At 71.8% G+C, this 111,821-nt stretch carries 110 protein-coding genes, 2 pseudogenes and 1 riboswitch (2 of these 113 only partly in view); of the genes and pseudogenes, 62 read left to right on the top strand and 50 right to left on the bottom strand.

Annotation, left to right across the window (positions count from 1 at the left end; translation table 11 throughout):
- Together OG514_RS11965 and OG514_RS11970 are read right to left on the bottom strand one after the other, a co-directional pair.
- On the bottom strand, positions 1-1,248 hold the 5' portion of the coding sequence (locus OG514_RS11965; RefSeq protein ID WP_266893716.1) for an MFS transporter. Its footprint begins 45 nt before the window's first position; the window shows 1,248 of its 1,293 coding nt (coding positions 1-1,248); it begins with the start codon at positions 1,246-1,248; its stop codon lies beyond the left edge, outside the window.
- Positions 1,249-1,256: 8 nt separating this feature from the next.
- Positions 1,257-2,510 (bottom strand): aminotransferase class V-fold PLP-dependent enzyme, encoded by a 1,254-nt coding sequence (locus OG514_RS11970; protein WP_266893718.1) that lies wholly within the window; start codon positions 2,508-2,510, stop codon positions 1,257-1,259.
- On the opposite strand from OG514_RS11970, the gene OG514_RS11975 reads away from it, so the two are divergent.
- On the top strand, positions 2,509-3,939 hold the full coding sequence (locus OG514_RS11975) for a PLP-dependent aminotransferase family protein (protein ID WP_266893720.1): 1,431 nt from the start codon (positions 2,509-2,511) through the stop codon (positions 3,937-3,939). The genes OG514_RS11970 and OG514_RS11975 overlap by 2 nt on opposite strands.
- 52 nt (positions 3,940-3,991) lie before the next feature.
- Here OG514_RS11975 and OG514_RS11980 read toward each other — a convergent pair whose 3' ends face one another.
- A complete protein-coding gene (locus OG514_RS11980) occupies positions 3,992-4,717 on the bottom strand; it encodes a GNAT family N-acetyltransferase (RefSeq protein WP_266893722.1) in 726 nt (241 codons plus the stop codon).
- Between the two features lie 303 nt (positions 4,718-5,020).
- Here OG514_RS11980 and OG514_RS11985 point away from each other — a divergent pair, with 303 nt between their 5' ends.
- From OG514_RS11985 to OG514_RS11995, 3 genes are read left to right on the top strand one after another with little or no spacing between them, the layout of a single operon-like run.
- Positions 5,021-5,806, top strand: a complete 786-nt coding sequence (locus OG514_RS11985) for a hypothetical protein (protein ID WP_266893724.1) — start codon at positions 5,021-5,023, stop codon at positions 5,804-5,806.
- Positions 5,807-5,823: 17 nt separating this feature from the next.
- Entirely contained in the window at positions 5,824-6,999 is a 1,176-nt protein-coding gene (locus tag OG514_RS11990; protein WP_266893726.1) for a sensor histidine kinase, read from the top strand.
- Positions 6,996-7,691: a response regulator transcription factor gene (locus tag OG514_RS11995; protein WP_266893728.1), complete on the top strand. Its 696-nt coding sequence runs from the start codon at positions 6,996-6,998 to the stop codon at positions 7,689-7,691. The genes OG514_RS11990 and OG514_RS11995 overlap by 4 nt, the downstream gene beginning before the upstream one ends.
- A 29-nt stretch (positions 7,692-7,720) precedes the next feature.
- Here the strand turns inward: OG514_RS11995 and OG514_RS12000 are convergent, their stop codons facing one another.
- The 6 genes from OG514_RS12000 to sigJ all read right to left on the bottom strand — a co-directional run bounded on the left by OG514_RS12000 (position 7,721) and on the right by sigJ (position 15,179).
- The gene (locus OG514_RS12000) at positions 7,721-7,948 is read right to left on the bottom strand and encodes a DUF6243 family protein (protein ID WP_266893730.1); all 228 of its coding nucleotides are present in this window, start codon (positions 7,946-7,948) and stop codon (positions 7,721-7,723) included.
- A gap of 184 nt (positions 7,949-8,132) precedes the next feature.
- Positions 8,133-9,503, bottom strand: coding sequence for an FAD-binding oxidoreductase (locus OG514_RS12005; protein ID WP_266893732.1), 1,371 nt, complete (start codon positions 9,501-9,503; stop codon positions 8,133-8,135).
- A 264-nt stretch (positions 9,504-9,767) separates the two neighbouring features.
- Complete coding sequence (locus tag OG514_RS12010) at positions 9,768-10,391, bottom strand: response regulator transcription factor (protein WP_266893734.1); 624 nt, start codon at positions 10,389-10,391, stop codon at positions 9,768-9,770.
- Between the two features lie 101 nt (positions 10,392-10,492).
- The gene (locus tag OG514_RS12015) at positions 10,493-11,674 is read right to left on the bottom strand and encodes a sensor histidine kinase (protein WP_266893736.1); all 1,182 of its coding nucleotides are present in this window, start codon (positions 11,672-11,674) and stop codon (positions 10,493-10,495) included.
- 10 nt (positions 11,675-11,684) lie between these two features.
- The gene (locus OG514_RS12020; RefSeq protein ID WP_266893738.1) at positions 11,685-13,970 is read right to left on the bottom strand and encodes an MMPL family transporter; all 2,286 of its coding nucleotides are present in this window, start codon (positions 13,968-13,970) and stop codon (positions 11,685-11,687) included.
- A 252-nt stretch (positions 13,971-14,222) separates the two neighbouring features.
- The gene (sigJ, locus tag OG514_RS12025) at positions 14,223-15,179 is read right to left on the bottom strand and encodes an RNA polymerase sigma factor SigJ (protein ID WP_266893740.1); all 957 of its coding nucleotides are present in this window, start codon (positions 15,177-15,179) and stop codon (positions 14,223-14,225) included.
- A 147-nt stretch (positions 15,180-15,326) separates the two neighbouring features.
- Between sigJ and OG514_RS12030 the strand changes: the two genes are divergently transcribed.
- The 7 genes from OG514_RS12030 (at position 15,327) to OG514_RS12060 (ending at position 19,240) form a co-directional block, all read left to right on the top strand.
- Positions 15,327-15,770, top strand: a complete 444-nt coding sequence (locus OG514_RS12030; RefSeq protein WP_266893742.1) for a hypothetical protein — start codon at positions 15,327-15,329, stop codon at positions 15,768-15,770.
- 122 nt (positions 15,771-15,892) lie between these two features.
- On the top strand, positions 15,893-16,303 hold the full coding sequence (locus tag OG514_RS12035) for a VOC family protein (RefSeq protein WP_266893744.1): 411 nt from the start codon (positions 15,893-15,895) through the stop codon (positions 16,301-16,303).
- Positions 16,304-16,334: 31 nt separating this feature from the next.
- Positions 16,335-16,781, top strand: coding sequence for a helix-turn-helix transcriptional regulator (locus tag OG514_RS12040; protein WP_266893746.1), 447 nt, complete (start codon positions 16,335-16,337; stop codon positions 16,779-16,781).
- A gap of 5 nt (positions 16,782-16,786) precedes the next feature.
- The gene (locus OG514_RS12045; RefSeq protein WP_266893748.1) at positions 16,787-17,434 is read left to right on the top strand and encodes a glyoxalase; all 648 of its coding nucleotides are present in this window, start codon (positions 16,787-16,789) and stop codon (positions 17,432-17,434) included.
- 114 nt (positions 17,435-17,548) lie between these two features.
- Complete coding sequence (locus tag OG514_RS12050) at positions 17,549-18,046, top strand: iron chaperone (protein WP_266893750.1); 498 nt, start codon at positions 17,549-17,551, stop codon at positions 18,044-18,046.
- 501 nt (positions 18,047-18,547) lie between these two features.
- A complete protein-coding gene (locus OG514_RS12055) occupies positions 18,548-18,751 on the top strand; it encodes a cold-shock protein (protein ID WP_055598357.1) in 204 nt (67 codons plus the stop codon).
- Positions 18,752-18,943: 192 nt separating this feature from the next.
- A complete protein-coding gene (locus OG514_RS12060) occupies positions 18,944-19,240 on the top strand; it encodes an SCO5918 family protein (RefSeq protein WP_266893755.1) in 297 nt (98 codons plus the stop codon).
- A gap of 169 nt (positions 19,241-19,409) precedes the next feature.
- Here the strand turns inward: OG514_RS12060 and OG514_RS12065 are convergent, their stop codons facing one another.
- Complete coding sequence (locus tag OG514_RS12065) at positions 19,410-19,769, bottom strand: hypothetical protein (RefSeq protein WP_266893756.1); 360 nt, start codon at positions 19,767-19,769, stop codon at positions 19,410-19,412.
- Between the two features lie 69 nt (positions 19,770-19,838).
- Positions 19,839-20,438 carry an MBL fold metallo-hydrolase gene (locus OG514_RS12070; protein WP_266893758.1) on the bottom strand — a complete coding sequence of 200 codons (600 nt, stop codon included), beginning with the start codon at positions 20,436-20,438 and terminating at the stop codon, positions 19,839-19,841.
- Positions 20,439-20,613: 175 nt separating this feature from the next.
- Here OG514_RS12070 and OG514_RS12075 point away from each other — a divergent pair, with 175 nt between their 5' ends.
- The 3 genes from OG514_RS12075 to OG514_RS12085 all read left to right on the top strand — a co-directional run bounded on the left by OG514_RS12075 (position 20,614) and on the right by OG514_RS12085 (position 23,623).
- Entirely contained in the window at positions 20,614-21,576 is a 963-nt protein-coding gene (locus OG514_RS12075) for a GlxA family transcriptional regulator (protein WP_266893760.1), read from the top strand.
- A 149-nt stretch (positions 21,577-21,725) separates the two neighbouring features.
- Positions 21,726-23,189 (top strand): APC family permease, encoded by a 1,464-nt coding sequence (locus tag OG514_RS12080; RefSeq protein WP_266893762.1) that lies wholly within the window; start codon positions 21,726-21,728, stop codon positions 23,187-23,189.
- Positions 23,186-23,623 carry a hypothetical protein gene (locus tag OG514_RS12085; RefSeq protein WP_266893764.1) on the top strand — a complete coding sequence of 146 codons (438 nt, stop codon included), beginning with the start codon at positions 23,186-23,188 and terminating at the stop codon, positions 23,621-23,623. Before OG514_RS12080 ends, OG514_RS12085 begins: the two co-directional genes overlap by 4 nt.
- Positions 23,624-23,711: 88 nt before the next feature.
- Here the strand turns inward: OG514_RS12085 and OG514_RS12090 are convergent, their stop codons facing one another.
- On the bottom strand, positions 23,712-24,677 hold the full coding sequence (locus OG514_RS12090) for a serine protease (protein WP_323181526.1): 966 nt from the start codon (positions 24,675-24,677) through the stop codon (positions 23,712-23,714).
- A 179-nt stretch (positions 24,678-24,856) separates the two neighbouring features.
- On the opposite strand from OG514_RS12090, the gene OG514_RS12095 reads away from it, so the two are divergent.
- Entirely contained in the window at positions 24,857-25,816 is a 960-nt protein-coding gene (locus tag OG514_RS12095; protein ID WP_266893766.1) for a D-2-hydroxyacid dehydrogenase family protein, read from the top strand.
- 108 nt (positions 25,817-25,924) lie between these two features.
- Here the strand turns inward: OG514_RS12095 and OG514_RS12100 are convergent, their stop codons facing one another.
- The 4 genes from OG514_RS12100 to OG514_RS12115 form a co-directional block, all read right to left on the bottom strand.
- Positions 25,925-26,281, bottom strand: a complete 357-nt coding sequence (locus OG514_RS12100; protein ID WP_266893768.1) for a GntR family transcriptional regulator — start codon at positions 26,279-26,281, stop codon at positions 25,925-25,927.
- 2 nt (positions 26,282-26,283) lie between these two features.
- Complete coding sequence (locus OG514_RS12105) at positions 26,284-27,240, bottom strand: DUF1648 domain-containing protein (RefSeq protein ID WP_266893770.1); 957 nt, start codon at positions 27,238-27,240, stop codon at positions 26,284-26,286.
- A gap of 318 nt (positions 27,241-27,558) precedes the next feature.
- Complete coding sequence (locus OG514_RS12110; RefSeq protein WP_266893772.1) at positions 27,559-28,434, bottom strand: alpha/beta fold hydrolase; 876 nt, start codon at positions 28,432-28,434, stop codon at positions 27,559-27,561.
- A gap of 156 nt (positions 28,435-28,590) precedes the next feature.
- Entirely contained in the window at positions 28,591-29,034 is a 444-nt protein-coding gene (locus tag OG514_RS12115; protein ID WP_266893774.1) for a MarR family winged helix-turn-helix transcriptional regulator, read from the bottom strand.
- Positions 29,035-29,126: 92 nt separating this feature from the next.
- On the opposite strand from OG514_RS12115, the gene OG514_RS12120 reads away from it, so the two are divergent.
- Positions 29,127-29,474 (top strand): DoxX family protein, encoded by a 348-nt coding sequence (locus tag OG514_RS12120; RefSeq protein ID WP_266893776.1) that lies wholly within the window; start codon positions 29,127-29,129, stop codon positions 29,472-29,474.
- A gap of 139 nt (positions 29,475-29,613) precedes the next feature.
- Positions 29,614-31,212 (top strand): ribosomal protection-like ABC-F family protein, encoded by a 1,599-nt coding sequence (gene abc-f, locus OG514_RS12125; protein ID WP_266893778.1) that lies wholly within the window; start codon positions 29,614-29,616, stop codon positions 31,210-31,212.
- Here the strand turns inward: abc-f and cobN are convergent.
- Positions 31,209-34,829, bottom strand: a complete 3,621-nt coding sequence (gene cobN, locus OG514_RS12130) for a cobaltochelatase subunit CobN (protein ID WP_266893780.1) — start codon at positions 34,827-34,829, stop codon at positions 31,209-31,211. The genes abc-f and cobN overlap by 4 nt on opposite strands.
- 35 nt (positions 34,830-34,864) lie before the next feature.
- Positions 34,865-35,023: riboswitch (cobalamin riboswitch) on the bottom strand.
- A gap of 287 nt (positions 35,024-35,310) precedes the next feature.
- On the opposite strand from cobN, the gene OG514_RS12135 reads away from it, so the two are divergent.
- The 3 genes from OG514_RS12135 to cobJ are packed head-to-tail and all read left to right on the top strand — an operon-like array spanning position 35,311 to position 38,704.
- Positions 35,311-36,549: a cobalamin biosynthesis protein CobG gene (locus OG514_RS12135; RefSeq protein ID WP_266900826.1), complete on the top strand. Its 1,239-nt coding sequence runs from the start codon at positions 35,311-35,313 to the stop codon at positions 36,547-36,549.
- A gap of 14 nt (positions 36,550-36,563) precedes the next feature.
- Complete coding sequence (locus OG514_RS12140; protein WP_266900827.1) at positions 36,564-37,199, top strand: precorrin-8X methylmutase; 636 nt, start codon at positions 36,564-36,566, stop codon at positions 37,197-37,199.
- A complete protein-coding gene (cobJ, locus tag OG514_RS12145) occupies positions 37,196-38,704 on the top strand; it encodes a precorrin-3B C(17)-methyltransferase (RefSeq protein ID WP_266893782.1) in 1,509 nt (502 codons plus the stop codon). Before OG514_RS12140 ends, cobJ begins: the two co-directional genes overlap by 4 nt.
- Before the next feature lie 65 nt (positions 38,705-38,769).
- On the opposite strand, the gene OG514_RS12150 is transcribed toward cobJ, so the two are convergent.
- The gene (locus tag OG514_RS12150; protein WP_266893784.1) at positions 38,770-39,567 is read right to left on the bottom strand and encodes a cobalt-precorrin-6A reductase; all 798 of its coding nucleotides are present in this window, start codon (positions 39,565-39,567) and stop codon (positions 38,770-38,772) included.
- A gap of 12 nt (positions 39,568-39,579) precedes the next feature.
- Here OG514_RS12150 and OG514_RS12155 point away from each other — a divergent pair, with 12 nt between their 5' ends.
- Positions 39,580-40,704 carry a cobalt-precorrin-5B (C(1))-methyltransferase gene (locus OG514_RS12155; RefSeq protein ID WP_266893786.1) on the top strand — a complete coding sequence of 375 codons (1,125 nt, stop codon included), beginning with the start codon at positions 39,580-39,582 and terminating at the stop codon, positions 40,702-40,704.
- Between the two features lie 31 nt (positions 40,705-40,735).
- Here the strand turns inward: OG514_RS12155 and OG514_RS12160 are convergent, their stop codons facing one another.
- From OG514_RS12160 to OG514_RS12175, 4 genes are all read right to left on the bottom strand, one after another.
- Positions 40,736-41,449: a hypothetical protein gene (locus OG514_RS12160; RefSeq protein ID WP_266893788.1), complete on the bottom strand. Its 714-nt coding sequence runs from the start codon at positions 41,447-41,449 to the stop codon at positions 40,736-40,738.
- A gap of 271 nt (positions 41,450-41,720) precedes the next feature.
- Complete coding sequence (gene cobM / locus OG514_RS12165; RefSeq protein WP_266893790.1) at positions 41,721-42,470, bottom strand: precorrin-4 C(11)-methyltransferase; 750 nt, start codon at positions 42,468-42,470, stop codon at positions 41,721-41,723.
- Entirely contained in the window at positions 42,467-43,690 is a 1,224-nt protein-coding gene (gene cbiE, locus OG514_RS12170) for a precorrin-6y C5,15-methyltransferase (decarboxylating) subunit CbiE (protein ID WP_266893792.1), read from the bottom strand. Before cbiE ends, cobM begins: the two co-directional genes overlap by 4 nt.
- An 83-nt stretch (positions 43,691-43,773) precedes the next feature.
- Positions 43,774-43,902 (bottom strand): DUF6126 family protein, encoded by a 129-nt coding sequence (locus OG514_RS12175; RefSeq protein WP_266893793.1) that lies wholly within the window; start codon positions 43,900-43,902, stop codon positions 43,774-43,776.
- Positions 43,903-44,078: 176 nt separating this feature from the next.
- On the opposite strand from OG514_RS12175, the gene OG514_RS12180 reads away from it, so the two are divergent.
- The 3 genes from OG514_RS12180 to OG514_RS12190 are packed head-to-tail and all read left to right on the top strand — an operon-like array spanning position 44,079 to position 46,272.
- Positions 44,079-45,164 carry an LLM class flavin-dependent oxidoreductase gene (locus OG514_RS12180; protein ID WP_266893795.1) on the top strand — a complete coding sequence of 362 codons (1,086 nt, stop codon included), beginning with the start codon at positions 44,079-44,081 and terminating at the stop codon, positions 45,162-45,164.
- Positions 45,165-45,167: 3 nt separating this feature from the next.
- Positions 45,168-45,791, top strand: coding sequence for an FMN reductase (locus tag OG514_RS12185; protein ID WP_266893797.1), 624 nt, complete (start codon positions 45,168-45,170; stop codon positions 45,789-45,791).
- Positions 45,792-45,843: 52 nt separating this feature from the next.
- Entirely contained in the window at positions 45,844-46,272 is a 429-nt protein-coding gene (locus OG514_RS12190) for a universal stress protein (protein ID WP_266893799.1), read from the top strand.
- Positions 46,273-46,282: 10 nt separating this feature from the next.
- Here the strand turns inward: OG514_RS12190 and OG514_RS12195 are convergent, their stop codons facing one another.
- Positions 46,283-47,413, bottom strand: coding sequence for a MerR family transcriptional regulator (locus OG514_RS12195; RefSeq protein WP_266900828.1), 1,131 nt, complete (start codon positions 47,411-47,413; stop codon positions 46,283-46,285).
- A 190-nt stretch (positions 47,414-47,603) separates the two neighbouring features.
- Between OG514_RS12195 and OG514_RS12200 the strand changes: the two genes are divergently transcribed.
- Positions 47,604-47,975, top strand: coding sequence for a VOC family protein (locus OG514_RS12200; RefSeq protein ID WP_266893801.1), 372 nt, complete (start codon positions 47,604-47,606; stop codon positions 47,973-47,975).
- Between the two features lie 9 nt (positions 47,976-47,984).
- Here the strand turns inward: OG514_RS12200 and OG514_RS12205 are convergent, their stop codons facing one another.
- Positions 47,985-48,851: an ABC transporter permease gene (locus OG514_RS12205; protein ID WP_266893803.1), complete on the bottom strand. Its 867-nt coding sequence runs from the start codon at positions 48,849-48,851 to the stop codon at positions 47,985-47,987.
- Positions 48,848-49,885 carry an ATP-binding cassette domain-containing protein gene (locus OG514_RS12210; protein ID WP_266893804.1) on the bottom strand — a complete coding sequence of 346 codons (1,038 nt, stop codon included), beginning with the start codon at positions 49,883-49,885 and terminating at the stop codon, positions 48,848-48,850. The genes OG514_RS12205 and OG514_RS12210 overlap by 4 nt, the downstream gene beginning before the upstream one ends.
- A gap of 177 nt (positions 49,886-50,062) precedes the next feature.
- On the opposite strand from OG514_RS12210, the gene OG514_RS12215 reads away from it, so the two are divergent.
- A complete protein-coding gene (locus OG514_RS12215; RefSeq protein WP_266893806.1) occupies positions 50,063-50,629 on the top strand; it encodes a hypothetical protein in 567 nt (188 codons plus the stop codon).
- Here OG514_RS12215 and OG514_RS12220 read toward each other — a convergent pair.
- From OG514_RS12220 to OG514_RS12240, 5 genes are all read right to left on the bottom strand, one after another.
- Positions 50,587-50,991 carry a hypothetical protein gene (locus OG514_RS12220; RefSeq protein WP_266893808.1) on the bottom strand — a complete coding sequence of 135 codons (405 nt, stop codon included), beginning with the start codon at positions 50,989-50,991 and terminating at the stop codon, positions 50,587-50,589. The genes OG514_RS12215 and OG514_RS12220 overlap by 43 nt on opposite strands.
- A gap of 157 nt (positions 50,992-51,148) precedes the next feature.
- Positions 51,149-51,589 (bottom strand): RidA family protein, encoded by a 441-nt coding sequence (locus tag OG514_RS12225; protein ID WP_266893810.1) that lies wholly within the window; start codon positions 51,587-51,589, stop codon positions 51,149-51,151.
- Positions 51,586-52,788 (bottom strand): MFS transporter, encoded by a 1,203-nt coding sequence (locus tag OG514_RS12230; RefSeq protein ID WP_266893812.1) that lies wholly within the window; start codon positions 52,786-52,788, stop codon positions 51,586-51,588. Before OG514_RS12230 ends, OG514_RS12225 begins: the two co-directional genes overlap by 4 nt.
- A 74-nt stretch (positions 52,789-52,862) precedes the next feature.
- Positions 52,863-53,336 carry an Rrf2 family transcriptional regulator gene (locus OG514_RS12235; protein ID WP_266900829.1) on the bottom strand — a complete coding sequence of 158 codons (474 nt, stop codon included), beginning with the start codon at positions 53,334-53,336 and terminating at the stop codon, positions 52,863-52,865.
- A gap of 122 nt (positions 53,337-53,458) precedes the next feature.
- Entirely contained in the window at positions 53,459-54,853 is a 1,395-nt protein-coding gene (locus OG514_RS12240; protein WP_266893814.1) for a PLP-dependent aminotransferase family protein, read from the bottom strand.
- A gap of 76 nt (positions 54,854-54,929) precedes the next feature.
- Between OG514_RS12240 and OG514_RS12245 the strand changes: the two genes are divergently transcribed.
- The 8 genes from OG514_RS12245 (at position 54,930) to OG514_RS12280 (ending at position 62,757) form a co-directional block, all read left to right on the top strand.
- Entirely contained in the window at positions 54,930-55,736 is an 807-nt protein-coding gene (locus OG514_RS12245; RefSeq protein ID WP_266893816.1) for an alpha/beta fold hydrolase, read from the top strand.
- 37 nt (positions 55,737-55,773) lie between these two features.
- Entirely contained in the window at positions 55,774-56,205 is a 432-nt protein-coding gene (locus OG514_RS12250) for a hypothetical protein (protein ID WP_266893818.1), read from the top strand.
- A 12-nt stretch (positions 56,206-56,217) separates the two neighbouring features.
- Entirely contained in the window at positions 56,218-56,658 is a 441-nt protein-coding gene (locus OG514_RS12255) for a hypothetical protein (protein WP_266893819.1), read from the top strand.
- A 103-nt stretch (positions 56,659-56,761) separates the two neighbouring features.
- Complete coding sequence (locus OG514_RS12260; protein WP_266893821.1) at positions 56,762-57,757, top strand: endonuclease/exonuclease/phosphatase family protein; 996 nt, start codon at positions 56,762-56,764, stop codon at positions 57,755-57,757.
- Between the two features lie 18 nt (positions 57,758-57,775).
- Positions 57,776-58,012, top strand: a complete 237-nt coding sequence (locus OG514_RS12265) for a DUF2630 family protein (protein WP_266893823.1) — start codon at positions 57,776-57,778, stop codon at positions 58,010-58,012.
- 52 nt (positions 58,013-58,064) lie between these two features.
- Entirely contained in the window at positions 58,065-60,017 is a 1,953-nt protein-coding gene (locus OG514_RS12270; protein WP_266893825.1) for an FUSC family protein, read from the top strand.
- Positions 60,018-60,214: 197 nt separating this feature from the next.
- Positions 60,215-61,690, top strand: coding sequence for an APC family permease (locus OG514_RS12275; protein WP_266893827.1), 1,476 nt, complete (start codon positions 60,215-60,217; stop codon positions 61,688-61,690).
- A gap of 77 nt (positions 61,691-61,767) precedes the next feature.
- The gene (locus OG514_RS12280) at positions 61,768-62,757 is read left to right on the top strand and encodes a hypothetical protein (protein ID WP_266893829.1); all 990 of its coding nucleotides are present in this window, start codon (positions 61,768-61,770) and stop codon (positions 62,755-62,757) included.
- 32 nt (positions 62,758-62,789) lie between these two features.
- On the opposite strand, the gene OG514_RS12285 is transcribed toward OG514_RS12280, so the two are convergent.
- The gene (locus OG514_RS12285) at positions 62,790-64,850 is read right to left on the bottom strand and encodes a PhoX family phosphatase (protein ID WP_266893831.1); all 2,061 of its coding nucleotides are present in this window, start codon (positions 64,848-64,850) and stop codon (positions 62,790-62,792) included.
- A 256-nt stretch (positions 64,851-65,106) separates the two neighbouring features.
- On the opposite strand from OG514_RS12285, the gene OG514_RS12290 reads away from it, so the two are divergent.
- On the top strand, positions 65,107-66,726 hold the full coding sequence (locus OG514_RS12290; protein ID WP_266893833.1) for a VWA domain-containing protein: 1,620 nt from the start codon (positions 65,107-65,109) through the stop codon (positions 66,724-66,726).
- Here OG514_RS12290 and OG514_RS12295 read toward each other — a convergent pair.
- Both OG514_RS12295 and OG514_RS12300 read right to left on the bottom strand, forming a co-directional pair.
- Positions 66,693-67,829 carry a HAMP domain-containing sensor histidine kinase gene (locus tag OG514_RS12295; protein ID WP_266893835.1) on the bottom strand — a complete coding sequence of 379 codons (1,137 nt, stop codon included), beginning with the start codon at positions 67,827-67,829 and terminating at the stop codon, positions 66,693-66,695. The genes OG514_RS12290 and OG514_RS12295 overlap by 34 nt on opposite strands.
- Entirely contained in the window at positions 67,826-68,482 is a 657-nt protein-coding gene (locus OG514_RS12300) for a response regulator transcription factor (protein ID WP_266893837.1), read from the bottom strand. The genes OG514_RS12295 and OG514_RS12300 overlap by 4 nt, the downstream gene beginning before the upstream one ends.
- An 89-nt stretch (positions 68,483-68,571) precedes the next feature.
- On the opposite strand from OG514_RS12300, the gene metG reads away from it, so the two are divergent.
- Positions 68,572-70,179 (top strand): methionine--tRNA ligase, encoded by a 1,608-nt coding sequence (gene metG, locus OG514_RS12305; RefSeq protein ID WP_266893838.1) that lies wholly within the window; start codon positions 68,572-68,574, stop codon positions 70,177-70,179.
- A gap of 75 nt (positions 70,180-70,254) precedes the next feature.
- Here the strand turns inward: metG and OG514_RS12310 are convergent, their stop codons facing one another.
- The 3 genes and pseudogenes from OG514_RS12310 to OG514_RS12320 form a co-directional block, all read right to left on the bottom strand.
- A complete protein-coding gene (locus tag OG514_RS12310; protein WP_266893840.1) occupies positions 70,255-70,608 on the bottom strand; it encodes a DoxX family protein in 354 nt (117 codons plus the stop codon).
- Between the two features lie 100 nt (positions 70,609-70,708).
- Positions 70,709-70,960, bottom strand: a pseudogene (locus OG514_RS12315) (Uma2 family endonuclease); the annotation flags it as partial.
- Between the two features lie 34 nt (positions 70,961-70,994).
- Positions 70,995-71,189 (bottom strand): hypothetical protein, encoded by a 195-nt coding sequence (locus tag OG514_RS12320; protein ID WP_266901033.1) that lies wholly within the window; start codon positions 71,187-71,189, stop codon positions 70,995-70,997.
- Between the two features lie 129 nt (positions 71,190-71,318).
- On the opposite strand from OG514_RS12320, the gene OG514_RS12325 reads away from it, so the two are divergent.
- Complete coding sequence (locus OG514_RS12325) at positions 71,319-72,095, top strand: triphosphoribosyl-dephospho-CoA synthase (protein ID WP_266893842.1); 777 nt, start codon at positions 71,319-71,321, stop codon at positions 72,093-72,095.
- On the opposite strand, the gene OG514_RS12330 is transcribed toward OG514_RS12325, so the two are convergent.
- The 3 genes from OG514_RS12330 to OG514_RS12340 all read right to left on the bottom strand — a co-directional run bounded on the left by OG514_RS12330 (position 72,092) and on the right by OG514_RS12340 (position 74,177).
- Positions 72,092-73,030: an intradiol ring-cleavage dioxygenase gene (locus tag OG514_RS12330; protein WP_266893844.1), complete on the bottom strand. Its 939-nt coding sequence runs from the start codon at positions 73,028-73,030 to the stop codon at positions 72,092-72,094. The two genes, OG514_RS12325 and OG514_RS12330, sit on opposite strands and share 4 nt — an antisense overlap.
- A 65-nt stretch (positions 73,031-73,095) precedes the next feature.
- The gene (locus tag OG514_RS12335) at positions 73,096-73,305 is read right to left on the bottom strand and encodes a DUF397 domain-containing protein (RefSeq protein ID WP_266893846.1); all 210 of its coding nucleotides are present in this window, start codon (positions 73,303-73,305) and stop codon (positions 73,096-73,098) included.
- The gene (locus OG514_RS12340) at positions 73,302-74,177 is read right to left on the bottom strand and encodes a helix-turn-helix transcriptional regulator (RefSeq protein WP_266893848.1); all 876 of its coding nucleotides are present in this window, start codon (positions 74,175-74,177) and stop codon (positions 73,302-73,304) included. Before OG514_RS12340 ends, OG514_RS12335 begins: the two co-directional genes overlap by 4 nt.
- A gap of 155 nt (positions 74,178-74,332) precedes the next feature.
- Between OG514_RS12340 and OG514_RS12345 the strand changes: the two genes are divergently transcribed.
- The 11 genes and pseudogenes from OG514_RS12345 to OG514_RS12395 all read left to right on the top strand — a co-directional run bounded on the left by OG514_RS12345 (position 74,333) and on the right by OG514_RS12395 (position 83,818).
- Positions 74,333-74,764: an ATP-binding protein gene (locus OG514_RS12345; RefSeq protein WP_266893849.1), complete on the top strand. Its 432-nt coding sequence runs from the start codon at positions 74,333-74,335 to the stop codon at positions 74,762-74,764.
- Positions 74,765-75,054: 290 nt separating this feature from the next.
- The gene (locus OG514_RS12350) at positions 75,055-75,969 is read left to right on the top strand and encodes a helix-turn-helix domain-containing protein (protein ID WP_266893851.1); all 915 of its coding nucleotides are present in this window, start codon (positions 75,055-75,057) and stop codon (positions 75,967-75,969) included.
- 24 nt (positions 75,970-75,993) lie between these two features.
- Positions 75,994-76,509 (top strand): SseB family protein, encoded by a 516-nt coding sequence (locus tag OG514_RS12355; RefSeq protein ID WP_266893853.1) that lies wholly within the window; start codon positions 75,994-75,996, stop codon positions 76,507-76,509.
- Positions 76,506-77,153, top strand: coding sequence for a hypothetical protein (locus OG514_RS12360; protein WP_266893855.1), 648 nt, complete (start codon positions 76,506-76,508; stop codon positions 77,151-77,153). Before OG514_RS12355 ends, OG514_RS12360 begins: the two co-directional genes overlap by 4 nt.
- Positions 77,153-81,176: pseudogene (locus tag OG514_RS12365) on the top strand (putative T7SS-secreted protein). The gene OG514_RS12360 and the pseudogene OG514_RS12365 overlap by 1 nt, the downstream one beginning before the upstream one ends.
- Positions 81,166-81,666 (top strand): Imm50 family immunity protein, encoded by a 501-nt coding sequence (locus OG514_RS12370; protein ID WP_266893857.1) that lies wholly within the window; start codon positions 81,166-81,168, stop codon positions 81,664-81,666. Before OG514_RS12365 ends, OG514_RS12370 begins: the two are co-directional and overlap by 11 nt.
- Positions 81,653-82,063: an Imm50 family immunity protein gene (locus OG514_RS12375; RefSeq protein ID WP_266893859.1), complete on the top strand. Its 411-nt coding sequence runs from the start codon at positions 81,653-81,655 to the stop codon at positions 82,061-82,063. The genes OG514_RS12370 and OG514_RS12375 overlap by 14 nt, the downstream gene beginning before the upstream one ends.
- Positions 82,064-82,194: 131 nt before the next feature.
- Positions 82,195-82,347, top strand: a complete 153-nt coding sequence (locus tag OG514_RS12380) for a hypothetical protein (protein WP_266893861.1) — start codon at positions 82,195-82,197, stop codon at positions 82,345-82,347.
- 108 nt (positions 82,348-82,455) lie between these two features.
- Positions 82,456-82,674: a hypothetical protein gene (locus OG514_RS12385; protein ID WP_266893863.1), complete on the top strand. Its 219-nt coding sequence runs from the start codon at positions 82,456-82,458 to the stop codon at positions 82,672-82,674.
- Positions 82,652-83,245: a hypothetical protein gene (locus OG514_RS12390; protein WP_266893865.1), complete on the top strand. Its 594-nt coding sequence runs from the start codon at positions 82,652-82,654 to the stop codon at positions 83,243-83,245. The genes OG514_RS12385 and OG514_RS12390 overlap by 23 nt, the downstream gene beginning before the upstream one ends.
- 174 nt (positions 83,246-83,419) lie before the next feature.
- Complete coding sequence (locus OG514_RS12395; protein ID WP_266893867.1) at positions 83,420-83,818, top strand: hypothetical protein; 399 nt, start codon at positions 83,420-83,422, stop codon at positions 83,816-83,818.
- A 126-nt stretch (positions 83,819-83,944) separates the two neighbouring features.
- Here OG514_RS12395 and aspS read toward each other — a convergent pair whose 3' ends face one another.
- Positions 83,945-85,753, bottom strand: coding sequence for an aspartate--tRNA ligase (aspS, locus tag OG514_RS12400; protein ID WP_266893869.1), 1,809 nt, complete (start codon positions 85,751-85,753; stop codon positions 83,945-83,947).
- Between the two features lie 171 nt (positions 85,754-85,924).
- On the opposite strand from aspS, the gene OG514_RS12405 reads away from it, so the two are divergent.
- Positions 85,925-88,039, top strand: a complete 2,115-nt coding sequence (locus tag OG514_RS12405; RefSeq protein WP_266893871.1) for a SpoIIE family protein phosphatase — start codon at positions 85,925-85,927, stop codon at positions 88,037-88,039.
- Positions 88,040-88,219: 180 nt separating this feature from the next.
- On the top strand, positions 88,220-89,035 hold the full coding sequence (locus tag OG514_RS12410; protein ID WP_266893872.1) for an MBL fold metallo-hydrolase: 816 nt from the start codon (positions 88,220-88,222) through the stop codon (positions 89,033-89,035).
- On the opposite strand, the gene OG514_RS12415 is transcribed toward OG514_RS12410, so the two are convergent.
- From OG514_RS12415 to OG514_RS12425, 3 genes are all read right to left on the bottom strand, one after another.
- Positions 89,032-90,120, bottom strand: a complete 1,089-nt coding sequence (locus OG514_RS12415; RefSeq protein WP_266893874.1) for an AI-2E family transporter — start codon at positions 90,118-90,120, stop codon at positions 89,032-89,034. The two genes, OG514_RS12410 and OG514_RS12415, sit on opposite strands and share 4 nt — an antisense overlap.
- Before the next feature lie 270 nt (positions 90,121-90,390).
- Positions 90,391-91,353 carry a pirin family protein gene (locus tag OG514_RS12420; protein WP_266893876.1) on the bottom strand — a complete coding sequence of 321 codons (963 nt, stop codon included), beginning with the start codon at positions 91,351-91,353 and terminating at the stop codon, positions 90,391-90,393.
- A gap of 119 nt (positions 91,354-91,472) precedes the next feature.
- Entirely contained in the window at positions 91,473-91,964 is a 492-nt protein-coding gene (locus tag OG514_RS12425; RefSeq protein WP_266893878.1) for an SseB family protein, read from the bottom strand.
- A gap of 258 nt (positions 91,965-92,222) precedes the next feature.
- Between OG514_RS12425 and OG514_RS12430 the strand changes: the two genes are divergently transcribed.
- Positions 92,223-94,061 carry an acyl-CoA dehydrogenase gene (locus OG514_RS12430; RefSeq protein WP_266893880.1) on the top strand — a complete coding sequence of 613 codons (1,839 nt, stop codon included), beginning with the start codon at positions 92,223-92,225 and terminating at the stop codon, positions 94,059-94,061.
- A 128-nt stretch (positions 94,062-94,189) separates the two neighbouring features.
- Here the strand turns inward: OG514_RS12430 and OG514_RS12435 are convergent, their stop codons facing one another.
- A complete protein-coding gene (locus tag OG514_RS12435) occupies positions 94,190-94,741 on the bottom strand; it encodes a YciI family protein (RefSeq protein ID WP_266893882.1) in 552 nt (183 codons plus the stop codon).
- An 86-nt stretch (positions 94,742-94,827) separates the two neighbouring features.
- Here OG514_RS12435 and OG514_RS12440 point away from each other — a divergent pair, with 86 nt between their 5' ends.
- On the top strand, positions 94,828-96,135 hold the full coding sequence (locus OG514_RS12440; protein WP_266893884.1) for a M18 family aminopeptidase: 1,308 nt from the start codon (positions 94,828-94,830) through the stop codon (positions 96,133-96,135).
- 64 nt (positions 96,136-96,199) lie between these two features.
- Complete coding sequence (locus OG514_RS12445) at positions 96,200-96,544, top strand: hypothetical protein (protein WP_266893886.1); 345 nt, start codon at positions 96,200-96,202, stop codon at positions 96,542-96,544.
- 78 nt (positions 96,545-96,622) lie between these two features.
- On the opposite strand, the gene OG514_RS12450 is transcribed toward OG514_RS12445, so the two are convergent.
- Positions 96,623-98,425, bottom strand: a complete 1,803-nt coding sequence (locus tag OG514_RS12450) for an NHL domain-containing thioredoxin family protein (protein ID WP_266893888.1) — start codon at positions 98,423-98,425, stop codon at positions 96,623-96,625.
- 144 nt (positions 98,426-98,569) lie between these two features.
- Here OG514_RS12450 and OG514_RS12455 point away from each other — a divergent pair, with 144 nt between their 5' ends.
- The 3 genes from OG514_RS12455 to OG514_RS12465 are packed head-to-tail and all read left to right on the top strand — an operon-like array spanning position 98,570 to position 101,246.
- Positions 98,570-99,970: a hypothetical protein gene (locus OG514_RS12455; RefSeq protein WP_266893890.1), complete on the top strand. Its 1,401-nt coding sequence runs from the start codon at positions 98,570-98,572 to the stop codon at positions 99,968-99,970.
- A gap of 2 nt (positions 99,971-99,972) precedes the next feature.
- Positions 99,973-100,722, top strand: a complete 750-nt coding sequence (locus tag OG514_RS12460; RefSeq protein WP_266893892.1) for a DUF4239 domain-containing protein — start codon at positions 99,973-99,975, stop codon at positions 100,720-100,722.
- A 32-nt stretch (positions 100,723-100,754) separates the two neighbouring features.
- Entirely contained in the window at positions 100,755-101,246 is a 492-nt protein-coding gene (locus OG514_RS12465; protein ID WP_266893894.1) for an LURP-one-related/scramblase family protein, read from the top strand.
- A gap of 12 nt (positions 101,247-101,258) precedes the next feature.
- Here OG514_RS12465 and OG514_RS12470 read toward each other — a convergent pair whose 3' ends face one another.
- Positions 101,259-102,461: a PLP-dependent aspartate aminotransferase family protein gene (locus OG514_RS12470; RefSeq protein WP_266893896.1), complete on the bottom strand. Its 1,203-nt coding sequence runs from the start codon at positions 102,459-102,461 to the stop codon at positions 101,259-101,261.
- A gap of 63 nt (positions 102,462-102,524) precedes the next feature.
- Between OG514_RS12470 and OG514_RS12475 the strand changes: the two genes are divergently transcribed.
- From OG514_RS12475 to OG514_RS12495, 5 genes are all read left to right on the top strand, one after another.
- Positions 102,525-104,030, top strand: coding sequence for a PLP-dependent aminotransferase family protein (locus OG514_RS12475; protein ID WP_266893898.1), 1,506 nt, complete (start codon positions 102,525-102,527; stop codon positions 104,028-104,030).
- 170 nt (positions 104,031-104,200) lie between these two features.
- Positions 104,201-104,572: a hypothetical protein gene (locus OG514_RS12480; RefSeq protein WP_266893900.1), complete on the top strand. Its 372-nt coding sequence runs from the start codon at positions 104,201-104,203 to the stop codon at positions 104,570-104,572.
- A 14-nt stretch (positions 104,573-104,586) separates the two neighbouring features.
- Positions 104,587-106,044 carry a hypothetical protein gene (locus tag OG514_RS12485; protein WP_266893902.1) on the top strand — a complete coding sequence of 486 codons (1,458 nt, stop codon included), beginning with the start codon at positions 104,587-104,589 and terminating at the stop codon, positions 106,042-106,044.
- Between the two features lie 92 nt (positions 106,045-106,136).
- A complete protein-coding gene (locus OG514_RS12490; protein WP_266893904.1) occupies positions 106,137-106,745 on the top strand; it encodes a hypothetical protein in 609 nt (202 codons plus the stop codon).
- An 81-nt stretch (positions 106,746-106,826) separates the two neighbouring features.
- Positions 106,827-107,672 (top strand): histidine kinase, encoded by an 846-nt coding sequence (locus tag OG514_RS12495; RefSeq protein WP_266893906.1) that lies wholly within the window; start codon positions 106,827-106,829, stop codon positions 107,670-107,672.
- Between the two features lie 77 nt (positions 107,673-107,749).
- Here the strand turns inward: OG514_RS12495 and OG514_RS12500 are convergent, their stop codons facing one another.
- Complete coding sequence (locus tag OG514_RS12500) at positions 107,750-108,547, bottom strand: carbon-nitrogen family hydrolase (RefSeq protein WP_266893908.1); 798 nt, start codon at positions 108,545-108,547, stop codon at positions 107,750-107,752.
- Positions 108,548-108,702: 155 nt separating this feature from the next.
- Here OG514_RS12500 and OG514_RS12505 point away from each other — a divergent pair, with 155 nt between their 5' ends.
- Entirely contained in the window at positions 108,703-109,530 is an 828-nt protein-coding gene (locus OG514_RS12505; RefSeq protein ID WP_266893910.1) for a maleylpyruvate isomerase family mycothiol-dependent enzyme, read from the top strand.
- A gap of 4 nt (positions 109,531-109,534) precedes the next feature.
- Here the strand turns inward: OG514_RS12505 and OG514_RS12510 are convergent, their stop codons facing one another.
- From OG514_RS12510 to OG514_RS12520, 3 genes are all read right to left on the bottom strand, one after another.
- A complete protein-coding gene (locus OG514_RS12510) occupies positions 109,535-110,851 on the bottom strand; it encodes a nitrate/nitrite transporter (protein WP_266893912.1) in 1,317 nt (438 codons plus the stop codon).
- Complete coding sequence (locus OG514_RS12515) at positions 110,848-111,489, bottom strand: GntR family transcriptional regulator (protein WP_266893914.1); 642 nt, start codon at positions 111,487-111,489, stop codon at positions 110,848-110,850. Before OG514_RS12515 ends, OG514_RS12510 begins: the two co-directional genes overlap by 4 nt.
- A 66-nt stretch (positions 111,490-111,555) precedes the next feature.
- Positions 111,556-111,821 carry the 3' portion of a hypothetical protein gene (locus OG514_RS12520; protein WP_266893916.1) on the bottom strand. It continues 202 nt past the right edge of the window, so only the last 266 of its 468 coding nucleotides appear in the window; the start codon falls outside the window, past its right edge — the gene reads right to left on this strand; its stop codon occupies positions 111,556-111,558.

Here is a 111,821-nt window from a genome sequence, read left to right on the forward strand (position 1 = left end):
TCGGCTCACGGGTGACAGGACGAGCGCGATCAGCACGGCGGCGGATCCGATCGCCGCGACGGTCAACGCGCCGTGGGCACCGAGCCGGCCCGACAGCAGGCCCGCGGACAGGCCGCCGAGGGCGCCGCCACCGAACAGCAGGGTGCGGAAGACCGCTGTCATCCGGCCCATCATCGACTGCGGGGTACTGGCCTGGCGCAGGCTGACGATGACGACGCCGGCGACACCGAGGCCGAGGTAGCTGGTGAAGAAGGAGAGGACGAACATCCCCACCATCACCGGCCGGGGGCCGGCGGCCAGGACGATCAGCAGGGGGCCGAGGAGAAGGGCCGACTGCGCGACGAGGTAGACCAGCCCGAGCCGGAAGCGTCGGATCACCTTGCGGGAGATCGCCGCGCCGATCAGACCGCCTACCGAGGCGGTCGCCAGGACACCGCCGAGGGCCGTCGATCCCAGGTGCACGTCTCGTGTCCCGTAGAGGAGGAACATGGTCCACACGGTGACCATCGAGAAGTTGCAGCAGAACCCGATGAGCGCGAGCGAGCGCAGGACCGGATTCCCCAGCACCCAGCGCAGACCGTCGCGGAGTTCGGTCGGCACGTGGCGTTTCACGGTCGCGGGCTCGGGCCGCGGCTCGGGGGTGCGGATGAGCAACAGCGAAACCACGGACGCCAGATAGGAGAACGCGTCCGCGATCAGCGCCACGGGCGCGGTCAGGGCGCCGACCAGGACACCGGCGAGCCCGGGTCCCGCCACCTCGGCCGCCGACGAGCTCATCCCCATCTTCGCGCCGGCCTCGACGTAGCGTTCGGGACCGCGCACCAGGGTCGGCACGTAGGACATCCAGCTCACGTCGAACAGCACCGAGGCGACGCCGACGGCACAGGCGATCAGCAGCAGCGAGACCATGCCGAGCGCGTCCGTCCAGTACAGGACGGGCACGAGGGCCAGCAGGACCATCCGGACGAGGTTGGCGCCGAGCATGATCCGCCGCCGCCGGGCCCGGTCCACCCACACACCGAAGATCAGGGCGAGCCCGAGGTACGGGACGAGCTGCAGGAACCGCAGGACACCGACCTGTTCGTCGCTGGCGTCGAAGGCGGTGATCGCGGTCAGCGGCAGGGCCAGGTTCGTGACCTGGGTGCCCAGCAGGGACAGCGTCTCGCCGAGCCAGAACCTGAGGAAGTCGCCGTTGCGCCAGAGGCTTTCCGGGGGCGGCTCCGCGGTGGGCGCCTGGAGGGCGGTCACCGGCGCCGTCACCGGCGCCGTCGGCGGTCGGGTGCCTGGCGGACGAGTTCGGCGACCGTGTCGGCGACGTGGTCCACCTCCTCCTCGGTGTTGTAGTAGTGCGGCGACAGGCGCAGGCACCATTCGATGCCCTTGTCCCCGAAGTCGAACTGCGCGAACTCGCGGAAGCTGAGCGCCGAGTTGATGCCGCGGGCGTCCATGGCCGCCTTGAACGGCTGGGGCTGCCAGCCCTCCACCGCGAAGGTGACGAGCGCGGCCAGTCGCGGACCGCGGTCGAGCACCCGCACCCCCGGGACGAGTTCGAGCCGGTCGCGCAGCCGGGCCGCGAGCGCGGGTGTGCGCTGCTCGATGGCCTCGATGCCGACCTCGCGGGCGTAGCGCGTCGCGGCGGCGCTGCCGAGCACGGTGGCGTAGGGGAACTCCCATTCCTCGAACCGGGCCGCCGTCGGGACGGGCTCGTATGCACCCGGCGCGGTCCAGCGGGCCCCGTGCATGTCGATGAACAGCGGTTCGTAGCCCGCCCGCAGGACGCGATCGGATACGTACAGGAATCCGGAGCCGCGCGGGCCGCGGAGGAATTTGCGGCAGGTGGCGGTGAGGAGGTCGCAGCCGATCTCCTCCACGTCGATGACGAACTGGCCCACCGATTGGCACGCGTCCACCAGGTAGAGCAGGTCCAGCTCCCGGCAGTGCCGGCCGATCTCGGCGATCGGCGAGACGAGTCCCGAGTTGGTGGGGACATGGGTGGCGGACACCAGGCGGGGCCGGTGGGTCCGCATCAGCGCGGCCATCGCCTCCACGTCGACGCCTCCGTCGGGGGTGTCGGGTGCGTGGACGATGCGTACGCCGAATCGCTTGCGCAGGGACAGGAAGGCGATCTGGTTGGAGACGAAGTCGTCACGGGTCGTGAGGATGACGTCGTCGGCCTCGAAGGGGATCGAGGACAGGGCGTTGGCGTAGGCGTGCGTGGCGCTGCCCGCGAAGGCGATGTTGTCGGGCGTGGTGTTGATGAGGGCGGCGATCTCCGCGTAGAACGCGCGCACTTCGGTGGCGCGGGCGGCCGACGCCTCGTAACCGCCCATCCGTGCTTCGAGGTTCAGATGGCCGACCATCACGTCGAGTACGGGGGTGGCCAGCAGGCCGCAGCCCGCGTTGTTGAAGTGGATGACCTTCCGGCACCCCGGGGTGTCGGCCCGCAGGGCGGCGACGTCCAGCTGAAGTGCTTCTGAACCAGGGCCAGTAGCGCTATTCTCGTCTCTCATGAATGACGGTAGCACTTCTGGCGAGTTGGCCGACAGCCTTCGGACACTGCTCTCCCGGCTCTCGCCCGGCGACCGACTGCCGAGCAGCCGCGAGCTGATCAAGGAGTACCGGGTCGGCCCCGCGACCGTGGCACGGGCCATCGCCGCACTGGCCGCGGAGGGGGCGGTGGTGACCCGCCCGGGCAGCGGGACGTACGTGGCGCAGCGCACCCGGCTCCACGACGAGGACTCCGACCCCGGCACCAGCACCGACTGGCAGACGGTCGCCCTCACGGACCGCGCCGTCGACACGCACCTGATCGCCGACCCGCTCGGACCTCCACCGGCCGGGACGATTTCCCTGGACGGCGGCTACGTGCACCGCTCGCTCCAGCCCACGCGGGCCCTGAGCGCGGCGCTGGCGCGGGCAGCGCGCCGTCCGGACGCCTGGGACCGCGCCCCGGCCGGCGGTCTGACGTCGCTGCGCACCGCGTTCGCCCGCATCGTCGGCGGCAGCGTGGCACCGCAGGACGTCCTGGTCACCGCCGGCGGACAGAGCGCCCTGTCGATCGCGTTCCGGGCCATCGCCGGACCCGGCAGCCCGGTCCTGGTGGAGTCGCCCACCTATCCGCGCGCCCTGACCGCCGCCCGCGCCGCGGGACTGCGGCCGGTGCCGGTCCCGCTCGACGCCGACGGGCTGCGGCCCGACCTGCTGGCCGACGCGTTCGCGATGACCGGCGCACGCCTGCTGTACTGCCAGCCGACCTTCCAGAACCCGACCGGCACCGTGCTTGCACCCGAGCGGCGTCGCCAGATCCTCGACGTGGCGCGCGCCTCGGGCGCGTTCGTGATCGAGGACGACTTCGCACGGCACCTGGGACACGGCGGCGCGGTGCCGCGGCCGCTGGTCGCCGACGACCGCGACGGCACGGTCGTCCACGTCACCTCACTCACCAAGCCCGCCGCACCCAGCCTGCGGATCGGGGCACTGGTGGCCCGCGGGCCGGTCATGGAGCGCATGCGGGCGGTGCGCCTGGTCGACGACTTCTTCGTCACGCGCCCGCTCCAGGAGGCCGCGCTGGAAGTGCTCAGCTCCCCGTCCTGGGACCGGCACGTCCGCTCTCTCGGTACGGCGCTGCGCGAGCGCTGCGCCGTACTGGCCGCCGCGGTCGCCCAGGAGATCCCGGGCGCGACCCTGTCCGGGCTGCCGACCGGAGGACTGCACCTGTGGGTCCGTCTGCCGCCCGGCGTGGACGACGCCGTACTCACGAACGCCGCCAGGCAGCGTGGCGTCGCCGTGAGCGCCGGCAGCCGCTACTTCGCCACCGAACCACCGGCCGCCCACCTGCGCATCGGGTTCGCCGCCGCGGCCGACCATGCGGAGCTGACGCAGGGGGTACGCCGACTGGGAGCCGCGCTCATGGATCTCGGCCCGAAGCGGGAAGGGTGAGGCGCGGGAGGACTGAGCCACCGGCGAGCCGACGGGCGCCACCGCGACGGTGTCACGAAGCAGAGGCCCACCAGGTCGAGGGCGCCGCGACGGTGTAGCCCAGGGACTCGTACAGCGGCCTGCCCAGCTTCGAAGCGGTGAGGGTGACCGGCAGGTCCGCCACGTGGGCGAGGGCGCCGAGCATGACGGCCCTCCCGACGCCACGCGACCGGAAGGCCGGCGACGTACCGACCCAGTAGTGGCTGCCGATGCCGTCGTCCACGACGCTGACGCAGGCCCCCGCGGCCACGCCGTCGTGCAAGGCGACGAACACGTCCACACCCGGCTGCCCGATCAGCGCCGTCGGGAACAGCTCCCCGGGGCGGTAGGGCTCGAACCCGGCCAGCTCGAAGCCCTCGATCACGATCCGCTCGGCCTCCTGGAGGTCCTCGGGCCGCTCGACCCGGATCACGCCCAGCGCCGGTTCGCCGACGGGCCCGGGCAGACGCAGCATGACCGGCATCTGCCAGCTGCGCATGCCCAGATGGTTCAGATCGGTCGAGCTGAACGGATCCTCGGCGTTCACCGGGCCCACGGCCCGGCGAACCAGCTCGCTCAACTCGGCCAGTTCGCCCGGATCGAGGTCGGACTCCTGGATCAGGACCCGCATGCCGGCCCGCTCGCCGCCATCGACCGCGACGAACCCACGGCGCCGGACGACCTCATGCCCCCGGGACCGGCCGGTCGCGATCCAAAGGGTGGCGGAGTTACGGGCCTGACGCTTCGGCGCATCGGCCAAGGCAACGGACGTGGACGTGGACGTGGTCGTGGTCGTGGACGTGGGCTGGTGGGCAGAAGTAGATCTTGTCGTCATTTCGCTTACGGTAGTGCGCAGTTGACCCCTCACACAGGCCAATTCCATGCGCCTCGACTGGGCCACCTTCGGCCCGCGCCACTGCCCGGGGAATCGCACCGAGACCTGATGTCGGACCGGAGTCCGATGCGGACCTGCGGGGAGCGATGGGGTCGGACCTGGGGCCGACCCGGGAAGCGGACCGTGCTCCGACGCGGAAGGGCCCGTCCGGGCGGAATCGTTCACGACATGACGACGACACGGAGTACCCCCCTCGAACACCGCACCGCCGCCCCGGCCAGGGCTCGACTGCTGCCTGTGGCGTGGGGCGGTGACACGCCCTTCCCCGGGCGGTGGGTGGGCGGGGTCTCGCTGGTGGCAGCACCCGTGCTGCTGGGGGCCGGAGTCCTGCTGCGGCTGCCCTTCCACTTCTTCTTCCCGGAGCAACTCGCCGCCCGTGCCGAGCACCCCCACCTGATCGCGGTCTCCTACGGCGCCTTCGCCGCGGGGACGGTACTGCTGTGGCCGGCCCTCGCCGTACTCGCGGCCCGGATCGGCCGCCACAGCCCCGGACTGGCCCTGTGGGGCGGTGTGCTCGCCGTCCTCGGGCTCTTCGCCCGGACGTTCCACGCGGGGGTGGACCACCTCGCCTTCCAACTCGCCGACCGGCAGGGCGTGGAGGCCGCCGCCCGGTTCGTCGGCGAGACGTACGGCGCCTTCCACGTCTTCAGCACCCTGAACCTCGCGATCATGGGCGGCTGGCTGCTCCTGGCCATCGGGGCCTGGCGGACGCGCGTGCTGGGCCCCGTCCGGGCAGTCGCCCTGGCGGTGACCTCCGCGCTGCCGCTCGGCGTGCTCAAGGGCACCACCCCGCTGTCGGTCGTGGCCGTCGCGGGCCTCTGCCTCGCCCTCGTCCCGCTGGGCAGCACCGTGCTGCGTGACGGCCCGACGCCCGGGCGCGCGGCAGCCCTGCGCTGGACCCTGACGATCATCGCCACGATCGCCCTCATGACCCTGATCGGGCAGGTGGGTTGACGTTGTACGGTCGGGCCATGCGTGTTCCCCGGCGGCGGCGCGACGGCCATCTGCTCGCGCTCGACCTGGCTGCCGCGCTGCTGATCGCCGCCACGTACGCCGGCTTCACCCGGATGTCGGGCGACGGGACCCAGCCCGCCTACACCGGACCGGTCTGGGCGGGTGTGCTCGTGGCCGCGGCGGTCGGCCTCCCGGTCGCGGTCCGCCGGCCGTGGCCCGTACCGGCCGCGGTGACGGCCCTCGCCGGAGCCGTCACCGCCACCCTCCTGGACATCACGCGTGAGCCGTGGACCGCGGTCGGTCTCGTCCTCTACGCGGTCGCCCTCACCAGGCCCCCGCGACGCTCGGTGCCGGTGCTCGCCGCCGCGCTCGCCGTCTCGGCGGCCGCGGTCCTCACCGGGGAGGCCGTGATCAGCCCGGCCGAAACCTGGAGCGGGGCCGCCGGCGTCGCCGCCATCGTCTGGCTGGTCCTCGGCGGCGGCTGGACCGCGGGCTTCGCGGTACGGGCCCACCGCGCCCGGCAAGCAGACCGCGTCGCCCGCCGCACCGAACACGCCATCGCCGAAGAACGGCTGCGCATCGCACGGGAACTGCACGACATCGTGTCGCACAGCCTCAGCCTGATCGCGGTGAAGGCGGGCGTCGCCGGGCACGTCGCCCAGCGCCGCCCCGAGGAGGCCGTGGACGCGCTGCGCGTCATCGAACAGACCAGTCGGGCCGCCATGACCGAGATGCGTCGCACCCTGGGCGTGCTGCGCACCGACACGGCCACCGCCCCGCTGAGCCCGGCGCCCGACCTCGACGCGCTCGACCGGCTGGCCGATCAGGCACGACAGGCGGGCGTGGACGTCGAGTTGGACGTCCGGGTCCCGGACTCCGGTCTGCCCGCCGGCATCGCCCTGGCCGTTCACCGGATCGTGCAGGAGTCCCTCACCAACGTGGTGAAGCACGCGGCCCCCGCACGCTGCCGGGTGACGGTCGAGGCCGACCTGCGCGAAGTGCGGATCGACGTCACGGACGACGGCGTGCGGGGCGCCGACACCGAGCGGGTCGGGGGGCACGGCCTGGTCGGCATGCGGGAGCGGGCCATGATGTACGGCGGGACGTTCAGCGCGGGCCCGCGCCCGCGCCCCGGGGGAGGCTTCGCGGTCTCCGCCCGCCTGCCGCAGGACGGCGTGAGGAGGAACGCATGACGGACGCGACCCGGGTGCTCGTCGTCGACGACCAGGTGCTGCTGCGCGGTTCCTTCCGGATCCTCGTCGAGAACGAACCCGGCCTCACCGCCGTAGGAGAGGCGGGCGACGGGGCGGAGGCCGTCGAGCTCGCCCGCCTGCACCGACCGGACGTGGTCCTGATGGACGTCCGGATGCCGGTCATGGACGGCATCGAGGCGACGCGGCAGATCTGTGGATCCCCGGAGACCGCCGGCGCACGGGTACTGATCCTGACCACGTTCGACCTCGACGAGTACGTCTACGCGGCGCTGCGGGCCGGCGCGGCGGGCTTCCTGCTCAAGGACGCTCCGCCCGCGGAGGTGCTCGCCGCCATCCGGGTCGTCGCCACGGGCGACTCCCTGCTGGCTCCGTCGGTGACCCGCCGCCTCATCGAGGAGTTCACCCGCCGCCAGGACCGGGACCCGGACCCGGTCCGGAACCACGACCCGGCCCTTCTGGCCGGGGTGACGGAGCGGGAGCGCGAGGTCCTGAAGCTGATCGCGCGGGGCCTGTCGAACGACGAGATCACGGCGCGCCTGCATCTGAGCATGGGCACCGTGAAGACCCACATCGGCCGTCTGCTGTCCAAGCTGGCCGCCCGCGACCGCGCCCAGCTGGTGATCGCCGCGTACGAGTCGGGAGTGGTGTCGGCCTCCGACGGCGGCGTGTGAACGCCGACCGCACGGCGGCGGTGCGACCGTCAGCTCTGTGCGGTGTCGTCGCCCGTCTGCCCGGCGCCCTCGGCCGTACCCTCGGCCGCGCCTGCCTTCTCGCGCATCTTGCGCACCAGCTCCGCCTTCTGGTCGGCGGCACCCTTGCGGTCGAGGTTGCGGTGCGGACCGTTGTTCTGCCGCTCGGCGCGGGACAGCCTCTTGCGCTGGCCGCCGCCCTGGCCGACGGGGTTGTTGATGTTCTTGCTCACGGTCATGGGTTCTCCCGGTAATGATGCGAAGTGATGTACGGATTCATCGGTGGGGCGACGGGTCCGGCGGCGTCCGAGGACGTCAGCGGGGGCCCATCACACTCTCACTCGTGAATCGGCGTATGGAAGAACATGACAATGACGTTACCCGGTTCCGTCGGCCCGGCACACCAAGCTTTCCGCCGCCCCCCTAGGGCTTGATGTTCTGGTTCAGGTGGAACAGGTTTCCCGCGTCGTACTTCCGCTTGACCTCGACGAGGCGGTCGTAGTTGGTCCTGTAGTTGGCCCTGATCCGGTCCTGGTCGTCGTCGGCCATGAAGTTGATGTATCCGCCTTCCTCCGAGTGGGGGGCGGTCGCTTCGTAGTAGTCGCGGACCCACGCGATGTTGGCCTCGTTCGCGGACGGGTCGGGCCACATGCCGGCGAGGACGGTGGCGAACGAGGCGTCCCGGTAGGCGAAGGCCGTCGCGTCCGGTGCGACGCGGTGGCAGGCACCGTTGATGGGGTAGATGTGGACCGTCGAGTTCACGGCCGGCAGGCGTGGCCCGTACCGCAGGTGCGCCTCGATCGCGGCGTCGCTGAGGTCGGTCACGAAGTTGGCCTTCCAGTAGTGCTGGAGGCCGGGCGGCACCAGCGCGTCGAAGGCGCTGTTGAGCGCGGGATACGGCATGGGGCCGACGTGCTCGGCGACCACCGGCGCGAAGTCGTGGAAGGCCTGGAGGGCGCGCGGCCCCTCGTCCAGCGGGCCCGCCCAGCACGCCACGATCAGGACGAACGGGTCGCCGTGCCGGTTCTCCGGGATGAACGGGAGCGGCGGGGCCAGCTGGAAGGCCGGGAAGCCGCCGAGTTCCTCCGGCGCGTCGGCGATGTAGTCGGCGAAGGAGCGCAGCACGGTGGCGGCGTCCTCCAGCTCGTAGAGCATCGGCCCGCCGTAGATGTCCTTGACGGGGCTGAGCCGGAACTCGAAGGAGGTGACCGCGCCGAAGTTGCCGCCGCCTCCACGAAGGGCCCAGAAGAGGTCGTCGTTCTCCTCCTCGTTCGCGACGAGCAGCTTCCCGTCCGCGGTCACCACGTCGGCGGAGATCAGGTTGTCGCAGCTCAGGCCGAGTCCACGGGCGAGATAGCCGATACCGCCGCCCAGGGTGAGTCCGCCGACACCCGTGGTCGAGATGATCCCCCCGGTCGTCGCCAGACCGAAGGCGTGCGTCGCCGCGTTGAAGTCACCCCAGGTCGCGCCGCCCTCGGCGCGTGCCGTCCGCCGCACGGGATCGACCCGCACGCCCCGCATCCCCGACAGATCGGCCACGACGCCGCCGTCGCAGGTACCGAAACCGGGCACGCTGTGCCCGCCGCCACGCACCGCCAGGTCGACCTCGTTCTCGCGCGCGAAGTCGACCGCTGCCATGACGTCGCCCGCGTTGACGCAGCGCGCGACGGCGGCCGGCCTCCTGTCGATCATGGCGTTGCGGACCTCGCGCGCCTCGTCGTAGCCATCGTCGTCAGGGGTGGTGACCGCCCCCCGGACACGTTCACGCAACTGCTCGATCGAGAGCTTGCCCATAGCGATCGCTCCTCGTGCCTCTACCCCGCCGGCTCCGCCAGGGAGGGCGCGACGCCAAAGGCGGGCATCGGGGCCGGCTCAGGCGGGCATCGTGCGGCCGGGCTCTCTGTGGAATGCCACACCCAGCCACGCACCCGGCTCACCGAGCTCGGCCCCTTCCACGCTACGCCTGTGGCGCGAGGCCTCAACCCGAGATCTGTGGAGGCCGTGCCATGACCCAGCCCCAGGTCTGCGACCTGGGGCTTTCGGGTGTTCACAGCCGGGCTACCGCTGCTCCAGGAGCCCGCTGTTCATCGCCACGACCACGGCGCGCGTGCGGTCGCTGACGTCGAGCTTCGCGAAGATCCGCAGGAGATGGGTCTTCACCGTGGCCTCTCCGATGAAGAGACGCCGACCGATCTCCGCGTTGGACAATCCGTCGGCGACCGCGCGCAGCACGTCCGCCTCCCGCGCGGTGAGTGCTACGGGCACGGGCCGGCGCATCTTGGCCACGAGCCGTTGCGCGACGCGCGGGGCGAGGACGGTTTCGCCCCGGGAGGCGGAGTGGATGGCTTCGACCAGCTGGTCACGGGTGGCGTCCTTGAGGAGATAGCCGGTGGCCCCCGCCTCGACGCCCCGCTCGATGTCCGCGTCGGTGTCGTAGGTGGTCAGGATGAGGACCCGGGTCCGCGCGCCGCTTCCGACGATCTCGGTGGTGGCGCCCACTCCGTCGAGTACGGGCATCCGCAGGTCGAGGAGCACCACGTCCGGGTCGAGCTGTTCGACGAGCCGTACGGCCTCGCGGCCGTCTCCCGCCTCGCCGACGATGTCGATGGTGGGTTCGGAGGCCAGCAGCGCGACAAGTCCGGCGCGCATGACCGTATGGTCGTCGGCCAGGACGACGCGCAACCGGCGTCCTCGGCTCGTGCTCGCGGCCGCGGTTGTGGCCGTGCTCGTGGCCGCGGTCGTCCTCGTACCCGTACTCGTGGGCTCAGTCGTCGTCATGTCTGTCATACCTGGCCGTTCATGGGGATCATGGCGAGGATCCGGGTCCCGTCACCGAGCGAGCTGGTGACGGTGAGATCGCCGCCGAATTCGGCGAGGCGCTTGCGCATGCCGTCCAGGCCGAAGCCCTGGGACTCCTCGACCACGAACCCGCGTCCGTCGTCGGTGATCTCCAGCTCGACGCCGCTCCGGTGGCGCGCGAGGACGACGCCCACCGTGGAGGCGTCCGCGTGTTTGCGGATGTTGGCCAGGGACTCCTGCGTGCACCGCAGCAGGGCGACCCTCGTCGGCTGGTCGCATGCGATGTCCGCCAGCTCCGCCGTGACGATGAGCCCGGTGTCCTCGGTGAACCGGTCCAAGGTGCGGCGGAGCGTCGTCGCGACCGAACCGGCGGCCACGCCGCTGCGGGGGGCCGCGCCGACGAGGACGCGGGCCTCGGCGAGGTTCTCCCGGGCGGTCTGTTCGATGGACTGCAGCTGCTGGGCGCTTCTGTCGGGGGCCACGGCGAGCCCGGACCGGGCCGCCTCCGCCAGCACGATGATGGAGGCGAAGCCCTGGGCGAGGGTGTCGTGGATCTCCCGGGCGAGGCGCTCGCGCTCCTCTGCGGCGCCCTGGCGCTGGTACGCCTCGACCAGCTCCAGCTGGGCGGTCCTCAAGTCCGCTCTCAGCCGGGCCCGTTCGTCCCGGAGTGCCAGGGCCCGGGGCGTCACCACCGCGATCAGGACGCCGACCGCGTACACCGCGAGGGAGGAGACGGTGTTGGTGAACAGGACGTCGAAGCGCCGGCCCTCCCGCAGGGTGCCGCCGACCGTGATCGCCACCGCGCCGAGTCCCGAGGAGACGACCGCCGCCCTGAGGCTGTCGGCGAAGACGACGAACTGCGCGAGCATCACGGTGTAGAAGACCCCGAGGCCGTCGCCGACGTACGAGAGACCGCCCAGCGCCGCCACGAGGACGCACAGATAGCCGTACGGGCGAAGTACGGGGTTCTCGGGGCGGCAGCGCACGAGCGCGTAGCTGAGGGCGAGGACGCCCACCAGTACCGGTACCCCGTACTTCGTCGTCGTCGGAGCGTCGCCCACGACGGTGATCAGGGTGACGAGGGCGATGAGCGCCCAGGACAGCCCCTCCCATCCGTGGAGTGCCCAGATCCATAACGGGTCGCCGCGCTGCGGCCGTTGAAGCATGATCGCCAGATTACGCTTCGGAACGGACATGGCGCGGGGCCGTGGGGGCGGCGGCCATCGGGGCGGCCGTGGGGGCATGCGTGGCAGTCGTGGCAGTCGTGGAGACAGCCGCCGAGATGGTGTCCCCGCTCCGGGGCGGCGCCGGGCGGCGCGGCCACCAGGCCCTCTCGCCGAGGAGCAGCAGGAGCGACGGCAGGATCATCATCCTGATGATCACGGCGTCCAGCAGGACCCCCACCGCCAGGCAGAAGCCCATCTGCTTCATCTCGGTCAGGTGGAGGAAGACGAAGGCCGCGAACACCGTGACCATCACCATCGCCGCGCTCGTCACCACCTTGGCCGACCGGCCGATGCCGTCCAGTACCGCCGCGCGGGCCGTCGTCCCGGTGTCCATCGCCTCCTTGATCCGGCTGACCACGAACACCTGGTAGTCCATCGACAGCCCGAAGAGGATCACGAAGAGGAAGAGCGGTACGCGCGACGCGATCGCCCCGAGGGAGTCGAAGTCCAGCAGGTTCTCCGCCCACGTTCCCTGGAAGACCAGGACCAGCGCACCGAGCGCGGCGGCGGCGGAGAGCAGGTTGAGGAGGACGCCGATCAGGGCGATCAGCACCGAGCGGAAGGCCCAGACGGTCATGAGGAAGGTCAGCAGCAGAAGGGCCCCGATGACCAGCGGCAGCTTGCCGTTCTCGTGCTCCACATAGTCCTGGCCGCGGGCCACGTCACCGCTCACCGCCGTCTCCACGCCGGGCAGCGTGCCGACCGTGGCGGGCAGATGCACCTCCCGGAGGCGGTCGAGCGACTCGATCGCCGGGCCGGAGGGCGCGGGGTGGGGGACGGCCAGTTCGAGCACGCTGGTCCGGCCGTCGGCCGAGGTGCGCACGGTCGGCTCGGCGTTCCGCGCGAAGAGCGGGTCCGCCTGGGCCCGTCGGCCCAGTTCCACCAGCGCCTGCCGGACCTGCGGTGCCCGGTCGGGGGTGGAGCGGGCCACGACCTCGTGCTTGACCAGGAGCTCCGGGAACTTCGCGGTCAGCCGGTCGTAGACCTGCATGGCCGGGATGTCGCGGGAGAAGGTGTCCTTGCCGGGGTCGATGAGCTTCATGCCGAGCGCCGGGGCCGCGATGCCGAGCATGAGCAGTACGGATACGCACAGGGTGATCGCTGGATGCCGCCGCGCGGGGCGCAGCAGGGCGGTGAACATCCTTCCGTTCTCCGGCTTCACCGGCTTCGTACGGACCGGCTCGCCCCGGCTCGCCCGCCGCGCGGCCTTCTTGGCGGCACGGCGCTCGGTACGGTGGCCGATCTTCACGAGCAGCGCGGGGAGCACGGTCAGGGAACTGGCCACGGCGACCGCCACGACCAGGATCGTGCCCGTCGCCAGCGAGGAGAAGATGACGTCCGTGGCCAGGTAGAGCGTCGCGGTGGAGACGATCACCGCGAGGCCGGATGCCACGATGGCGCGGCCGGCCGTGGCCGCCGCGAGCTCCACCAGTGCCTCGGGGCTGAGCCGGCCTTCGGCGCGGGCCCGTTCCTCGCGTTCGCGCTTGAGGTAGAAGAGCGTGTAGTCGACGCCCACGGCGAGGCCGATGAGCAGGATCATGTTGGTCCCGACGCCGGCGTCGGGGAGGGCGTGGGAGGCCAGCATGGCCAGGCCTATGGTGGCGGCGATCGAGGAGAGTGCGAGGAGCAGGGGCACACCGGCCATGACCACCGAGCCGAAGACGATCAGCAGGATGACGAGGGTGACCGGCAGGGTGATGCGTTCCGAGAGCGCGAGGTCGTCGGCGCGCTGATCGTTGACGCCCTTGCTGATGGCGGGCGATCCGGTCTCTTCCACGACCAGGCCGGGGTGGCCGGCGGCCACCTTCGCCGTCTGTTCGAGGAGCGGGACGACGTTCTTCCTCCCCTCCAGCTCGGCGCCCTTCAGGATCACGGTCACGCGCAGGGTGCTGCCGTCCTTCGAGCGGACCGGGGAGGCCACGCTGTCCACCTCGGGCAGCCCGGCCATCCGGTCGGTGAGCTCACGGACCGCGGCACCTGCCGCCTCCGGGTCCAGAGGGCCGGACTTCGCGCGGATCAGGACGTGTTCGGTGGGCCGGCGCTGGAGACCGCCCTCGGTCGCCATCGCCTCGGCGTGCCCCGCCTCCCCGACCCAGAAGTCCTTGGTGGTCGCCGCGTTGCTGCCGGACGCGATGCCGGCACCGAGGCACAGAGCGACGAATACGAACCACCCGATGATCGCGCTCCACGGGTGCCGGGCACTCCAACGGGCCAAACGAACCGGTCGATTTCTCATGCCTCAGATGCTCGTCCGCGGGCCCTTCCTCCCATCAGCCTCGACCGGTTGAACCCGGTGTCCACCGGTCGGTGGACACGACGGGTGGACATGGTCGAGCCGACCGCAGTGGGGCAGCGCGTCGACGTCTTCCGGACCTCCGGCGGACGGGAGTTGCTCGACCGCCTCACCGAGGCCGGTGCGGAGTTCCGGATCTCGCCCCTCCCCGGCCCGGGACCGGCACGTCCGCTCGCCCGCGTGGCGAGATGCCGGTTACCGGTCCCGTACGGCCGTGTCCTCCGGTGCGGCCCACGGCTGGAGCTTCTCCGGGTTGCGGACCGCCCAGATGTGCGTGATCCGGTCGCCCGCGAGGCCGAAGGCCGCCACCGTCACGGTGGCGCCGCCGAGCTGGGCCACCAGACCGGGACGGCCGTTGACCGAGCGCACCAGGAGCTTCATGTCGGGCACCTGGTCGCCGATCCCGACGATGTAGCGGGCGATCTCCCCGGCACCGACGATCGGGCGGAGCGTCGCGCCGACCAGACCGCCGCCGTCGGCGACCATCGTGGCGTCGGGGTTGAGCAGGCCGACGAGCGCGGCGATGTCCTGGGTCTCCCACGCCTGCTTGAAGTCCTTGATGACACGCGCCTGCAGGCCGGTCGGCGGCTCCGGGGGCCGGGCCGCGCTGACGCGGCGGCGGGCCGACGAGGCGAGCTGCCGACAGGCCGCGGGGGTGCGGCCGACGATCGTGGCCACTTCGGCGAAGGCGTACCGGAAGACGTCGTGCAGGATGAACGCGACCCGTTCGGCCGGGGTCATGGATTCGAGGACGACGAGGAAGGCCATGTCGACCGACTCGTCCAGGGCGATCCGGTCTGCGGGGTCGGCCGCGCTGTCGCCCGGCCGTCCGGTCGTCCACTCCCTGGAGTCCGGCAACGGCTCCGGCACCCACTCGCCCACATAGCGCTCGCGCCGGGCCCGCGCCGAGCCGAGTACGTCGAGGCAGATGCGGCCGACCACCGTCGTCAGCCAGGCGCCGGGGGACTCGATGGCCTCCTGCTGCCGGTCCGACATCGCGTACCAGCGGGCGAAGGCCTCCTGAACGGCGTCCTCCGCCTCGGCCAGGGAACCGAGCAGCCGGTAGGCGACATTGATCAACTGCCGGTATTCGCCCTCGGGCCGGGCGGGTACGGGCGCGAGCCCGGGTTCTGGTTCCGTACGGCTGCTCATGGTGGTTGCCCCCTTCGTTCGATGCGCGCTCGCCATGATCGGTGAGACGCGCATCACTCCGTAACCCCGGTATGCCACCTCACATTCTCGGTGGCTGCGTCGTCGGGCTGTCGAGAGAGCGACCGGCAGCGGAAGGACGGGATCATCATGGCCACGCGGACGACGGCGGAGACGACGGCATCGATGACGGCATCGGCGGGGGCGGAGCGGCGCGACGGCCGGTTCTCGGGGTTCGTGCGCGTCTCGATCGCCCTGCAGACGGTGAGCATCTTCTTCCAGGCGGTCACGGCCGGGATGGCGGTGTCCTCGTCAGAGGTCGGATCGACCGTCCACGACCTCGGGTCCAAGGGCATGTACGCGATGTCGATGCTGTACCTGCTCGCCGCGATCCTGGCCTGGCGGCCGGGCGGCGGCTCGGCCCGGCCGATCCTCTACGCGACCGGCTTCCTGGTCCTCGGGACCCTGCAAGTGGTCATGGGCGTCAATCATGTGATGGAGGTTCACCTTCCGCTCGGCGTCTTGATGTTCGGTCTGAGCCTGCTCGATCTCGGTCGGGTGGCGCTCCAGCGGATGCGTCCGGCGAGGGGGTGACCGAGAGCCATCGGTGACGGTGACCGAGGGGCGTCGGTGACGGTGACCGACATCCACATCCGTATCCACATCCGTCAGGAATCGAGAAGCGGGGGCGATCTCCCCCAACTAGCGTTGTGGGCATGGACATCACCATTCACACCACCGTCCTCCCGCACGACGACCCCGACGCCTCCCTCGCCTTCTACCGCGACGCCCTCGGCTTCGAGGTGCGCAGCGACGTCGGGCAGGGCAGGACCCGGTGGATCACCGTCGGACCCGTCGGTCAGCCCGGTACGTCGATCCTGCTCGCGCCGCCCGGCGCCGACCCGGGGGTCACCGAGGCCGAGCGGCGCACCATCGCCGAGATGATGGCCAAGGGCACCTACGGCTGGATCCTGCTCGCCACCCCCGACCTCGACACCACCTTCGAGAAGGTGCAGGCCGGGGACGTCGAGGTGGTCCAGGAGCCGACCGACCAGCCCTACGGCGTGCGCGACTGCGCCTTCCGCGATCCCGCGGGCAACCTCGTCCGGATCCAGCAGCTCCGCTGAAAGGATTCCCCTCATGTGTCATCCTGCGTGGATGAGCGCACTGACCGAGGCGCACCGCCTGAGTGATCTGGCGCGGTTGCGCCGCGTTCGCGACCGGATCGACCGGGAGTACGCGCAACCGCTGGACGTCGAGGCGCTCGCCCGCGGGGTGAACATGTCGGCCGGGCACCTCAGCCGCCAGTTCAAGCAGGCGTACGGCGAGGCCCCGTACTCGTACCTCATGACGCGGCGCATCGAGCGGGCCATGGCCCTGCTCCAGCGGGGCGAACTCAGCGTCACCGACGTCTGCTTCACGGTCGGCTGCTCCTCGCTCGGCACCTTCAGCACCCGCTTCACCGAGCTCGTCGGCGTGTCGCCCAGCGTCTACAAACGCCAGGTCGCGGACGGTGAGGCGGGGCTGCCGTCGTGCGTCGCGAAGCAGGTCACCCGACCGGTCAGGAATCGAGAAGCACCGGTCACCACCCCGCAACTAGCGTGAATCCCATGAACGCCAACGCCCTCACCAACGCCATCGCCGCCGTCACGATCGAGGCGGCCGACCTCTCGGCCGCCGAGCGGTTCTACGCCGCCTCCGGCCTCGGAGCCCATGTGCGGCTGCGGGCCTCGGACACGCCGAGCACCGGCTTCCGCGGGTTCTCGCTCTCGCTCACGGTGTCCCAGCCGGCCGACGTCCGGCACATCGTGGACGCGGCCCTCGCCGCCGGCGCCACCTCGCTCAAGCCGGCCGCGAAGTCCTTCTGGGGCTACGGCGGCGTGTTCCAGGCCCCGGACGGGACCATCTGGAAGGTCGCCACCTCGGCGAAGAAGGACACCGGCCCGGCCACCGGCCACGTCGACTCGTTCGTGCTCCTCCTCGGAGCCACCGACGTCGCCGAGACCAAGAAGTTCTACGTCGAGCACGGACTGACCGTCGCGAAGAGCTTCGGCCGCAAGTACGTCGAGTTCGCCGCCGCCGAGGGCAGCCCGGTCAAGCTCGCCCTCTACGGGCGCCGTGCCCTCGCCAAGGACGTCGGCGTCCCCGTCGACGGCGAGGGATCCCACCGGATCGTGCTCACCGGCCAGGGCGCCGGCGCCTTCACCGACCCGGACGGATTCACCTGGGAGGCGGCCTCCGTGGCCGCCGCGTCCTGACCCGTACGCGGTACCCCTCCCCTCCCCCGTTCCAGCTCCAGCTCCAGCTCCAGCTCCAGCTCCATTTCGAGCTCCTGCCTCATCCCCAGCCAGCCTTGTGAGAGGAACCCCGTCATGTCGAACACGCGGTCGTCCACCAAGAGCACCAGCACCGGCACCGCCGCCAAGGGCGAGAGCGGTGCGAAGTACGACGGCTTCACCGAGGAAGAGCGGGACGCGATGAAGGAGCGCGCCAAGGAGCTCAAGAGCCCCACGCGGCGCGGCTCGCGCTCGGCCAAGGCCGACGGGGAGGCCGATGTTCTGGCGAAGATCGCCGAGATGACGGACGCCGACCGTGTCCTCGCCGAGCGGATCCACGCGATCGTCAAGGAGCACGCCCCGGGCCTGGCACCGAAGACCTGGTACGGGATGCCCGCGTACGCCAAGGACGGCAAGGTCGTCTGCTTCTTCCAGAGCGCGCAGAAGTTCAAGTCCCGGTACGCCACGCTCGGCTTCAGCGACCTGGCGCAGCTCGACGACGGCGCCCTGTGGGCGACCAGCTACGCCCTGACCGAGCTCACCGTCGCCGACGAGACCCGGATCGCCGCGCTGATCGAGAAGGCCGTCGGCTGACACCGCCGACCACGCAGGCGGTACGGGAGTGCGGCCGGAGCGGAACAGGCCGCGCGAGTAGGGGTGTTGAGCACGGCGGTCGTGGCGGGTCTTCCGCGTCGCGCGGGTGTCGCCGTGACGACCCCGCCCGGGAGGACCCGGCCGTCGGCCGGAGGAGGCGACCCGGGCCACGGCGCCGAGGCCCCGTCCGGCCCCTGCTCCACGTGGGCAAATACCCGAGATCGCCCCGTGAGAATTCGAAGCTACGCGCGGTGAAAATTTGTCATGTAAACACACGGGATGGGGCCATGCGAAATCTTCACCCCGCACGCTCCGCCCCATCGTGCTACTGTCGATATCAGTTGCAGTTGTGGGTCCCGAACGTACGAGTGCCCTTCCGGTTTTCCGGCGCGCTGGGCACCCTTTTTCATTTCCGGGCTTTTTCCGGGCGGGGCGATCATCGCAGCGACACGGAGCGCGCACCGCGTGCGCTCCGAGCACTGCCCCGAAGGAGAATTTGGCATGGCGACTGGCACCGTGAAGTGGTTCAACTCGGAAAAGGGCTTCGGCTTCATCGAGCAGGACGGTGGCGGCCCCGACGTCTTCGCCCACTACTCGAACATCGCCTCCTCCGGCTTCCGTGAGCTGCAGGAAGGCCAGAAGGTCAGCTTCGACATCGCGCAGGGCCAGAAGGGCCCGACCGCCGAGAACATCGTCCCCGCCTGACACCAGGCGCTGACGCGTAGCACAAGCTGACGAGCTGAGGCCCGCACCTTTGGGGTGCGGGCCTCAGCTCTTTGCAACCCTCAGTACCTCGCAGTACCGCCGTACCCTCAGTACCTCAGGCTTCACTACCTCATCGGCTGCGGGAATTTCCTGGCCGGCCCCCCTCTGGACCACTTCTCCGCAGGAGTCACCATGCGCTGTGTCATCGCTCGCTTCCCCTTCGAACTCACCAAAGCCGGTGTCATCGAATCGATGAAGGGCGTCAAGCCCGAGCCCGCCGTCGGGGATGTCGTCGTCGTCGGGCGCCGCCAGTACCCCGTGAAGCAGGTGGGCGAGGTCGTCACCCGCCAGGACCGCCGTGACTTCAGCGTCGGCGAGGTCGTGCGTGCCATGACCAAGCTCGGCTTCACCTGCCTCACGGTCAGCGCCGCGGAGCAGTCCTCGCCGTCCGAGCCGACCTCCGCGCCGACCACCGAGACGACCTTCTGACCGTCCGCGGAGCCATCCGCGGAGCCACTGGCGGGGGCAGTGGCGAGGGCGGATGCGAGGGCGGTGGCGAAGCCGGTGACGGCCTCGGTGACGGCGTTCAGCGCCGAGATTCGGCGTCGGCCTTCACCGAAGACACCGAAGACACCGAAGACCTACGGCGCCGACCGCCTCAGTGGTCGAAGTAGCTGAAGTCGCCGACCGTCCAGGCGCTGACGTCCTCCAGGGCGACCCGGTACATTCCGCCGGTCTCCGGGATACCCACCGTGCCCTGGAGGATCCGGGCGAGGTGGAAGTGCAGATGGGTGGGTGGCTCGTCCTTCCGTTCGGAGGGACTGAAGATGCCGGAGAACTCGCTCAGGCGGGCCGAGTCCGTCAGGACCTCCGACACCCGCTGTCGCCACAGGGCCTCCGGGGCCAGCCGACCGGTGAGGACCACACCCCCCACGACCACCGTCATGGACATCTGATTGCTCTGCCCGGACTCCACCGTGGCGGCAATGTCAACGAGCAGCTCGTCAGGCTTCGACATGGAAGTCGATTCTAGGCGGCGCCCCCTCCCCCGGCCCCCCTCCCGCGCCCCCGGCCGGACCGGTGCCCGCTAGAGCGGTGCCGTGTCGTCCGCCGGGAACGCCGGGCCGTGACCCGGGACGATCACGTCGGCCGTGGCCAGGACGCGGAGGCGGGAGTCCTTGAGGACGGTGTGGTCCGGGGCCACCGGGTCCTCCACCGGGCCGTTCGGCCGCCACCACAGGTCGCCCACGAAGGCGACGACGCCCGTGTCGGTGCCCGCGAGGAGGGTGATGTCCTCGGGGCTGTGGCCGGGGGTACGGATCAGCCGGAGCGACGGGGCCAGCTCGTGGCCCTCGGCGTCGCGGTCGGTCCACTGGTCGTTCTCGTAGATCGCCTTGTGGTCGTGGACGCGGGCCCGGCCGAAGAGGCCGACGTTCATGGTGTTGTCGGGGTGGTGGTGGCTGAGCACCACATCGGTGATGTCGTCGGGGCCGAGGCCGAGCTCGGCGAGCGGGCCGAGGATCCGGTCGCGGCTCGCCACCATGCCGGGGTCGACGATCACGTGCCGGTCACCGTCCCGCACGTACGAGACGGTGGCGGCCACCCCGGGGCCGGTGGAGAGCGTGTAGCCGGTGGTCAGGATCGTGAAGGTGGCGGTGCGGCCGCTCGGTGCGTCGTGGTTCGTCATGCCCCCAAGTCTTCTGTGTGGCGCGCTCTCCCACGAGTGGCCGTACTGCCACTGATCGCGGGAATCGGGCCACTCGCCGCGCACCGTCACGTCACCGGCCCCGCCGCGCACCCCCACCGGCCCCGCCGCACACCGTCACGGCCTCGGCGGTGCCGCGCGTGCCAGACTCGGCGTCATGCCGCCCTTCGTCACCGTCGCCGCCTACGCCCCGCACGGGGTCGGCATGCTCGGCGCCGGCATCGTCTCCGAGGTGTTCGACGCGCGCGGCGGAGGACTCCCGCTCTTCGACTTCGCGCTCTGCACCGACCGGCCGGGCAAGGTCCGCACCGACGTCGGGCTGCCGCTCGTGGTCGAGCACGGTCTCGACCGGCTCGCCGGTGCCGACCTGGTGATCGCCCTGCCCTGGGCGGAGTTCCGTACGCCCCCGGCGCCCGCCGTGCTCGACGCGCTGAGCGCCGCGCACGCGCGCGGGGCGCTCGTCGCGGCCCACTGCGTCGGCGCGTTCGCGCTCGCCTCGGCCGGACTGCTCGACGGTCGGCGGGCCACCACGCACTGGCGGTTCGCCGGGCTCCTGGCCGAGCGGCACCCGGACGTCACCGTCGAACCCGACGCCCTCTACGTCGACCAGGGCCCGATCGTCACGGGCGCGGGCGCCGCCGCGGGCTTCGACCTCTGCCTGCACCTGCTGCGCCGGGAGTACGGGGCCACCACGGCCAACGCCATCGCCCGGGACCTGGTGCTGCCCTCCCACCGGGACGGCGGCCAGGCCCAGTACCTCGCCACTCCCGTACCCGAGGACAGTCGGGACGAGCGGCTCACCGACGTCCTCGCCTGGGCCCGGGAACACCTCCACGAGCCGCTTCCCGTGGCGGAGTTGGCGCGCAGGGCGCTGATGAGCCGCCGTTCCTTCGCCCGCCGGTTCGCGGCCTCCACGGGCACCACCCCGCACGCGTGGCTGCTCTCCCTGCGCCTCGGCCGCGCCGAGGAGCTCCTGGAGACCACGGACCTCCCGGTCGAGGAGATCGCCCGGGCGGTCGGCTTCGGGAGCGCGGCGGTGCTGCGCGCCCAGTTCGTACGCCGCCGGGGCGTGCCGCCCCGGTCGTACCGCCGTTCCTTCACCCGTACGCCCACCGTCTGAGGTCGGACGAGCCTCGCGGCCGTGAGGAAGGCGGGGGGCCCGATCCGTGCACCCGCGCACCGGGGTCGCACGTCCGGACGCCCTCCGCTTGTGGAAGGTCCTCGCACGGCCGAGTTTGGGCTCAGCGTGCGACCAGAGGAAGGGCCTCCATGAGCAGCATCGACACACCGGCCGACGTACCCAGGCCGCGGGCGGCGACGCGACCGGCGCCCACCACCCTCACCTGGGTGACGCTCGCCCTCATGACCACCGCGTCGGTGGCGAGTCTGCGGGCCGCGCCCACCATGGCCGTCTACGGCCTGGCCTGCGTGTTCCTCTACCTCGTGCCGGCGATCGTGTTCCTGCTGCCGACCGCCCTGGTCTCCGCGGAGCTCGCCTCCGGCTGGAACGGCGGCGTGTACCGGTGGGTCTCGGAGGGGCTGTCGAAGCCGCTCGGATTCCTGGCCGTCTGGTGCCAGTTCGCGATGACGATCTTCTACTACCCGAGCCTGCTCGGGTTCGTCGCGTCCACCATCGCGTACATCATCGACCCGGCGCTCGCCAACAGCGGCCCGTACACCGCGATCGTCATCGTGGTCCTCTACTGGTCGGGCGTCTGGATCTCCTCGCGCGGGACGAAGGCGCTGGCCGGGCTCGCCAGCGGGGGTCTCATCATCGGCACCCTCATCCCCGGCACCCTGCTGGTGGTCCTCGGCATGGTCTTCCTCGGCCAGGGCAACGCCTCGGCGGCCCCCATGAACGCCTCGCACCTGCTCCCCCAGTGGACCGGCCTGGCGAGCCTCGTACTGATCGTCAACAACTTCCTGTCGTACTCCGGCATGGAGATGAACGCCGTGCACGTCTCCTCGCTCAAGGACCCGCCGCGGGAGTACCCGAAGTCGATGTTCCTGGCGATGGGCCTGGTGCTGCTGATCTTCATCCTGCCGGCGCTCGCCATCAGCTGGGTCGTACCCGCCGACCAGCTCAGCCTCACGGCCGGCGTGATGCAGGCGTTCGACGCCTTCTTCGCGTACTTCGACATCGGCTGGCTCACCCCGATCGCCGCCGTCGCCCTGGTGTCCGCCTCCCTCGCCGGCATGCTCACCTGGCTCGCGGGCCCCTCGAAGGGCCTGCTGGAGATCTCCCGCCAGGAGGGCTACCTGCCGCCGTACCTGCAGAAGCTGAACAAGAACGGCATCCAGCAGAACATCCTGGTCACCCAGGGCATCGTCACCACGGTCATCGCCCTCGGGTACGCGCTGATCCCGAACGTCTCCAGCGTCTACTGGATCTTCTCGGTCATCACCACACAGGTGTACCTGATCGTCTACCTGCTGATGTTCGCCGCGGCGATGCGACTGCGGAAGACCCAGCCCGACCACCCCCGCGGCTACCGAGCACCCGCGCTGAGCGTCCTGTGCGTCGTCGGCCTGCTCGCCTCCCTCGCCGCACTGTGCATCGGCTTCATCCCGAGCTCCCAGTTCGGCAGCGGCAGCGTCTGGGCGTACGTCGCCATCGTCGGCGGCGGCCTCGTCATCCTGGGCTTCCTCATCCCGTGGGCCTTCCTGAAGTTCCGCAAGCCGAGCTGGAAGACGGCCGCCGCCACCACTCCGAGCGAGGGAGAGCAGGCATGAGCCCCACCCGCTTCGCCTCCGAGCACAAATGGGTCTACTGGGGCGCGATCGTGATCCTCGTCGGTCTCGTCGTCACCGGCCTCATCCGGTACGAGAGCGTGACGACGAACAACGAGAGCGCGGCCAAGGCCAACCAGCTCCAGGACGAGCTGGTGAAGGCCGGATACCCGTCCTTCGAGACCGACACCATCGAGCAGCTGCTCGGCACCGACGGCGGCCCGGTCTGCGAGGACCCGGGCAGCGCCCTGAAGACGGCCCTGTGGAAGATCCAGCAGTCGAACGGCGCCGCCGGCCCCGGGATGCGCCCCGTCATCACCGACTCCAGGGCCGTCGAGGCCGAGCGGATCGTCCTGCAGGTCTACTGCCCGGACCAGGTCGACGACTTCGACGACGCCCTGAACGACCTCAAGACCGACGACACCGTCCGGCGGTAGGGCGCGGGGGACGGGCGGGCGGGTGGTGCGCGTCAGGCGGATCGGCCCCGGCCTTCCTCCCGCGCGGGGGAACGGCGGGTGGTGCGCGTCAGGCGGAGTGGCGGGCCTTCCTGCGGCGCAGGCCGAGGGTGGTGGCTCCGCCGGCGAGGACCAGTGCGGCGGCCACGCCGGCGAGCGCCGGAGTGTCATCGCCCGTACCGGTCTCGGCGAGGCCGGCGCCCTCTCCCGCGGGCGCCGGGCCGCCGTTGTCCTTCATGGTCCTGCCGATCCAGTCCGCGTAGGCGGGTGCGCTGGTGTAGAGGCCCGGCCCCTCCGAGCAGGGCACGTTCCGGGCGCCGGGCCCCGAGGTCACTCCGATGAGCTCCCACCGCCCGTCCCTGCCCTTCTGCAGCTGCGGTCCGCCGGAGTCCCCGAAGCAGGCCATGGCCTTGGGCACGGTGCTGATCGTGCACAGCCGGGTCCGGTCCGCGTAGCCGGGCGCGCACTCGGACTCGGCGCCCCTGCGGGTGTCCAGCTCCTGCAGCCGGGGCGCGAAGGCGAACGCTCCGTCGACGGTGGTCCCGAAGCCCAGGAGACGGGTCGGGGTGCCCGGCCGGCCCACCTGCCGTGCGAGGGGGACGGTCTCCCGGTCGACCGGGCGGTCCAGCCGGATCAGCGCGATGTCGTCCTTGTTGGCGACCTTGTTCTCGCCGTTCGCATAGCCGGGGTGGATGAAGGTCCGGTCGAACTTCCGCACGGTGCCGCCGGACTTCCGCCGGTCGCTGCCGACCCTGACGACGCCCTCCACGAAGAGGCCGTCGCCCTTCAGACAGTGGGCCGCCGTCAGCACCCACTGCCGGTCGATCAGCGACCCGCCGCAGGTACCGTCGTGCAGACCGTACTTCGGGGCCGACTCCGGGATCGTCACCATGAAGGGGTAACTCTCTTCGGAATCGTGCCCGTTGACGATCGCCGAAGCGCTGCCGGTCAGGAGGGTGGCGCAGGTGGCGGCGACGAGGGCACCGACGGCGGCGGTGCGCGCCGCACGACGGCCCACCGGCTTGTTGCTGAACACAGAGAGTTCCTTCGGCTGGGACATCCGTACGTGCTCAGCCTGCTCAGCCGAGATCCACCGGACCATGGAGTGAGCAGGCGGAAGACGACTCCGGGCAGCGGCCCTAGGCCGGTGGGGGTAGCCCCCGACCAGCACCGTCGCTCTGGGCAAGGCATCGGGGCGTGCGCGATCATGCCGTCATGAAGCTGCGCTGCGCCGTACTCGACGACTACCAGGGCGTCGCCCTCTCCTCCGCCGACTGGAGCCCGCTCGCCGACCGCGTCGACGTACGCGTCCTGCGCGAGCACCTCACCGACCGGGACGCGCTCGTCGCCGCCGTCGAGGACTGCGAGATCCTCGTCGTCATGCGGGAACGGACCCCCGTCGACGCCGAGCTGCTCGCCCGGCTCCCCCGGCTCCGGCTTCTCATCACCTCCGGGCTGCGCAACGCCTCCATCGATGTCGCGGCCGCACGCGCGCGCGGGATCACCGTCTGCGGCACCGCGAGCAGTTCCCAGCCGCCCACCGAACTCACCTGGGCGCTCCTCCTCGGCCTCGCCCGGCACGTACCGGCCGAAGCGCGGGCCCTGCGCGAGGGCGGGCCCTGGCAGTCCACCGTCGGTGCCGACCTGGCCGGCCGCACCCTGGGGCTCGTCGGCCTCGGCAAGATCGGCGCCCGGGTGGCCCGGATCGGTCTCGCCTTCGGGATGGACGTCCGCGCGTGGAGCCCGAACCTGACGGAGGAGCGGGCGGACGAGCACGGCGTACGGCTCGCGAAGGACAGGCGGGAGCTGCTCTCCGACAGCGACTTCGTCTCGCTCCACATGGTGCTCTCGGACCGCACCCGCGGCCTGATCGGGGAACCCGAGCTACGGGCGATGCGCCCGCACGCGTACCTCGTCAACACCTCGCGGGCGGGACTCGTCGACGGCGGGGCGCTGCTGCGGGCGCTGCGCGAGGGGTGGATCGCGGGGGCGGGCCTCGATGTCTTCGAGACGGAGCCGCTGCCCGTGGACGACCCCCTGCGGTCCCTGCCCAACGTCCTCGCGCTCCCGCACCTCGGGTACGTGACGGAGGGGAACTACGGGCGGTACTTCGGGCAGGCGGTCGAGGACGTCGAGGCCTTTCTGGCGGGTGCGCCGGTACGCGAGCTGGGCTGATGCGTTCGCCTGTTCACCCGGCCACCTGATTCACCCGTTCGCCGGAGTCCTGAGCCGCGTGAGTCGCCGGGGCTGCCTGAGCTGCCTGAGCCGCCGGGGCTGCCTGGCTCATCCCAGGCTCGTACGCGCCAGTTCCACGAACTCCTCGTCGGTCAGGCCCAGCTCGCGGGCGTCCGCCGCCGCCTGGCGGAGCCGGGAGACCAGGCGGGCCCGGTCGGGGGCGGTGGCGCCGGGGACGATCAGGGCGCCGCGGCCCCGGCGGAGTTCGATCAGGCCCTCCTCGCGGAGCCGCTGGTAGCCGCGGAGGACGGTGTGGACGTTGACGCCGAGGGAGTCGGCGAGTTCCCGGGCGGCCGGGAGGCGCTCGCCGGGTGCGGCGGAGCCGTCGGCGAGGGCGCCCCGGACGCAGGCGGCGATCTGGTCGCCGAGGGGCACGGCGGAGGCCGGGTCGACACGGAAGAGCACGGTCAGACCTTCCCATGCCGTTCGGCGAGCGTGTTGAGGAGGGCGGCGGCGGTGTGCGCGTCGGGCACGGTGACCGCGAACTCGCGGCCGCTGTTCCGCCGGACGACGAGCGCCTCGCCTGAGTGCAGCATGATGCCGGTCCGGTGGCCCCGGACCCGGTAGCCCCAGCCGCCGAAGTCGGTGTGCACGGTGGAGATGTCGAGGTCCCGGACGCTCGCGCCCGCGACCTCGTCGAGCGGCACGCGCACGCGTGGCCAGGAGAAGAGCGAGGGCCTGACGGTGACGCCACGCCGGTCGACGGTGACCCGGATCCGGGCGAGGGCCAGGCACGGTACGCCGATGACCAGACCGGGCAGCGCGAGCAGGGCGTCGGGCCAGAGCTCCTGGACCAGGCCGACCGGGATGACCAGGGCGATCACCCCGATGAGGAACAGCGGCAGGGAGGCGGTGGCGCGGCTCCAGCCGGCCACCTCGCTCGCGCCGAGCGTGAGCCGGGGGCCGTCGGTCTCGGCGGGCTGTCCGGCCGGGTCGCCCGGCGGGACGAGCAGGGTCAGCCCGCGTCCCACGAGGGCGAGTACGGCGGCGACCGCCGCGGCGAGCGCCAGGTTGGTGAGCGGCGAGGTGACCCGGGCCGGGTCGACGGCGTCCAGGTTGTCCCACAGGACGAGGACGAGCAGCGTTCCGGCGAATCCGGCGGTGGCCCATGCTCCCCACAGGGCGGTACGGCGGACGAGGACCCTCCAGCCGATGCGGAGCACGAGGAGCAGGCCGACGCTGATGACAGCGAACGCGACACGGCCGGTGAAACCGTCGGCACGGCTTCCGTCGCCGCCGAAATGGGTGGCGAGGGTGTCGGGGATCCGGTCGTCCCAGACGGCGAGCAGGATCAGGTAGGTGGCGATCGCGAGGTCGAACGGGAGCGCGGCGAAGTTGCGGACTCGGAGCGTGGCGTGGTTCATGAAACCCCCCTTTGTTTGCATCAGGATAGAACAAGTTGTTCGCACTTCGCTAGAACAACTCGTCTTGCAGTCGAGGCGAGGTCGGGATGCGGACCCGTCCACAGCTTGTCGAATAGTCCAAATGCTGACTAATAGGGAGATCTTCAGCGCCGCCCCCGGACGCCTGGAACACGACCAAGGGTGAGGACAGCGTCATCGCCGTCGTCGACACCGGCGTCGACACCGGCGTCGACCCGCTGGCCGAGCCGGGGCTCGGAAACGTCGACGCGGCGGCGGCCGTACAGGCCGCCGCCGCGTCGAAGGGCTGACCGGAGCAGGTCAGTTGGCGCTGTCGTCGAGGACCGCGCGCAGCGCCTCCGCGAACTCCACCGGGGCACCCTGCTGACCGAACTCGCCGCCCAGGAAGCCGCCGTGGTGGCTCGGGAAGACGGCGAGCGGGGTGCCGACGCCCTCGGCGACGGCGACCGCCGCACGGGCGGCGAACGTCCCCTCGGACTCCTTGCCCGCGGCGACGGCGATCCGGGTCGGCGCGGCGCGCAGGGCGGTGAAGTCGGGGACGTAGGAGGTGCAGCCGCGCATGTTCTGGCCGAGCAGCGGGTCGCCGCGCGAGCCGTCGTCCTCGGCCGGCAGGCCGAACGCGGCCGGGGAGGGCGCGGGCTCCTCGGCCCAGTTCGCCGGGAACTCGCCCTTGCGGCCGGTCAGCGCGAGGAACTTGGCCATCGCGGGTCCCCAGCCCTCCCGCAGATAGGTCGCGTGGACGTCGGCGCAGACCCCCAGGGCCGCCTCCCGGTCCGGGACGACCTGGGCCGTCGGGGGCTCGTGCGCGACGAGGGTGTGCACCAGGTCGCCGCGCCGGGCCACCAGGGCGAGGGCGTTGACGGCGCCGCCGCTGCTCGCGAAGACGTCCACGGGGCCGACGCCGAGTGCCTCGATCAGCCGGGCCAGGTCGTCGGCGTGCTCCTCGGGGAGCGTCTCGGTCGCACCGTCGGTGCGCTCGCTGCGGGCCACTCCGCGCGGGTCGTACGTGACGACGGTCCGGTCGGCGAAGTGGGAGGCGAGCGTGGTGAAGCCGCTCGCGTCCATCGGGGAGCCGATCAGCAGCAGGGGACGCTCGTCGGTCCCGGTGCCGGGGCGAACGTCGTAGCGCAGGGTCGCGCCGGCAGTGACCAGGGTGCGGGTGTCGGTCTCGGCCATGGTGATGTCTCCTCGGTGGTGGGCGCTTCATGGGGGTAGACCCCCGACCCCACCGGAACTCATCGGTCGCGAGCGCCCCTTCGAGCACCCTTTTCCCGGATCCTTCACCCGGATCCTTCACCCGGCGCCCTTACCCGCCGTCCTTGCCAGCCGCCCTTACCCGCCGTCGCAGTCGTGCTCGGCGGGGTCCACCACGACGCGGCCCAACAACCCGCGCAGCAAGGTCTGTTCGGCTTCGGTGAGGTCACCGAAGAGTTCGCGCTCCGCCGCGCTCACCGCCGCGTCGACCCGTTCGAGCGCCACCGCGCCCGCCTCGGTGATCTCCACGATGTGACGGCGCCGGTCGGCCGGGTCGCGGCGCCGCTCGGCGAGCCCATCCGACTCCAACTCATTGAGAATCGCCACCAGTTGACTGGGGTCGACCTCCATGGCGGCGGCCAGCTCCCGCTGACTCATGGACCCGGGGGCGAGCCGCATCAGCGTCATCGCGTTCCTCGGGTGCAGTCCGGCGACGCCCAGGGCCGCGCGGATGCGCGCGCCGGTGAGCTCCCCACGGAAGGAGAGGAGGAAGCCGAGGCGGTCGGTCGGGAGAGCTGCCATGTCGTCCACCGTAGCAACAACCCTATTGTGGAGTGATGGAAATCGTTGATACAGTTCAACGATTGAAGCTCTCGGATCATTGGAGTACGTCCATGTTCATCGGTTATGTCGTCGTCGCGGCGCTGCTCGCCTTCGCGCTCTCCGCCTCCGCCTTCCTGACCTTCACGCGCAACCCGCGGATCGTCGGCAGCATGACCAAGCTGGACGTGCCGGATTCCTGGCTGCCGAGACTGGCGAGCCTGAAGGCGGCGGGCGCGCTCGGCCTGCTCGCGGGGCTCGCCGTGCCGGCACTGGGCGGGGCGGCGGCGATCGGCGTGGCCCTCTACTTCATCGGCGCCCTGATCACCCACCTGCGGGCCAAGGACTACGAGATCGCACCGGTCGTGGTCCTCACCCTGCTCGCGATAGCCGCGCTGACGCTCCGCACGATCTCCGCCTGAGCCCGACCGGGCCGGTCGACCGGAAGAGCCGAACGAGACGCAGCGTCTTGCCAACGGCCTCACTGTGACGTACCTTCGATGAAGCGAGACGAGACGTCTCGTATCACGATTGCCTTGTCGCCGACGCCAGGAGCCGCCCTTGTTCCGTGCCCAACTCACCGAGGTCAGCAAGCGCTACGACGACCGGCACGTCCACCACCGGACCGTGCTCGACCGGGTCATCCTCACCGTCCGCCCCGGCGAGCGCCTCGGCGTCGTCGGCGACAACGGCTCCGGGAAGTCCACCCTCCTCCGGCTCCTCGCCGGTCTGGAGACCCCCGACAACGGCACGGTGACCGTCGACACCCCCGGCGGCCTCGGCCACCTCGCCCAGACCCTGGACCTGCCCGCGACCGCGACCGTCGGTGACGCCGTCGACCACGCGCTCGCTGAAGTGCGGGAGCTGGAGCGGGCGATCCGGGCAGCCGAGGCGGACCTCGCCGTGACCGGTGACCTCGCCGGGTACGCGGAGCTGCTCGCCGTCTACGAGGCCCGGGGCGGCGCCGGGGCCGACCGGCGGGTCGAGACCACCCTCCGACGGCTCGGCGAACCCGGCCCGCTCGACCGCGCCCGGCCGCTCGGCACCCTGTCGGGCGGGCAGCGTTCCCGGCTCGCCCTCGCCGCCGTCCTGTCGGCCGCACCCGAACTGCTGCTGCTCGACGAGCCGACCAACGACCTCGACGACGAGGCCGTGGCCTGGCTTGAGGAGCGGCTGCGCGCCCACCGGGGCACGGTCGTCGTCGTCTCCCACGACCGGGTCTTCCTCGACCGGGTCACCACCGCCGTCCTGGAGGTCGACGAGGACCGCCACACCGTCCGCCGCTACGGCAACGGCTACGCCGGCTACCTCGCCGGACGCGCCGCCGAACGAGCCCGAAGGCAGCGGGAGTACGAGGAGTGGAAAGCCGAACTCGCCCGGTACAGGGCCCTCGCGGACACCCACATCGACCGCTTCTCGGCGATCCCGCGCAAGGCCCCGGCGGCGTTCAGCGGGGCGGGGGCCTTCCGGGCCCGGTCACGGGCGCACGGGGCGATGAGCCGGATCCGGGCCGCCCGCGAGCGGCTCGCCCGGCTGACCACCGACCCGGTACCGGCACCGCCGGAGCCGCTCCGGTTCCGGGCGGAGATCAGCGGGGAAGGCGCGCCCGTCGACCTCGCCGGCATCCGCGTGGACGGCCGGCTCCGGCTCGACGCCCTCCACCTCGACGCGGGTGAGCGGCTCCTGGTCACCGGCCCGAACGGCGCGGGGAAGAGCACCCTGCTGAAAGTGCTCGCGGGTGAACTCGCCCCGGACGCGGGCACGGTGAAGGTGCCCGCCCGGGTGGGAACGCTCCGTCAGGAGACGGCCCCACCCACCGACCCCCGTACGGTGGGCGAGGCCTTCGGAGCGGACCGCACGGGCGAACTGCTCGCCCTCGGTCTCTTCTCCGCCGGGGACCTGACAACCCCGGTCCGGTATCTGTCGACAGGACAGCGCCGGAAACTGGAACTGGCGCGCCTCGTCACCGAACCGGCCGATCTGCTCCTCCTCGACGAGCCGACCAACCATCTGGCCCCGGCGCTCGTGGAGGAGATCGAGGCCGCGCTCGCGCACTACCCGGGCACGCTGGTCGTGGTCACCCACGACCGGCGCCTCAGGGAGGGCTTCCGGGGCCGCCGCCTCGAACTGGCACCGACCCCCACCCTGGTGAGGAGTTAGTCCTCGTCGGAGGAGTCCGCCGCCCCTTCGAGGTCGCCCTCGGTCTCCAGGAACACCTGGCGCAGGGCGGCCAGGGTCTCGGGGTCCGGCTTCTCCCACATGCCGCGCGACTCGGCTTCGAGGAGCCGCTCCGCGATGCCGTGCAGGGCCCAGGGGTTGGCCTCCTTCAGGAAGGCCTGGTTCTCCGGGTCGAGGACGTACTCCTGGGTGAGCTTGTCGTACATCCAGTCGGCGACGACGCCGGTCGTGGCGTCGTACCCGAAGAGGTAGTCGACGGTCGCCGCCAGCTCGAACGCGCCCTTGTAGCCGTGGCGGCGCATCGCCTCGATCCAGCGCGGGTTGACCACGCGGGCGCGGAAGACCCGGGAGGTCTCCTCGACGAGCGTCCGGGTGCGGACGGTCTCGGGGCGGGTGGAGTCGCCGATGTACGCCTCGGGGGCCGTGCCCTTGAGCGCGCGGACGGTCGCCACCATGCCGCCGTGGTACTGGAAGTAGTCGTCGGAGTCGGCGATGTCGTGCTCGCGGGTGTCGGTGTTCTTCGCGGCCACCGCGATCCGCTTGTACGCCGTCTCCATCTCGGCGCGCGCCGGGCGGCCTTCGAGCCCGCGGCCGTACGCGTAGCCGCCCCACACCGTGTACACCTCGGCGAGGTCCGCGTCCGTACGCCAGTCGCGCGAGTCGATCAGCTGGAGGATGCCCGCACCGTACGTGCCCGGCCGGGAGCCGAAGATGCGGGTCGTGGCGCGCCGCTCGTCGCCGTGCTCGGCGAGGTCGGCCTGGGCGTGCGCCCGGACGTAGTTCTCCTCGGCGGACTCGCCCTCAAGGCCCGCGACGAGCCGGACGGCGTCGTCGAGGAGGCCGATGACGTGCGGGAACGCGTCGCGGAAGAAGCCCGAGATGCGCAGGGTGACGTCGACGCGCGGGCGGCCCAGCTCGGCGAGCGGGATCGGCTCCAGGCCGTTCACCCGGCGCGAGGCCTCGTCCCACAGCGGGCGGACGCCGAGCAGGGCGAGCGCCTCGGCGACGTCGTCGCCGGCGGTGCGCATCGCGCTGGTGCCCCACAGGGAGAGGCCGACGGACGTCGGCCACTCGCCGTTGTCGGTGCGGTAGCGCTCCAGGAGGGAGTCGGCGAGCGCCTGCCCGGTCTCCCAGGCGAGCCGGGACGGCACGGCCTTCGGGTCGACGGAGTAGAAGTTCCGGCCGGTCGGCAGGACGTTGACCAGGCCGCGCAGCGGCGAACCGGAGGGTCCGGCCGGGACGAAGCCGCCGTTCAGGGCGTGCACGGCGTGGGTGAGCTCGTCGGTGGTGCCGGCCAGGCGCGGCACGACCTGCTCGCAGGCGAAGCGCAGCACGGCGTGCACCTCGGAGCCGTACGCGGCGGCCACGGCCGCGATCGCGTCCACGGACCAGCCCGCCGCCTCCATGCCCTCGACCAGCTCGCGGGCCTTCGCCTCCGCCTCGTCGGCGGTCGTGCGGGTCGCCGCCGACTCGTCGAGACCGAGAGCCTCGCGCAGACCGGGCAGCGCCTGCGTGCCGCCCCAGATCTGGCGGGCGCGCAGGATCGAGAGGACCAGGTTGACCCGGGCCTCACCCTCCGGGGCGCCGCCGAGGACGTGCAGACCGTCGCGGATCTGGGCGTCCTTGACCTCGCACAGCCAGCCGTCGACGTGCAGCAGGAAGTCGTCGAAGCCGTCGTCCTCGGGGCGCTGCTGCAGGCCCAGGTCGTGGTCGAGCTTGGCGGCCTGGATGAGCGTCCAGATCTGGGCGCGGATCGCGGGCAGCTTCGCCGGGTCCATGGAGGAGATCTGCGCGTACTCGTCGAGCAGCTGCTCCAGGCGCGCGATGTCGCCGTACGAGTCGGCGCGGGCCATCGGCGGCACCAGGTGGTCGACGAGCGTGGCGTGCACGCGGCGCTTGGCCTGGGTGCCCTCGCCCGGGTCGTTGACCAGGAACGGGTAGATCAGCGGGATGTCGCCGAGGGCCGCGTCGGGGCCGCAGGCGGCGGACAGACCGGCGTTCTTGCCGGGCAGCCACTCCAGGTTGCCGTGCTTGCCCAGGTGGACCATGGCATCGGCGCCGAACCCGCCGTCCTCGGCGCGGGCGGCGATCCAGCGGTAGGCGGCCAGGTAGTGGTGGGACGGCGGGAGATCGGGGTCGTGGTAGATCGCGATCGGGTTCTCGCCGAAGCCGCGCGGCGGCTGGATGAGGATCAGCAGGTTCCCGCGGCGCAGGGCCGCGAGGACGATGTCGCCCTCCGGGTTGCGCGACCGGTCCAGGAACATCTCGCCGGGCGCCGGGCCCCAGTGCTCCTCGACGTGGGTGCGCAGCTCCTCGGGGAGCGTCGCGTACCAGCGCTTGTAGTCGGCGGCCGGGATGCGGACCGGGTTCTTGGCGAGCTGCTCCTCCGTCAGCCAGTCCTGGTCGTGGCCGCCGGCCTCGATGAGGGCGTAGATCAGCTCGTCGCCGTCGCCGGAGACGAGGCCGGGAAGGTCGGCCTCGGGGCCGAAGTCGTACCCCTCGGCGATCAGTCGGCGCAGCAGCGAGACGGCGGAGGCGGGGGTGTCCAGGCCGACGGCGTTGCCGATGCGGGAGTGCTTCGTCGGGTACGCGGAGAGGACGAGCGCCAGCCTCTTCTCGGCGTTCGGGATGTGCCGGAGCCGGGCGTGCCGGACGGCGATCCCGGCGACGCGGGCCGCGCGCTCGGCGTCGGCGACGTACGCGGGCAGACCGTCCTCGTCGATCTCCTTGAAGGAGAACGGCACGGTGATGAGCCGGCCGTCGAACTCGGGAACGGCGACCTGGCTGGCGGCGTCCAGCGGGGAGAGACCCTCGTCGTTCTCCTCCCAGGCGGCGCGCGAACCGGTCAGGCAGAGGGCCTGCAGGATCGGCACGTCGAGCGCGGCCAGCGCGCCCGCGTCCCAGGCCTCCTCGTCGCCGCCTGCCTGCGCCTCGGCGGGCTTGGTGCCGCCCGCCGCGAGGACGGTGGTGACGATCGCGTCGGCGGTACGGAGGCGGTCGAGCAGCTCCGGCTCGGGGGCGCGCAGGGATGCCACGTACAGCGGGAGGGCCTGGGCGCCGGCGTCCTCGATCGCCTCGCACAGCGAGTCGACGAAGGCGGTGTTCCCGCTCATGTGGTGGGCGCGGTAGTAGAGCACCGCGATCGTCGGGCCGTCGGTCGTCCGGGGGGTGCGCTCCAGCGGGCCCCAGGTGGGGGCGGCCGCCGGGGACTCGAAGCCGTGACCGGTGAGCAGGACGGTGTCGGAGAGGAAGCGGGCCAGCTGTTCCAGGTTCGCGGGGCCGCCGTGCGCGAGGTAGGCGTGCGCCTCGGTGGCGACGCCGACGGGGACGGTGGACGCCTCCATCAGCTGTGCGTCGGGGGCCTGTTCGCCGCTGAGGACCACCATCGGCTTTCCGGCGGCTCGGACCGCGTCGAGGCCCTCCTCCCAGGAACGGAGGCCGCCGAGGAGCCGTACGACGACCAGCTCGGCCTCGGCCAGCAGGCCGGCCAGGTCGGCGAGGGGAAGGCGGGCGGGGTTGGCGAAGCGGTACTCCACCGGGCCGCCGGCCGCGCGGGCGCTGAGCAGGTCGGTGTCGGAGTGCGACAGCAGCAGAAGCATGGCGAGCGCAGGCCTTCCTCGGGGTTGTCCGCGCCCCGGGTGGTCGTATGGACGGCGGGAGTTCCTGACTCACCGTCCCTGGATCGTGCAGACGCACAGTCCGGGCCGGCTCACAGTGGCGGGACCGCGCCGGATTCTCACCGGGCTTCCTCCCCGGGGTCCTGGGACCCCATGCCGTCTGCATAGTAGATCGTGCGGCCGACGGGCCGGGTCGGGTGGCGCAGTCGGCCGGATCACACTGCGGGCGGGATCGTGCGCCGGGCCCGCCGACGGCTCCGGGCAGGTCGGCTTCCGGGTCCGGGCAGACCGGCGTCCGGCCGCGGGCCGACCCCCTTCCGGCCGCGGGCCGTCAGGCCCCGACCGAGGGCCGGCCATCGCGTCGGCCCCCGGGTCAGCCGTGGCGTCGGCCCCCGGGTCAGCCGTGGCGTCGGCCACCGCGTCGGCCGGATCGCACCCGGTGGCCGCCCGGTGGCCCGTCGGTATGCTCGCCGCCATGCCGCCCACCCCGCCCCCGCCGCCCGACCCGGGCGAACCTCGCATACGGGACCGTGGCGACGCGTGCCCCGGGGCGCTGCGCCTGCACTCCGCCGACGACGGCCGCCTCGCCCGACTCCGCCTGCCCGGAGGCCGCTTGACGTCCCGTCAGGTAGAGCTCCTGGCGGACGCGGCGGAGACCCTGGGCGACGGACGGCTCAGCATCACCTCGCGCGGCAACGCGGAGCTGCGCGGCCTCTCCGAGGGCTGCGGGGCCGAGCTGGCGGCGCTCCTCGCCGAGGCGGGCCTGCTGCCCTCCCCCACGCACGAGCGCGTCCGCAACATCGTCGCCTCCCCGGCCGCCGGCCTCGACGGACTCGGCACCTCCGACGTGCAGTTGTGGGCCCGCGAGCTGGACGCGCTGCTGTGCGCCGCGCCCTGGGCGGCGGCGCTTTCCGGCCGATTCCTCTTCGTCCTCGACGACGGACGCGGTGACGTGGCCGGCCTCGGCGGGGATGTGACCTTGGTCGCAGTGACGTCCGGAGAGGCGGAACTGCACGTCGGCGGGCGGGCCGTCCGGCTCTCCGGCTCCGACGCGCCCGGCGCGGCCCTGGCTGTGGCGGGCGGGTTCCTCACCACGGCGCGGAAGGCCGGAACCGGGGCCTGGCGGGTCCGGGAACTCCCGGAGGGGTACGAGGTGGACGTGGCGGAGTCGGGGGTGACGGCGGAGCCCGTCCACACACCCGTACTCCCCCACGGCTATCCCCCCTCCCCCGGCGTCCTGGGCCCCACCGCCCTCTCCGTGCTCGCGCCCCTCGGCCGTCTCACCGCCGCCCAGCTCCGGGCACTGCTCCCCGCCGAAGAGGTGCGGCTCACGCCGTGGCGCGGCGTCGTCGTGGTCGGGGCCGGCGCCGACCGGCTGCCCGCCCTCGACGCACACGGCCTGATCACCCGTCCCGACTCCCCCTGGGCCGGTGTCACCGCCTGCACCGGGCGGCCAGGCTGCGCCAAGTCCCTCGCCGACGTCCGCGCGGACGCGGCCCCGCGCCCCGCACCCGGCCACGGGCACGGGCACGGCCCCGGCCTCCCCGTGCACTTCTCCGGCTGCGAGCGCCGCTGCGGACACCCGCACGGCGACTGGACCGACGTCCTCGCCACCGCCGGCGGCGACTACCTGGTGGACGGCGTCCCCACCCCCCGAACCGCCCTGCCCGAAGCCGTGACCACGGCCCGCACGACGAGATGAGCGAGAGCAACAGGATGTTCGACTACGAGAAGGACGGGGCGGAGATCTACCGCCAGTCCTTTGCCACGATCCGCGCCGAGGCGGATCTGGCGGGCCTGCCCGCCGACGTCGCCCAGGTGGCGGTCCGGATGATCCACGCCTGCGGCATGACCGACCTCGTCCAGGACATCGCGTACTCCCCCGGGGTCGTCGCGAACGCCCGCGCCGCGCTCCGCGCCGGTGCGCCGGTCCTCTGCGACGCCCAGATGGTCGCGAGCGGTGTCACCAGGCGTCGGCTGCCCGCCGACAACGAGGTGATCTGCACCCTCTCCGACCCGTCCGTGCCGGCGCTCGCCGCCGACCTCGGCACCACCCGCTCCGCCGCCGCCCTCGAACTGTGGCGGGACCGCCTCGAAGGGTCCGTCGTCGCCATCGGCAACGCGCCGACCGCCCTCTTCCACCTCCTGCAGATGGTCGCGGACGGGGCCGGAAAGCCCGCCGCCGTCCTCGGCATACCGGTCGGCTTCATCGGCGCCGCCGAGTCCAAGGAGGCCCTGGCCGCGCAGCAGCTGGGCCTCGACTACCTCGTCGTACGGGGCCGGCGCGGCGGCAGCGCGATGACGGCCGCCGCCATCAACGCGATCGCCCACGAAGCGGAGATCCAGGCATGAGCGAGACCGGAACAGAGGCCGTGAAGGGCAAGCTCTACGGCGTCGGGCTCGGCCCCGGCGACCCGAACCTGATGACGGTGGCCGCCGTGAAGGCCATCGCCGCCGCCGACGTCATCGCGTACCACTCGGCCCGCCACGGCCGTTCCATCGCCCGCTCGATCGCCGCCGAGCACCTCCGTGCGGACCACATCGAGGAGCGGCTGATGTACCCGCTCACGGTGGAGACCACGGACCACCCCGGCGGCTACCGGGGCGCGCTCGACGACTTCTACGAGGAGGCCTCGGCCCGCCTCGCCGCGCACCTCGACGCCGGCCGCACGGTCGCCGTCCTCGCCGAGGGCGACCCGCTGTTCTACGGCTCGTACCAGCACATGCACAAGCGGCTCGCGGACCGCTACGACACCACCGTCATCCCCGGTGTCACCTCGGTGTCCGCCGCCGCGGCCCGGCTCGGTGAGCCGCTGTGCGAGGCGGAGGAGGTCCTCACGATCATCCCCGGCACCCTGCCGGAGGACGAGCTGACGGCCCGCCTCGCGGGCACCGACTCGGCGGTCGTGATGAAGCTCGGCCGCACCTTCCCCGCCGTGAAGCGGGCCCTGGAGCGGGCCGGGCGGCTCGACGACGCCCGGTACGTGGAGCGCGCGTTCATGGCGGGCGAGCGGACCGGGGACCTCGTGGACGTCGACCCCGCGTCCGTCCCGTACTTCTCCGTCGCCGTGCTGCCCTCCCGCATCGACCGGGAACCCGCCGTACGCGAGCGGGGCGAGGTCGTCGTCGTCGGCACCGGACCGGCCGGCGCGCCCTGGCTCACCCCCGAATCGCGCGGCGCGCTCGTCAACGCGGACGTCCTCGTCGGCTACACCACCTACCTGGACCGGGTGCCGGTGCTCCGCCCCGGGCAGATCCGGCACGGCTCCGACAACAAGGTCGAGTCCGAGCGTGCCGAGTTCGCCCTCGACCTGGCCCGCCGCGGCCACCGGGTCGCGGTCGTCTCCGGCGGCGACCCGGGCGTCTTCGCGATGGCCACGGCCGTCCTGGAGGTCGCCTGCGAGCCGGAGTACGCGGACGTGCCCGTACGGGTCCTCCCCGGGGTGACCGCCGCCAACGCGGCCGCCGCCGCCGCGGGCGCCCCCCTCGGCCACGACTACGCGACCATCTCGCTCTCCGACCGGCTCAAGCCCTGGGACGTCATCGAGGCCCGGCTGCGCGCCGCGGCCGCCGCCGACCTGGTCCTCGCGCTCTACAACCCGGGATCGAAGTCCCGTACCCACCAGGTGGCCGCCGCCCGCGACCTCCTGCTCGAACTCCGGTCGCCCGAGACCCCGGTGGTCGTCGCCCGTGATGTCGGCGGCCCCGAGCAGTCGGTCCGGGTGGTGACTCTGAAGGCCCTGGAGCCCTCCGAGGTCGACATGCGCACCCTGCTGCTCATCGGCTCCTCGCAGACGCGTGCGGTGGAGCGGGCCGACGGCCGGACGATCACGTGGACGCCGCGCCGCTACGGGTAGGCGCGACGGGGCCTGCTGACGGGTGACCGACAGCGGGCCCACTGGCGGAGGAAGGTGCCGAGACCCTAGTCGCCCGGGCAATCGACGCGGACTGTCCCGCCGTCCGGGGAGAACGGCACTCCGGTGGGGCCGACGGCGTTGCGCAACTGCACCCAGGCCGCCGCTTCTTCCGGCGTCGCCGCCACCGGGACGCCCTCCGGGACCGGGGGGCGGCGGACGACGACGACCGGGAGGCCCGCCTCGCGGGCCGCGGTCAGTTTCGGGGCGGTCGCCGCGCCGCCGCTGTCCTTCGTCACCAGGACGTCGATCCGGTGGCGGGCGAGGATCTCCCGTTCGCCGTCCAGGGTGAACGGGCCCCGGTCGAGGAGGACCTCGGTGCGGGCCGGCATCGGGGCGTCCGGGGCGTCCACCGAGCGGACCAGGAACCACTCCGGGCGGTCCGCGAAGGCCGCGAGGCCCATCCGGCCCGTGGTCAGGAAGACCCGGTCGCCGAGGCCGTCCAGGGCCCCGGCCGCCTCCTCCAGGGACGCCACGGAGCGCCAGTCGTCGCCGTCCCCCGGGACCCAGCCGGGGCGGCGCAGCGCGAGCAGGGGAACATGGGCGGTGGCGGCCGCCCGGGCCGCGTTGAAGCTGATCCGCTCGGCGAAGGGATGCGTGGCGTCGATGACCGCGTCCACGGCGTGCGCGCCGATCCACTCCACGAGCCCGTCGACGCCCCCGAACCCGCCGATCCGGACCTCGCCCTCGGGCAGCCGGGGACTCGCCACCCGTCCCGCGAGGGAGCTGGTGACCCGGGCCCGGCCGTGCAGCAGGCCCGCGAGGGCGCGGGCCTCGGTGGTCCCCCCGAGAATGAGTATGTGCACAGGAGCCTCTTCGTGACTTCAGGCGGCGGGCGTGAGGCCCAACTCAAGCACACCGGTCTCCGCCCGGGCTGGACCACGGGTGCCTGCGCGACGGCGGCCACGACGGCCGCGTACACGGCGCTCCTGACCGGCGACTTCCCGGACCCGGTGACCATCACGCTGCCGAAGGGCCAGACCCCGTCCTTCGCGCTGACGGCGGAGTCCCTCGACGCCGGTACGGCCATGGCCGCCGTGACCAAGGACGCGGGTGACGACCCGGACGTCACGCACGGGGCCGTGATCCGCTCGACGGTACGGCTCCTGCCGGCCGGCTCCGGCGTCGTCTTCCGGGCGGGCGAGGGCGTCGGCACGGTCACCCTGCCGGGGCTTCCCCTGGAGGTCGGCGAGCCGGCGATCAACCCGGTGCCCCGGCAGCTGATGCGGGAGCACGTGGCGGAGGTCGCGGCCCGGCACGGCGGGAGCGGCGACGTCGAGATCACCGTCTCCGTCGACAACGGAGCCGAGATCGCCCGCTCCACCTGGAACCCCCGGATCGGCATCCTGGGCGGCCTGTCGATCCTCGGCACGACGGGTGTCGTGGTCCCGTACTCGTGCTCGGCGTGGATCGACTCGATCCGCCGGGGTGTGGACGTGGCCCGCGCGGGCGGTCTGACGCATGTGGCGGGCTGCACGGGATCGACGTCCGAGCGGACCGTCTCCACCCTCTACGACCTGCCGGAGATCGCACTCCTCGACATGGGCGACTTCGCGGGCGCGGTCCTCAAGTACATCCGCCGCCACCCGGTCGACCGCCTCACGATCTGCGGCGGCTTCGCGAAGCTCTCCAAGCTGGCCGCCGGCCATCTGGACCTCCACTCGGCCCGCTCCCAGGTCGACAAGGGCTTCCTCGCCGACCTGGCCCGCACCGGCGGCGCCTCCGAGGCCCTCGCCGCGGAGATCGCCGAAGCCAACACGGGCCTCGCCGCGCTCCGCCTCTGCGAGGCCGCCGGCGTGCCCCTCGGCGACCTCGTCGCCGCCCGCGCCCGCGACGAGTCCCTCGCGGTCCTGCGGGGCGCTCCGGTGGCGGTGGACGTGATCTGCATCGACCGGGCGGGGACGGTGGTGGGCCGGTCGGAGGCGGCGGGGCCGGGCGCGTAGCCGCGGCGCCGCGGCCGCCTCCTGTCCGCGGTCAGGCCGTCGGGTAGCCGATCTCGGTCACGTCCTCGGCGAGGTCCGCGAGCGTCACCTCGGGGTTGAGGGCGGCGACGACCTCGGCCGTCAGCGGGCGCAGGGCGAGGAGGTGGCGAACCGCCTCGATGTCGACCGGGCGCTCGTAGTAGTCCGAAGCCCACTCCGCGTACGCCTCCGCCGAGCGGTCCGTCAGCAGGTGGAAGAGACGCCCGGAGCCGTCCGGGTCCTCGCCGTCCTCCAGGTCCGTGAACTCCACCGGGCCCGTGTGCCAGGCCGTGTCCGCGGGCTCGCGCCACAGGCAGGCGGTCGTCACGTGGACCCCGTCCTCGTCGGTGAACGCGGGCTCCGTCAGGTACTCCCGGAACGCCTCCGGGACCCCGTCGATCACCCCGGGCCAGGTCTGCCCGTCCGCGAGCGGCCCGAACGGGCTCATCGGCGACTCGTGGTCGAAGGCCCGCGCGAAAGCCCCCGCCGGCGAGAGGACGATCGTGTACTCGCCGCCCGAACCGTCCTTCATCGACGCCAGCTGCTCGCGCTCCGACCAGTGGGCGTCGAAGGAGTAGTACCGGCTCTCCCACTCCGGGCAGAGCACGGCCTCCACCATCGCGAGCCCCCGGCTGTGGTCGCGCAGTTCCTCGATACCCGGCAGCGCCCGGGCCACGTCGTAGACAGTCACCCCTCCATGAGACCGCACGCCACTGACGGCCGACATGCGGCCCCCCGGTCACGAACCTAGGCTTACCAGCACATACCCCCCGAGCGAGAGGGAGCCCCATGGCCAAGCGAGGCAACAAGAGGCGCGCCCGCAAGAAGAAGAACGCCAATCACGGCAAGCGGCCGAACGCCTGATGTACGGCGCCTGGCTTACGGCGCCCGACGTACGGCGCTGACGTACGGCGCCCGACGTCGGAACACCCGACGTCCACGCGCCGGGGCCCCGGGGATCGGACTCCCCGGGGCCCCGGCGCGTGCGCAGACGGAGATCAGCAGATGTGCCGGTCGCGCGCCGGGTCGTACAGGTGGCTGTCGCGGAACTCCGAGGCCGCGAGCGTGCGGCCGACCAGGATGACGGCCGTCTTCGTGATGCCGGCCTCCTTCAGCTGGGCCGCGATGTCCGCCAGGGTGCCCCGCAGCACGATCTCGTCGGGGCGGCTGGCCATGGCGACGACCGCGGCCGGGCAGTCCGCGCCGTAGTGGGGGACGAGTTCCCCGACGACCCGGTCCACATAACGGGCGGCCAGGTGGAGGACGAGCAGCGCGCCGCTGCGGCCCAGGGTCGCCAGGTCCTCGCCCTCCGGCATGGGCGTGGCCTGCTGCGCGATGCGGGTGAGGATGACGGTCTGGCCGACCGTCGGGACGGTCAGCTCCCGCTTCAGCGCGGCAGCGGCCGCGGCGAAGGCCGGGACGCCGGGGACGACCTCGTACGGGATGCCCGCGGCGTCCAGGCGTCGCATCTGCTCGGCCATCGCGCTGAACACCGACGGGTCGCCCGAGTGCAGCCGGGCCACGTCCTGCCCTGCCTCGTGGGCGGCGGCGATCTCGGCGACGATCCCGTCCAGGTCCATCCGCGCCGTGTCGACGAGCTTCGCGTCCGGCGGGCACTCGGCGAGCAACTCGACGGGGACGAGGGAACCGGCGTACAGGCAGACCCCGCACTTCGCGAGCGTCCGCGCGCCGCGCACGGTGATCAGGTCGGCCGCGCCGGGGCCCGCGCCGATGAAGTAGACGGTCATGCTTCCTCTTCCTTGGTGACGGACCACTGGGTGACCGGCATCGCCTGGCGCCAGCCGGTGAAGCCGCCGACGGGGACCGCGGCGGCGACGGCGAGCCGGATCAGTTCGCCGCCGTGGCGGCGGTAGCGGTCGGCGAGCAGCGCCTCGGATTCCAGCGTCACGGTGTTGGCGACGAGCCGGCCGCCGGCCGGGAGCGCGTCCCAGCAGGCGTCGAGGAGGCCGGGTGCGGTGAGGCCGCCACCGATGAAGATCGCGTCGGGGGCGTCCAGGCCGGTGAGGGCGGCGGGCGCCGGGCCCGTGACCACCCGCAGGCCGGGGACGCCGAGGGCGTCGGCGTTCCGCTCGATCCGCGCCGCGCGTTCCGGTGACTTCTCGACCGCGAGCGCCCGGCAGGAGCGGTGCGTCCGCATCCATTCGATGCCGATGGAGCCGGAGCCGCCGCCGATGTCCCAGAGGAGTTCGCCGGGCGCGGGCGCGAGGGCGGCGAGCGTGGCGGCCCGTACGTACCGCTTGGTGAGCTGCCCGTCGTGTTCGTACGCCTCGTCCGGCAGTCCGGGCACGGCGCCGAGCCGGAGCGCGTCCGGGTCCCGTACGCAGTCGAGCGCGAGGACATGGAGCGCGTCGGTCCGCTCGTACGGCCAGTCGGCGGCGGTCGCGTCGAGGAGCCGCTCACGGGGCCCGCCGAGCTGTTCGAGGACCCGGACGCGGGTGCCGCCCCAGCCGGTCTCCCGGAGCAGGGCCGCGACCCGGGCGGGGGTCTCGGGGCCTTCGCCGAGGACGAGGAGCCTGCGCCCCGGGTGGAGCGCGGCGGACAGCGCGGCGAGCGGCCGGGCGACGAGCGAGACGGTCTCGACGGCCTCCAGGGGCCAGCCGAGGCGGGCGGAGGCGTACGAGACGGAGGAGGGGTGCGGGTGGATCCGGAGGCGGTCGGCGCCGACGCTTTCGGCGAGGGTGCGGCCGATGCCGTAGAAGGACGGGTCACCGCTGGCGAGGACCGCGATGGTCCGGCCCTGGTGGGCGGCGAGCAGTCCGGGGACGGCCGGGCGGAGCGGGGAGGGCCAGGTGATCCGCTCGCCGGGGCAGTCGTCGCCGGGCAGCAGGTCGAGCTGACGGGGGGCGCCGATCAGGACCTCGGCGTCGCGCAGGACGCGGCGGGAACCCTCGGGGAGCCCGTCCCAGCCGTCCGCGCCGATTCCGACGACCGCTATCGCACCGTTCACCTGCGTGACTTTACGTGAGGGCCGTTTTCCGGCGGTACGTGGCGGGTCCCACTCGGGCGGCCTCGTCGGCGTCGGGCGGGCCGCTACTTCTCGGCGTGCTGCCCCACGTAGAACAGGATCCAGACGAAGCCGGCGAACGCGTGCGTCGCGAAGACGTAGACGAAGACGCGGAGCATCACTCCGCGCTCTTTCCAGCGCTCCAGGTCGGTCATGCGCTCCAGGGTACGGGCCGGGGCGCGCTCGGTACGGGCCGGAACAGACCAAGGGATGGCACCGGAACAGACGAAGGGGTGGCACCGGAATAGACGGAGGGGTGGCACCGTTGAGCGGGATAGTTTAAGCTTCAACCACTAGCCGCGAGGCACCAGGCATGCGAGAGGTGAGCACGATGCAGTTCGGGATCTTCACCGTCGGCGACGTGACGACCGACCCCACCACCGGCCGTACCCCCACCGAGCACGAGCGGATCAAGAACACCGTCGCCATCGCGCTCAAGGCCGAGGAAGTCGGGCTGGACGTCTTCGCGACCGGTGAACACCACAACCCGCCGTTCGTGCCCTCCTCCCCCACCACCCTCCTCGGGCACATCGCCGCCCGCACGGAGAACCTGATCCTCTCCACGTCCACGACGCTGATCACCACCAACGACCCGGTGAAGATCGCCGAGGACTACGCGACCCTCCAGCACCTCGCCGACGGCCGCGTGGACCTGATGATGGGCCGCGGCAACACCGGCCCCGTCTACCCGTGGTTCGGCCAGGACATCCGGCAGGGCATCCCGCTCGCCATCGAGCACTACGCGCTCCTCCACAAGCTGTGGAGGGAGGACGTGGTCGACTGGGAGGGCAAGTTCCGCAGCGCTCTCCAGGGCTTCACCTCCACTCCGCGCCCGCTCGACGGCGTCCCGCCGTTCGTCTGGCACGGCTCCATCCGCTCCGCGGAGATAGCCGAGCAGGCGGCCTACTACGGTGACGGCTTCTTCGCGAACCACATCTTCTGGCCCAAGCAGCACACCGAGAAGATGGTCCGCCTCTACCGCCAGCGGTACGCCCACTACGGCCACGGCACCCCCGAGCAGGCGATCGTCGGCCTCGGCGGCCAGGTCTTCATGCGGAAGAACTCGCAGGACGCGGTACGGGACTTCCGCCCGTACTTCGACAACGCGCCGGTCTACGGCCACGGCCCCTCCCTGGAGGAGTTCTCCCGCGAGACCCCGCTGACCGTCGGCTCACCGCAGGAGGTCATCGAGCGCACCCTGTCCTTCCGCGACTACGTGGGCGACTACCAGCGCCAGCTGTTCCTGGTCGACCACGCGGGACTGCCCCTCAAGACGGTCCTGGAGCAGCTCGACATCCTCGGCGAGGAGGTCGTCCCGGTGCTGCGCAAGGAGTTCGAGAACCTGCGCCCGGCCGGCGTCCCCGCCACCGCGCCGCTCCACCCCGCCGTCATCGCCGCGAACACGAAGGAGTCGTAAGCCATGCAGACCCTGAAGCTGGTCGCGGTCTCCGCCGGCCTCAGCTCCCCCTCCTCCACCCGGCTGCTCACCGACCGGCTCGTCCAGGCCGCCCGGTACCGGCTGGCCGAGCAGGAGTACGCGGTCGACGTCCAGGTCGTCGAACTGCGCGACCTGGCCGTCGACATCGCGAACAACTTCGTCACCGGCTTCCCCTCCGGGAGGCTCCAGGAGGCGATCGACGCGGTGACCGGGGCGGACGGGGTCATCGCGGTGACCCCGGTCTTCACCGCCTCGTACAGCGGTCTGTTCAAGTCGTTCTTCGACCTGGTCGACCCGGCCGCGCTGACCGGCACCCCGGTTCTGATCGGGGCGACCGGCGGCACCGCCCGTCACTCGCTCGTCCTGGACCACGCCCTGCGGCCGCTCTTCGCCTATCTGCGGGCCCTCGTCGTCCCGACCGCCGTCTACGCGGCATCGGAGGACTGGGGTTCGGGCGGCGACGAGTACACGGAGGGGCTGCCCTCCCGGATCACCCGGGCGGGGAACGAGTTCGCCGACACGGTCGCGGCCCGGCCGTCCCGGCGGCTCGACGACGACGAGGTCGTCCCGTTCGAGAAGCAGTTGGCCGATCTGCGCCTGGATTGATCCTTTTGTTACGTTGTGGGGGAGGGTTCCCGACAACGAACGGAGATCGGCGATGGCCGGCAGGATCGTGGTGGGTGTGGACGGATCGGAACCGTCCCTGAAGGCGCTGCAGTGGGCGGCCGGGCAGGCCGCCCTCACCGGGGACTCCCTCCAGGCGGTCATCGGATGGGAGTACCCCGCGTCCTGGACGACTGCGCCCGGAGTGCCGCCGGACTTCAACCCCCAGATGCTCGCCGAGCACTCCCTGGACGAGTCCCTGGCAAAGGCGCTCGACCCGGCCGTCGCCGCCGGCGTGACCCGTACGGTCGTCAGCGGCAACCCGGCCCAGGCCCTGGTCGACCAGGCCGAGGGCGCGTCCCTGCTGGTCGTCGGCGACCGCGGCTACAGCGGCTTCAAGGCGGCGGTGCTGGGCTCCGTCTCCAGCAGGGTGACCCAGCACGCCCCGTGCCCGGTGGTGGTCGTACGGGGCACGGGGGACTGACGGGACGTCCTCAGCCGGGCACCACGTCCGCCACCACGCACGCCACGTTGTCCGGGCCGCCGAGGCTCCGCGCCAGCGCGACCAGCGCCCCGGCCGCGTCGTCCGGGCCGACGCCCGCGGCGAGCGCGCGGCGGATGTCCTCGGCCGGCGCGACCGCCGAAAGCCCGTCCGTGCAGAGCAGATAGCGGTCGCCGGGCCGCGTCTCGTGCACTCCCAGCTCCGGCTCGGGCGGCACGTCCCCGCCGTCCAGGGCCTTCAGGAGCAGCGCCCGGTCGGGGCGGTCCGCCGCCTCGGCCGGGTCCAGCTCGCCCGCGTCGACGAGGGCCTGGACGACGGTGTGGTCGCGGGTGAGGCGTACCAGCGTGCCGTCCCGCAGCAGGTACGCCCGCGAGTCGCCCACGTGCGCGAGGGCCAGCCGGCCGCCCGTCCACACGGCCGCGGTCAGCGTCGTGCCCGAGTCGGCCAGCCCGGAGACCGCGCTGTCGGCCGTGCGGACCGCGTCCTCCAGGGCGTTGAGCACGTCCCCGGCGCGCGCCGAAGGCGCCGGCGGCGGTACGGCTTCCAGTGCGCCGACCGCGGCCAGCGCGGCCCGCTCACCCTCGGGGCCGTACCCGTCGGCGACGGCCAGCAGGTGCGGGCCCGCGTGGGCCGCGTCCTGCTGGGCGGCGCGGACCAGGCCGCGGTCCAGACGCACGGCGGTCCGCAGGACGAAGGCGGGAGCGTCGGTCCTCCCCGTCGTCGCCCCCGTCGTCGCCCCGGACGTCGCCCCTACGTTCATCTCGTCGGTCATCCCGTCGGTCATCTCGGTGTGTCCCCTCAGCCGGTCCACCAGGGAGGCCGCCAGGTCCCGCCGCGCCTCGGTCTCCGACTCGACCCGCGCCCAGTAGTCGCGGATCGCGCGGGCCGCGGCCGCCGCGTCCGACGCGTACATCGCGCAGACCCGTCCCACCTCGGCGAGCGGCATGCCGATCCCCCGCAGCCAGGCGATCAGCCGGGCCCGTTCGAGCTGTTCCACCGCGTAGTAGCGGTAGCCGGTGAACGGGTCGACGCGGGCGGGCGGCAGCAGGCCGAGCTCGTCGTAGCGGCGCAGCGCCTTGGCGGAGAGCCGGGAGGCGCGGGCGAAGTCCCCGATGGTCAGCATCGGCCCGGGCACGGGCGTGCCCTCGGGCAGGGACGTGGACATGGGCTCTTCGTCGCGCACGGCTCGATTCTCCTCCCTGCGCCGGGCTTTCCGCCCGGCACGACGATGCTGGGCCTTCCCCGCGGGGGAAGGTCAACCGCGAGGCGGCGGACGCCGTGCGCCCGACTGTCGCCTGGCGCATGATGCCCTCATGGACATCAGACTCGAACTGATCGGCGTGCCCGTCACCGACATCGACCGGGCCAAGGCCTTCTACGAGCGCGTGGGCTTCCACGCCGACCACGACATCCCCGTCAGTGACGACATCCGCTTCGTCCAGATGACCCCGCCCGGCTCGGCCTGCTCGATCGCCTTCGGCAAGGGGATCACGGAGATGGCCCCGGGCTCCCTGGACAACATGCAGGTCGTCGTCACCGACATCGAGGAGGCCCACCGCGAACTCAGCACCCGCGGGATCGAGGTCACCGAGATCGACGACCAGCCCTGGGGTTCCTTCGTCTACTTCGCCGACCCGGACGGCAACCGCTGGGCCGTCCAGCAGACCACCCCGCGAGGTCGGTGACAGCGGCGGCTACTTGCGGTTGTAGAGCCGCATGGTGATCGTGCCGAAGACCACCACGAACAGCGCGGACCACCCCAGCGACCACGCGATGTCCGCCGCCGGCCAGTTCCCGGCCATCAACTCCCGCACCGCCGAGGCCAGGTGCGTCACCGGGCTGTTGTTCACGAAGGCCTGCAGCCAGCCCGGCATCGTCTTCGGGTCGACGAACACGTTGGACAGGAACGTCAGCGGGAAGATCACCATCATCGACACGCCCATGACGGACTTCTCGCTGCGCAGCATCAGACCGAACATGGTCCAGATCCACGAGAACGCGAACGAGAACACCAGCAGCAGCGCGACCCCGAGCAGCACGCCCACGATCCCGCCGTCCGCCCGGTAGCCGATGATCATGCCGACGGTCAGCATCACGGCCGAGGCGATCAGATAGCGCACGACGTCGCCGAGGAGATAGCCGACCATCGGCGCCGGCCGCCAGATCGGCAGCGTGCGGAAGCGGTCGAAGACGCCCTTCTCGATGTCGGTGTTGACCGAGACCCCGGTGTACATCGTGATCATCACGACGCTCATCACGAGGATGCCGGGCAGCAGGAACTGGATGTACGAGGAGACCGAACCGGCCAGGGCACCTCCGAAGAGGTACGTGTACATCAGCACCATCATGATCGGGAACGCCGTCACGTCGAACAGCTGCTCCGGCACGTGCTTGATCTTCAGCATGGCCCGCCAGCCGAAGGTCATCGAGGCGGAGACCGCGCTGGGGCGCGGTGGGCGGGACTGCCCCACGAGCAGCTCCGCGAGTTCGTCCGCCTTGGGGGCGACGAAGTCGAGCGCCTCGGTCGTCTGCGTGTCCTTGCCGGTGGTGACGGTGCTCATGCCGTCGGTCCCTTCCGGTAGGTGTCGGTGCCGTCGCTGCCGTCGGTGCCATCGCTGCCGTCCCTGCCGGTCGTGTCCGCGGGCCGGTCCGTCAGCGCCAGGAACACCTCGTCGAGGCTGGGCTGCCCGAGCGCGAAGTTGTCGACCAGGATCCCGGCCCTCGACAGCTCCGCGAGGGCCCGCGCGGCCTGCTCGGCGGCGCCCAGGTCCGTCCCGTGGCCGTTGACGGTGGCGGTGAGCGCCACGGGGTCGGGTTCGAGCTGCACGGACGCCTTCAGGGCGGCCTGGAGGACCCTCTCGGCCTCCGGGCGCTGCTCGGGGTCCCGGAGCCGTACGTGCACCGAACCGGAGCCGACGGAGGCCTTCAGCTCGCCCTTCGTGCCCTCCGCGATCACCTTTCCGTGGTCGATGACGGCGATGCGGGAGGCCAGCTGGTCCGCCTCGTCCAGGTACTGGGTGGTCAGCAGGACGGTGGTGCCCTGGGCGACCACCGCGCGCACGATGTCCCAGACCTGGTTGCGGCTGCGCGGGTCGAGGCCGGTGGTCGGTTCGTCGAGGAACAGCAGGTCGGGGGTGTTGAGGATGGACGCGGCGATGTCGATACGGCGTCGCATGCCGCCCGAGTAGTTCTTGATCTGCTTGTCGGCGGCCTCCGCGAGCCCGAACGCGGCGAGCAGCTGCGCGGAGCGCTCGCGGGCGGCGGGCCGGGAGTGGCCGAGCAGCCGGCCGAGCAGGACGAGGTTCTCGGTGCCGGTCAGGTCCTCGTCGACGGAGGCGTACTGGCCGGTGAGGCTCACCCGGCCGCGCACGGTGTCGGCGTCCTTGACGACGTCCTTGCCGAAGACGCGGGCCCGGCCGCCGTCGGGGCGGAGCAGGGTGGCGAGCATCTTGACGGCGGTGGTCTTGCCGGCGCCGTTGGGGCCGAGGACCCCGTAGACGGTCCCGGCGGGGACTCGTAGATCGATCCCGTCGACGGCGCGGTTCGTACCGAAGACCTTGACCAGGCCCTCGGTCTCGATGGCGAGGTCGGTCATACCGTGGATCCTCCAGGAGAGGGCGCGGAAGAGCGCGCGGAAAACAGCGCTCCCACCAGTCTCCTTCGCCCGGCGCCGTCTCGCCAGGGCGGAGGATCCCCCTCTCCGCCGCGCGGTGGAGGCGGACCGCTCTCCGGGGCGACGTCAGGACCCCGGCCCCGGCGGAACGCTGGACGCATGATGAGAATCAAAGCCCTTCCCGACGTGCCCCGTTGGGCCGTCCTCGCCGCTCACGCCGTCCCGCTCGTCACCCTCCCGTCCGGCCTGTGGCGCCTCGCGCTCGTCGCCGGTCTCCCGGTCACCCAGGACGCCGACCTCGGCGCCATGGGCCTGGGGGAGTCGGTGTACGTCGTCTCCCTCAGCGTCGTGTCGGAGCTGCTCGCCTTCCTGACCCTGGGGCTCGTACGCCCCTGGGGCGAGGTCTTCCCCCGCTGGATGCCGTTCCTCGGCGGGCGCCGGGTGAACCCGGCGGCGGCGACGGGCGCGGCCCTGGCCGGGGTGGCGGGGCTGTGCGCGATCGCCGCCTGGGGCGCGTACGCCTCGTACGCGGACCTGGGGCCCGGCATCCCTGCCACACCGGCTCAGGACGCCCTGCTGGCCGTCTGCTACGCGCCGCTCCTGGCCTGGCCGGTGCTGCTCGCCGCCGTGGCGGTCGCCTATCGTCGGCGCCGCCGCGGTGAGGAGCGTCGGGGTGGGGGTCGTCAGTACGGAGCGGGCCGCCCGGCGCCGTCCTCGTGGGTGTAGAAGAGGTAGTACGCGGCGGTGCCGGTGACCGCACCGAAGGCCAGTCCGAGCCCGCTCGACGACAGGATGCTGGCATCGGACAGGCTGAAGAGGAAGCCGACGGCGATGCCCGAGAAGGCACCCCAGGCGGCGGCCCGCACCTCGCGGGGGAGGACGTGGCCGTGACGCCGGAGCAGGTGGATCCCCGCGGCGAGAACGATGGCCGTGATGAGGCCGAGCCACAGCTGCCCCCAGGTGAGGGGGCCGCCGTCGCGCGCGATGGTGGGCGCCCAGAGGCCGTACAGGATGCCGAGGGTGACCGGTACTCCCCAGCCGTGAGTGCTGAACTGGTGCCCGACGGGTACCGCTGCGTGTGCGGCCATGGCAGGAGCTCCTTCGTCTCGCCCCCTGTTGCTTCCCGCACCCTCAAGGGCACACCCGCGCCCGGCACCCCGCAAGTGGATCAGGCGGGAGGGCCGGGCGACGGGCAGGCGGTGACGGGGTCGAGCGGCGGGGCGGGCGCCCGGGCCGGACAACGGGTCAGGCGGCCGGGCGTACGGCGACCGCGTCGATCTCGAAGAGCATGCCCGGCAGGGCGAGCGCCGCGACGCCGCTGAGGGTCTGGGCCGGGAGCCGCTCGCCGAAGTGGGCGTGCAGACCCTTGCCGAGGGCCTCCAGCTTGGCCATGTCGTGGTCGACGATGTACGAGCCGAGGCGGACGACGTGCTCCAGACCGAGGCCGACGCCTTCGAGGGCGAGCCGCAGGTTGGTGAGGGAGAGCTCGACCTGGGCGGCGAAGTCGCCGGGGACGGGGGCGCCGGTGGCGTCGGAGGCGTACTGGCCGCCGATGAAGACGAGCTCGCCGGGCGCGGAGACTGCGTGGCTGTAGCCGAACGGGGTCGGGTCGTGGAGGGTGTCGGGGTTGGTGATGACCCGCTGGTCGGCGGAGGTCCGGGCGGTGGTGGAGGGCTGGACGGTCATGAGTGGTCGTTCCTTCCGGAGAGTACGGCCACGGGGAACGCGGCCAGGGTGAGTGCGGCGCCCGCGAGGAGCACCGTGCCGAGGGAGTACGCGTCGACCAGGAGCCCGCCGAGGAGGGCGCCGAGCGCGATCGCGAGGCAGAAGACGCTGACGTTGAGGCCGGTGGCCGTCTCGACGTCGTCGGGGGCGGCGGCCATGAACCAGGACTGGAGCGCGACCGAGACCCCGCCGTAGGCGAGCCCCCAGAGGAGCAGCAGCCCGGCGCCGGCGATCGCAGAGTCGCCGAGGAGGAAGCCGGCGAGGAGGACGGTGCCGAGCGCGGCGGCGATGACCGCGAGCGTGCGGCCCGGGGAGCGGGCGGCCCGGGAGCCGACGAGGAAGTTCCCGGCGACACCCGCGACGCCGTAGCCGAGGAGCAGGGCGCCGAGGAGCGAGCCGGAGATCCCGGAGTGGTCGGTGAGCAGCGGTCGGACGAAGGAGTACGCGAGGAAGTGCCCGGTGACGAGGGCGAGGGTGAGCAGGAGCCCGGCCCGCACGCGCCGGTTGCGGCCGGGCAGGGCGGCGAGTCCCCGCAGCCCGGGGCCGGCTCCTCGTCCTCCCTCCGTCCCGGCTCCCGGCAGCTGTGGCAGCAGGGCCCGGAGCGCGACCGCCGCGAGCAGGGCGAGGACCCCGGTGGCGGCGAACGCCCAGCGCCAGCCGACCCGTTCGGTCAGGAGGGTGGCGGCGGGGACGCCCAGGACCGAGGCGGCCGAGACACCGCCGAAGATCGCGGCGGTGGCCCGTCCCACGGCTTCGGCGGGCACGAGCCGGGGTACGAGGCCGCCGGCGAGCGCCCAGAAGCCGCCGATGGCGACGCCGAGCAGGACCCGGGCGGCGAGGACGACGGCGAGGTGTCCGGCGAGGGCCGGGACGAGGTTGGCGACCGCGGCGAGGAACAGGAAGGCGACCAGGAGGGTACGCCGGTCGGCACCGGCCGCTCGGACGGTGACGAGCGGTGCGGCGAGGGCCGCGACGAGGCCGGGCACGGTCACCATGAGGGCGGCGGTGCCCTCGGAGACGGCGAGGTCGGCGGCGGCCGGGGTGAGCAGTCCGACCGGCAGCAGTTCGGCGGTCATGACGGTGAAGATGCCGAGGGTGACGGCGGCGACGGCGGGCCGCCCGCTCGCCGTGCCCTTCCCTGCCTGCTCTACGTGCCCCAACCGCTTTAACTGGATATCTAACATCCAGAATTACCCCCTTCACAAGCCCTCCCGAAGCCGGGAGGGCGGCCGATTCAGACGTTGGCGAACCAGTGGCGGAGCCGTTCGGGCGCGGCCGGCGCCTGGAGTTCGGCCCGCTCCCGGACGTCGTCCAGGGTCTGGGCCATGAGCTCCCGGCGCCAGGCCAGGTCGGCCCGCCCCATGGCCCCGGCGATGGCGCACTCGGCGGCGTACGCCTCCGGCGCCCCCGCACCGGGTCCCTGCTGCCGGATCTCGGTGCAGCGGAAGGCCTCGTCAGGGCCTTCGACGGCGGCGACGACGTCCATCAGCGTGATCCGGTCGAGGCCGCGGGCCAGCCGGAAGCCACCCTTGGGGCCCGAGACCGAGGTGACGATCCCGGCGCGGGCGAGCGCCTGAAGCTGCTTGTTGAGATACGCCGGGGGCAGCTCGTGATAGGCCGCGAGGCGTGCGGCGGTGACCGCCCGCTCGGGTCCGATCCAGGCCAGGTTCAGGCAGCTGTGCAGTGCCCATTCCACGCCGTCACTCATCTTCATAACCTGGACTCTACATGTCCAGAATGAAGGGGAGCAACCAAGGGCTCCGTAGCCGCCTGTGCGGAGCCGGTCGCCGCCGACCGCACACTCGCCTTCGCGGGCGGGGCACCTCGCGTTCACGCCCTGTCGGCGCCACCCGCCCCGGCTGCCCCGCCGGGCCTGCCCGCCCCGTCCGCCCCACTCGGCCCGGCTGCCACGAGGGCCGCGAGCCGGGACAGGGCCTCGTCGAGCACCGCGCGCGGCGGTGAGGCGAGCCCGACCCGGATCGCGTCCGGAGCCGTGCCCGTACCGACCGCGAAGGCGCTGCCCGGGGTGACCGCCACGCCCGCGCGTGCGGCGGCGGCCGCCGTGAACGTATCCGCCCGCCAGGGCGCGGGCAGCTCCCACCAGCAGTAGTACGCGTGCGGGGAGGTCCGGACGACCTGCCCGGCGAGCCGCCGCCGGACCAGGGCGTGCCGGGCCTCCGTGTCCGCCCGCTTGGCCGCGACCGCCTCGGCGACCGTGCCGTCCCCGGTCCAGCGGACGGCGGCCGCGAGCGCGAGGCCGCCCGCCGTCCAGGCGCCGGAGCGCAGGGCCTCCGCCACGGCCGCGCGGAGCCGTCCGGGCACCACGAGGTAGCCGACGGTCAGGCCGGGGGCCAGCCGCTTGGAGAGGCTGTCGACGAGGACGACCCGCTCGGGGGCGTGGGCGGCGAGCGGGACGGGCGGGTCCGGGACGAGGAAGGCCCAGGTGGTGTCCTCGACGGCCGTCAGGTCCAAGGTCCGGAGCAGCTCGGCCAGTTCGGCCCGGCGACCCTCTCCCGCGGTCGAGGAGAGCGGGTTGTGCAGGGTCGGCTGGAGGTAGACGGCGGACAGCGGTGCCGCCCGGTGGGCCGCCGCGAGCGCCTCGGGCCGTACCCCCTCGGCGTCCAGGGCGAGCGGCACGAGCCGGATGCCGAGCCGCTCGGCCACCGCTTTGACCAGGGGATACGTGAGGGCCTCGACGCCCAGCCGGCCGCCCGGCGGAACGAGCGTGGAGAGTGCGGCGGCGATGGCCTGCCGGCCGTTCCCGGCGAAGAGCACGCTCGCGGGGTCGGGCGCCCAGCCGGGCCGGGCGAGCACGCTCACCGCCGCGTCGCGGGCCTCCGGGGTGCCGGTCGCGGCGGCCGGCCGGGACACCGCCTCGGCCAGGACGTCGGGCCGGGCGAGGGCGGCGAGCGCGCGGGCCATCAGCTCCGACTGCCCTTCGGCGACCGGGTAGTTGAGCTGGAGGTCGACGGGGGCGAGGCCGGTCGCCTCGGCGAGCGCGGGCCCCGGGAGCGGGGGCGCGGCCCGGACGAAGGTGCCGCGCCCGACCTCCCCGACGACGACGCCCCGGCGGGCGAGCTCCCCGTACACGCGGATGGCCGTCGAGTTCGCGATGGCATGGCGGCGGGCGAAGACCCGCTGCGGCGGCAGCCGGTCGCCGGGCCGCAGCCGCCCGTCCCGTACGGCCGCCTCGACCCGGTCGGCGATCCTCCGGTACTCCTCCATGCCCAGCCCCTCCCGCATTGCACCGAGAGCAAAGATCTTATTGCACCGAGCACTTGGAGCTGCCTAGCCTGCGGACATGCCCGACATCCGCACCCTCGCCACCGAGATCCACTACGAGAACAGGGGCGAGGGCCCCGCCCTCCTCCTCGTCCACGGCCACCCTTTCGACCACACCATGTGGCAGCCCCAGATCGACCGCTTCTCCGCCACGCACCGGGTGATCGCCCCGGACCTGCGCGGCTACGGAAGGACTCCCCTCGGCGCGCGACGGGACAAGACCGGCCTGGGCGACTTCGCCGAGGACCTGATCGACCTCCTCGACGCCCTCCGGATCGACGACTGCGTCCTCGCCGGCCTCTCCATGGGCGGCCAGATCGCCATGGAGCTCTACCGCCGCCACCCCGACCGGATCCGGGGCCTCGTCCTCGCCGACACCTTCCCCGCCGCCGAGACCGACGAGGGCAAGGCCGCGAGGAACGCCATGGCCGACCGGCTGCTCGCCGGGGGCGCGCAGGCCGTGCGGGAGTACGCCGACGAGGTACTGGACCGGATGGTGGCCCCGTACAACACGCACGCCGCCCCGCACGTGCACCGCATGATGTGCGCGACCGACCCTGCGGGCGCCGCGGCGGCGCTGCGCGGCCGGGCCGAGCGCCCGGACTACCGGGAGACGCTGACGAAGGTCCCGTTCCCCGCGCTCGTCGTGGTCGGCCGGGACGACTCGTACACCCCGGTCGCGGACGCCGAGGACATGCACGCGCTTCTCCCCCACTCCACGCTCGCCGTGATCGAGGAAGCCGCGCACCTGCCGAACCTGGAGCGCCCGGACGACTTCAATGCCGTACTGGAGAACTACCTCCGCTCACTCGTACGGCCCAACTGAAGATTCGGAACCGTACGAACGCTCCGACGATGGGGCCATGAGCCAGAACACGGCACCACCCCGCAGGCCGAACTCCTCCTCCGCCGCCTGGGCGAGCGGCGGCACGCTCTTCGCGGGCGTCCTCATGCTGGTCACCGGCTTCATGGACGTCTTCCAGGGCATCGCCGGAATCGCCGAGGACGATGTCTACACCCGCGTCGGCGACTACGTCTTCAAGTTCAACCTCACCACCTGGGGCTGGATCCATCTGATCCTCGGCATCGTGCTCGCGATCGCCGGCTTCGGCATCCTCAAGGGCGCGGAGTGGGGCCGGGTCGCGGGCATCGCGCTCGCGTCCCTGAACATCCTGCTCCAGTTCCTGTTCCTGCCGTACCAGCCGTTCTGGGCGCTGTTCGCGATGGCCATCTCGGTCTTCGTGATCTGGGCGCTCGCGACGGACGAGTCGTACGGCTCGGACGAGAAGTTCTGAGGGGGCGGGCGCATGAGGCGAATCCCGCGCATCCCCGCCCTCGCTCTCGGGGTCGCCGCCACGGCGACCCTCACCCTCACCGGGTGCGACGCCGCCAAGGAGACGGCCGGCGACATCGTCTCCTCGGCGACCGCGGCCGCCGCCTCGGCAGCCCAGGACAAGATGAACGAGGTCAAGGACGGGGTCAAGGCCACCGGCGACGTGACCGCCGGGCCGACGAGCACCGACGGGGACCGCACGGTCGCCGAGATCACGGCGACCAACCCCAAGGACGAGGACGCCGACTACACGATCATGGTCACCTTCCGGGACGCGGACGGAAACTTCCTCGACTCGGTCGTCCTGAACATCGACGGCGTCAAGCCCGGAGAGTCCAAGACCGGTACGGCACGCAGCAATCGGACGCTCTCGGGCGAACCGAAGGCAGAGATCGCGCAGGCCCTGCGACACTGACGGAGTGGACCGAGTCCAGACCGCAGAGAACGCAGAACCCGCGGAGCACGCAGAGCACGCAGAACCCGCGGAGAGTGCGGAGAGCGCGGAGACTGCAGAAACCGTGACCAGCAGCAGTCCGACCCCACCGCCCCGCGAGCAACCCCTCCGGCCCAGGCACCGCGTCACTGCCTGGGCCGCCGGGCTGCTCCTGGTGGTGCCGGCCCTGGTCACGGCCTGCCGCGCCCTGGACACCGACGCGGTGACCCCGATCCCCCAACTGCTCTCGTTCCTCCCCTGGCTGACGGTCCCCGCCGGCCTCGCCCTGCTCCTCGCCGCCGCGGCCCGGCGCCGCGTACTGACCTTCGCGGCGGTCCTCGTCCTCACCGCCACCGCCTGGAGCTCCGTGCCGTACATGCCGCAGACCGTCATCTCGTACGGACTGCCGCTCGCACGGGTCAAGGCCATCGCCGCGAACGTCGAATTCGGCCAGGGGACGCGGGCGCTCACCGGCGTGATCCGACGGGAGCGGCCCCAGCTCGTCTTCGTGTCGGAATGCGACCGGGCCTGCCGGGACACGCTCACGAAGACCTTCGCCACGGAACTCCCGCACTACGCCACCGTCGACGGCGAAGGCTCGGTCGGCTCCATCCTGCTCAGCGCCTACCCCCTCCGCGACTGGCGCATGATCCCGGCGGCCATGGGCATGCCGGGAGCCACGGCCGACATCGCGGGCGTACCGGTACGGCTCCAGCTGGCGCACCCGCTGCCGCCGCTGCCCGGGCAGGTACACCTGTGGAAGCGGGAACTGGCCCGGATCAAGGACTTCGCCGCCCGGCACGCCCAGGGACCGACACTGATCGCCGGCGACTTCAACGCCTCCCAGGACCACGCGGCCTTCCGCGCGATCCTCGCCGCGGGCGGGCTCCAGGACGCGTCCCGGCGCGCGAACGCGAGCCGCACCCCCACCTGGCCCATGGAAGGCCCCCTCCCCCCGTACGTCCAGATCGACCACGTCCTGGTCAACGGCTTCAGCGTCCGCGACGTCCGCTTCCTCGACCTGGCGGGCTCCGACCACCGCGCGGTCCTCGCCGATCTCGACCTGCGCGGGCCGCGCTGATCGGCGACCCTGGAGGACATGGAGAACGAGGAGATCCTGGACGACATCGGAGCCCTCGTAGAGGAGGAACGCGCCCTGCGCCAGCGCACCGGCGGCCTCCTCCCCGAGGAACGCACCCGCCTCGCGGACCTGGAGGTCCGCCTGGACCAGTGCTGGGACCTGCTGCGCCAGCGCCGGGCCAAGGCGGAATACGGCGAGGACCCGGACACGGCCACCCTCCGCCCGGCCACCGAGGTCGAGTCCTACCGCAACTGAGCCGCGGACCCGCCCGGAGCCACCGCGCGGCCCCGGCCAGTACGTTGGCCCCATGGCACGCCCCGCCGGTCCCGTACGGCTCTCCCCGCCCGCCTGGCTGACCGCCGGGTTCAGGCCCGCGCCCGCGCCGATTCCCTGGGCCGCCGTCGGACGTTCCGCCGTCGCGCTGTCCGTGCCGCTCGCCGTCGGGCTGGCTGTCGGGCGGCCCGCCTACGGGGCGCTCGTGTCCATGGGGGCGCTCTCCGGAGTCATCGGCGACACCGCCGACGCCTATCGGATGCGGATCTTCAACATCGCCGTACCGCAGTTCTTCGGGGCCGTCGGAGTGACTCTCGGGACCGTCGTCTTCGGGCACGGCTGGGTCGCCGTCGCGGTGCTCACGCTCGTCGCGCTCGTCTCCGGGATGATCTCCTCCATCGGGGCCGTCGCCTCCGTCTCCGGGCTGCTTCTGCTCCTCAACTCCGTGGTGGGGGCCGGGCTCCCCATGCCCGATCCCTGGTGGACGGCGCCGCTCCTGCTCACCCTCGGCGGGCTCTTCGTCCTTCTCCTCTCCCTCCTCGGCTGGCCGCTGCGCGGCGCCGCGCCCGAGCGGTCCGCCGTCGCCGCGACCTACCGTTCCGTCGCCGAGTTGTACGAGGCCACCGGAGCCGACTCGTACGACGAGAAGCGGCAGGCCGTCACCGCCTCCCTCAACCAGTCCTACGACCTCGTCCTCGCCCGCCGCGCCCGGCAGCACGGCCGCGCGCCCTCCCTCGTCCGGCTGCTCGCCCAGCTGAACGTCGTCATTCCGCTCGTCGAGGCCGCCCCCGCCGCCCATCTCCGCGCCCAGCTCTACGGGCCGCTGTCCGCGACGATCCCCGCGGCCGTGCGCGAGCTCGCCGACGCCGTGGACGAGGGTCGCACCGGGGCACCCGTACTCGATCTGCCGACCCCCGAGCGGCCCGCCGAGAAGGCCGTCGACCATGCCCTGCGGCACGCCGCCGCCGTCGTCCACAAGGCCGAGCCCGACCCGTACAACGTCGACGACCGGCTCGGCCGCCCCGCCGCGCTCCGGGTGCGGGCCCGCCGGGCCACCCGCGCCGTCCTGTTCTCCGAGGCGTCCTGGCGGTACGGGCTCCGGCTCGCCCTGTGCATCGGGCTCGCGCAGGCGCTCGTCTCGCTGATCGCCGTCCCCCGCTCGTACTGGGTCGCCCTCACCGTCACCTTCGTCATGAAGCCCGACTTCGGCTCGGTCTTCTCCCGCGCCGTGCTCCGCGCCTTCGGCACCGCCGCCGGACTCCTCCTCGCCGCCCTCGTCCTCGCCGAGGTCCCGCGCGGCTGGTGGGACGTGCCCGTGATGTGCGTCCTCGCCGCCCTCATCCCGGCCTTCTCCGCGAAGGGGTACGCCTTCCAGACCGCGGCCATCACCCCGGTGATCCTGCTGCTCTCCGACACCCTCAACCAGCAGGGCTTCGACCTCGTCATGCCCCGCCTGTACGACTCCCTGATCGGCTGCGGCATCGCGCTGATCGCCGGCTATCTGCTCTGGCCCGAGTCCTGGCACGCCCGGGTCGGCGACCGGCTCGCGGACGCCGTCTCCGACACCGCCGCCTATGTGACCTGCGCGTTCGGAGGAAGCGAGGACCAGGGCGGGCGGCTGCGCGCACGGCGGAAGCTCTACCGCGATCTCTCCACCGTCCGCTCCGAGTTCCAGCGCGCGCTCACCGAACCGCCGCCCACCGGTACCCGCGCCGCCGCCTGGTGGCCGCTCGTCGTCGCCGTCGAGCGGATCGTGGACGCCACCACCGCCGCCCGGATCCGGGTCAATCACGGCGCCCCGGATCCCGACCCCGCCGAGGTCACCGCCGTCGAGCGGGAGCTGCGCGAACTCGCGCAGGGAATCCGTGCATCGGACACCCTGGTCGAGGTCCGCTCCGAGCTTCCCGGCGACGAGAACGGAGTCCTCGCACCCCTCCGTCAGGAGGTCAGCGCGGCCCGTGCCATCGCTGGTCCCGACCTGCGGTAAACCTCCTTGCGGGGGCGTACGGGAGGACTTACCGGCGGTCACGGAACGGAACCCTCCCCACCGCCGTTACCGGAAGCCACCCGGGCGACTACGATGCGCTCGATCTCACCGTGATCCGCGCCCGCCGCCGTCGGCAACCGGCTCGGCGGACGGGCCACTTCGCCCTGCCTCACCCCCCGCGCCCCGAGGACCCCGCCATGCGCACCACCACGAACAGAGGGCTCCAGCCCAATGTCCTCGGCACCTTCGACACGATCGTGATGGCCGTCGCCGGCAGCGCCCCCGCCTACTCGATGGCCGCGACGACCGCCGTGCTCTTCGGCGCCGTCGGCTACGCGGGACCCGCCGCCCTGCTCTACTGCGCGATACCGATGTTCGGCATCGTCCTCGCGTACGCCCGCCTCGGGCGGATCGACGTCAACGCCGGTGCCGGCTACTCCTGGGTGGGCCGCACCCTCCACCCCTTCCTCGGCTTCCTCTCCGGCTGGGCCCTCGTCTTCGCCGCCACCGTCTTCATGGTGGCCGGATCGCTGCCCGCCGGCTCCCTCACGCTCGCCCTCATCGACGAGGACCTCGCCGACAGCACCCCGCTCGCGGCGGCCGTCGGCGCCGGCTGGTTCCTGATGATGCTGCTCGTCGTCCTGGGCGGCGCCCGGCTGACCGTACGGGCGCAACTGATCATGTCCGGCGTCGAGATGCTGATCCTCTTCGGTTTCATCCTCGCCGCCGTCGCGCACCGGGGGCGGGCCACCGCCTTCGACTGGTCCTGGTTCTCCTTCAGCCAGTTCGACGGGCCGCAGGGCTTCGCCGCCGGCGCGCTGATCGCCGCGTTCTACTACTGGGGCTGGGACGTCACCAGCAACCTCAGCGAGGAGACCAGGAACAGCCGCCGCACCGCGGGGCTCGCCGCGCTCGTCGGCGTCGGCTTCGTCTTCCTCCTCTTCGTGGCCGTCACCGTCGCCGTGAACGTGCTGCTGAGCGCCGACGAGATCCGTACCGCCGGACCCAACGTCCTCGCCGTCGTCGGCCAGGAGATCTGGCCCGGCATCGGCGGCAAACTCCTCGTCGTGGCCGTCCTCCTGTCCACCGTCGCCACCCTGGAGACCACCCTCCTCCAGGTCACCCGCTCGCTCTTCGCGATGGGCCGCGACCGGACCCTGCCGGCCGCGCTCGGCGCCGTGCACCGCCGCTGGAACACCCCGTGGATCGCGATCGCCGCCGTCGGCGGCGCCGCCCTGGTCATGTTCGCGGCCGCCGCGGCCGCCGGCTCCGTGCAGCAGATCCTCCGGGACGCCGTCTCCGCGATCGGGCTCCAGATCGCCTTCTACTACGGCCTCGCGGGCATCGCCGCCGTCGTCGCGTACAAGTCGGTCCTCTTCCGCTCCGTACGGAACCTGCTGCTGGGCGGCCTCTGGCCGCTGCTCGGCTCCGCGTTCATGCTCTGGACCTTCGTCGAGGCGCTCGGCGAGCTCTCCACCACCGCCCTCACGATCGGCCTCGGCGGCCTGCTCCTCGGCGTCGTCCCGCTGCTCGTGTACTGGCGCAAGGGCAGCGACTACTACCGCCCCGCCCGCCTGGACGCCGCCCGCGCGATGGCCGCCTCGGAGGGCTCGGGCCCGGCCACGCGCGCGCGTACGGGCCCCCGGGACAAGAGCTACGCCACGGACTTCTGACCACCACCACCAGCACCACCGCGACACCCCTCACGCCCACGACTTCTGACGGCAGCCGAACCCGAAGGAGGCCCCCGATGGCCGTACGCCGCCGCTCCGCGCGCTCGGCACGTCCGGAGCGCTTCGCGCCCGACTTCGACCCGGACTTCGGGGACCGGGCGCTGACCGAGGCGCGCCACGACATCGTCATCGGCCGCTGGCAGGGCGTACGGGACCTGCTCGCCGCCACCGGCGACCACTGGGCCCGCCGCACCCACCGGCTGCGGCTCCTCTCGCACGCCGCCGCCGGCAGCTCCACCGTGGAGACCTGGCGGGCCGCCGAGCCGGGCAACCCGGACGCGGCCGTGCTGCGGGCGGCGACCGAGGTCGTACGGGTCTTCGACGCGGCCATCGCCGCCGGCCGGGGCGCCGCCGTCGAACGGGGCCGTATCGACGCCGCCGTCGACGCCTGCCGGGGCGCGGCCGAGGCGGCCCCCGCCGACCCGATGCCGTGGGTGTCGCTGCTCTCGGTGGCCCGACTGTACGAGGGCGGGGTGCCGCGCCGGGAACTGCGGCACTGGTTCGACGAGTTGCGGCGCCGGGACCCGTACAACACGGAGGGTCACATCCAGGTGCTGCGCTACTGGTCGGCGCGGTGGCACGGCACGCACGGCAGCATGTACGACTTCGCCCGCGACGCGGCGGGCGTGGCCCCGCCCGGCTCCCCGCTGCCCGTCCTCGTACAGGTGGCCCGGGTCGAGGAGTACCGGTACATCGCGGACGGGGCGCTCGGGCGGGGCCCGGTGCGAGGCTTCGACCAGCACTGGAAGCACGAACTGGCGGTGACGGAACTGCGCCGCACGCACGCGCGGTGGATCGGCGGCCGGGACCCGGGGGCGCCGGTCGCACCGGAAGAGGTCGGCGACCTCAACTTCCTGGTCCACGCCGCCTGCTACGCGGGCCAGGTCGAGATCGCCCGGGAGCTGCTCGGGATGTTGGGCACCCGGGCGGCATGGGTGCCGTGGGCGTACACGGGGGACCCGGAGGAGCAGTTCGTACGGTTCAGGGAGGGCCTGGGAGTGGAGTGACCGGGTCACCCCACTCCCGAGCCCCGTGAGACTCAGACGCCGATGTCGCGGCCGTCCGTGCGCCACACGGCGACGACCGACGGGCGGACGATCTTCCCGGGTCCGTCGGGCCACTCCGACTTCGGGTTCTCGACGGAGGCGCCGTCGATCTCGCCCGGGTGCTGCACGGCCACCAGGACGCGGCGGTCCTGGATGATCGGGCCGCAGGTCTCGGCGCCCTTCGGCACGGTCAGGAACTGCTTGAGCTCACCGCGGCGCTCGCCCTGCGTGGCGACGCCGAACAGGCCGTCGTGCGAGCCGAGCTGGGCACCGTCGGTGGAGATCCACAGGTTGCCGTGCGGGTCGAAGGCCACGTTGTCCGGGCAGGAGATCTGGGAGACCTTCTCCTTGGGGTAGCCCGCGAAGTAGGTGGCCGGGTCGTTCGGGTCACCGGCGACGAGGAAGAGGCGCCAGGCGAAACCGTCGGAGGACGGGTCGTCCCAGTTCTCGGCCAGTTCGAGGATCTGCCCGTGCTTGTTGAGGTTGCGCGGGTTGGCCTCGTCGGCGGGGGCCTTGCCGGCCTTGCCGCGGTCGGTGTTGTTGGTGAGCGCGACGTAGACGCGACCGGTGCGCGGGGACGGCTCGACGTCCTCGGGGCGGTCCATCTTGGTGGCGCCGACCTTGTCACCGGCGAGGCGGGTGAAGACGTACACCTCTTCGGCGGTCATGCCGGGGACGTGCGAGACGTCGCCGGTGGCGAGCGGGATCCATACGCCGGAGCCGTCGAACTCGCCGTCGCCCGGGTGCTTGCCGGTGCCGTCGATCTCGGCGGCCGGGGAGTCGCCGGTCAGCTTGGCGACGTACAGGGTGCCCTCGTCGAGCAGGGTGAGGTTGTGCTCGCGGGCGGCCCGCGAGTTCCCCTTCTTCATCCGCTTCGAGGAGACGAACTTGTAGAAGTAGTCGAACCGCTCGTCGTCGCCCATGTAGACGACCGGACGGCCGTCGTCGGTGAGACGGGGCTGCGCGGCCTCGTGCTTGAAGCGGCCGAGCGCGGTGCGCTTGCGGGGCGTGGAGTCGGGGTCGTACGGGTCGAGCTCGACGACCCAGCCGAAGCGGTGGACCTCGTTGGGCTCCTGCTTGAGGTCGAAGCGCTTGTCGAACCGCTCCCACTTGCGCTCGGTGGCGCCGGTGCCGACGCCGTAGCGCTTGTCGGTGGCGCTGGAGCCGTTGGCGAAGTACTGGTTGAAGTTCTCCTCGCCGTGGAGGGTGGTGCCCCACGGGGTGGTGCCACCGGCGCAGTTGTTGAGCGTGCCGAGGACGGTACGGCCCTCGGGGTCGGCGGAGGTCTTCAGCAGGTCACTGCCCGCGGCGGGGCCGGTCACCTCGAACTCGCTCGTCGTGTGGAGACGGCGGTTGAGGTGGTGACGGGAGACCGGGGCGAGCTTGCCGGTGCGGTGCTCCTCCTGGACGACGACGACCGACAGGCCGTGCGCGGCCCAGGCGATCTCGACCTGCTCGCGGGTCGGGTTGGCGGCGTCGTAGCCGCGGAACATCAGGACCTCGTCGGTGTACTCGTGGTTCGCGACGAGGACCTGGCGGCCCGGCTCCCCGCGCAGCGGCAGCAGGGAGAGGAAGTCGTTGTTGTAACCGAACTGGCCGGCCTGGGCCTTCGCCGTCTGCTTCTCGGAGTCGAAGGCGGGGGCGCCGCGGAGGATGGGCTCGCCCCAGCGGATGACCACGTTCTGCGAGTAGCCGGAGGGGACGGTGACCTGGTCGGCGGTGTTGGGCGCGACCGGGGTGAAGCGGAGACCGCGGGCGCCGTCGGCCTTGCCGGAGCCGTGGCCGTGGCCCGGCTTCTGGGAGTGGGCCTCGGCGGCGGGGGCGTTGCCGAGGGCGAGGGCACCACCCGCGGCGGAGGCGACGGTCACCACGGCGGCGGCGCGCAGGGCGGAACGGCGGGAGAGCGCACCGGCTATGACGTCGCCGACGTACTCGTTGTCGCTGGTGTTGGGCACCTCGTGGAAGCAGGCGTCACCACAGCGGTAACGGCAGGTGAGAGCGGAACGGCCGCCTCCGTGGGGGTTTGTGCTCAGCAGCGGCAGCAGTTTGCGCACTTCGTCCTCCTACGGCGCACACTGCGCCGACATGGTGTCGGGATTCCTTCGGCGGCGACGCTATGTGCGCACATCTGCACAGGGACGGCGATGGAGTGAACGCCGAATGAATGCACGGCAACCGGGGGCGACCGGGTCGCCGAGGAGGGGAGGGGTGGCCGCTAACCTTACGTGTCCGCCCTGGCCAGGGATGAACGTCCCGAAACGCCCAGTACGGACATTCACACGCACCCCACTCATGCGAAAGGGTTCGCCCATGGGTATTCGGAGCATGCTGCGCAAGGTCTTCGGCCGGGACCACGAAGAATCCCCGGCGACCTCCGTCGTCCCGTCCCAGACGCGTGAGACCACGTCGGCGTCGACGTCGACGGCCTCGTCCACCTCCACGTCTTCGTCCTCGTCCTCGGACACTCCGGAGTCCGAGGCCCGCCGCGCGGCGGACGATCTGGTGGCGGCGTCGTTCGACAACCCGCAGATCCCGCGCGCACGGGCGAAGACGCCTGCGCCGGGAGCGGGGACGGGGACGCCTGCCGCTGAGGCGAAGACGCCGGTTGAGGCCGAGGCGGAGACGCCGGCTGTGGCTGCCGTCGAGGCCGACGCGGAGCCGGAGGCGGCGACGCCGGTCACGGAGGCGGCCGAGCCGCAGGCCGTGGAGCCGGTAGAGACGGTAGAGGCGCCGGTGGCCGAGGAGTCGGCCCCGGCCGAGACCCCTGTCGAGGCCACGGCCGACACCGACGAGCCGGCCACCGCAGAGGCCGAAGCCGCCCCGCAGGAGCGGGACGTGGAGCCCGAGGCGGACGCTGTCGAGGCGGAGCCGACGGAGCCTGAGGCGGCTGCCGTCGTGGACGTGGACGCTGACGCGTCCGAACCGGCTCCGGAGGAGCAGGTGGAGGCGGAGTCCGCCGTCGCCGCTCCGGCCGAGCAGGAGATCGAGCCCGTCGCGGCCGAGCCGCAGGCAGGTGCCGACGAGGCCGCCGCCGAGCCGGAAGCACAGCCGGACGCACAGCCGGAGCCCGCCGCCGCGCAGGCCGAAGCGGAGACCGAGCCGGAGGCCGAAGCAGCCGACACCGCCGCCGAGCCGGAGGCCCACGTCGTGGCTCCGACCGAGCCGGAGGCCGTCACTGTCGAGGCGGAAGCCACCGAGGCCGAAGCCACCGACGCGGAAGCCATCGAGCCGGAGGCGGAGGCCGACGTCACCCCCGAGGCGGCAGGCTCCCCCGCTCTCCCCCTCGCCCGCCTCAAGGCGGCCGCCCCCCACCTCGCCGACGCCTACAAGGCCGCCGGGGCCCAGCTCAAGAAGCAGGAGCTCACGGGGGCCAGGGCCGCCGTGTACCTCGTCGTCGACCGGTCCGGTTCGATGCGCGGGTACTTCAAGGACGGCTCCGTGCAGCGGCTCGCCGAGCAGGTCACCGCGCTCGCGGCGCACCTCGACGAGGACGCCACCGTCACGACCGTGTTCTTCTCCACGGACATCGACGGGACGATCGACCTGACCCCCGGCACCCTCACCCCCACGCACGTGGAGGAGGTCAACGCCGGTCTCGGTCGCCTGGGCCGCACCAACTACCACCGCGCCGTGGAAGAGGTCCTCGCGCACCACGAGAAGGCCGACCCGACCCGTACCGCCCTGGTCGTCTTCCAGACCGACGGCGCGCCGGAGTCGAAGACCGCCGCGACCCAGGCCCTGGCCGAGGCCGCGGAGCGTCCGCTGCACTGGCGGTTCGTGGTCTGGGGCGAGGAGGACAACAAGGCCTTCGACTTCCTCCGGAAGCTCGACGGCACTCCCCGTACCGGCACGTACTTCGCGGGCGTGACGCCCGTGGAGACCGCGCACGCCGCCTTCTACCGCGGACTGCTCGCCGACCTGGAGTTCTGACCCGGGACCGGGGTGGCGGTGACCGGCAGGGTCACCGCCACCACCAGGCCGCCGCCCTCCTCCGCGCCCCGCGCCACCGCCCGCACGCTCCCGCCGTGCGCCGCCGTGATCGACCGCACGATGGACAGTCCGAGCCCCGCGCCCGGCCCCATCCGGTCCCGCCCCTCGCCCCGCCGGAAGGGTTCGAAGAGACCGGCCACCTCGTCGGGCGGGACGACAGGACCCGTGTTGGTCACCGTCAGGACTCCGGCCTCGGCCCGTACGTCCACGGTTCCGCCCGGCACGTTGTACGCGACCGCGTTCGCGACGAGATTCCGTACGAGCTGCCCGAGCAGCACCCGGCTGCCCCGTACGACGCCTCCGTCGGCCACCACGTACGCGCCCGCGTGCTCCTCCTCGACGACCTCCCCCAGCGGCACGTCCTCCCGTTCGGCGAGCCCCCGCTCGCTGCGGGCGAGGAGGAGCAGGCCGTCGATGAGGCGTTCGCTGCGCCGGTTGGCGTCGAGGAGCACCTGCCGTACGTCGCAGTCGTCGTCGAGGCCGACCTGGATCGCGACGCGCTGGGTGGCGAGCGGGGTGCGCAGTTCGTGCGACGCGTTGGCGATGAAGCGGCGCTGGCTGTCGAAGGCCGTCTCCAGACGTCCGAGGAGCGCGTCGATCGTGTCGCCGAGTTCCTTGAGCTCGTCGTCGGGCCCGCTCACCGCGATCCGGTCGTGCAGGTTGCGTTCGGAGAGGCGGCGCGCGCGGGCGGTCATCTCGTGGACGGGCCGCAGGACGCGCCCGGCGGTCCACCAGCCGACGACGACGGCGCAGCAGGCCATGACGAGCAGGGCGAGGCCCGACCACATGAGCATCTGTTCACCGGCGGCGCGGCTGATGTCGTCACCCAGCTCGTACGCCTCCACGACGGCGACGCCGCTCGCCGCCCCGTTCGCGCGGGCGACGATGGCATCGGTCTTTTCGTCCGTCCCGGCGAGGACGAGCAGGTTCACGACGAGCAGCAGCACCGTCCCGAGGACCAGGAAGGCACCCCCGTACACGAGCGCGATGCGCGTGCGGATCGTGGACCCGGAACCCAGATAGCCCGCGTCACCCGGGGTCACAGCTGGTACCCCACGCCCTGCACCGTCCTGATCAGCGCCGGCTCGCCCAGCTTGGCCCGCAGCTTGCTCATGCAGACGCGTACGGCTCCGGTGAAGGGGTCGGCATGGACGTCCCAGGCGCGGTCGAGGAGCTCCTCGGCGGAGACGGCCGCCCCGTCGGCCTCCAGGAGGATCTGGAGGACGGAGAACTCCTTGGGGGAGAGGTCGAGGTCCCGTCCGTCGCGGGTGGCGGTCCGCCGGACGGTGTCCACGCGGAGCCCGTACCGCTCCAGGAGCGGGGGCAGCGGCGCGCGGGCGGAGCGGCGGCGCAGGGCCCGGACCCGGGAGACCAGCTCGGGGAACTCGAAGGGCTTGCCGAGGTAGTCGTCGGCGCCCAGGTCGAGCCCGGTGACGCGGTCCTCGGTGGCGGTCGCGGCGGTCAGCATGAGGATGCGGGTCGGGGAGCCCTCGGCGACGAGCCGCCGGGCGACGTCGTCGCCGTGGACGCGCGGCAGGTCCCGGTCGAGGACGAGGACGTCGTACGGGTGGAGGCCGAGGTGGTCGAGGGCGGCGTCGCCGCTGTGGACGGTGTCGACGGCGAAGCCGGCGCGCCGCAGGCCGGTGGCGACGAGCTCGGCGAGGTCCCGCTCGTCCTCGGCAACCAGTACACGCATGTCCCCCATCCTCCTCGTCCCCGGCCCGCCGCCCGCCCCGGGGTTTATCGATGTGAGTGGATCTTCGTACGACCGTTAGGATTTCGACCATGGCGGCCACTGGATCCGAGAAGCAGGGGGCGAAGGCGTTCTACGTCACGACCCCCATTTACTACGTCAACGACGCTCCTCACCTGGGCCACGCCTATACGACCGTCGCAGGCGACGTGCTCACGCGCTGGCACCGTCAGCGCGGCGAGAAGGTGTGGTACCTCACCGGCACGGACGAGCACGGTCAGAAGATCATGCGCACGGCCGAGGCGAACAACGTCACGCCCCAGGCCTGGTGCGACAAGCTCGTCGAGGAGGCCTGGAAGCCCCTCTGGGAGCACCTGAACATCGCGAACGACGACTTCATCCGCACCACGCAGAAGCGTCACACCGACCGCGTCCAGGAGTTCGTGCAGGACCTGTACGACAAGGACGAGATCTACAAGGGCGGCTACGAGGGCCCGTACTGCGTGGGCTGTGAGGAGTACAAGCTCCCCGGCGACCTCCTCGAGGCCGAGGACGGCACGAAGCTGTGCGCCGTCCACAAGAAGCCGGTGGAGATCCTCAAGGAGGAGAACTACTTCTTCAAGCTGAGCGAGTACGGCCCGAAGCTCCTGGAGTTCTACGAGGCGAACCCGGGCTTCATCCAGCCGGAGTCGGCCCGCAACGAGGTCGTGAACTTCGTCAAGCAGGGCCTGGAGGACCTCTCCATCTCGCGCTCGACGTTCGACTGGGGCGTCCCGGTGCCGTGGGACGAGAAGCACGTCATCTACGTGTGGATCGACGCGCTGCTCAACTACGCGACGGCCGTCGGCTACAACGAGAACCCGGAGAAGTTCGAAGAGACCTTCCCGGCGAACGTCCACCTCATCGGCAAGGACATCCTGCGCTTCCACGCGGTGATCTGGCCGGCGATGCTGATGGCGCAGGGCCTGCCGGTCCCGGGCCGGGTGGCGGCCAACGGCTGGCTGATGGTCGGCGGCGAGAAGATGTCGAAGTCGAACCTGACCGGCATCAAGCCGCAGGACCTGACCTCGCACTTCGGCGTGGACGCGTACCGCTGGTACTTCCTGCGGGCGATCGCGTTCGGCCAGGACGGCTCGTTCTCGTGGGAGGACTTCTCCGCCCGCTACACGTCCGAGCTGGCCAACGACTACGGCAACCTCGCCTCGCGCGTCGCGGCCATGGTCGGCAAGTACTTCGACGGCGCGCTGCCGGCCTCCGCGGCCGACGGCGAGGCGGAGAAGGCGATCCAGGACGGCCTGGCCAAGGCGGTCGCGACCGCCGACGCGAAGATCGGCGAGGAGCTGGACTTCCAGGGCGGCATCCTGGCGATCTTCGACTTCGTGAAGCAGGTCAACGGCTACATCACGGAGCAGGAGCCGTGGAAGGTCGCGAAGGACGACTCTCCGGAGGGTCAGGCCCGCCTCGCGACGATCCTGTACACGGCCGCCGAGTCGCTCCGCGCCGTCGCCGTCCTGCTGAACCCGATCATGCCGGAGACCTCGCAGGCGCTCTGGGAGTCGCTGGGCGCCGAGGCGTCCCTGGGCACCCTGGCCGCGCAGCCGGTCCAGACCTCCGCCACGTGGGGTCAGCTCCCCGCCGGCGCGACGGTGACGAAGGGCGCGGTGCTGTTCCCGCGCCTGGAGGAGCCGAAGAAGGACTGACGTCCGTCTGCTGTACGGCGAAGGCCGCCGGCCCTGTTCACAGGGTCGGCGGCCTTCGCCTTGCGGGTCACCGGGTCACCAGGTCAGAGCGAGGGCGGCGACGGCGGGGGCCATGTAGACGAGCGGGAAGGGCACGTGTCCGTACGAGCGGGCGCGGAGGATGGTGATCACGGCGCCGGCGAAGTACAGGATGAGCCCGATGGCGGCGAGGGTCCCGATCACGGGGACGTAGAACCCGGCGACGAGCCCGGCGGCCCCGGCGGCCTTGGCTGCTCCGAGCCAGTTCCACCACGACTGCGGCACGCCGTACTGGGCGAGGGGCTCGACGACGAACGCGGCCCTGAAGAAGATCGCCGCAGCGGAGAACCCGGCCATGAAGGCGGCGACGGCGGTGACGACGACAGCGGTGGTGGACATCTCGGTGAACATCGCAACGGCTCCTTCAGCCTTGCCCGTATCCGCCTCGACCGAGCCGGACACAGCACTGACGGAGCGGAGCCGAAGAGTGTGACGGCCCGCGCGAAAAACTTCAGTGGACCCAGTTCTTCAACGGTTCCGTGTCCAGCTCCATCCCCACCGGCTCCGGCAGAGCGACCGTCTTGCCGAAGGGCACCGTCACGACCATCTCGTACCGCTCTCCGTCCGGCTGGGAGTGGACCTTGACCTCGCCTGCGGTCCTGTCGATCAACAGGTAGACGGGAATCCCCGTCTCGGCATAGGCATGCGACTTCTCCACCCGGTCACGCTGCCCGGAGTCCGAGTCGCCTGACGTGACCTCGACGGGGTTGCCTCGCGCCGAGCGACACCTTCGTCGGTCAGGAGAGTGGGCCAGTCCTCTTCCCGTTGATGAATTCAAGGCGCAGGGATTCGTCCACACGTTCGCCAAGACGGGCGAGTTCCTCGAACCCCTCCTGAGTCAGGACGCTCACGGCAGACTCCTCCTGGATCGGTGGCGCCTTCCACGGTACGTGTTCCCCGGCCCGCCCGACCGGGTTCGTCGCTGTCGCCATGACAGGCACGCTGGCATATGCCAGCGCCGTGGGATGCGGGAATCCATAGCCTTCACCCCTGTGGGTGACACAGCCGGTTCACAGGGCGGCGCGAGGAAACCCCCAGGTCCGGTGCCTAGCGTGCCCGGCATGGTCGTGAACCGTGAGGACGAGGCGCTGGGCCGGGCCGCTGTGGAAGGGCTCCTGGCGGCGATGGAGTTGACGCCCAAGCCGGGGCTTCCGGATGCCCGTGAGGCGGATCTGTCGAGGCTGAGGTGGTCCGCGCGGGCGCTGGAACCGGGGCTCGCCGCGATGGCGGCGGCCGCGCGGCGGACCGGGGAGCCCGCGAAGGGACTTCGGGGTGAGCTCGGTGCGATCGGGCGGTCCACGGAGCGGGACATGGCGCGGGCGGACGGCGGTGCGGGCCTGCACCACGGGGCCGTGTGGCCGCTGGGGCTGCTGGTGGCGGGGGCCGCGCTCGCGCCGGGTGGGACCGTGGAGGAGATCACCGGGCTCGCGGGGCGGATCGCGGCGCATCCGGACAGCCGGGCTCCGCGCATGGCCACCCCCGGCTCGGCCGTCTCCGTCCGGTACGGCGCCGCCGGCGCGAAGGGCGAGGCCCGAGCCGCGTTCCCGCACGTGCGGCGGGCTTCGGCGGCGCTGGACACGGCCCGGCGGGACGGGGCACGCGAGCCCGAGGCCCTGATCGGCGCGCTGCTCACGGTGATGACGACCCTCCAGGACACGGGCCTGCTGCACACGGCGGGCCCGTACGGCCTGCGGGAGGTCCAGGACGGCGCCCGGGACGTCGTGGCGGGCGATCTCCCCCTGGACGCCTTCGACCGACGGCTACGCGAACGGGACCTGCGCCCGAGGGGCAGCGGCCACCTGCTCGCCGCCGCCCTGTTCCTTGACGGCCTCCGCTAGGCGGAGGTCCCCGTGTGGGTCTCGTCGGGGTCGACACCGAGGGTGAGGGCGGCGGAGACGCCCTTCGCGATCTTCCCCTTGGGGTACTTGAGGGTGAGAAGACCGCCCTCGGCCCCGTTGCCGGGGTAGATGGTGTCGTCGTCGAGGGTCGTGCGTTCGGTGGTGCTGGTGGAGTACGGCGCGACCTTCGCGGAGTCCAGGACGGCGGTCTCCGCGAAGAAGAGCTGCCCGGTGTGGCAGGTGTGCCCGCCCTCGTAACCGGAGGCCGTCATCTTCCCGCCCACGTGCACCTTCGTGTGGACGTGGACGCAACGCCCCCGGTACCAGCCGGGGAAGACCGTCCGGAACTCCACGTACCCGTGCTTGTCGGTGAGCTGGGTGCCGCGCAGGTACCGCTTGTCGTCGGTGGGCTCCTCGTGGCCGCCACCACCGCCACCGCCACCCGGTCCGCCCGTCGGGGGCGTACCGGTGGGCGGGGTCCCGGTGGGAGCGTCGGTCGGAGGAGTACCGGTCGGCGGTGTACCGCCCCCGGGGGCCCCGTCCCCGCCGCCCGTGCTCAGGCTCTCGTAGCCGGAGTAGATGCCTAGCGCGTCGCAGTGCCAGACGTCGACGGCGACGTTCCGCAGGGGCTTGCAGGTGTCGGAGTCGACGACCTTGAGCCGTAGGGTCATCGGGATGCCCTCACGGTCCTCCGTGATGTCCCTGCGGATCTTGTCGGCGTCGATGTAGTACGGACCTTCGGTGGTCTCGGAGGTGAGCCGGTAACAGACCTCACCGGCCGTCGGCTTCGCGGACGGCTTCTTCCCGGCCGCCCCGCCCGCCGAGGCGGTGGAGACGACCCCGGCGCCGATCCCCGCCGCGACCACGACCCCACCGCCCGCTACCAGGGCCCGCCGCCGGGTCATGTCCCGCCTGTGCTTCTGGTTTTCGCTCATGGGCGAGGACCCTAGGAACCGCGCCTGTCAGGAACGTGAGAGCGGGCTGTGGGTTCCTGTGTACGTCAGTTGCTCACGGCGTACGAGACGAAGCCCGCCCAGGCGGCCGGCGTCAGCGCGAGCTGGGGACCGCCGAGGTTCTTGGAGTCGCGGACGTGGATGGTGGCGGGGGTGGGGGCGATCTCGATGCAGGAGTCGCCCTCGCTGCTGCTGCTGTAGCTGCTCTTGAACCAAGCCAGTTCGGAGGCGTCCCCAGACGAGGTGTTGCGGATCATGTCTCTCCCAGCAGTTGCTCGATGAGGGCCGTCGACTCACGTGGAGTGAGGGCCTGAGCCCGGATGATGCCATACCGCAACTCCAGGATATGGAGCTGTTTCGGCTCGGTCACCGGCCGCCCGTTGGACACAGCCGGAGAGCGTCCCACCGCTGATCCGTCATCGAACTTCAGCACCTCGATGCCGCCTGCCAGCCCGGCGTGCTCCTCACGGTCCATCGGCATGACCTGAAGCTCGACGTTCCGCATCCGCCCGACCTCCAACAGGCGTTCCAGTTGGGGGCGCCGCAGACTCCGCCCGCCCAGCGGGCGGCGTAGCGTCCACTCCTCCAGGACGAAGCTGATCTCCGGGGCGGGGTCTCTCAGGAAGATGCTCTGCCGTGCCACACGCCCGGCCGCCATACGCTCCACCTCGTCCTGCGTGTACGCCGGCCGTCGCATCAACAGCAGCCCGCGCGCGTACTCCGGCGTCTGCAGCAAGCCGTGGATGTTGAGCGGGTCGTAGAGCTGGATCTCAACCGCTTTCGCCTCCAACTGCGCCAGCGCCCGCACCTTCTTCGGGTACCGGACCTTGGCCACGTCCTCCTTCATCGCCGAGAGCAGCCCCCCGGCCCCCAGCACCTCGTCCGCCTTGTCCAGGAACTCGGGTCGCGGGATCCGCTTCCCGCTCTCGATCTTGTAGATGAGGTCCTCGCCATAGCCGGTGGCCGCCCCAAGCTCGGCGGCCCGCATCCCCACCGCCTCCCTCCGTAGCCTCAACTGCCGTCCCACAGTGGCGACTACGGCCACACCCCAGTCATCGTCGGGATCGACCTCCCACCCCGGCTCGTCCGCCTCGGTCTTGAGCCGCTGTGCCCCACCGTCCACCGACATACCCGCACCCTTCCCTCGCCCCTTCGTGGCGCGATGCCCCTACCCCTCCGGCAGGTCCGGACAGCCCGGACAGCAGCGGACAAGCTCCGGACAGTGACTCTACGCATCGACTCCGTCACTGTTCACGGTAGTCGGGGGCGGCCACGCTCGGTGACGTGAAGCAGCGGAACATCACCCAAGTCCATTCACCCACGCACCACTTCAGCGTTCTCCTGTCTCCCACGCCACGCGGGGCCCGGCTCGCCCGGCTGCTCGCCGTCGAGTGGATGCGGGATCACGAGGTGCCGTACGGCGCGGCGGAGGCCGTCACGCAGGTCGTCGCCGAACTCGCCGCGAACGCCGCCACGCACGGCCGGGTGGCAGGCAGGAGCTTCCGGCTCGCGCTCCTCCGCCACGAGGGTGCCCTGCGGATCGAGGTCACCGACACCCGGCGCGAGGACCTCCCGCGTGTCCAACCGGTCTGCACCGACGGCGACTCGGGGCGCGGGCTGCTCCTGGTCGAGGCACTGGCCGACCGGTGGGGCGTGGGGCTGGGACCCGTACCCAGGAAGACCGTATGGGCCGAACTCGACCTCCACCACCCCTGAACTGCGCATACGACTCAGGCGCCGGATTCCAGGAAGGTGAGATTCGGTGATTCGGGCCGCCTTTCCAAGCAACGACATATGAGAAAGACACCCACCAAGCCCCACCCCTCCCGCCCCGCCGGCACGCACTCACTCATGCGGGTGAATGACACCAACTCGACTGGATTCGGGAGGGGTTGTCTGCCTTACGCTCAGCCTGATCGGCATATGCCACCAGACATGCGTCGGCCCCCGCCGGGAGGGCAATCCCAAGGCGAGGGCCTGACCACAAGGAAGTAAGAGGCTTCCCCATGGGTACTCACGACACTAGCGCGCGCTCCTCCGCCTCGTCCCGTAAGGGCGCGGAAAACCACCCCCGTACGGGCACTCGTCCCGCCGGCGTCGTCCACGAGAACGCCCGCCACACCGCCCGCTTCACGGTGATCGGCAACCACCTCGCCCAGCACGCGGAGCTGTCGCTGCTGGCGATCGGCCTTGCCGTGCACATCCAGTCCCTGCCCGGCGGGGCCGCCGTCGGTATCAAGAGCCTCGCGGCCCGGTTCCCCGAGGGAACCACGCGGATCGCCGCCGCGCTGCGCGAGCTGGAGGTCCACGGCTACCTGCGCCGGACGCGCGAGCGCACCGGGAGCGGGCGGATGGTGACCCGCACGGTCTCCTGCAACCAGCCGGGCCGGACCGGCGGCGGCGAGGAGGAGACTGCGGAGGCCCCGAAGCCCAAGCCGTCCACGCGCCGGGCGGAGCCGAAGCGCCACGTGGAGCCGAAGCGCCGTGCGCTGCCTCCCGTACCGCAGCCCGCCTACCCCGCTCCCGACCTCCTCGCCACCGCCCTCGGCATCCTGGCCGGCCTGCGCCGCGAGGACCCCCGTCTGCACGTCTCCGCCGCCGACGCCGAACACCTCGCCCCGGGCGTCGCGGCCTGGCTGGAGCGCGACCTCGCCCCCGCCGACGTACACCGCGTCCTGACCTTCGCCCTCCCGTCGGAACCCCTGACCCGCCCGGCCGCCCTCCTGGCCCACCGCCTGGGCGCCCAGCTCCCGCCGCTGCCGCCCTTCCGCGCCCGCTCCGAGGCCCCCGCCGTTCGGCACCCCCTCCAGAACTGCGACACCTGCGACCGCGCCTACCGCGCGCCCGAGCCGGGCATGTGCGAGTCCTGCACGCCGAAGACCGACGTGACGGGATCGCACCCTTGTTCGTTGCTCGTGTGAACGGTCGCGTGGCAGCATGCGCAAGTGACTGAGTACGGGGACGAAGCACCACAAGCACAACAGGTTTCGAGACTGGCGGAATTGGCAGACGGACCGGATTCGGCGATGCAACCGGAGTCGGATTCGACGCTTCCGCCCGCGCGGCCGGCTCCGAAGTCGGAACAAGTCGACGAAACAGCCCTGGCACACCGGGAGTTTGCGCGAGTACTCGGTGAATTTCGGCGTACGGCCGTGCTGGTGCCGTTCGACGAGCAGGAAAGTCTCTGGACTGCTGACTTCAACGGGGTCCGGTGGATCTGCGCGTTCTCGGACGAGGAGGCGCTGGCGCGGTTCGCGATGGCACGGGGAGACGCAGGCCGCGAATGGACGTACCAGACGATTCTGGGTGCGCGGCTGCTCGACGTGATGGTGCCGATGCTGCCGGGCCCGGGCGGAGTCGCCCTGGACGCGGGCAGCGCGGACGGAATGCTCTTCCCGCCGGTCGCGGGGATCGTTCCGGATGAGGTGGCAGTGGATCTCGGGGGAACGGGGACGCGGTGAGTGGGAACCAGCCTGACCTCGCGGCGCCGGCAGCGGCGCTCGCGGAGATAGCGAAGGGCATCGACCTGGCGCATGCCGAGCTGAAGGAGCTCGGCATGATCGGCGAGGCGTCGACGGGCCGCGGCTTCTCCGACCTGGCCCTGTCGGGAGTGGAGTTGGGGCACGGCGGTCTGACGTCCGAGTTCGAGACGTTCTGCAACCGGTGGGAGTGGGGCATACGGGCGCTCACCCTGCGAGGAAACGGTTTCGCGCAGGCGGTCGGCCTGTCGGCGGGCTCGTTCGCGGAGCAGGAGCAGTACATCAAGGACTCGATCAAGATCGGCGTGAACTCCCTCAACGGCAACCCGCACCTGTCCGAGGACGACGTCAAGAAGATGCGCTGGGACACCATCCGCGACCAGCAGACGTGGGACGACCCGGACTGGAGCGGGGAGTCGTTCGAGGACGCCCACCAAGAGGTCAAGCAGAACTGGAAGAACACCACGTACGACGTCGAGGACTCCATGCTCGACGGCTTGGAACGCTCGGGTGCGATCGACCCGAGCACGCGGGACGGAGCGGACCAGCGACTCAAGGACCTGCTTGATCCCGACCAGGCGACCATCGACCAGGCCGAGCAGCCGCGTTGGGGGGAGAACCGCTGATGGTGGACTTCGGAGGTCTCCTCGACAAGGGCATCGACAAGATCGGTGACGGCATCGACAAGGGCAAGGAGCTGCTCGGCGAGGGCATCGACCACGCCACCGACAAGTTCGGCCAGGGCCTGGACAAGATCGGTGCGCATGAGATCGCGGACAAGGTCGAGGACTGGGGCGACGAGACCGCCTCCTCCCTCGGCGCGCAGGTCGGTGAGCAGCAGCTCGGGCAGACCGAGGAAGCGAACGAGCTGATCCACGGCAAGCCGGAGAAGATCGCCGAGTCGGTGAAGAACCTCCGGGACTTCCGACTCGCGTTCGACCTCGTCGGCCGCGGGATGAGGAAGCTCGACGCCGGTCACTGGAAGGGCGAGGCGGCCGACGCGTTCCGGGAGAAGTTCCAGACCCTGCCGACCGACTGGCTGCACGCGGCGGACGCTATGGAGAACGCGGCCAAGGCACTGGAAACGTACTCCAAGGCGGTCGTGAGCGCGCAGGGCAAGGCGCGTGAGGCGATCGCGCTGTACAAGGAGGGCGACCAGGACTCCAAGACGGCGGTCGACACGTACAACAAGAAGGTCGACGCCTACAACGCGGCCCGCACCGGCGACAGTCCGCTGCCGGACCCCGGAGTCTTCTCCGACCCCGGCAAGGCCAAGCGGCAGCGCGCCAAGGAGATCCTGAACGACGCGCGCCCTGCCCGGTTCGCTTCCCCTCGTCTTCCGGCGGACCTTCGACTCCTCGCGCCGCTCGGGACGCTGGTTCGGCCCGACGTGGTCGTCGACGGTGGACCAACGTCTTGAGATCGACTCGGAGGGTGTGGTCTTCAGCTGTGACGAAGGCAGCCTGCTCGCGTACCCGCACCCGGCACGCGGCGTCCCGGTCATGCCCACGCACGGCAGGCAGTGGCCGCTGGACCGGGTCGAGGACGGCTACACCGTCACGGACCCGGACAGCGGCACGGTCCGCCACTTCGCCGACCACGGTCATGAACTCGCTCTCCTGGCCCAGATCGACGACCGCAACGGCCGCTGGATCGCCTTCGAGCACGACGAGACGGGCGCCCCGACGGCGATCGTCCACCACGGCGGCTACCACCTGAAGCTGACCACGGGCGAGGGCCGGGTGACGGCGCTCCACCTCGCGGGGGCGGCGCCGGACGGCTCCGACCAGGAGATCCTGCGCTACGGATACACGGACGGCCACCTGACCGAGGTCACCAACTCCTCGGGCCGACCCCTTCGCTTCGGCTGCGACGAACACGGCCGCATCACCTCGTGGACCGACACCAACGGCAGCCGCTTCGACTACGTCTACGACGAACAGGACCGCTGCACCTACCAGTCGGGCACGAACGGACACCTCGAAACCAGCTTCACCTGGGACGACGTCGACCCCGCGACGGGTCTCCGCGTCACCACCCTCACCGACGGACTGGGGAACACCCAGCGGCACCTGATCAACGACCTCGCTCAGGTGGTCGCGGAGATCGACGGACTCGGCGCGGTCACCCGCTTCGCGTACGACCGCCGCAACCGGCTGCTGTCCCGGACGGACCCACTGGGTCACGTCAGCTCCTTCACCTATGACGAGCAGGGCCGGCTGACCCTCCTGGAGCGTCCGGACGGCCGGCAGGCGCGGGCCGAGTACGACGCCGACGGATTCCCGATACGCATCACCGGCACCGACGGCAACGTCACACGGCAGACCTTCGACGAGCGCGGCAACCGAACATCGGTGACGGACCCGTCGGGCGCCCGCACGGAGTTCGCGTACGACGACTCGGGCCGACTCACGTCGGTGACGGACCCGCTCGGCGCCACCACCCGGCTGGTCCTGGACGCCCGCGGCCTCCCGATCGAGGTCACCGATCCACTGGGCGCCACGACCGGCTACGAACACGATGCCTTCGGCCGTAGGGTCCGGTTCACCGACGCTCTCGGTGCGGTGACGCGGATGCAGTGGACGGTCGAGGGTCGACCGTCCCGGCGGACGGCACCTGACGGCATGGTGGAGTCCTGGACGTACGACGGCGAGGGCAACTGCCTCAGCCACACCGACGCGATGGGCGCCACGACCCGCTTCACGTACACCGACTTCGACCTGCTGACGTCCCGCACGGGCCCGGACGGGGTCAGGTACGAGTTCTCCCACGACACGAACCTGCAGCTGACGCATGTAACCGACCCACGGGGCCTGACCTGGGACTACACCTACGACCCAGCGGGCCGCGTCGTCACGGAGACGGACTTCGACGGCCGGACGCTGAGCTACGACTTCGACGCTGCGGGCCGACTTGCCTCCCGCGCGAACGGGCTCGGCCAGACGATCCGGTTCGACCGCGACAGCCTCGGTCAGATCGTCCGCAAGGACGCCGAAGGGACGGTCAACGCCTACGAGTACGACGTTTTCGATCAACTGGCGTCGGCAACCGGCCCTGACGCGACCCTGCAACGCCTCCGGGACCGCTACGGCCGCTTGGTCTCCGAGACTGTCAACGGTCGTACGCTCTCGTTCACGTACGACGCGGTGGGGCGACGAACAGGGCGGACGACACCGGGCGGGTCCACAAGTACGTGGGCGTTCGACGCGGCAGGCCGTCGAACGGAACTGACGTCCTCCGGCCGGACCCTGGCCTTCACCCGAGACGGCCTCGGGCGTGAAACAGCCCGCCACGTTGCCGACTTCGCCGTCCTGACCTCGTCGTTCGACGCGATGGGCCGACTCACAGACCAGGAAGTCACCGGCGGTTCCGGCCACCGCCTCCAGCACAGGGCGTACACGTACCGCGCGGACGGCGGCCTCATCGGCATCGCCGACGCGCTCTCCGGCAGCCGGCGCTTCGACCTGGACCCGGCAGGCCGCGTCACGGCCGTCCACGCGCGCGACTGGACGGAGCGGTACGCCTACGACGAGGCCGGCAACCAGACCGAGGCGTCCTGGCCGTCCACGCACCCGGCCCACTCGGCGACGGGCATACGCGCCTACGAGGGCTCTCGGATCACTCGCGCGGGGGCAGTCCGCTACGAACACGACGAACAGGGCCGGATCGTCCTGCGCCAGAAGACCCGCCTCTCCCGCAAACCGGATACGTGGCGCTTCGAGTGGGACGCCGAGGACCGCTTGACGTCGGTGGCGACGCCGGACGGCACGGTGTGGCGGTACGCGTACGACCCTCTGGGCCGCCGAATATCCAAGCACTCAGCGCTGGAGACGGTCCACTTCACCTGGGACGGCACAACCCTCTGCGAACAGACTACGGCCGACGTCACCCTCACCTGGGACCATGCGGGCCTGCGTCCCCTGGCTCAGACGGAACGCCGAACGGCCCCGGACTCCACCGACGACCGCTTCTTCGCGATCGTCACAGACCTGATCGGCACCCCGACAGAACTCGTGGACGAGTCAGGCGACCTGGCATGGCGCACCCGCACGACTCTCTGGGGCACGACGACGTGGACCAGATCGGCCACCGCCTACACCCCACTCCGCTTCCCGGGCCAGTACTTCGACCCGGAATCGGGTCTGCACTACAACCACTTCCGGTACTACGACCCGGAAAGCGGCCGCTACCTCAGCCAGGACCCTCTGGGTCTGGCCCCGGCTCCGAACCCGACGACGTACGTCCACAACCCGCACACCTGGATCGACCCACTGGGCCTTGCACCCGATGGGTGTCCTCCAAAGGCCGGCCGAGACCTGGCCGAGGCCAAGGCCACGGCGTTGAGGGAAGCGGGAATCCCGGAAGGGGCCGAACCCTTCCTGGTGGACGACTGGGTTCCGGCAACGGCGCCGGATTGGCAGGGTGGTAAACAGTTGATGGACGAGAACTACCAGCCGATCTACTACCGAGAGGAGACGTACGCGCATCCGAATGGTCAGGACATCATCGTCTTCCAGGACCATTGGTTCGGCCATCAGAAGCCAGGCGAGGAGGGTTACCAGCCGTCTCATGTGCACGTGAGACCGCTTGACGACACCCGAAACGGCCATATTCCCGGCACAGAAAAGCACTACTACTATGACCGATAGCCTGACCGTGGTGAACCCCGAGAGCCTCGTACGCCTGTACGGGGGGATCCCGCCTCTTGAAGAGTTTCGCTTGCGTTCCATCAACCTGGACTGGAGGGGGCCGACGGTCACTCTCCGTCTGGACCTTTCCAGCTTCCCCGGAGTGGCTCCTCCGGAATGGGAGGGCGTGGATGTCGACACTGTTCAGTGTCATCTGCAATTCCTCGCGGTGGCGGATCTCTCCCTGACGGAGTGGGCCCCGCCCGCCTGCTCGTCCTTCCGTTCGACATCCTTGGGCAAGGAACGAAGGATGCGGGTGCGGGTGACCGGCGCCGGGGTGGATCTCGACTTCACCAGCAGCCAGTTCACACGGGTGGGACATGTGAGCGCCTTCAAGATCACGGCTGACGGCACGGACGGAAGTCGTCACCATTTCCTTCAGAAGCTCGACAGCATGCGCTTTGAAACCATTCCGGAAACCGACGAAAAGACCTTCCATGGGCGACTCTGACTGGACAACGATCATAAATTCAGCAGAGTCCATCACGAGCTCCTACACAACACCTCCGAACCTGAACGAGTGCACTCTTGAGTACGTGCAGATCGACGAAAGAAGCACGTCGGTCACGCTGGCTTTCGAGACCTCGGTCCTCCCCTCGAACCCACCCCCCGCATGGGCGGACCGGGAGTACAACACAGTCGAGTTCTTCTTGAAGTTCACAGGCGTGAAGGAACTCCAGGTCGTCGGCTGGGACTTCACCGCACGCGATGCAGCGGTCACCCTCACTCCCTTCGGCGAGGGTGTCCGGGTTTCCGTCGATGGGGCAGGTTCGCACCTCGCCTTCACAGCGGAAATCTCCCTCCTGACCCGAACACGCCCCTACCTTTCTTCACGTGGGAGCGACTGATGCGGGGGACAACTCCATTGAGGGAATGCGTTCACGGCTGCAGGTCCCGGCGTCAGCCATGACCAACGCCCTCACACGTCTGCTGGAGATCGCTCCGGCGCCGAGCGAGCCCCGGCAGAAGGATTGGGACGGTGCCGAGCGCACGTGGCGACCGGTGGGAGCATTTCGCCGTGTCCTGCACGCAGTTCCTTGCGTCCGCCCTCACCGGAGAGCTGCGCTCGACTCTCCTCTCGTCCCGGTTTCCCCTCGCCACCCATGAGTTCCGCCGGATCGGTGCGGTGTAGCTGAAGGCGAGTGACTACCGCACCGCGTCCGGGTGGACCACCGCTACCTCAGCCAAGACCCTCTGGGCCTGGCCTCGGCACCGAACCCGGTGACCGAAGAGGGAGTTGGTGTTCATTCCGAAGCACGTCCAAGGCGTCGAACTGAAGCACCCCGTGCTGACGAACGGGGCCCCTGTGCGAGCGGCCGGCGAGGCGGAGATAGCCGGAGGCGGCGGCAACTACTTCGGCATGGAGATCAACAACCAGAGTGGACACTACTGGCCCTCGCAGGAGACCCTGGAAATCGGCAAGGAGGCTTTCGACCGTGCGGGAATCCCCATTCTCTGACAGTTGCCCGGAGGCACACGGCCGCGACGAGGACCAGGGTCGGTGCACAGGCACCTCGCAGGAGAGCCTGGAGCGGTTCCTGCTGGAGCCTGAGGCGAGATCCTGCCCGCCAGAGCGTTGGGAACAACTGCGTGACCTCGCTGTCGGGGGTATGCAGCGCCCTGATCTGCCCGCCGAGGTCAGGCTGCGGTGGGGCCGGCTCTCGCTCTCAGCGATCTCGGGGAAGTACCGAACGGGTCTGTCGCAGCAGATGACGGCCGAGTCGGCCCGTGCACGTGCGTACATGATCAAGGAATTCGGAGCCAGCGAGACCGACCCGGCCCGGAACCTCCCTGTGCTCTGCTCGGATGTCCTCCGGGACGTGGGGATGCCCTGGGAGGAAGCTGCACGACTGGGCGCGGGGTGGCGGACGGCTCCACGTGAGCAGATGCTTCAGTTGCGTCGTATCAAGAACATGCTGACCCCGCTGCTTCTCCTCCAGGACCTCCTGGAGGACGGGAAGCCGGAGGGAGACGGTCCTGCCTCACGGCAGGTTCGCGCGTGGCTGGAGCTCGTCCCGAAGCTCCCCTGAGCGGCACGTGTACGAATCCGGGGGCGGACGATGCTGCGCAGCAGGACGCGTCCGTCATGGAAGGCCGACCACTGGGATGCCGAGGACCGTCTGGTGTCGGTGACGACACCGGACGGGACTCCACCGACGGAAACCGGATCGTCCCTTCTTCCCCACAGGAAAGAGCTACAGCCCGTGATCACACTGACGTTCAGCGTGCGCCCCCCGCAGGGTGAGGCCGGCGACTTCGATCTCGGGGACGTCCTGTGCGAGGGGGAGAGCGGAACCGCTGGATCGGCTGGGCACGTCCCCGACCAGGGGATGATGATCTACCTGTCGGTGCCGCTGCTGCTGGACGCGCTCCGGCCGCTCGTCGCCGGGGAGCGGAAGGCCGCGTCGTTCGTGGGCACCGACTCCTCGTTCCGGCTCGACTTCCGGCGTGGCCGCAAGGGGGTCGTCGCCGTGTCGGCGAACGGGACGGCCGTGGGGACCTGCGGGCCCCGACGAGCTGGTGGAGGCCGTACTGAGGCCCGCGGAGGAACTGGAGCGAGATCTCCTCTCGCAGCTTCCGGCCGGCAGCGGCGCCGCCCGTGACCTCGCCTCCTCGCTGGAGAGGTTCCGCGCCGCGGCGGTGTGACCCGCCCGCGGGGAGCGAACGGAAAGGGCCCGGAATCCGCATGGATTCCGGGCCCTTCACTTCAGCCGTTCAAAGGCGAGTGACTACCGCGACGCGTCCGGGTGGACCGCGTCCGTGATGTCGACGGTCTTCTTCTCGACCGGCTTGCGGAGCTGGATGTTCAGCTCGCGCAGGCGGGTCTCGTCCAGCTCGGTCGGGGCGCCCATCAGGAGGTCCTGGGCGTTGCCGTTGAGCGGGAAGGCGATGGTCTCGCGGATGTTCGGCTCGTCCGCGAGGAGCATCACGATGCGGTCGACGCCGGGGGCGATGCCGCCGTGCGGCGGGGCGCCGTACTCGAAGGCGCGGAGCATGCCCGCGAACTCGTGCTCGACCGTCTCGCGGGAGTAGCCCGCGATCTCGAAGGCCTTGAACATGATCTCGGGCTCGTGGTTCCGGATCGCGCCCGAGGACAGCTCGATGCCGTTGCAGACGATGTCGTACTGCCAGCCGAGGACGTCCAGCGGGTCCTGGGTCTCCAGGGCCTCAAGGCCGCCCTGCGGCATCGAGAAGGGGTTGTGCGAGAAGTCGATCTTGCCGGTCTCCTCGTCCTTCTCGTACATCGGGAAGTCGACGATCCACGCGAAGCGGAAGACGTTCTCCTCGAACTGGCCGGCGCGCTTGGCGGCCTCGACCCGGACCGGGCCCATGATCTTGGAGACCTCGTCGAACTCGCCCGCGCCGAAGAAGATCGCGTGGCCGGGCTCCAGGCCGAGGCGCTCGGTGAGGACCTTGACGTTCTCCTCGGTGAGGAACTTGGCGATGGGGCCGGTGAGGGCGTTGCCCTCGCCGACGCGGACCCAGGCCAGGCCCTTGGCGCCGAGGGAGACCGCGAAGTCGCCGAGCTGGTCGAAGAACTTGCGCGGCTGGTCACCGGTGTTCGGGACGGCGAGCGCGCGCACGTGCTTGCCGGCGAACGCCTTGAACTCCGACGCCTCGAAGACGTCCGAGATGTCGACGAGTTCGAGGGCGGTGCGCAGGTCGGGCTTGTCGTTGCCGTACTTCAGCATCGACTCGCGGAAGGGGATCCGCGGGAACGGCGAGGTGACGTGGCGGCCGCCGCCGAACTCCTCGAAGAGCTCCGTCATGAGCTTCTCGATCGGCTGGAAGACGTCCTCCTGCTCGACGAAGCTCATCTCGACGTCGAGCTGGTAGAACTCGCCCGGCGAACGGTCCGCGCGGGCGTCCTCGTCGCGGAAGCAGGGCGCGATCTGGAAGTACCGGTCGAAGCCGGAGATCATCAGCAGCTGCTTGAACTGCTGCGGCGCCTGCGGCAGCGCGTAGAACTTGCCCGGGTTCAGGCGGGACGGGACGACGAAGTCGCGGGCGCCCTCGGGGGAGGTCGCGGCGAGGATCGGGGTCGCCATCTCGTTGAAGCCGAGGGCCACCATCTTGGAGCGGATGGAGGCGATGACGGCGGAGCGCAGCATGATGTTGCGGTGCATGCGCTCGCGGCGCAGGTCGAGGAAGCGGTACTCCAGGCGCCGCTCCTCGTTCACGCCGTCGTCGGCGTTGATCGTGAACGGGATCTGCTTCGCCGCACCCAGGACCTCGACCGTCGCGGCCTCGATCTCGATCTCGCCGGTGGCGAGCTCCGGGTTGACGTTGTCCGCGCCACGCGAGACGACCTTGCCGTCGACGCGGACGACGGTCTCCTTCGTCAGCTTGTCGAGGACCTCGGCGGCGGCGGTGCCGGGCCGGGCGACGAGCTGCGTGATGCCGTAGTGGTCGCGCAGATCGATGAAGAGGATGCCGCCCAGGTCGCGCCGATTGTGCAGCCAGCCGCTCAGCCGGACGTCGGTGCCGACGTCAGAGGCGCGGAGCTCGCCGCAGGTGTGGGACCTGTACCGATGCATCGTCGTTTCATCCAGTCTTCGGGATCTTGGGTGGTGGACCGCCACCCGTGGTCCCTGTCACAGATGTCACAGGACACGCGGGCAGACGCACCCAGAGTACCGGCCGGGCCAAGATCGCTTTTCGAATACTCTCGGTGGCGACCTGGTGTCCGATATTCATAAAGTGGGGCAATGCGCACCGAGGACGTCCTGGCCGCGATCGCGACCGGCCTGTGGCGCTGGGACAACGCGTCCGGGATCGTCTCGCTCGACGCCGAGGCCGCCCGGCTGCTCGGGCTGCCCGCGGAGCCCGTCCGGCTGACCGAGGCAGCCGTGCGCTCACGATTTCACCCGGTCGACTGGAACGAGATCGACGGGGTCGTGAACCTCGCCGTCGCCGAGGGGACGCTCGCCGAGGCACGGCTGCGGATCATGGACACGCACGGCCGGGTGCTCCGTACCGTACGGAGCAGGTCGAAACCGCTCATCCAGGGGAACGACTACCAGCTGGTCGGCACCCTCCAGGAGGTCGCCGAGCAGGTGCCGGGGACCGCCGCCCGTACGCCCATCACGGGTGACTGGCGCCGTTCCCGCGAGGCCTTCCTGCTGGACGCCGGGCGGGCGCTCGCGGAGGCGCGGTCGACAGCCGAGGTACTGCGGGTGGCGGCCTCGCTGTCGATGCCCGGGTTCTCGCCGGACGGGCTCGCGGTCTTCGGCGTGGCGGGCGACCGGCTGACGGTCATCGGCCACCACGGGCACAGCGAGGGCGACGAGGGGCCGTTCTCGTCGATGTCCCTGGACACCGACTATCCGGCGGCGGAGGCCGCGCGGACGGGCCGGGCGATCTATCTGCCGACCCCCGACGAATACCTGCGCCGCTTCCCGATGACCTGGCCGCTCGCACAGCGCTTCGGGCGCCGTTCCTGGGCCTTCGTGCCGCTGATCGTCGCCGGCCGCACGATGGGGGCCTGGATGGCGGCCTTCAAGCACCCGGTCGCCTTCACCCCCGACGAGCGTTCGGTGCTCACGACGGTGGCGCGGATGCTCGCCCAGGCCCTCGCACGCGCGGGCGTGGCCGAGTCCGAGCGCGAGCTGTCGCTCGGCCTCCAGCGGACGATGATGCCGGTCCTCGGGCCCGGCATCCCCGGCATCCAGGTGGCCGCCCGGTACGTGCCGACCGGCGGCGGGCTGCAGGTCGGCGGCGACTGGTACGACATGATCCGGCTGCCCGGCGGCACCTCCCGCACCGGCGGGCGCGGTTCGGGACGCATCGCGCTCGTCATCGGCGACGTCCAGGGCCACGACGTCCGCGCGGCCGGCCTGATGGGGCAGCTGCGGATCGCCCTGCGCGCGTACGCGTCCGAGGGCCACCGGCCGGACGCCGTCCTCTCCCGCGCCTCGCGCTTCCTGTACGGGATCACCGACGGCGACGACGCGGAGGAGAACGGCGGGCCGCGCTTCGCCACCTGCCTCTACCTGGAGGTCGACCTGGAGACGGGGACGGTCGACATCGCGCGGGCCGGGCATCCGGACCCGGCGGTCCGGATGAACGACGGAACGGTTCTCCTCAGGCCCACCGCCGGCGGTCTCCCCCTCGGCATCGACCCGGACACCGACTACCCCACCACCCGGCTCACCCTGGAACCCGGCGAGACCCTGATGATCTGCACCGACGGCCTCCTGGAGACCGGCGGGCACGACCTCGACACGGGCTGGGAGCGGGTCAGGGAACTCCTGGAGTCCCATGACGGCGAGGACCTGGAACACCTCGCCGACGCTCTCGTGGAGGCCGTCCACGGCCCCGGCTCCCACCACACGACCGGTCCGCTCGCCGACCGCCGCGAGGACGACATCGCCGTCCTGCTGCTCTCCCGCCGGCCCGGCGGGGCGCGGACGGAGGCCCCGCGCCGCACCCTGATGACGATCGCCCAGGCCGAGCCGGAGCGGATCGCCGAGGCGCGCGAGCAGATGCGGCAGCTGCTGCACGACTGGGCGGACGAGGACCAGCTCGACTCGGCGGTCCTCATGGTCTCCGAGATGGTCACCAACGTCCTCGTGCACACGGACGGCGACGCGCTGTTCGTCGCCGAGGTCGCCTGCGGCGAGAAGTCCCGGCGGCTGCGCGTCGAGGTCTCCGACACGAGCGACGAACTGCCGCACAAGCGCCACCCGGGCGAGATGGCGTCGAGCGGACGCGGCCTGCTCCTGATGGAGATGCTCGCGGACGCGTGGGGCGTCGACCCGCGCGGCGAGGGCAAGGCGATCTGGTTCGAGCTGAACGAGCCGGACTCGGCGAAGGGCTGCTGAGGGGAGCGCGCGCCGCGGGCCGGGCTCCGGTGTGCGGGGCTCTCCCGTGCGGGCGTAGGGCTCTCGCGTGCGCGGAACTCTCCCGTGTGCGGGGCTCTCCCGTGCGGCGCAGACTGGTGTCGTACGGCCGCCGGGGGACCGCGTCGCGGGACCCGCCTCGGGGGGACCACGGAGTTTGCCATGGACACCCACAAGGTCGGCAGTGACACCACCGTTCTGGCCGACAGCCTCGAAGCACCCGGCATGGGGCACATGCCTGTCAACGCGTACGTCGTCACCGCCACCGAGCCCGTCGTCGTCGACACCGGCCTCTCCCTCTCCGACCGTGACTTCGTCGCGTCGCTCGGCGAGGTCGTCGACCCGGCCGACGTGCGGTGGATCTGGCTCACCCACCCCGACCGGGACCACACCGGCGGGATCTTCGCCCTCCTCGACGCGGCCCCGCACGCGCGCGTGGTCACGACCTTCCTCGGGGCCGGGGAGATGACCACCGAACGCCCCCTGCCCATGGACCGGGTGTACTTCCTCAACCCCGGCGAGTCCCTGGACGTCGGCGACCGCTCGCTGCACGCCTTCCGGCCACCGCTCTTCGACAACCCGGCCACCGTCGGCTTCTACGACGACCGCACCCGTATCTGCTTCAGTTCCGACTGCTTCGGCGGGCCCATGCCGAGCGCGGAGGTCGCGGAGAGCGGTCACGCGAGCGACCTCAAGCCGGAGGAGCTGCGGCGGGCACAGCTGCTGTGGGCGACGATCGACAGTCCGTGGGCGCACCTCGTGGACGCAGAGAAGTACCGGGCGACGATCGAGCCGTTGCGGGAGATGGACCCGGAGATCGTGCTGTGCACGCATCTGCCGCCGGCCGTGCGGATGCTGGACCGGATGATCGAGACGATCGCGATGGTGCCGGACACCGACCCGTTCGTCGGCCCCGACCAGGCGGCTCTCGAACAGCTCCTGGCCTCGTTCCAGCCGGGTGGCATGGCCCCCGCCTAACTGTCCTTGTCCTCCTTCTCCCCGTCCGGCGCCCCCGGCGCCCCCGGCGCCGCGTACCGCGTGCGCAGCTCGCTGAGGATTCCCGTCGCCGCGGCCGTCAGCGGTACGGCGAGCAGCATGCCCAGGATGCCCGCGACGGACGCACCGGCCGTGATCGCCAGCATCACCGCGGCCGGGTGCATCTGGACGGTCCGGCTCTGCACCATCGGCTGGAGCAGATAGCCCTCGATCATCTGGACGGCCAGGACGATGGCGAGCACCCACAGGGCGATGGCGAAACCCCGGTCGGCGAGCGCGACGAGGACGGCGATCGCGCCGGAGAGGAAGGCGCCGAGGTACGGGATGTAGGCGGTGACGAAGACGAGCGCGGCGAGCCCCACCGCGCCGGGGACGTCGAGGACGACGAGCCCGATCCCGATGAGGATGGCGTCGACGAGGGCGACGAAGGTCGTCCCGCGCATGAAGCCCTCGACGGCCTCGAAGGCGCGGCGCGCCATGGCCTCGACGAGGTCGCCGGTGGCGCGGGGGGCGAAGGAGCGCAGGGCGCCGGCGGCCCGGTCCGAGTCCCGCAGGAAGAAGAAGATCAGGACCAGGGCGAGGGCGGCGGTGGCGAGCATCCCGCCGACGACGCTGAGGCCCGTGAGCACCCCGGACGCGGCGGTCCCACCGAACTGCTTGAGGAGGCCCTCGGCGTTCTTGGCGAGGTCGTCGAGCGAGGTCCCGGCCGGGCCGAGGTGCTCGGCGATGTCAGTGGCGGCCTGCCGGAGCGAGGCGATGATCTGGTCGCCGGTCTCGATGAGAGCGGCGACGACGATGTACGTGGCTCCGCCCACGACCGCGAGGACGGCGACGACGGTGAGCGCGGCGGCGAACGACTTCCGCACCTTCATCCGGACCAGGTACCGGTAGAGGGGGCCGAGGAGGGCGGTACCGAGGATGGCGAGCAGGACGGGGGTGACGACCGTCTCGAAGAAGATGCACAGCCAGATCCCGACGGCGGCGACCCCGGCGGCGAGCAGCAGCACGACGCACCAGGCGGCGGCCCGGCGGGCGGGTTCGGGAAGGAGCGGGGGCGACGTCTGCACCCGCCCACCGGACCACGCCGGTCGGCGTGTCGTCGCGCGCGGACGGGCCGTACGGGTGACGGGGCGTCAGCGAGCCCGCATGCGCGGCCTGCACACCCGATCACCGCGCGCACAGGGGCCGGCGCGTCCCCACGCGCGGGTACTGAGGCCGGGCGTCCCCACGCACGTACAGGACCCGGGCATCCCCCACGCACGTAAAGGACCCGCGCATCCCCCACGCGCGTACGGGGCCGGGCGCGCCGCCCGGCCCCGTATCGCGTGCGACCGTTCCTACTCGCCCATCCCGTGCACCGCCGGGATCGTCCCGAGCCGGCCGGCCTGGAAGTCCTCGAAGGCCTGGCGGAGTTCGGCCTGGGTGTTCATGACGAACGGGCCGTAGTGCGCCATCGGCTCGCGGATCGGCTGCCCGCCGAGGAGCACGACCTCCAGGTCCGGGGTGTTCCCGTCCTGCTGCTCGTCGGCGCGGATCGTGAGCGCGCCGCCCTTGCCGAAGACGGCGGTCTGGCCCATGTGGACGGGCCGCCGTTCGGCGCCGACGGTGCCGCGTCCGGCGAGGACGTACGCGAGGCCGTTGAAGTCCTCGCGCCACGGCAGGCTGATCTCGGCGCCGGGTCGCAGGGTCGCGTGGATCATCGTGATCGGGGTGTGGGTGATGCCCGGCCCGTCGTGGCCGTCGAGCTCGCCCGCGATGACGCGGAGCAGCGCGCCGCCGTCGGGGGAGGTGAGCAGCTGGACCTGGCCGCCGCGGATGTCCTGGTAGCGCGGGGCCATCATCTTGTCGGCCGCGGGGAGGTTCACCCAGAGCTGGAGGCCGTGGAAGAGTCCGCCGCTGACGACGAGGGACTCCGGCGGGGCTTCGATATGAAGCAAACCTTGACCTGCGGTCATCCACTGGGTATCGCCGTTGGTGATGGTGCCGCCGCCACCGTTGGAGTCCTGGTGGTCGAAGATCCCGTCGATGATGTAGGTGACGGTCTCGAAGCCGCGGTGGGGGTGCCAGGGCGTGCCCTTGGGCTCTCCGGGCGCGTACTCCACCTCACCCATCTGGTCCATCATGATGAACGGGTCGAGGTACTGGTAGTTGATCCCGGCGAACGCACGGCGCACCGGGAAGCCCTCGCCCTCGAAGCCCGAGGGAGCCGTGGTCACGGCCAGGACGGGGCGGGAGACGGCGTCGGCGGGGGCGGCGACGCGCGGCAGGGTGAGCGGGTTCTCGACAGTCACAGCGGGCATGGTGGGGCCTCCTTGTGCGACCAGTTTAGTTGAACGATGAACTTCCTGCCACCCGGAACGCGGAACGCCCGGAAGGAATTCCTCCCGGGCGTCCCCGCACGTACCAGTACCAGCCTGCGTCAGCCGTACATCCGCCGCATCGCGAAGTCGACCATCTGCTCCACGGCCTTCGCGTCGAAGACCATCCGGTGGTCACCCTCCATGTCGAGGACGAAGCCGTACCCGGTCGGCAGCAGGTCGATCACCTCGGCGCCGGTGATCACGAAGTACTTCGACTCCTTGCCCGCGTACCGCCGCAGCTCCTTGAGCGAGGTGAACATCGGGATGACCGGCTGCTGGGTGTTGTGCAGCGCCAGGAAGCCGGGGTTGTCGCCGCGCGGGCAGTAGACCTTGGAGGTCGCGAAGATCTGCTGGAAGTCCTCGGGCGCGAGCGTGCCGGTCGTGAAGGCGCGGACGGCGTCGGCGAGCGACGGAGGAGACGGCTCCGGATACAGGGGCGGCTGCTGACCGTACCCACCCTGCACACCCCCCTGCATGCCGGCCTGCATCCCGCCCTGCTGCGGCGGGGCGTACTGCTGCTGGGCACCCGGATTCTGCTCGTAGCCGTACATGGGGGCCAGCCTATCGACCCGGGGCCGGTCGCAGCACTGCCCACGGACGGTCGACGCGGAGGGCGGCACCGGACGGCACCGACCTGACGAATCCGTGCCGAATCCTGCGGCTCGCGTCACAGATCACGGGATAGGGGTTGCTCTTATTACCGGTGGGTAGCATCATCGTAGAGAAGCGTGGGCTACTCACCGGTAGTACGAGCAGGACGCGCGCGTACCAGGACATCCGCCTCCCCGAGCCTTTACGGAGCCGTCGCCATGGGGCACTACAAGTCGAATCTCCGCGACATCGAGTTCAACCTCTTCGAGGTGCTCGGCCGCGACAAGGTGTACGGCACCGGGCCGTTCGAGGAGATGGACGTCGAGACCGCCAAGAGCATCCTCGACGAGATCCGCCGCCTCGCCGAGAACGAGCTCGCGGAGTCCTTCGCCGACGCCGACCGCAACCCGCCGGTCTTCGACCCGGAGACCAACACCGCCCCCGTGCCGGCCTCCTTCAAGAAGTCGTACAACGCCTTCATGGAGTCCGAGTACTGGCGTCTGGGCATCCCCGAGGAGATCGGCGGCACCGTCTCCCCGCGCTCCCTGATCTGGGCGTACGCGGAGCTGCTCCTCGGCTCGAACCCGGCCATCTGGATGTACTCCTCCGGCCCGGCCTTCGCCGGCATCCTCCACAACGAGGGCAACGAGGCGCAGAAGAAGGTCGCGCAGATCGCCGTCGAGCGCCGCTGGGGCTCCACGATGGTCCTGACCGAGCCCGACGCCGGTTCGGACGTCGGCGCCGGCCGCACCAAGGCCACGCAGCAGGAGGACGGCTCCTGGCACATCGAGGGCGTGAAGCGCTTCATCACGTCCGGTGAGCACGACATGGAGGAGAACATCCTCCACTACGTCCTCGCCCGCCCCGAGGGTGCCGGCCCCGGCACCAAGGGCCTCTCCCTCTTCCTCGTCCCGAAGTTCGAGTTCGACTGGGAGACCGGCGAGCTGGGCGAGCGCAACGGCGTCTACGCCACCAACGTCGAGCACAAGATGGGCCTCAAGGCCTCCAACACGTGCGAGATGACCTTCGGCGACCAGCACCCCGCCAAGGGCTGGCTGATCGGCGACAAGCACGACGGCATCCGCCAGATGTTCCTCATCATCGAGTTCGCCCGCATGATGGTCGGCACGAAGGCGATCTCCACCCTCTCCACGGGCTACCTCAACGCCCTGGAGTACGCCAAGGAGCGCGTCCAGGGCACCGACCTGGCCAACTTCATGGACAAGGCCGCGCCCAAGGTCACCATCACGCACCACCCCGACGTCCGCCGCTCGCTGATGACGCAGAAGGCGTACGCCGAGGGCATGCGCTCCCTCGTCCTCTACACGGCCTCCGTGCAGGACGAGATCGCGATCAAGGAAGCGGCCGGCGAGGACGTCAAGGCGCTGCACGGCCTGAACGACCTGCTGCTCCCGATCGTCAAGGGCTACGGCTCCGAGAAGGGCTACGAGCAGCTCGCGCAGTCGCTCCAGACCTTCGGCGGCTCCGGCTTCCTGCAGGAGTACCCGATCGAGCAGTACATCCGGGACGCCAAGATCGACACCCTCTACGAGGGCACCACGGCCATCCAGGGCCAGGACTTCTTCTTCCGCAAGATCGTCCGCGACCAGGGCGCGTCCCTGAACGCGCTGTCCGAGGAGATCAAGAAGTTCCTCGCGGTCGGCACCGGCGGCGAGGACCTGGCCGGCGCCCGCGACTCGCTCGCCAAGGCCGCCGTCGACCTGGAGAGCATCGTCGGCACGATGATCACCGACCTCACCGCCACCGGCGAGGACGTCAAGAACATCTACAAGGTCGGCCTCAACACCACCCGCCTGCTGCTCGCCTCCGGCGACGTCGTCGTCGGCTACCTGCTCCTGCGCGGTGCCGCTGTCGCCGCCGAGAAGCTGGCTGCGGGCGCGGCGGACAAGTCCGCCAAGGAAGCAGCCTTCTACCAGGGCAAGATCGCGGCCGCGAAGTTCTTCGCCGCCAACGTCCTGCCGGGCGTGAGCGCCGAGCGCGCCCTCGCCGAGGCCGTCGACGGCTCGCTGATGGACCTGGACGAGGCCGCGTTCTAGGACGCCCCTCGCCCACACAGACGACGGCCCGTCCCCGGGGAGGGGGGCGGGCCGTTCTCCGTTACGAGGCCGCTCTCTTTTCCGCGGCCGCTCTACGAGGAGCGTCGTCCCTACGAGGAGCGTCGTCCCTACGAGGGGCGGCCGCCGAACTGCCAGTCGTGGACCTCGATGGCCGCGTACGCCTCCGCGGTCAGGACCGCGCGGGCCGCGTCCGGGTCCGGCGCCCGGACGAGCGCCGCCGTGCCCAGCCAGTCGGCGCCGTCGTCCGAGAGCAGCGGCCCGTAGGCGATCAGCTCGTCCCGGCCGGACGGCACGTCGAGGTCGGCGGCGGGTCCCGTACCGAGACCGAGCACCAGGAACCGGTTGCCGCCCGTGCGGCCGCCGGGGAAGTCCCACATGGTGCGCCCGAGCGTGTTGCGCCACCGGCGCACCATCACGTCCCGGTAGGCACCGGCCTGGTAGTTGGGCTCGTCGAAGGCGAACGCGCGGGCGGCGGCCACATCGGGCAGGTCGAGGATGTGCACGCTGCCGCTGAGCGTCTCGCCGTCCTCGGCGAAGGTCGGGCCGCGGGCGATCATCTCCTTCGCGAACCCGTCCATGTAGGACCAGTGCGCTTCGAGCAGCTCCTCGCGCAGGGGCAGGGATCCGGGCCGGTCACGGTGGTAACAGAGGAATTCCATGCCCAAGGATCTCCCTGCCGGACCGACCGGGCGAGCGAATTGCGGGCACACGTATTCGCATTCCGGTCCCTGCGTAAGGTGAACCCATGAGCAGCGCAGCTTCCCGTCCGACCGCCGGCGCATTCGACCGCGGACACACCGACGACCTCATGGCCTTCCTGATGGCCTCGCCCTCGCCGTACCACGCGGTCGCGAGCGCCGCCGAGCGGCTTGAGAAGGCCGGCTTCCGCAGGGTCGAGGAGACCGCGGCCTGGGACGGTACGACCGGCGGGAAGTACGTGGTCCGCGGCGGCGCGATCATCGCCTGGTACGTGCCGGAGGGCGCCTCCGCCCACACCCCGTACCGGATCGTCGGCGCCCACACCGACTCCCCCAACCTGCGCGTCAAGCCGCAGCCCGACATGGGCGCGCACGGCTGGCGGCAGGTCGCGGTCGAGATCTACGGCGGCACCCTCCTCAACACATGGCTCGACCGCGACCTCGGCCTCGCCGGGCGTCTCACCCTCCGCGACGGCAGCCACCACCTGGTCAACGTGGACCGGCCGCTGCTGCGGGTCCCGCAGCTCGCCGTCCACCTCGACCGGGGCGTCAACGACGGCCTCAAGCTGGAGCGCCAGCGCCACATGCAGCCCATCTGGGGCATCGGCGAGGTCCACGAGGGCGACCTGATCTCCTTCGTCGCCGCCGAGGCCGGGGTCGACGCCGAGGACGTGAGCGGCTGGGACCTGATGGTGCACGCCGTCGAGGCGCCCGCCTACCTGGGCCGCGACCGCGAGCTGCTGGCCGGACCGCGCATGGACAACCTGCTCTCCGTCCACGCCGCCGTCGCCGCGCTCGCCTCCCTCGCGGGCCGCGACGACCTCCCGTACATCCCGGTCCTCGCCGCCTTCGACCACGAGGAGAACGGCTCCGAGGCCGACACCGGCGCCCAGGGCCCGCTCCTCGGCAACGTCCTGGAGCGCTCGGTGTACGCGCGCGGCGGCTCCTACGAGGACCGCGCGCGGGCCTTCGCCGGCACCGTCTGTCTCTCCTCCGACACCGGCCACGCCGTCCACCCGAACTACGCGGAGCGCCACGACCCGACGCACCACCCTCGCGTCAACGGCGGCCCGATCCTCAAGGTGAACGTCAACCAGCGGTACGCCACCGACGGCAGCGGCCGCGCGGTCTTCGCCGCCGCCTGCGAGAAGGCGGGCGTGCCCTGGCAGTCGTTCGTCTCCAACAACGACATGCCGTGCGGCACGACGATCGGCCCGATCACCGCCGCCCGCCACGGCATCAAGACCGTCGACATCGGCGTGGCGATCCTCTCCATGCACAGCGCCCGCGAACTCTGCGGCTCGGACGACCCGTACCTCCTCGCCAACGCCCTGGTCGCGTTCCTGGAGGGCTGAGCGCCGGGAATCACCGCCGGCCGCGAAACATCCGCGAAAGGCCCCGCTTGGCAGCCTCTGCCTCATGCATCGTCATGAGGGTCCCGCACGGGGGAAGTTCGCCGTAGGTCTCGCCGTCGCCGTCGTGCTCGCCACGGCGGCGGCGGCGTTTCTGATCAGTACGTTCAACGAGCGGCCCCCGTGGGGGACGGACATCGCGTACGAGGGGGGCTTCGTCCAGGCCTCCCGCATCCGCGGGTACGACGTGGACGGCTCGCGCACCAAGGCGCTGCTCGCCGGGGAGTGCGCGCTCATGGAGCGGCAGGGGATGGGCGGCGACCGGGCCGTGCACGATCCGGCGGCATGGGTCGCCGGATGCCTGGACGGGGCCGCGGGACGCCCGTCCAGGAACCAGGGGCTCGTGCGTTAGGGCCTGTCCGACCATCGGCGTCGGATCAGGGTCGGACACGGCTCAGGGCCTGTCCGACCCCGATCCGCCGGACACGGCTCAGGCGTCCATGCCCGCGAGGATCAGGGGGAGGCGGGCCGTGCCCGTCTCCGTGATCTTCACCGGGACGCCCCAGTCCTGCTGGTGGACGTGGCAGGCCGGGTACTCGTTCGCCGGGTCGTCGTCGCAGGACGCGGCCATCGCCGAGACGTGCAGGACGCCCTCCGTGAGCTCCGGGTTCAGGTCGAGCTCCCGGAACAGGTCCGTGCCCGTGCCCTCGCCCGCGAGGAGGAGTTCCGGCGGGGTGGAGGAGACCAGGAGGCGGGTCGAGGGGCCGTAGCGCTCGTCGAGCTTCTGGCCCGTCGGGGCCTGGAAGACCACGTCCAGACGGAGACGGCCCGGGGCGACCTCGGTGGCCTCGCGGCGGGTGCGGTGGGCGACGGCCTCCACCTGGACGGCCTCCTCGGGGAGGCGCAGCCGGGTCAGCCGGTGCCGGGCGGACTCCACGACCACGATGTCGCCTTCGACGAGGACCGCGTCGCTGGGCTCGCGCAGGTCCGTGGCGAGCGTCGTCACCTCGCCGGACGCCGGGTCGTAGCGGCGCAGGGCGTGGTTGTACGTGTCGGAGATCGCGACCGAGCCGTCCGGGAGGGCCGTCACGCCCAGCGGGTGCTGGAGCAGGGCCTGGGCGGCGGCGCCGTCGCGGTGGCCGAAGTCGAAGAGGCCGGTGCCGACCGCCGTGTGGACGGTGTACCCGTCGGCCGCCGGCTCGATCCAGCGCACGGCGCTGGTCTCGGAGTCGGCGATCCACAGCCGGTCCTCGGTGGCGGCGAGCCCGGAGGGCTGCGCGAACCAGGCCTCGGCCGCGGGGCCGTCCACGAGACCCTCGTTGGTGGTGCCGGCGGCGACCTCGACGGTGTTCGTGGCCGGGTCGTACGTCCACAGCTGGTGGACGCCGGCCATGGCGATCCACACCTTGCCCTGCCACCAGGCGACGTCCCACGGCGAGGACAGGTCGACGTCCAGGGCGGGCCCGGAGGTCGGGGAGCCCTGCCACCACTGCCTACCGGTGCCGGCGACCCGCTCGATCGCGCCGGTCGCGGGGTCGAGGACCCGCAGGGCGTGGTTCACGGTGTCGGCGACGACGACCTTGCCGTCGGGGAGCTGCGCGAGGCCCTGCGGCTCCCGGAAGACGCCTTCGCCGATGCGGCGCACCACGGTCTCGCCGTCGGCGGCGAGCTCGACGAGCTGGTGGCGGGTGGTGTCGGAGACCAGGAAGTTCCCGGACGGCAGCAGGATCGCCTTGCCCGGGAAGCGCAGGTCGGTCGCGACGGGCTCGGGCGCCACGTAGGGCCCGTCCCCGCGCCGCAGCGTCCCCTTGGCCTCGTGCTCGGCCTCCAGCTCCTCGACGAGGGTCCGGATGGCGTTGGCGTGCCCCTCACCGGCGTGCTGGGCGACGACGTACCCCTCGGGGTCGATCACGACGAGCGTCGGCCACGCGCGGACGGCGTACTGCTTCCAGGTCGCGAGCTCCGGGTCGTCCAGTACGGGGTGGTGCACCTCGTACCGCTCGACGGCGTCGACGACGGCCTGGTGCTCGGCCTCGTGCACGAACTTCGGCGAGTGCACGCCGACGATGACGAGCGTGTCGCGGTGCTTCTCCTCCAGGTCGCGCAGCTCGTCGAGCACGTGCAGGCAGTTCACGCAGCAGAACGTCCAGAAGTCGAGCAGAACGATCTTTCCTCGCAGGTCGGCGAGGGTCAGATCGTCCCCGCCCGTGTTCAGCCAGCCGCCCTTGCCGATCAGCTCGGGGGCACGGACACGGGCACGGCGGGGCGGGGTCGCGGGCGCGGAGTCGTTCATGGGTCAAGGGTGCCGTACGGGTGGAAATCGTGGGTCGGGTGGGGCCGGGGTGCGTGTCCGGGGCGGGGTGGGGGCGGGGTCTTGGTCAGCATGACGGGCATGGCGGAGCGCTTGATCGGATCATCTGACCATTCCCTCCGGTGGGTGAGGGGCGGGCTCCTGGCGTTGCTGTGCGCGCTGCCCTGCCTCGCCCTGCCCGCGACCGTCGCTCGGGCCGGTGGGGTCGGGGACGGGGCCTTACGGGTCACCGTGACGGTGAACGGGCGCGGGAACAGCGGGGTGCGGCCGCCCGACGTCCGGGTCGGCGGGCCGGTCGTGAAACGGTACCGGCTGGTCAACCATGGTGAGGCGCATCTGTACGGGGTCGAGGTCGTCGACCCCACCGTGCCCGGCGGGGCCGTGCGGTGTCCCGGCCGGCCGCTTCCCGCGCTCGGGGAGCTGGAGTGCGTCGCCAGGTTCCGCGCCGCGCCCGGGGCGCACCGGGGCACGGTCCGCGCGGAGGGCTCCGTCCCCTCGCTCGGGCGGCGGCTGACCGCGACCGCCCGCGCCGGGTACACCGGGGTCGCCGGGGGCCTGCGCCTGACCGAGCGGGTCACCGTCGGGCCGCCTCCCGGCCGGCGCTCGGTCGGCGTCACGGACACCGCCACCGTCACGTACACCGTCACCAACCAAGGCAGCCGGCCCCTCCACGCCGTACGCGTCGAGGACACCGCCCTCGGTCTGCGCGCCGGCTCCGTGGACTGCGCCGGGCGGCCCGGAACCGTGCCCCGGCTCGCCCCCGGCGCCTCCGCCCGCTGTACGGCCACCGTGCGGCGGCCCCCCGGCACCCACCGGAGCACGGGGCTCGTCTCCGGGAGCGACCGGGTTTCCACGTACGGGCCCGGCGGGGAGCGGGTACCGGCGCCGACGCTCGTGGCCCGGTCGGCGGCCGTGTTCACGGTGGTCGATCCCGTACGGACGGCGGATCCGGTACGGACGGCGGATCCCGTACGGATGGCGGATCCCGTACGGGGGAGGGGGAGCGGCGGGGCGCCGGGCGTACCTGGGGCGCCGGGCGTACCTGGGGCGGCTGGTGAGACCGGGGCGGCTGGTGCGCTCGGGGCCGTAGGCGCTCCTGGGTCCGGCGGCCTTCCTGCTCCCGGGGCCGCCGGGGCTTCCGCTGTTCCCGTCCCGGGGGCCGGTGTTCCGGTCCCCGGAGCCGCCGGTGCCGCCGGTGCCGCGGTCGTACCCCCGAACGCCGTACCCCCGGAGGCCCGACTCCCCGACGCCTTGCCCCCGGCAGCCGTGCCACCGCCGGCCGTCCCCCCGGCCCAGCCCCTCGCCCCCGCCGCAACGGACACCGCAGCCACAGCGACCACCGACGCCGCCGGCCCCACCGGCCCCGCCGCCGCCCGTCGTGCCGTCGCCCTCGACAACGAAGGGTTCCTCGGGCGGCTGCGGCGCCGGGGGCGTGAGGCGAGCGAGTTCGGGGTGGTGGCGATGCTGCTGCTGATCCTGATCCCGGCGGCCGCCGCGGCCGCCCTTCTCGGCAACCGGAGAAGCTGACCGTGGCCCTGCTCGAAACGTTCGTCGTCGTCCTCGGCGTCGCGTTCGTCGCCGCCCTCGCCGTCTTCGCCAAGACCAGGCTCTTCCCCGTCCACGAGGACGAGGAGCCCCGGGAGGACGTCGCCGAGTACATCGCCATGATGGTCTCGGTGCTCTACGCCGTCGTCCTCGGCCTCTGTCTGGTCTCGGTCTGGGAGACCCGGTCCTCCGCCGCCGACCACGTGCAGGTCGAGGCGAGCGCCCTGCACCAGATGTATCTGCTCGCCGACGCGCTCCCCGCCGACCGGCGGCAGCCGGTGCGCGACGCGGCCGAGACGTACGCGCGTCATGTCGTCGACGTCGAGTGGCCGGTGATGGAGGCCCGCGAGCCGCTCGACCCGACCGGCTGGCGCCTGCTCGAACAGCTGCGGCGGGCCGGCGAGGTGAGCGACTCCGCGAAGGTGCCCCAGCAGATCGCCGCCCAGGAGGTACTCGCCCAGCTCAGCTACATCGACGACGCGCGGCGCGGCCGGGAGGCGGCGGCGCAGGAGCGGCTCTCCCCCGTGCTGTGGACGGGGCTGCTCATCGGGGGCGCGCTGACGCTGGCGTTCATGTTCCTCTTCGGGATCAGGAGGAGCACGACCCATGTGGTGATGGTGATGGGCCTCTCCGGCTTCATCGCGTTCACCGTGCTGCTGATCCATCAGCTCGACTCGCCGTTCGGCACGACGCTGGGGGCGACCCCGGACGCGTTCACCCGCTACTTCGGGTGAGAAGCGCCGGTCGTGCGGGCAGGCATGGCGGCGTGAAATATCTCGTACGGGACAAGATCTTCGCGATCGGCGACGACTACTGGATCGAGGACGAGCAGGGCCGCCACGCCTTCCTCGTCGACGGCAAGGCCCTGCGCCTGCGCGACACCCTGGAGCTGAAGGACCCCGACGGGCAGGTCCTGATCACCCTGCGGCAGAAGATGTTCAGCCTGCGGGACGCGATGACCATCGAGCGCGACGAGCGGCCGCTGGCGACCGTCCGCCGCAAGCGGCTCTCGCTGCTGCGCAACCACTACCGGGTGACGCTCGTCGAGGGCACCGAACTCGACGTCAGCGGCCGGATCCTGGACCGGGAGTTCACCGTCGAGTACGAGGGCGAACTCCTGGCCCACATCTCCCGCCGGTGGTTCCACGTCCGCGAGACGTACGCGGTGAACGTGGTCCGCGAGGACGCGGACGCCGCGCTGCTCGTCGCGGTGGCGGTCTGCGTGATCCGGATGGCCGAGCGGGAGCGGGAGGACTGAGGCGGCGGACGCCTAGAGGGCCTTGTCCAATGCCTGCTCCAGGTCCGTCCACAGGTCCTCGACGTGCTCGATGCCGGTCGAGATCCTGACGGTGCCGGGGCCGATACCGGCCGCCTCCAGGGCCGCCGCGTCGAGCTGGTGGTGGGACGTGGAGGCCGGGTGCATCACCAGGGTCTTCACATCGCCGAGGGAGACGCTGAGGGAGGCGACGCGGACCGCCTCGACGAAGGTGCGGCCCGCGTCCCGGCCGCCCGCGAGGTCGACCGAGATCACCCCGCCGCCGCCGTCGGGCAGCAGGCGCGCGGCGATCTCCCGGTCCGGGTGGCTGTCCAGGGAGGGGTGCCGTACGGCCGCGACCGCCGGGTGGGCGGCGAGCCGGGCCGCCAGGTCGGCGGCGCTCGCGCACTGGCGCTCCATCCGCAGGGACAGGGTCTGGATGCCGCGGAGGGTGAGCCAGGCGGCGAACGGGTCGGTTGAGGCGCCCTGTTCGACCGAGTGGTGGCGGATGCGTTCGTACAGCTCGGCGTCCTTGAAGACGGCGACGCCGCCGAGGACGTCCGCGTGCCCGGCCAGGTACTTGGTCGCGGAGTGGACGACGATGTCGGCGCCGTGGTCCAGCGGCCGGAAGAGGAGCGGCGAGGCGAAGGTGTTGTCGACGGCGACCGGGACCCCGGCCTCGGCGGCGACGGCGGCGAGCGCGGGCACGTCGGAGACGCGGGTCGTCGGGTTGGCGATGGTCTCCAGGTAGAGGAGCCGGGTCTCGGGGCGCAGGGCCGCCCGCACCTCCTCCGGGTCGGTGCCGGAGACGTACGTGACGTCGACACCCCAGCGGGTGGCGAGGTCGGTGAGCACCCCGTACGTACCGCCGTACAGGCAGGTCTGGGCGATGACGTGACCGCCACTGGCGAGCAGGCCGAAGAGGACGGCGTTCACGGCGCCCATGCCCGAGGCGAAGGAGATGCCGGCGGTGCCGCCTTCGAGGCGGGCGACGGCGTCCTCCAGGGTGCGGACGGTGGGGTTGCCGTGGCGGTTGTAGAGGAAGGCCTCGGTGGAGGTGAAGGCGGTGGCGAGGGCGTCGGCCGAGTCGAAGGCGAAGACGTGCCCCTGGTGGAGGGGGACGCCGAGCGGCCGGCTGCCGGTGATCTCGACGTGGGGCGGGTGGACGGCGAGGGTCTCGGGACGGGGGGAGGCCGAGGAGGACGACGTGAGGCTCATGAACTCAGTCTGTGGACAGGCCGTTTGCCTTCCCAGGGCCAATCCCGGCAGATTGGTTCGGCGATGAAACCAATCGATCGGTCCCCGGACGCGTCACCGGGCACCCGCGAGGTCCCCGAGACGCTCGACGGCCTCGTCTCGCGGCTCGGTCGCTGGTCCGCCGGCCGCGGGCCCCTCTATCTGCTGCTCGCGGCCCGGCTGCGCCGCCTCGTCGACGAGGGCGCGCTGCCCCCGGGCGCGCTTCTGCCGCCCGACCGGCGGCTCGCGAAGGCCCTTGCCGTGGGCCGAACGACGGTGGTCGCGGCGTACGACACCCTGCGTCAGGAGGGGCGGCTGGTCCGGCGGCAGGGCAGCGGCACCCGGGTCGCGCGGGCCGCGCTCGCACCGGAGGCTACCGAGGGGGCGCGCGTGACGGAGACGTCGAACCCGCTGTTCCTGCACCTCCTGGAGGCGCCGGACGGTGTGATCCTGCTGAGCTGTGCGGCCCCGGTGGAGCCGCCGCCCGAGCTGGCGGAGGCGTACCGCTCGCTCGTCCTGCCGGGCGGCGACCTCGGCTACCACCCGGCCGGTCTGGGCGTGCTGCGGGAGGCGGTGGCGGCGCGGTACGCGGCGCGCGGGGTGCCGACCGGGCCCGGGCAGATCCTGGTCACCACCGGTGCGCAGCAGGGGCTCTCGCTGCTCGCCCGGCTGCTGCTGGCGCCGGGGGACGGGGTGTTGGTGGAGGCGCCGACGTATCCGGGGGCGCTGGACCTGTTCCGGGAGGCGGCGGCGATGCCCCTGCCGGTGGCGGTCGGGCCGGACGGGCTCGACGTGGCGGAGGCGGTACGGGTGATGGAACGCCACCGTCCCGCCCTGGCCTATGTGGTGGCCCGGTTCCAGAACCCGACGGGGACGGTGCTTCCGCCGCTCGCCGGACGCCGTCTGGTGGAGGCGGCGAACGCGCTGGGGGTGCCGCTCGTGGACGACGAGGTCCTCGGCGACCTGGCCTTCGACACCGCACCCGAACCCCCGACGCTCTCCGCGTACGGCGACGTCATCGGGGTCGGTTCGCTCAGCAAGGTCGTGTGGGGCGGGCTGCGGATCGGCTGGGTGCGCGGCCCTGCGCCCCTGATCGCCCGCCTCGGCCGGCTGAAGGCCCTGCACGACCTGGGCTGTGACGTGCCGTCCCAGCTGGTCGCGGCCCGTCTGCTCGACGACTTCGCCGCCGTACGGGCCGCCCGGCTGCGCACCCTCCGCGCGGGTCACGCCCACCTCCGCGCCGAGCTCGCCCGCCGTCTCCCCTCCTGGTCCTGTGCCCCGGCGACCGGCGGCCAGACCCTCTGGGTGCGGCTCCCCCACGGCGACGGCGTCTCCTTCGCCCAGGTCGCCCTCCGGCACGGTGTGGCCGTCCTGCCGGGTGCGACCACCGACGCGCTGGGCGGCAGCGTCCGGCATCTGCGTCTGCACTTCCTGCAGCCGTCCGACGTGCTCACGGAGGCGGTACGGAGACTGGCGGCGGCCTGGGCGGAGTACGCGCCGGTCCCGGGACCGGAACCCGTGTCGGCGTCCCTGCGGGGCATCACGGTCTGAGTAGACAGGTGGAATCCAGCCTTGCGCCCCGGGCGTCACCACGGAAACATACGGTGCACCTGCAAAGTGATGATCGTTCTTTTCCATGGGGGCGCAGCGGCATGGGTTTTGACGAGGACTGGGCCGGAATGCGGCCGGTCACAACCGAACAAGCCCCCGTCGGAACGCGGTTGAACCAGCTCGACGGCGGCGGCGGCGGAGGCAGCGCCGGCGGGCCGTCCGACCTGGCTACCGCACCAGCAAAGAAGAAGGCCGCGGCAAACACCATCGAGACCGAGCTGGAACCGGACACCGCCAAAGCCGCCAAGGTCGCGGACGCCGCCACGACCGCCGCCGTCGGCGCCTTCGACGGCTGGGCGACCGCGGCCGGGCTGAAGACGGTCGAGACCACCTGGGACGACCAGGTGAAGAACCTCCTCGCCCGGCTCGCCTCCGAGAAGACCGCCCTGCGCGGCACCGCCGTCGCGTTCAGCCGGCAGGAACTCGACACCCGTGCCCGTATCGCGGGGGTCCGGCCGGCCTCCTCCATCGAGAAGTACTGAGGAGGCGTACGGACATGCTGACGTACTCCGAGATCATGACGACCGACCTGGGCAAGCTCGCCACCACCGCCGACAAGTGGACCGAGATGGCGGGCGACCTGCACAAGGTCGAGGAGCGCTACCGGGACAGCGTGCAGTCGCTGACGACGGCGCAGACCTGGCTGGGCGAGAGCGCGACCGCCGCCCACACCAACTTCTCCGCGACCCGCTACGAGTACCAGGCGGCCCAGAGCCAGGCCAAGGCCACGGCGACGCTGCTGCGCAACGCCCACGAGCAGTTCACCGAACTGAAGAAGCAGCTGGAGAACGCCCGCGCCGACGCCGTCAAGGCCGGGATGAAGGTGTCCGAGCAGGGCAGGGTGGCCTACGACTACGAGCGGCTGTCGCCGAGCGAGCGCAGCGCCCTGCACCACGACCCGGACGGCGCCAAGAGCGTCCGGGAGGCCGAGACGGCCTGGACCGAGCACCTGGACGGCTGCGTCAAGGCCTTCGACGTCGCCGACCAGGACCTGAAGAAGGACCTGGAGGCCGTCGTCAAGGACGGCTACGGCAACAAGAACGACGAGACGCTCGGCACCGGGTTCAACGGTGACGCGGGCAAGGTCGCCGCGGCCGACGACAAGGCCAAGGACGACCGGATGAACCTGGCCTGGCTGAAGATGAAGGACGACGAGACGCTCGACGACTACGTCCAGCGGCTCCAGCGGGACGGCATCGCGAAGCTCACCGGCAACGAGAAACTCGCCGATCTGGTCGACAAGTTCACCAAGGGGACCATCACGGCGGGCGCGTTCGCCGGCGCCCTGACCGCGGCCGGCCTGTACTCGTACAAGCTGTCCAAGGCGGTCCGGCCGCCGTTCGTCCACCCGACCGCGCCCGGCACCTTCCTGTCCCGGCAGTTCAACATGCGGCTGGCCGGGGCGGCTCCCGGCAGCCTGCTCACCAAGGTGCCGCCGGGCCTCGCGACCGCGCTGACCGGCTCCGACGAAGCCGCCATGTTCGGCGGGTTCATGCGCAACGGCGCCTTCTTCATGCCGACCGCCGCCGAGGCGAACCTCCTGAAGGTCGCGCAGAACGGCGGCCTCGCCAACGCCGCCAAGGCGGCCGGCTGGATCCGGGGCGCCGGTGTCGTCGGCGGCGTGGCGGCCACCGCGTACGGCGTGGCCAACCTCGCCACGTACAACACGGACATGATCAAGGCCGACCCGGCGAAGTTCGCCTCGGACCTCACCGGGACGGCCTTCAGCGCCTCGATGACGGCACTGACCGTGGCCCCGAACCCGGTCACCCTCGGTCTGGCCGTCGGCACCGGAGTGGCCTACGGGGCCGCGCTGATCTGGGACAACCACGAGGCCATCGGGAAGGGTATCGAGGAGGCCGGGGACTGGATCGGCGACAAGGCGTCCGACGTGGGCTCCGGCATCGCGGACGGAGCGAAGAAACTGGGCAGCGCGCTGAATCCCTTCGACTGAGCCGTCCCCCTCTCCTCCGTGGCATCGAAACTCCGTGGCACCGAAGTCCCGTGACACCGAAGTCCCGTGGCACCGAAACAAGGAATCCGTTCATGCACACCCAGGTCAGCCCGTTCGAACTCCACGCGTGGAAGGAGGGAAACCGGCACAACTACAGCGCGGGCTGGAAAGGGGTCTCCCCGGAGTTCGGCGAGATCGTACTGACCGCCCCGCTCCCCCGCGCCAACCCCGAGACGATCGTCTCGGAGGTACGGGGCGGGCTGCTCCCCGTCGCCTCCTTCGAGGCGCGCGGAATGCACGCCGAGGGGCTCAAGCTGCCGACCCTGAACCGGTCCACGCTGCGGGTCGGCGACCGCATGGTGTACGTGGAACGGAACCGTTTCGGCGCCACCCTCGACCAGCGCGCCCTGACGATGCGGTACGCGGGCGACCACTACCGGCTCACGGCCCTCGACAAGAACTCCTACGTCCTGACCCGCGAGGCCGACGACGAGGACCCCGGGGTCACGATCACCGTCCGCGAGTCCGGGCGCGGCAAGAACCGCAGGCTCTCCGTGCGGGTCGCCGGACGCGCCGAGGGCGGGGACCTGGCCCTGGCCCTGATCTTCGCGGGCGTCGACCGCTCCGTCCTGACACGGGTCGGCGCGGTGAAGGCGGGCATCTCCCGCGTGACCCATTTCTGGACCGAGTCCCAGTACTGAGCCCCGTCACCAGGCCCGGTACCGAGCCCCGGTTCCCACCCCTCGACCGCCACCCACCCGCCCTACCCGAGTGAGCGACAGATGCCTTCCTTCGACGTGACCCGATCCCGTTTCCGGCTGACCGACGACGAGGTCTTCGTCCTCGCCCAGCTGGCGACCGGTCAGCCGGTCCCGGAGTCCATGGCGCCCGCCGAGGCGCGGCTGCGGGACGCCGGGCTCACCAACGCGGCCGGGGAGCTGTCCGCGCTCCTGCTGCCCCTGATGCGGACCCTCGTCCAGCCCTCCGTGATCGTCTCCCTGGAGTCGGGCGGCCGGCAGGGCACCCTGCACCACGGGATGCTCATCGGTGACGAGCACGTCGTCTGCCACGAGACCTGGCCGGGCGAGGAGGAGGCGGAGTACCGGCTCGTCGAGCCGAGGACCGTGGTGTGGACGCTGGCCGACCTGATCGCGCTGCGCCGGTCCGACGCCGCCGAGGCGGAGGAGCAGGTCGTCGAGACGACCGTCGGCGTCCTGCAGACGGGGCTCACGGCCCTGGAGAAGGCCGCGTCGACGCCCGGCGCGGACGAACAGGCCCTGGTCGACGAGGCGCTGCGGGCGGCCGGAGCCGCGGACGACACCGCCACGCGGCTCGCGCCGCTGATCGTGGAGCTGCGCTCCAACTGGCGGATGACCGCGGCCTGGCAGGGCCGCCAGGACGGCGTGCCGGGTGTGGCGGCCCGCGCGGTCGCCGCCTGGGACTGCGGTCCGCTCGGCCAGTGGCTGCGGGAGCTGCCCGCCGAGCCGATGGCGGAGGGCGGGGCGACGGCCGACAGCCCGTTCCGGCTGCGCCGCGTCGCCCCGAAGCGGATCTGGGAGGAGCTGACCGGCCTGCTGCCGGACGCCACGGAGCTCGTACGGGAGCAGGCGCCGCCGCCGCAGGCCTGACACGGGCTCACCGGGCTCGGTGGACCTGATGTCCTACGGCGGTGCCGGGTCGCTCGGCCCGGCTTCGGCCTCGCCGCTCAGCCGCGCTTCGGCGGCGCGATCCCCAGGACCCGGTCCTTCAGGGCCGGGAACTGTTCGCGGGTCGTGGTGACCTTCGCCGGGTCCAGGACGACCCGGAGGATCTCCTCGTCCGGGCCCGCCTCGGCGACGGTCTCGCCCCAGGGGTCGACGACGATCGAGTGGCCGGCCTGCTCCACGCCCCCGTGGGTGCCCGCCGTACCGCAGGCGAGGACGTACGCCTGGTTCTCGACCGCGCGGGCCCGGGCCAGCAGGCTCCAGTGGGCGCGGCGGCGGGCGGGCCAGCCGGCCGGGACCACGAAGGCCTGGGCGCCCGCGTCGACGAGCCCGCGGAAGAGTTCCGGGAAGCGCAGGTCGTAGCAGGTGCCGACGCCGACGGTGAGGTGCGGCAGGTCGACGGTGACGAGGTCCTCCCCGGCGGCCATCATCACCGCCTCGCCCTTGTCGAAGCCGAAGCGGTGGATCTTCCGGTAGGAGGCGGCGAGTTCGCCGTCGGGAGAGAGGACCAGCGAGGTGTTGTACAGCGCGCCGCCCTCCGCCTCGACGAACGACCCGCCGTGCAGCCAGACGCCGGCGTCGCGCGCCGCAGCGGCCATCTCGCGGTGCGTGGGGCCGTTCAGCGGCTCGGCCTCGGCGGCGAAGGACTCGTACGCGAAGGCGCCCGTGGGCCACAGTTCCGGCAGGACGACGAGGTCGGCGCGGCCGGATTCCTCCCGTACGAGACGCGCCACACGGGCGCGTCGGGCGTCGACCGGTTCGTCCGGGTCTACCGCGATCTGGATCAGCGAGGCGCGCACACTACCACCGTCCTGGCATTCGAGCCGTCAACACCGGCCTACGATCGTCACACGAAAGCACTGCCGGGGTGCCTTCGGGCAGCGTAACTTAGCGTCCGAGCCTCCCACCCAGTCGTGTTTTCAGCCCGCGCACCGAAGAACCGCCGAGGGGTCCCGTGACCGTCCATCCCAGCCTCCAGAACTACGCCGACGCCTGGACCCACTCCATCGAGGCGATAGCCGAGCTGGTGCAGCCGCTCGTGGAGGGCGAGTGGAACCGGCCGACACCGTGCCCAGGCTGGTCGGTGCGGGACATCGTGTCCCATGTGATCGGCATGGAGACGGAGATGCTCGGCGACCCGCGGCCGATCCACTCCCTGCCGCGTGACCTCTACCACGTACGCAGCGAATTCGCGCGCTACATGGAGGTCCAGGTCGATGTGCGGCGGCACCACACCGCGCCGGAGATGACCTCGGAGCTGGAGTACATCCTGATCCGCCGCGCCCGGCAGCTCCGCAACGAGAACCGCTCCCCCGAGCACCTGATCCGCGCCCCCCTCGGCGCCGAGCAGTCCCTGGAACTGGCCTACCGGATGCGCGCCTTCGACGTGTGGGTGCACGAGCAGGACCTGCGCGTCGCGCTCGGCGTGCCGGGCAACCTGGACTCGGCGGGTGCGCACGTGACCCGTGACGTGCTCCTGGAGGCCCTGCCGAAGGTGGTCGCCAAGGACGCGGGGGCTCCCGCCTCTTCGGCCGTGGTCCTCGACGTGAGCGGTCCGGTGGAGTTCCTGCGGACGGTACGGGTCGACGCGGACGGCCGGGGTTCGGTCGACGGCGCGCCCTCGCTCGGCCCCGCGGTGACGCTCGCGACGGACTGGGAGACGTTCGTACGTCTCGCCTGCGGCCGGGTCCGGCCGGCCGATGTGGCCGACCGGGTCAAGACGGAGGGCGACGAGGCGCTGGCGCAGGCCATCCTCGACAACTTCGCGGTGACGCCCCGCTGACCCTTCACACGGGGACGTGTACGGCCTCCACCCGGCTGGCGACGAGCCGTTCGCGTTCCCTGCGGTGGGTGCGGGCCTTGAGGCGCAGGATCTGCACGACGCCGACGGCCTCCAGCACGAAGACGGACGAGAACGCGATCCGGTAGTTGTCGCCGGTCGCGTCGAGCAACACGCCGACGGCGAGCAGCGTCGTCATCGAGGCCACGAAACCACCCATGTTGACGATGCCGGACGCGGTGCCCTGACGCTCCGGCGGGTTCGCCGGGCGGGCGAAGTCGAAGCCGATCATCGAGGCCGGTCCGCAGGCGCCGAGGACCAGGCAGAGGGTGACGAGCAGCCACATCGGGGCGTGCTCGCCGGGGTACGCGAGGGTGGTCGCCCACAGCAGGGCGGTGGCGGCGACCGTGCCGAGGGCGAGCGGGGCGCGGGCCGTGTGGTGGCGGGCGATGATCTGCCCGTACGCGAGGCCGACGACCATGTTCGACAGGACGACCAGGGTGAGCAGGCTCCCCGCGGTCGACCGGGACAGGCCCTGCGCCTCGACCAGGTACGGCAGTCCCCACAGCAGCAGGAAGACCATCGCGGGGAACTGGGTGGTGAAGTGCACCCACAGGCCGAGCCGGGTGCCGGGTTCCCGCCAGGACTCGGCGATCTGACGGCGTACGAAGGCGGCGCCCGCGTGGGTGGCGGGCTGCGGCTCGTACCCCTCGGGGTGGTCCTTGAGGAAGAGCAGCAGCAGGACCAGGACGACGACGCCGGCGAGGGAGCTGCCGACGAAGGTGGTCGTCCAGCCGAGGCCGTGCAGGGCGCGGGCGATGAAGACGGTGGAGACGAGGTTGCCGGCCATGCCGAAGAGGGCGGCGACCTGGCCGATGAGCGGGCCCCGGCGGGCCGGGAACCAGCGGGTCCCGAGCCGCAGGACGCTGATGAAGGTCATGGCGTCACCGCAGCCGAGCAGCGCCCGTGAGGCGAGCGCGGTGCCGTACGAGGGGGAGAGCGCGAAGCCCAGCTGGCCGAGGGTGAACAGGACGACGCCGAGGGCGAGGACCTTCTTGGTGCCGAGCCGGTCGACCATCAGGCCGACGGGTATCTGCATGCCCGCGTAGACGAGCAGCTGGAGTATGGAGAAGGTGGAGAGCGCGGAGGCGTTGACGTCGAAGCGGTCGGCGGCGTCGAGTCCGGCGACCCCCAGGGACGTACGGAAGATGACGGCGACGAAGTAGACGGCGACGCCGACGCCCCAGACGAGGGCCGCGCGGCGCCCGCCGGGCGGATCGCCGGGGAGGGTGACGGCGGAGCCGTATCCGTTGCGGTTGCTCACCGGTCCTCACCCCGGACCAGGACCTTGACCCAGCTGAGGTGCTGGCGGACGCAGTGCGCCGCGCCCTCCACGTCGCCGGCTCTTATCCGGTCGAGGATCTCGGCGTGCTCGGTGATGTTCTTGGCGACGCGGTCGGGCTGGGACTGCATCACGGCGACGCCCATCCGCAGCTGGCGGTCGCGGAGCTGGTCGTAGAGGCGCGAGAGGATCTGGTTGCCGGCGTGGCGGACGATCTCGGCGTGGAAGCAGCGGTCGGTGACGGCGACTTCGGCGAGGTCTCCGGCCTCGGCCCGCAGCTTCTGCTCCTCCAGGAGCTCTTCGAGCCGCTCGATGAGCGAGGCGGGCGCGGGCACGGCCCGGCGGACCGCGAACTCCTCGACGAGCAGCCGGGTCTCGACGACGTCGGCGATCTCCTGCGCGGAGACGGCGAGGACGAGGGCGCCCTTCTTCGGGTAGAGCTTCAGCAGCCCTTCCATCTCCAGCTTGAGGAGCGCCTCGCGGACGGGCGTCCGTGACACCCCCACGGCGAGGGCGAGTTCGCCCTCGGTGAGGAGGGTGCCTCCCTCGTAGCGCCGGTCGAGTACGGCCTGCTTGACGTGCATGTAGACACGGTCGGCTGCGGGGGGTGCGGATGCCATGAACACAGCATAGATACAACAGAGGTGCAACAGGCAGGCGCGTCCGCGATATGGACGTGGACCCGGTTAAATCCGGTGGTCGTAGCAGTCCGCGCCGCCGACGAGGACCGAGGTGAAGCACACCGGGAGGCCGTCCGGCCGGCGCGGGACCTCCTGGGAGGTGCTCCGGGTGAAGCCGAGCGAGAGGCCGGGAACGAAGGGGGACTCGCCCTCGGCCTCGCGGGCCGGGAGGCCCCGCAACAGCTCGTCGGCGGGCGTACGGAACACGTCGGCGCCGTCCAGGAGCACCCGCGTCGCGGTCCTCCGGCCTTCCCCCGGCCACCACAGCTCGA

The organism is Streptomyces sp. NBC_00572 (assembly GCF_026341815.1).
Taxonomy (GTDB): domain Bacteria; phylum Actinomycetota; class Actinomycetes; order Streptomycetales; family Streptomycetaceae; genus Streptomyces.

What these genes read in the sequence shown, in the direction of transcription:
- OG514_RS11975 (WP_266893720.1), top strand. Translation starts at nt 2,509, where the DNA reads ATGAATGACGGTAGCACTTCTGGCGAGTTGGCCGACAGCCTTCGGACA.
- OG514_RS11970 (WP_266893718.1), bottom strand. Translation starts at nt 2,510, where the DNA reads ATGAGAGACGAGAATAGCGCTACTGGCCCTGGTTCAGAAGCACTTCAG.
- OG514_RS11985 (WP_266893724.1), top strand. Translation starts at nt 5,021, where the DNA reads ATGACGACGACACGGAGTACCCCCCTCGAACACCGCACCGCCGCCCCG.
- OG514_RS11990 (WP_266893726.1), top strand. Translation starts at nt 5,824, where the DNA reads ATGCGTGTTCCCCGGCGGCGGCGCGACGGCCATCTGCTCGCGCTCGAC.
- OG514_RS11995 (WP_266893728.1), top strand. Translation starts at nt 6,996, where the DNA reads ATGACGGACGCGACCCGGGTGCTCGTCGTCGACGACCAGGTGCTGCTG.
- OG514_RS12000 (WP_266893730.1), bottom strand. Translation starts at nt 7,948, where the DNA reads ATGACCGTGAGCAAGAACATCAACAACCCCGTCGGCCAGGGCGGCGGC.
- OG514_RS12005 (WP_266893732.1), bottom strand. Translation starts at nt 9,503, where the DNA reads ATGGGCAAGCTCTCGATCGAGCAGTTGCGTGAACGTGTCCGGGGGGCG.
- OG514_RS12015 (WP_266893736.1), bottom strand. Translation starts at nt 11,674, where the DNA reads ATGCTTCAACGGCCGCAGCGCGGCGACCCGTTATGGATCTGGGCACTC.
- OG514_RS12020 (WP_266893738.1), bottom strand. Translation starts at nt 13,970, where the DNA reads ATGAGAAATCGACCGGTTCGTTTGGCCCGTTGGAGTGCCCGGCACCCG.
- sigJ (WP_266893740.1), bottom strand. Translation starts at nt 15,179, where the DNA reads ATGAGCAGCCGTACGGAACCAGAACCCGGGCTCGCGCCCGTACCCGCC.
- OG514_RS12030 (WP_266893742.1), top strand. Translation starts at nt 15,327, where the DNA reads ATGGCCACGCGGACGACGGCGGAGACGACGGCATCGATGACGGCATCG.
- OG514_RS12035 (WP_266893744.1), top strand. Translation starts at nt 15,893, where the DNA reads ATGGACATCACCATTCACACCACCGTCCTCCCGCACGACGACCCCGAC.
- OG514_RS12040 (WP_266893746.1), top strand. Translation starts at nt 16,335, where the DNA reads ATGAGCGCACTGACCGAGGCGCACCGCCTGAGTGATCTGGCGCGGTTG.
- OG514_RS12045 (WP_266893748.1), top strand. Translation starts at nt 16,787, where the DNA reads ATGAACGCCAACGCCCTCACCAACGCCATCGCCGCCGTCACGATCGAG.
- OG514_RS12050 (WP_266893750.1), top strand. Translation starts at nt 17,549, where the DNA reads ATGTCGAACACGCGGTCGTCCACCAAGAGCACCAGCACCGGCACCGCC.
- OG514_RS12055 (WP_055598357.1), top strand. Translation starts at nt 18,548, where the DNA reads ATGGCGACTGGCACCGTGAAGTGGTTCAACTCGGAAAAGGGCTTCGGC.
- OG514_RS12060 (WP_266893755.1), top strand. Translation starts at nt 18,944, where the DNA reads ATGCGCTGTGTCATCGCTCGCTTCCCCTTCGAACTCACCAAAGCCGGT.
- OG514_RS12065 (WP_266893756.1), bottom strand. Translation starts at nt 19,769, where the DNA reads ATGTCGAAGCCTGACGAGCTGCTCGTTGACATTGCCGCCACGGTGGAG.
- OG514_RS12070 (WP_266893758.1), bottom strand. Translation starts at nt 20,438, where the DNA reads ATGACGAACCACGACGCACCGAGCGGCCGCACCGCCACCTTCACGATC.
- OG514_RS12075 (WP_266893760.1), top strand. Translation starts at nt 20,614, where the DNA reads ATGCCGCCCTTCGTCACCGTCGCCGCCTACGCCCCGCACGGGGTCGGC.
- OG514_RS12080 (WP_266893762.1), top strand. Translation starts at nt 21,726, where the DNA reads ATGAGCAGCATCGACACACCGGCCGACGTACCCAGGCCGCGGGCGGCG.
- OG514_RS12085 (WP_266893764.1), top strand. Translation starts at nt 23,186, where the DNA reads ATGAGCCCCACCCGCTTCGCCTCCGAGCACAAATGGGTCTACTGGGGC.
- OG514_RS12095 (WP_266893766.1), top strand. Translation starts at nt 24,857, where the DNA reads ATGAAGCTGCGCTGCGCCGTACTCGACGACTACCAGGGCGTCGCCCTC.
- OG514_RS12105 (WP_266893770.1), bottom strand. Translation starts at nt 27,240, where the DNA reads ATGAACCACGCCACGCTCCGAGTCCGCAACTTCGCCGCGCTCCCGTTC.
- OG514_RS12110 (WP_266893772.1), bottom strand. Translation starts at nt 28,434, where the DNA reads ATGGCCGAGACCGACACCCGCACCCTGGTCACTGCCGGCGCGACCCTG.
- OG514_RS12115 (WP_266893774.1), bottom strand. Translation starts at nt 29,034, where the DNA reads ATGGCAGCTCTCCCGACCGACCGCCTCGGCTTCCTCCTCTCCTTCCGT.
- OG514_RS12120 (WP_266893776.1), top strand. Translation starts at nt 29,127, where the DNA reads ATGTTCATCGGTTATGTCGTCGTCGCGGCGCTGCTCGCCTTCGCGCTC.
- cobN (WP_266893780.1), bottom strand. Translation starts at nt 34,829, where the DNA reads ATGCTTCTGCTGCTGTCGCACTCCGACACCGACCTGCTCAGCGCCCGC.
- OG514_RS12135 (WP_266900826.1), top strand. Translation starts at nt 35,311, where the DNA reads ATGCTCGCCGCCATGCCGCCCACCCCGCCCCCGCCGCCCGACCCGGGC.
- OG514_RS12140 (WP_266900827.1), top strand. Translation starts at nt 36,564, where the DNA reads ATGTTCGACTACGAGAAGGACGGGGCGGAGATCTACCGCCAGTCCTTT.
- cobJ (WP_266893782.1), top strand. Translation starts at nt 37,196, where the DNA reads ATGAGCGAGACCGGAACAGAGGCCGTGAAGGGCAAGCTCTACGGCGTC.
- OG514_RS12160 (WP_266893788.1), bottom strand. Translation starts at nt 41,449, where the DNA reads ATGTCGGCCGTCAGTGGCGTGCGGTCTCATGGAGGGGTGACTGTCTAC.
- cobM (WP_266893790.1), bottom strand. Translation starts at nt 42,470, where the DNA reads ATGACCGTCTACTTCATCGGCGCGGGCCCCGGCGCGGCCGACCTGATC.
- OG514_RS12175 (WP_266893793.1), bottom strand. Translation starts at nt 43,902, where the DNA reads ATGACCGACCTGGAGCGCTGGAAAGAGCGCGGAGTGATGCTCCGCGTC.
- OG514_RS12180 (WP_266893795.1), top strand. Translation starts at nt 44,079, where the DNA reads ATGCAGTTCGGGATCTTCACCGTCGGCGACGTGACGACCGACCCCACC.
- OG514_RS12185 (WP_266893797.1), top strand. Translation starts at nt 45,168, where the DNA reads ATGCAGACCCTGAAGCTGGTCGCGGTCTCCGCCGGCCTCAGCTCCCCC.
- OG514_RS12190 (WP_266893799.1), top strand. Translation starts at nt 45,844, where the DNA reads ATGGCCGGCAGGATCGTGGTGGGTGTGGACGGATCGGAACCGTCCCTG.
- OG514_RS12195 (WP_266900828.1), bottom strand. Translation starts at nt 47,413, where the DNA reads ATGCTGACCATCGGGGACTTCGCCCGCGCCTCCCGGCTCTCCGCCAAG.
- OG514_RS12200 (WP_266893801.1), top strand. Translation starts at nt 47,604, where the DNA reads ATGGACATCAGACTCGAACTGATCGGCGTGCCCGTCACCGACATCGAC.
- OG514_RS12205 (WP_266893803.1), bottom strand. Translation starts at nt 48,851, where the DNA reads ATGAGCACCGTCACCACCGGCAAGGACACGCAGACGACCGAGGCGCTC.
- OG514_RS12210 (WP_266893804.1), bottom strand. Translation starts at nt 49,885, where the DNA reads ATGACCGACCTCGCCATCGAGACCGAGGGCCTGGTCAAGGTCTTCGGT.
- OG514_RS12215 (WP_266893806.1), top strand. Translation starts at nt 50,063, where the DNA reads ATGATGAGAATCAAAGCCCTTCCCGACGTGCCCCGTTGGGCCGTCCTC.
- OG514_RS12220 (WP_266893808.1), bottom strand. Translation starts at nt 50,991, where the DNA reads ATGGCCGCACACGCAGCGGTACCCGTCGGGCACCAGTTCAGCACTCAC.
- OG514_RS12225 (WP_266893810.1), bottom strand. Translation starts at nt 51,589, where the DNA reads ATGACCGTCCAGCCCTCCACCACCGCCCGGACCTCCGCCGACCAGCGG.
- OG514_RS12235 (WP_266900829.1), bottom strand. Translation starts at nt 53,336, where the DNA reads ATGAGTGACGGCGTGGAATGGGCACTGCACAGCTGCCTGAACCTGGCC.
- OG514_RS12240 (WP_266893814.1), bottom strand. Translation starts at nt 54,853, where the DNA reads ATGGAGGAGTACCGGAGGATCGCCGACCGGGTCGAGGCGGCCGTACGG.
- OG514_RS12245 (WP_266893816.1), top strand. Translation starts at nt 54,930, where the DNA reads ATGCCCGACATCCGCACCCTCGCCACCGAGATCCACTACGAGAACAGG.
- OG514_RS12250 (WP_266893818.1), top strand. Translation starts at nt 55,774, where the DNA reads ATGAGCCAGAACACGGCACCACCCCGCAGGCCGAACTCCTCCTCCGCC.
- OG514_RS12255 (WP_266893819.1), top strand. Translation starts at nt 56,218, where the DNA reads ATGAGGCGAATCCCGCGCATCCCCGCCCTCGCTCTCGGGGTCGCCGCC.
- OG514_RS12265 (WP_266893823.1), top strand. Translation starts at nt 57,776, where the DNA reads ATGGAGAACGAGGAGATCCTGGACGACATCGGAGCCCTCGTAGAGGAG.
- OG514_RS12270 (WP_266893825.1), top strand. Translation starts at nt 58,065, where the DNA reads ATGGCACGCCCCGCCGGTCCCGTACGGCTCTCCCCGCCCGCCTGGCTG.
- OG514_RS12275 (WP_266893827.1), top strand. Translation starts at nt 60,215, where the DNA reads ATGCGCACCACCACGAACAGAGGGCTCCAGCCCAATGTCCTCGGCACC.
- OG514_RS12280 (WP_266893829.1), top strand. Translation starts at nt 61,768, where the DNA reads ATGGCCGTACGCCGCCGCTCCGCGCGCTCGGCACGTCCGGAGCGCTTC.
- OG514_RS12290 (WP_266893833.1), top strand. Translation starts at nt 65,107, where the DNA reads ATGGGTATTCGGAGCATGCTGCGCAAGGTCTTCGGCCGGGACCACGAA.
- OG514_RS12300 (WP_266893837.1), bottom strand. Translation starts at nt 68,482, where the DNA reads ATGCGTGTACTGGTTGCCGAGGACGAGCGGGACCTCGCCGAGCTCGTC.
- metG (WP_266893838.1), top strand. Translation starts at nt 68,572, where the DNA reads ATGGCGGCCACTGGATCCGAGAAGCAGGGGGCGAAGGCGTTCTACGTC.
- OG514_RS12310 (WP_266893840.1), bottom strand. Translation starts at nt 70,608, where the DNA reads ATGTTCACCGAGATGTCCACCACCGCTGTCGTCGTCACCGCCGTCGCC.
- OG514_RS12320 (WP_266901033.1), bottom strand. Translation starts at nt 71,189, where the DNA reads ATGGCGACAGCGACGAACCCGGTCGGGCGGGCCGGGGAACACGTACCG.
- OG514_RS12325 (WP_266893842.1), top strand. Translation starts at nt 71,319, where the DNA reads ATGGTCGTGAACCGTGAGGACGAGGCGCTGGGCCGGGCCGCTGTGGAA.
- OG514_RS12330 (WP_266893844.1), bottom strand. Translation starts at nt 73,030, where the DNA reads ATGAGCGAAAACCAGAAGCACAGGCGGGACATGACCCGGCGGCGGGCC.
- OG514_RS12335 (WP_266893846.1), bottom strand. Translation starts at nt 73,305, where the DNA reads ATGATCCGCAACACCTCGTCTGGGGACGCCTCCGAACTGGCTTGGTTC.
- OG514_RS12340 (WP_266893848.1), bottom strand. Translation starts at nt 74,177, where the DNA reads ATGTCGGTGGACGGTGGGGCACAGCGGCTCAAGACCGAGGCGGACGAG.
- OG514_RS12350 (WP_266893851.1), top strand. Translation starts at nt 75,055, where the DNA reads ATGGGTACTCACGACACTAGCGCGCGCTCCTCCGCCTCGTCCCGTAAG.
- OG514_RS12370 (WP_266893857.1), top strand. Translation starts at nt 81,166, where the DNA reads ATGACCGATAGCCTGACCGTGGTGAACCCCGAGAGCCTCGTACGCCTG.
- OG514_RS12375 (WP_266893859.1), top strand. Translation starts at nt 81,653, where the DNA reads ATGGGCGACTCTGACTGGACAACGATCATAAATTCAGCAGAGTCCATC.
- aspS (WP_266893869.1), bottom strand. Translation starts at nt 85,753, where the DNA reads ATGCATCGGTACAGGTCCCACACCTGCGGCGAGCTCCGCGCCTCTGAC.
- OG514_RS12405 (WP_266893871.1), top strand. Translation starts at nt 85,925, where the DNA reads ATGCGCACCGAGGACGTCCTGGCCGCGATCGCGACCGGCCTGTGGCGC.
- OG514_RS12410 (WP_266893872.1), top strand. Translation starts at nt 88,220, where the DNA reads ATGGACACCCACAAGGTCGGCAGTGACACCACCGTTCTGGCCGACAGC.
- OG514_RS12420 (WP_266893876.1), bottom strand. Translation starts at nt 91,353, where the DNA reads ATGCCCGCTGTGACTGTCGAGAACCCGCTCACCCTGCCGCGCGTCGCC.
- OG514_RS12425 (WP_266893878.1), bottom strand. Translation starts at nt 91,964, where the DNA reads ATGTACGGCTACGAGCAGAATCCGGGTGCCCAGCAGCAGTACGCCCCG.
- OG514_RS12430 (WP_266893880.1), top strand. Translation starts at nt 92,223, where the DNA reads ATGGGGCACTACAAGTCGAATCTCCGCGACATCGAGTTCAACCTCTTC.
- OG514_RS12435 (WP_266893882.1), bottom strand. Translation starts at nt 94,741, where the DNA reads ATGGAATTCCTCTGTTACCACCGTGACCGGCCCGGATCCCTGCCCCTG.
- OG514_RS12440 (WP_266893884.1), top strand. Translation starts at nt 94,828, where the DNA reads ATGAGCAGCGCAGCTTCCCGTCCGACCGCCGGCGCATTCGACCGCGGA.
- OG514_RS12445 (WP_266893886.1), top strand. Translation starts at nt 96,200, where the DNA reads ATGCATCGTCATGAGGGTCCCGCACGGGGGAAGTTCGCCGTAGGTCTC.
- OG514_RS12450 (WP_266893888.1), bottom strand. Translation starts at nt 98,425, where the DNA reads ATGAACGACTCCGCGCCCGCGACCCCGCCCCGCCGTGCCCGTGTCCGT.
- OG514_RS12470 (WP_266893896.1), bottom strand. Translation starts at nt 102,461, where the DNA reads ATGAGCCTCACGTCGTCCTCCTCGGCCTCCCCCCGTCCCGAGACCCTC.
- OG514_RS12475 (WP_266893898.1), top strand. Translation starts at nt 102,525, where the DNA reads ATGAAACCAATCGATCGGTCCCCGGACGCGTCACCGGGCACCCGCGAG.
- OG514_RS12485 (WP_266893902.1), top strand. Translation starts at nt 104,587, where the DNA reads ATGCTGACGTACTCCGAGATCATGACGACCGACCTGGGCAAGCTCGCC.
- OG514_RS12490 (WP_266893904.1), top strand. Translation starts at nt 106,137, where the DNA reads ATGCACACCCAGGTCAGCCCGTTCGAACTCCACGCGTGGAAGGAGGGA.
- OG514_RS12495 (WP_266893906.1), top strand. Translation starts at nt 106,827, where the DNA reads ATGCCTTCCTTCGACGTGACCCGATCCCGTTTCCGGCTGACCGACGAC.
- OG514_RS12515 (WP_266893914.1), bottom strand. Translation starts at nt 111,489, where the DNA reads ATGGCATCCGCACCCCCCGCAGCCGACCGTGTCTACATGCACGTCAAG.